Below are 112892 nucleotides of genomic sequence, written 5' to 3' on the forward strand. Positions count from 1 at the left end.
CCTCAGGAGGGCGTACCGACGACCGCGCCGAAGCTCACGCTCGATGACGGGGCGTTGGACTGGCACCTGCCGCTCGAGGCGGTGTATTCCCGCTTCCGCGGCGTCACCCCCGAACCCGGCGCGCACACGACCATCGGCGGTCTTCGCGTGAAGGTGCTCGAGGCCGCCCCGGCGGCAGAAGCCGACGAACTGGACCCCGGCCGGATCACCGCAACGAAGCATGCCGTCCTCATCGGCACTGCGACCAGGCCGCTCGCCGTGACGCGTGTGCAGCCGGCCGGGAAGGCCGCCATGAGCGCAACGGACTGGTGGCGCGGGCTGCGCGCCGACGACGCCGTGCGAGCGGGCGCATGAGCGCGCCGCAGGATCGGCGCCCGCGTCGTCGACAGGACGGCGAGCAGGGCTCGCGCACCCGGCAGGGGCAGCCGCCCCGCCTGGTGCAGCCGGCCAGGCGCGTGCAGCCGGCCAGGCGCGTCGCGTACGACGTCCTGCGGGCCGTGAGCGACTCCGATGCCTACGCCAACCTGCTGCTGCCGTCCGCGATCGCCGAGGCCGGCCTCAGCCCGCAGGACGCGGCGCTGGCGACGGAGCTCACGTACGGCGCGCTGCGCCGTCGTGGAACCTACGACGCCGTGATCTCGGAGGCTGCGGGACGACCGGTCTCCGACATCGACCCGGCGGTGCTCGATGCCCTACGGCTCGCAGCGCATCAACTGCTCGCGACCCGCGTCGCCTCCCACGCGGCCGTCAACGAATCCGTGAACCTCGTGGCCGGCGCCGTCGGCAGAGGGCCCGCGGGCTTCGCGAACGCGGTGCTCCGGCGTATCTCGCGAGACACGCCGGGTCAGTGGCAGGAGCGGATCGAGGCGGGTGCGCGCTCCGACGACGAGCGCCTCGGCCTGCGCACAGCCCACCCGGTGTGGATCATCCGCGCACTCCGTCGGGCGCTCACGGCCGAGGGGCGCGCGGGCGAGCTCGAAGACCTCCTGGATGCGGACAACGCCTCTCCCGAGGTGACCCTGGTCGCCCTGCCCGGCCTCGCCGAGCCGGGGGAGCCGCGCCGCCCCTACGCGCCGACGGCCTTCGCCTCGCCCGGGGGAGACCCGCACGCCGTCATCAGTGCCTCTGGTGGCACGATCCGTGTGCAGGACGAGGGCTCGCAGCTCGTCGCCCTCGCCCTGGCGGCGGCCCGGCCGATCGAGACGGGGGAGCGGTGGCTCGACCTGTGCGCCGGACCCGGCGGCAAGACGGCGCTGCTGGCCGCGATCGCGCAGCAGAACGGCGTGGCCCTCGAGGCCAACGAGGTCGTCCCAGCGCGCGCCGGGCTCGTCCGGGGCGCCCTGAAGGCCGTCCCCGGCGACGTCGTCGTCCACGAGCAGGACGGCCGCGAGCTCACCGCCGCGAACCCGAGCCGGTTCGACCGCATCCTCGTCGATGCGCCGTGCACCGGCCTCGGAGCCCTGCGCCGGCGCCCCGAGGCCCGGTGGCGGAAGTCGCCCGCCGATGTGGCCGAGCTGACCGGCCTGCAGACCGAGCTCCTTGCCGGGGCCCTCGACGCCGTGACGCCCGGAGGCATCGTCGCCTATGTCACGTGCTCGCCGCACCTCGCTGAGACGACCGGCGTCGTCGCCGAGGTGCTGCGCACCCGTGACGACGTGACCGAACTGGATGCCGCCGCCGTGCTCGCTTCCGTCGCCCGCAGCCCGATCGACCTCGGCTCGGACGGCACCGGACGCGTGCAGCTGTGGCCGCACCGTCACGGCACCGACGCCATGTTCCTCGCGCTCCTGCAGCGCACCCCGAAGGGAGAAGATCAGTGAGCCTTCCGTCAGCACCACGCATCAACCCCAGCGTCCTGTCCGCCGACTTCGTGAACATGCAGCGCGATCTCGCCCGGATCGCGACCGCCGATTTCGCTCATGTCGACGTCATGGACAACCACTTCGTCCCGAACCTCACGTTCGGCCCGCAGATGGTCGAGCGCATGCAGGCCACCAGCGCCATCCCGCTGGACGTGCACCTGATGATCACCGACCCCGACCACTGGGCGCCCGGCTATGCCGAGCTGGGCGCCGCCAGCGTCACGTTCCACCTCGAGGCCGCCGCCGAACCGGTGGCGCTCGCGCGCCGACTGCGGTCGATCGGCGCCCGCGCCGGCGTCGCCATCAAGCCCGGCACGGCGGGGGAGAGCCTCTACGAGATCCTCGACGAGTTCGACCAGGTGCTCGTGATGACGGTGGAGCCCGGGTTCGGCGGTCAGAGCTTCATGCCCGAGACGATGCCGAAGCTGCGCGCGCTCGTCGACGAGGCGCGGCGGCGCGGTTCGTCGACCTGGTTCCAGGTCGACGGCGGCATCTCGGATGCCACGATCTCGCAGGCCGCCGAGGCGGGCGCCGACACGTTCGTGGCGGGCTCCGCCGTGTACGGGGCGGACGACATCGAGGCCGCCGTCACCCGGCTCCGGGAGCGCGCGCGAGCCGCTAGCCTGGAATCGTGAAGACTTTCGACGAGCTGTTCGCCGAGCTCAGCGTCAAGGCCGAGACCCGTCCTGCGGGATCGGGCACCGTCGCCGAGCTCGACGCCGGTGTGCACACGATCGGCAAGAAGATCGTCGAGGAGGCCGCCGAGGTCTGGATGGCGGCCGAGTACGAATCGGATGCCGAGGCAGCCGAGGAGATCTCGCAGCTGCTGTACCACCTGCAGGTCCTCATGCTCGCGAAGGGACTGAGCCTCGAGGACGTGTACCGACATCTCTGATGCGCTCCGTCTCGTTCCTCTGATCTGAAAGCCCCCCATGCTGCGCATCGCTGTTCCCAACAAGGGCTCGCTCGCCGAGACCGCCGCCGAGATGCTCGCCGAGGCCGGATACGCCGGCCGCCGCGACTCCAAGACCCTGCACGTCGTCGACGCCGCCAACGACGTCGAGTTCTTCTTCCTCCGCCCCCGCGACATCGCCACCTACGTGGCATCCGGCGCCCTCGACGTCGGCATCACGGGCCGAGACCTGCTGCGCGACGTGCCGCAGCCGGCCCGCGAGATCGAAGCCCTCGGCTTCGCCCAGTCGACGTTCCGCTTCGCGGCCCCCGCCGGCCGCTTCTCGACGATCCAGGATCTCGCAGGTGTCAGGGTCGCGTCCGCCTATCCCGGCCTGGTCGACGCGTTCCTGCGCGAGAACGGCGTCGAGGCGACCCTGGTGCCGCTCGACGGCGCGGTCGAGTCCGCCGTGCGGCTCGGCGTCGCCGACGCGATCGCCGACGTCGTCGAGACCGGCACCACGCTCCGGCAGGCGGGCCTGGAGATCTTCGGCCCCGTCATCATCGAGTCCGAGGCCGTGCTCATCAGCAGGCCCGGCGACGCCGAGGGCACCGAGCGACTGCTGCGGCGGCTGCGCGGCGTGATCGTCGCTCGCCGGTTCGTGCTGCTCGACTTCGACCTGCCCGCGAAGCTCGTCGACCAGGCGGCGGCTATCGCACCGGGTCGCGAGTCCCCGACGATCTCGCCGCTGCAGGACCCGGAGTGGGTCGCCGTGCGCGTCATGCTGCCCCGCAAGGGGATCAACCAGGTGATGGACGATCTGTACGCCATCGGCGCCAGGGCGCTGCTGGTCACGGCCATCCACGCCGCGAGACTGTGACGGCGGCGGCTCCCGTGACTCTCACCAGCCGCGTCATCCCGTGCCTCGACGTCGCCGCGGGGCGGGTCGTCAAGGGCGTGAACTTCGAGAACCTCCGCGACATGGGCGATCCCGTCGAACTCGCCGCGCTCTACGCACAGCAGGGCGCAGACGAGATCACATTCCTCGATGTCACCGCGACGGTCGACGACCGCTCGACCACGTACGAGGTCGTCCAGCGCACGGCCGAGAACGTGTTCGTCCCGCTGACCGTCGGCGGCGGCATCCGCAGCGTCGAAGACGTCGCGCGCCTGCAGGGCGTCGGCGCCGACAAGATCGGCGTGAACTCCGCCGCCATCGCACGTCCCGACCTCATCGGCGAGATCGCCGACCGCTTCGGGGCGCAGGTGCTCGTGCTCTCTCTCGATGTCAAGCGGGCGCCCACCACGGCATCCGGCTTCGTCGTCACGACCCACGGTGGGCGCACGGAGACGACACTGGACGCCCTGGATTGGGCGCGCGAGGCGATCGAGCGCGGTGCGGGGGAGCTGCTGGTGAACTCGATCGACGCCGACGGCACCCGCGACGGCTTCGATCTCGAGCTCGTCCGGCTCATGCGCGAGGTGTCCTCCGTCCCGGTGATCGCCTCCGGCGGAGCAGGGGCGGTCTCCGACTTCGCACCGGCCATCAAGGCGGGAGCGGATGCTGTGCTCGCCGCGAGCGTCTTCCACTCCGGAGCTCTCACCGTCGGCGACGTGAAACAGGCGATGCGTGCGGAGGGGGTGCTGGTCCGATGAGCGATGTCGAGACGCGGATCGCGCAGGTCGTGTGGAACGCGGACGGCCTCGCCCCGGCGATCGTGCAGCAGTGGGACACGCGCGAGGTCCTCATGCTCGCGTGGGTCGATGCCGAGGCGCTGCGCCGCACGCTGACGACCGGGCGCGTGACGTACTGGTCGCGCTCCCGCCAGGAGTACTGGCGCAAGGGAGACACATCCGGCAACATCCAGCGCATCCGCGAGGCGCGTCTCGACTGCGACGGCGACGCCATCCTGCTGCTCGTCGACCAGACCGGCCCCGCGTGCCACACCGGCACGCGCACGTGCTTCGATGCGTCCGACCTCGAAGCCGTGGACGGCGTGACCGGATGACCGGGCAGGAGAAGAGCATCGCCCGCCGCGGGCGCAGCATCGGCGTCCTGGGACTGCTGCTCGCGGGAGGCGTCGGGATCATCGCGTCGACGCAGACGTGGCTGACCGTGGTCCGTGCGGACGCGGGTGACCCGATCGTCGTGGCCGGCGCCGATGCCATGCCTCTGCTCGCGCCGCTGAGCCTCGCGGTCCTCGCCCTGGGCGCGGCGCTCGCGCTCGTCGGCCGCGTGCTGCGCCATGTGCTCGCGGTGCTGGCGCTGGCCGCCGGGGTGCTGCTCGCCTGGTGGACCGCGGAGATCCTCGTGGCCGCCCCGCTCTCCGCGGTGGCACCGACGGTCACGCAGGCGACCGGTCTTGCTGGCGGCACCGCCGTGGCCGACACGATCGCGTCGATCGAACCGTCCGCGTGGCCGGTCATCGCCCTGGTCGGCTGGGTCATCCTGATCTTCGCCGCCGGATTCGCCGTCGCCACCGCGCACCGGTGGCGCACCGGCGGACGCAAGTACCGCACGGATGGCGCCCCGCACGCGGAGCACGAAGGACCGGTCGATGCGATCGATTCCTGGGACGACCTGTCGCGTGGCACGGACCCCACGCGGTGACCCCGATAGACTGAGCGCAACACCCACGACCGCCACGGAGGAGAACATGACCAACCCGATCGCCGACCCCGGCCACGGACACTCGCCTGCGGCCTGGACTGCTGTGATCGTCATGCTGTTCGGCTTCTTCGCCGGCACCGTCGCGTTCTGCCTCGAACAGCCCGTGTTCGTGTGGGTCTCGGTCGGCATCATCGTCGTCGGCCTCCTGCTCGGCTGGATTCTCGCCAAGGCCGGATACGGCGTCAACGGACCCAAGTACTCGCCGAAGGGTCACTGATGGTCCTCGCCGACCTCACGGCCGGCGCGGTGGACGACGCCGAACGGCGCGCCGTTCTGCGTCCGCTCGCCGAGGTCGAGAAGGCCGCTCTTGCGCGCCCGGCGGCACAGGACGCTCTGGCAGCACTGGCTCCGGCATCCCGCGTCAAGATCATCGCCGAGGTCAAGCGCGCGAGCCCGTCGCGCGGAGCCCTCGCCGAGATCCCCGACCCCGCGCACCAGGCCTCGCTCTACGAGACCGGCGGCGCGTCCGCCATCAGCGTCCTCACCGAGGAGCGCCGGTTCGGCGGCAGCCTCGCCGACCTCGAAGCGGTGACGGAGCGCGTGTCGCTGCCCGTGCTGCGCAAGGACTTCATCGCGACGCCGTACCAGGTGCTCGAGGCGCGCGCCGCGGGCGCCGACCTCGCGCTCCTCATCGTCGCGGGACTCGAGCGCAGGACGCTCGAAGAGCTGCACGCCCTCGTTCTCGAACTCGGCATGACACCGCTGGTCGAGACGCACACCGCCGATGAGCTCGAGACGGCGATCGACCTGGGCGCCTCGCTGATCGGCGTGAACGCCCGCAACCTGTCGACGTTCGAGCTCGACCGCGACCTGTTCGGACGCCTCGTGGACCGCATCCCCGCCGGAACCGTGAAGGTCGCCGAGTCGGCCGTTCTCGCTCCCGCCGACGTCGCGCACTACCGGGCCGCCGGCGCCGACGTCGTGCTCATCGGCGAGGCGCTCGTGACGGGCGACCCCGTCGCGACGCTGCAGAGCTTCCTAGCAGCAGGTGACGAGAGGAGCACATCGTGACGAGCCTCCGCGACCAGCCCGGTCCCTTCTTCGGCGAGTTCGGCGGGCGGTACATGCCCGAATCCCTCATCGCCGCGATCGACGAACTGACCCTCGCCTATGAGCAGGCGGTCGCCGATCCGGCATTCCGCGCCGAGCTCGCGGGCCTGCTCGGCTCGTACGCCGGGCGTCCGTCCGCGCTGACCGAGGTGCCGCGGTTCGCCGAGCACGCCGGGGGAGCGCGTGTGTTCCTCAAGCGCGAGGACCTCAACCACACCGGCAGCCACAAGATCAACAACGTGCTCGGGCAGGCGCTGCTGACCAGGCGACTGGGGAAGACCCGGGTGATCGCCGAGACGGGCGCCGGCCAGCACGGTGTGGCCACGGCAACAGCAGCCGCGCTGTTCGGCATGGACTGCACGATCTACATGGGCGAGGTCGACACCGAGCGCCAGGCGCTCAACGTCGCCCGCATGCGGCTGCTCGGCGCCGAGGTCGTCCCCGTGACGACGGGCGCCCGCACGCTCAAGGACGCGATCAACGACGCGTACCGCGACTGGGTCGCGAGTGTCGAGACCACCAACTACATCTTCGGCACCGCGGCAGGGCCCCACCCGTTCCCTGCGATGGTCCGCGACTTCCAGAAGATCATCGGCGAAGAAGCCCGCGCGCAGTTGCTCGACGAGATCGGCAGACTGCCCGATGCGGTCGTGGCGTGCGTCGGCGGCGGCTCCAACGCGATCGGCATGTTCGACGCGTTCCTCGACGACACCGATGTCAAGCTCTTCGGCGTCGAGGCAGCCGGTGACGGCGTCGACACCGACAAGCACGCGGCATCCATCGAACGCGGCAGGCCCGGCGTGCTGCACGGCGCGAAGACGTACGTGCTGCAGGACGAGGACGGCCAGACGATCGAGTCGCACTCGATCTCGGCGGGACTCGACTACCCGGGCGTCGGCCCCGAACACTCCTGGCTCGCCGACATCGGCCGCGCCGAGTACATCCCGGCCACCGACGACGAGGCGATGCAGGCGCTGAGGCTCCTCAGCCGCACCGAGGGCATCATCCCCGCGATCGAGTCCGCGCACGCCCTCGCCGGCGCGCTGGGCCTGGGCCGCGAGATGGGCCCGGATGCTGTGATCGCGGTGTGCCTCTCCGGCCGGGGCGACAAGGACATGGACACGGCCGCGAAGTACTTCCAGCTGTACGACGAAGGCGTGGAGGAGGCCCGATGAGCCGCGTCGCCGACGCCATCGCACGCGCGAAGGCCGATGGGCGCGGCGCGTTCGTCGGGTATCTCCCGGTCGGATTCCCCGACCTGCAGACCAGCATCCGTGCCGCGATCACCCTGGCCGAGAACGGCGTCGACATCATCGAGCTCGGCCCGCCCTACAGCGACCCCGTGATGGACGGCCCCGTCATCCAGCAGGCGACGCAGGCGGCGCTGGCCGGAGGGTTCCGGATGCGCGATCTGTTCACGGCGGTGCAGGCGATCAGCGCCGAGACCGACGTCCCCGTCGTCGTCATGACGTACTGGAACCCCGTGATGCAGTACGGCGTCGACCGCTACGCCGACGACCTGCTCGCCGCCGGCGGGGCAGGACTCATCACCCCCGACATCACACCGGACGCCGCCGCCGAGTGGGTCGCCGCGAGCGAGCGCACGGGCCTGGACCGGATCTTCCTCGCCGCGCCTTCGTCGACAGACGAACGGCTGGATCTCGTCGTGAAGTCCTCGACCGGATTCGTCTACACCGTCTCGACCATGGGGATCACCGGTGAGCGGCAGGAGCTCGACAAGGCCGCGCGCACTCTCGTGGCGCGCCTGCGTGAGCACGGGGCCGAGAACGCCTGCGTCGGGATCGGCATCTCCACGGCCGACCAGATCGCCGCCGTCACCGACTACGCCGACGGCGCGATCGTCGGCACCGCCCTGGTCAGGGCCCTCGGAGACGGGGGCCTCGACGCCCTCGCCGAGGTGACCAGGAACCTCGCTGCGGGCACGCCGTCCGCAGTCCGCTCACACGAGAACTAGAATCGCAACCATGTCCCTCGCGCTTCACAGCATCAGCGGCGTGCTCACCAGCATCCCGAGCCCCGACGTCAGCTACTTCGATCTCGGGCCGGTGCGCATCCATTTCTACGCGCTCTGCATCATCGCCGGCATCATCGTCGCCACGCTGATGACGAACCACCGCCTCACCAAGCGCGGTGCCGAGCCGTGGGTGGTCATCGACATCGCGATCCTGGCCGTGCCGCTCGCGATCATCGGAGCGCGCATATTCCACGTGCTGACGCACCCGAACTTCTACTTCGGCGAGGGCAAGAACACCTGGAACCCCTTCGAGCCCGGCTCGGTGTGGGCCATCTGGGAGGGCGGCATCGCCATCTTCGGCGCGCTCATCGGCGGCGCGGTCGGCGCCTACCTCGGCTGCCGGTGGACCGGCATCCGGTTCTGGACCTTCGCCGACGCCCTCGCCCCCGGCCTCCTGCTCGCCCAGGCCATGGGCCGGTTCGGCAACTGGTTCAACCACGAGCTGTTCGGTCTGCCCACCGACCTGCCGTGGGGCCTGGAGATCGAATCCGACAACGCCGCGTTCCCCCCTGGGCTGGCCGAGGGGACCCTGTTCCACCCCACCTTCCTGTACGAGGTGATCTGGAACACGCTCGGCGTGCTGTTCATCCTGTGGATCGGGCACCGCCTGAAGCTCCAGTGGGGCAAGCAGTTCGCCGTGTACCTCATCTGGTACAGCGCCGGACGCATCCTCTGGGAGTCGATCCGCATCGACCCCAGCGAGATCATCCTGGGGCTGCGCAGCAACGTGTGGGCTGCGATCGTCGGTGTGGTCGTCGGCATCGTCATCATCATCGTCCAGACCCGTCGCCACCCCGGTGTCGAGCCGAGCCCTTACGTCCCCGGCCGGGCGCGGAAGGACGCGGACGCTGTTGTACAATCGCAGAACGATCTCGATGACTTCGTCGACGTGAGCGAGCCTCCCGCCGAAGTCACCGTCGGAGCCACCGCCACAAGCACTGCTCCCCAGAGCGAGGCCAGCTCCCGATAAGCGCCTCACTCTTCGAGTGAGGAATCCACTGAACGAGCGGGCCGACGGCGTCCCCGGTGTCAACTGATTACCAGAGGGCGGTAACAGATGTACTTCCAGCCTCCTTACGGTGCCTCCGGCGCCTACCCTCCGAAGCAGGGCATGTACAACCCGGCGTTCGAGAAAGATGCCTGCGGACTGGCCATGGTCGCCACCCTGCGGGGTACCGCAGGACACGACATCATCGAGCTCGCGCTTCAGGCGTTGCGCAACCTCGAGCACCGCGGTGCGATCGGCTCCGACGCCGGCACCGGTGACGGCGCGGGCATCCTCACCCAGATGCCGGACGCATTCCTGCGCGAGGTCACCGCCTTCGACCTGCCCGACGCCGGCGAATACGCCGCCGGGCTCGCGTTCCTCCCGCTGCAGGCCTCTGAGCGCCGCAGTCAGAAGGCCGGCGTCGAGCGGATCGCCCGCGAAGAGGGCCTCGAGGTCCTCGGGTGGCGCGTCGTGCCGACGGCCAACGAGAATCTCGGCAAGCTCGCCGACGAGGCCCGCCCCGCGTTCGAGCAGCTCTTCGTCGCATCCGGTGCGGGTGAGCGGCTCTCCGGCATCGCGCTCGACCGCGTCGCCTACCGGCTGCGCAAGCGCGCCGGTCACGAACTCGGCGCCTACTTCGTCACGCTGTCCAGCCGGACGCTCGGGTACAAGGGCATGGTCACCACGCTCCAGCTCGAGCCGTTCTACCCCGACCTGCAGGACGAGCGCTTCGCGTCCGAGCTCGCCGTCGTGCACTCCCGCTACTCGACGAACACGTTCCCGTCCTGGCCGCTCGCGCAGCCGCTGCGCATGCTCGCCCACAACGGCGAGATCAACACCGTCGGCGGCAACCGCAACTGGATGCGGGCCCGTCAGTCGCAGCTCGAGTCCGAGCTGCTCGGCGACATCCGCCCGCTCCTGCCCATCTGCACTCCCGGCGCCAGCGACTCGGCCTCGTTCGACGAGGTGCTCGAGCTCCTGACGCTCACCGGGCGCAGCCTGCCCCACGCCATCATGATGATGGTTCCCGAGGCGTACGAGAAGCAGACCGACCTGTCGCCCGAACTGCGCGCCTTCTACGAGTACCACTCGAACCAGATGGAGCCGTGGGACGGCCCTGCCGCCCTGATCTTCACGGACGGCACCCTGGTCGGTGCGACCCTCGACCGCAACGGCCTGCGTCCGGGGCGCTGGACCGAGACGACGGACGGGCTCGTCGTCATCGGCTCCGAGACCGGTGTGCTCGAGTTCGAGCCGGAGCGCATCAAGCGCCGCGGGCGCCTGCAGCCGGGCAAGATGTTCCTCGTCGACACCGCCGAGCGCCGCATCGTCGAGGACGACGAGATCAAGAGCGAGCTGGCGCACCTGCACCCGTGGCAGGAGTGGCTCGACGACGGTGCGGTCCGCCTCGCCGACCTCCCGGAGCGCGAGCACATCGTGCACCCGCCGGCATCCATCACCCGCCGTCAGCGCACCTTCGGCTACACCGAGGAGGAGGTGCGGCTGCTGCTGACCCCGATGGGTCAGACCGGCACCGAGCCGCTGGGCGCCATGGGCTCCGACACCCCGATCGCGGTACTCAGCGAGCGGCCGAGGCTGCTCTTCGACTACTTCACGCAGCAGTTCGCGCAGGTCACCAACCCGCCGCTGGACTCGATCCGCGAAGAGGTCGTCACGAGCCTGCGGTCCTCGCTCGGCCCGGAGCGCAATCTCCTCGCCTGGGGGCCGGAGCACACCCGCACGGTGGCTGTCGACTTCCCGGTGATCGACAACGACGAGCTCGCGAAGATCCGCCACATCGACAAGGCGCTGCCCGGTCGTTCGGCCGTGACGGTGAACGGCCTCTACCACTTCGACGCCGGCGCGCACTCGATGCAGGAGCGTCTCGAGGAGATGTGCGAAGAGGTGGATGCCGCGATCGAGGACGGAGCGGAGTTCATCATCCTCTCCGACCGCGACTCGAACAAGGACCTCGTCCCGATCCCGTCGCTGCTCATGGTCTCGGCCATCCACCACCACCTGATCCGTCGCGAGAACCGCATGAAGGTGGGTCTGCTCGTCGAGGCCGGCGATGTGCGAGAGGTCCACCACGTGGCGACGCTCATCGGCTACGGTGCCTCGGCCGTCAATCCGTACCTGGCGATGGAGACCGTCGAGCACCTCGTGCGCACCGGGTTCATCACCGGTGTCACTCCCGAGAAGGCCGTCCGCAACCTCATCTATGCGCTCGGCAAGGGCGTGCTGAAGATCATGTCGAAGATGGGCATCTCCACGGTGTCGTCCTACGCCGGCGCCCAGGTGTTCGAGGCGATCGGCCTCAGCCAGGAGTTCGTCGACGCCTACTTCACCGGCACCGAGACCAAGCTCGGTGGCATCGGCATCGAGCACGTCTACGCCGAGAACCAGGCGCGTCACGACTACGCCTACCCCGAGGATGCCGCTGCCCGTGCCCACGAACGCCTGTGGACCGGCGGGGAGTACCAGTGGCGCCGGGACGGCTCGCCGCACCTGTTCAACCCGGAGACGGTGTTCCGTCTGCAGCACTCCACGCGGACCCGCCGCTACGACATCTTCCGCGAGTACACCCGCCTCGTCGACGATCAGGCAGCCGAGCTGAAGACCCTGCGCGGTCTGTTCTCGTTGCGCACCGGCACCCGCCCCGCCGTCCCGCTCGACGAGGTCGAGCCGGTCAGCGAGATCGTCAAGCGGTTCTCGACGGGCGCGATGAGCTACGGATCGATCTCGCGCGAAGCGCATGAGACGCTGGCCATCGCGATGAACCGCATCGGCGGCAAGTCGAACACGGGCGAGGGCGGCGAGGACGTCGACCGCCTCATGGACCCCGAGCGCCGCAGCTCGATCAAGCAGGTGGCCTCGGGCCGCTTCGGCGTCACGAGCCTGTACCTCACCGAGGCGGACGACATCCAGATCAAACTCGCCCAGGGCGCCAAGCCCGGTGAGGGCGGCCAGCTGCCCCCGACCAAGGTGTACCCGTGGGTGGCGCGCACGCGCCACGCGACGGCCGGCGTCGGGCTCATCTCGCCGCCCCCGCACCACGACATCTACTCGATCGAAGACCTCAAGCAGCTCATCTTCGACCTCAAACGCGCGAACCCCAACGCGCGCATCCACACCAAGCTCGTCAGCCAGTCGGGCATCGGTGCGGTCTCCGCGGGCGTCGCGAAGGCGCTCAGCGACGTCATCCTCGTCTCCGGCCACGACGGCGGCACCGGCGCGAGCCCGATGAACTCGCTCAAGCACGCAGGGACGCCGTGGGAGCTGGGGCTCGCCGAGACGCAGCAGACGCTCATGCTCAACGGCATGCGGGACCGCGTCGTCGTGCAGGTGGACGGACAGCTCAAAACCGGCCGCGACGTCATCATCGGCGCCCTGCTCGGGGCCGAGGAGTTCGGTTTCGCCACGGCACCGCTCGTCGTCAGCGGCTGCATCATGATGCGGGTCTGCCACCTCGACACCTGCCCGGTCGGCGTCGCGACGCAGAACCCCGCCCTGCGCGAGCGCTTCACCGGCAAGCCCGAGTTCGTCGTGAACTTCATGGAGTTCATCGCTGAAGAGGTCAGGGAGCTGCTCTCCGAGCTCGGCTTCCGCTCCCTCGACGAGATCATCGGCCGCGCCGACCTCATCGAGGCGGATGCCGCGATCGAGCACTGGAAGGCCGACGGCCTCGACCTCGCCCCGATCCTTGAGGGCCCCGACTTCCCGGCATCCGAGCCGCGTCGCCACGGCCGCGATCAGGATCACGAGCTCGACGAGCACTTCGACGTGCAGCTCATCGCGATGGCGAAGGATGCGCTGGAAGACAGGGCTCCCGTCGTCATCGAGCTGCCGATCCGCAACACCGAACGCGCGGTCGGAACCATGCTCGGACACGAGGTCACGTCGCGCTTCGGCGCAGGCGGACTCGCCCGCGAGACCATCGACGTCATCCTGCACGGCACCGCGGGGCAGTCGCTCGGCGCCTTCCTCCCCGCCGGCATCATGCTGCGCCTGGAGGGCGACGCCAACGACTACGTCGGCAAGGGCCTCTCCGGCGGCGACATCGTCGTGCGGCCGGCCCGCGGCGCGAGCATCGCACCGCACGAGAACGTCATCGCAGGCAACGTGATCGGCTACGGCGCCACCTCCGGATCGATGTTCATCTCGGGCGTCGTCGGCGAGCGGTTCCTCGTCCGCAACTCCGGCGCGACAGCGGTCGTCGAGGGCGTGGGCGACCACGCGCTCGAGTACATGACCGGCGGGCTGGCGGTGATCCTGGGTTCGACAGGTCGCAACTTCGGCGCCGGGATGTCGGGCGGGATCGCCTATGTGCACGGACTGTCGGAGGACAAGGTCAACCAGCAGTCCCGCGACAGCGGAGAGCTGCGCCTCGAGAGTCTCGACCGTGCCGACCTCGAAGTGCTGCGAAGCCTGCTCGCCGAGCACGTCGAGCGCACGGATTCGCCGCTCGCAGCCCGGATGCTGGCCGATTTCGAGACCGTCGCATCCGAGTTCGTCAAGGTGCTGCCGCGCGACTTCGCGGCCGTGCAGACCATGCGCCAGGAGGCAGAGGCCTCCGGCATCGACCCGGACGGCGAGACCGTCTGGAACCGCATCCTGGAGGTGACCGGTGGCTGATCCCAAGGGCTTTCTCAAGGTGACCGAGCGCGAGCTGCCCGCTCGCCGCCCCGTGCCCGTCCGCATCATGGACTGGAAAGAGGTCTACGAGCCGGGTGACAAGAACGTACTGCGCCGTCAGGCGGGCCGGTGCATGGACTGCGGCGTGCCGTTCTGCCATCAGGGCTGCCCCCTGGGCAACCTCATCCCGGAGTGGAACGACTTGACCTGGCGCGGCGCGGACCGCTCGGCGATCGAGCGCCTGCACGCCACGAACAACTTCCCGGAGTTCACCGGGCGTCTGTGCCCCGCACCCTGCGAGAGCGCGTGCGTGCTGGGGATCAATCAGCCGGCTGTGACGATCAAGCAGGTCGAGGTCTCGATCATCGACGAGGCGTTCGCGCAGGGCTGGGTCGAGGCGCACCCCCCGGAGCGCCTGACGGGCAAGACCGTCGCCGTCGTCGGATCGGGACCTGCCGGGCTTGCCGCCGCACAGCAGCTCACCCGCGCCGGTCACACGGTCGCCGTGTTCGAGCGCGATGACCGCATCGGCGGTCTGCTGCGCTACGGCATCCCGGACTTCAAGATGGAGAAGCGCCACGTCGAGGCGCGCCTGCGGCAGATGCAGGAGGAGGGCACGCGCTTCCGCGCCGGCGTCGAGATCGGCAAGGACATCAGCTGGACAGACCTCCGTGCCCGCTACGACGCCGTCGTGCTCGCCACCGGTGCGACCGTGCCGCGCGATCTGTCGGTCCCGGGCCGCGAGCTCGACGGGGTGCATTTCGCGATGGAGTATCTCGTGGAGTCGAACAAGGTCGCGGCCGGAGACGCCGTGGCCAACCAGATCACGGCCGAGGGCAAGCACGTCATCGTCATCGGCGGCGGCGACACCGGTGCCGACTGCATCGGCACCGCCCACCGCCAGGGCGCGCTGAGCGTGACCAACCTCGCGATCGGCAAGCAGCCCGGCTCCGAGCGCCCCGAGCACCAGCCGTGGCCGATGATGCCGACCGTGTTCGAGGTGCAGTCCGCGCACGAGGAGGGCGGAGAGCGCCAGTACCTGGCATCCACCGTCGAGTTCCTCTCGAACGACGCCGGCGAGGTCCGCGCCCTGCGCGTGGCGGAGACCGAGTACGTCGACGGGCGCCGTGTTCCCAAGAGCGGAACCGAGCGCGAGATCCCCGCTGACCTCGTGCTCATCGCGATGGGCTTCACCGGGCCTGAGACCGCATCGTTCACGGACGACACCCGGCCCGAGACCACCGATCGCGGTGCGTTCGAACGCGACGGAGCCTACGCGTCGTCCGTTCCCGGCGTATTCGTCGCGGGCGATGCGGGGCGCGGTCAGTCGCTGATCGTGTGGGCCATCGCAGAAGGCCGTGCCGCCGCAGCCGGCGTCGACGAGTACCTCATGGGCAGCACCGTGCTGCCTTCGCCTGTCACGCCCTCGGATGTCGCAATCGGTCTGCAGCCCGCGTAGGCTGGCGAAGGCACCGTCGCCGCATGATTCCCCCCACCTCTTCACCCTGGAGAAGCTTTTGAGACGCGCGAAAATCGTCGCCACACTGGGCCCCGCAACATCGAGCTATGAGAAAGTCCGAGCGATCATCGAGGCGGGGGTAGACGTCGCACGTCTGAACCTCAGCCACGGCGACTACTCCGTCCACGACGCCAACTACGCCAACGTCCGCCGCGCCGCCGACGACGCCGGGCGCGCGGTCGCAGTCCTCGTCGATCTGCAGGGACCAAAGATCCGCCTCGGCAAGTTCGAGGCGGGCCCGTACGAACTCGCCGAGGGCGACATCTTCAAGATCACCACCGAGGACATCATCGGCAACCGCGAGATCTGCGGGACGACCTTCAAGGGGTTGCCGCAGGATGTCGAGCCCGGCGACTTCCTCCTCATCGACGACGGCAAGGTCCGCGTCGAGGTCGTCGAGACCGACGGCACGGTCGTCACCACGCGCGTCGTCGTCGCCGGCGCCGTCTCGAACAACAAGGGCATCAACCTGCCCGGAGTCGCCGTGAACGTTCCGGCGCTCAGCGAGAAGGATGAAGCCGACCTCCGCTGGGGTCTGCGCACCGGCGCCGACATCATCGCGCTGTCGTTCGTGCGCAACGCCTCGGACGTGACTCGCGTGCACGAGATCATGGCCGAAGAGGGCGTCAAGGTGCCTGTCATCGCCAAGATCGAGAAGCCGCAGGCCGTCGACGCGCTCGAGGAGATCGTCGACGCGTTCGACGGCATCATGGTCGCGCGCGGCGACCTGGGCGTCGAGCTTCCGCTGGAGGCCGTGCCGATCGTGCAGAAGCGCGCGATCGAGGAGGCGCGTCGCATGGCCAAGCCCGTGATCGTCGCCACGCAGATGCTCGAGTCGATGATCTCCAGCCCCGTGCCGACGCGCGCGGAGACCTCAGACGTCGCCAACGCCGTGCTCGACGGCGCCGACGCCGTCATGCTCTCCGGAGAGACGAGCGTGGGGGCGTACCCGATCGTGGTCGTCGAGACCATGGCGCGGATCATCGACTCCACCGAGGAACACGGTCTGGAGCGGATCCCGCCGATGACCACCAAGCCGCGCACGCAGGGCGGAGCGATCACACTCGCCGCCCTGGAGGTCGCCGAATTCGTTGAAGCGAAGTTCCTCTGCGTGTTCACGCAGTCGGGCGACTCCGCTCGCCGCCTGTCGCGCCTGCGCTCGCGCATCCCGATGATCGCGTTCACACCGGAGCCCACGATCCAGCGCCGCATGGCCCTGACCTGGGGCATCCGCTCGACGCTCGTCGAGATGGTTCAGCACACCGACCTCATGTACCACCAGGTCGACGAGTACCTGCTCGGCAACGGCATGGCCGTCGAGGGCGACCGCGTCGTGGTGATCTCCGGATCGCCTCCCGGGATCATCGGCTCCACCAACGACATCCGCGTCCACAAGGTCGGGGATGCCGTCAACGGAGCAGCGCCGATCTACAAAGCCGGAGCGTAAGCGCCGCACGAGGAAGGACCGTCCCGCCGGGGCGGTCCTTCCTCGTCACATCCACTTCTGACGTTTGAAGATCACGTACAGGACCAGAGCGAAGGCGAGCATCGCCCCGACGGCGAGCGGATAGCCGAACGCCCAGTGCAGTTCGGGCATGTTGTCGAAGTTCATGCCGTAGATCGCGCCGATCAGCGTCGGGGCGAACAGGATCGCCGCCCAGCCGGAGATCTTCTTCATGTCCTCGTTCTGCCGCTGCGCCACGAGGGTGGAGTTGACGGTCAGGATCTGCGCGAGCGAGTCGCGGAGCTCGCCGACGCGGGTGTGCACTCTGCTGAGATGGTCGGCCACGTCCTGCAGATAGGTGCGCAGCGGGTCGGGGATGTCATACCGGTGGAAGCCGCCACGGAGCGCTGCGAGCACATCTGCAAGACCCGACGTCGCCTGCTGGAGGTCGATGATCTCCTGGCTGAGCCGGTAGATCCGCTCGGTGACCGAGGCCTCGCCGCCGAACACCTGGCGCTCGATCTGCTCGCGATCGATCGCGAGTCCGCGGATGACGGGGGCGTAGCCGTCGACGATCGCGTCGAGGAGCCGATAGACGATCGACTCCGGGGCGTGCTGGAGAAGCCGCGCGTCTTCGAGCAGCGTTCTGTCGCCGCGATCTGCGGCGCCAGAGGCGTCGTCGGCGTCGAGGCCGTCGATCCACCGGCCGTCCTGACAGAACACGGCGATCGCCCTGGGCCGGACGAGGATGTGGAACTCCGCGAAGTCGACGTCCTCCGCGTCGTCGACGTACCAGGCGGAGCGGACGACGAGGAACAGCGCGTCTTCGTACCGCTCGAGCTTCGGGCGCTGGCCAGCGTGCAGCAGATCCTCGACGAGCAGCGGATGCAGCTCCCAGGCGCTGGCCAGTTCGGCGACGTCCTCCGGGGTCGGCTTCGGATACAGCAGGAGCGCCGTGCGGTTCTCGTCCGCTTCGGTGAAGGCCAGGGCGTCCTCGACGCTCGTCTCGGGCGGGGCCACGACGAGATGCCCGTCGTCGATGTACCGGATGCGCCGGGTGGACACCGCGTCCGGCTCCGTCCCCGTCCCGGCTCGGCGCCGGAACACGCCGGAGCGACGGGAGTGCGATTCCTCGCGGGACGGCTGCGCCATGACAGCTCCTCTCGGTGCAGACGGATCTGCGCAGAAGGGCCGCCCGGTGATGGACGGCCCTTCTGCGTGTGCCGGCGGTGGGACTCGAACCCACACGTCCTTTCGGACAAAGCATTTTGAGTGCTCCGCGTCTACCATTCCGCCACGCCGGCGCGGATGTCGCGTCTTCGACTTTAGCGCAGCGCTGCGCGCTCGCCCGCACGCTCCCGGGTGGATGCTACGAGTACGGAGCATGCCGTCCCCTAGAATGGGAATCGTGACCGAAGAACAGCCTGAGCAGCCCACGGCAACCGCCCCGCGACGCGTGGTCGTCGCCGAAGACGAGTCGCTGATCCGCCTCGACATCGTCGAGATCCTCCGCGACAACGGGTTCGACGTGGTCGGTGAAGCCGGTGACGGCGAGACCGCTGTGGCGCTGGCCACCGAGTTGCGCCCCGACCTCGTCATCATGGACGTGAAGATGCCGCAGCTCGACGGCATCAGCGCGGCCGAGCGTCTGCACAAGGCCAACATCGCCCCGGTCGTGCTGCTCACCGCCTTCAGCCAGAAGGAGCTCGTCGAGCGGGCCAGCGAAGCCGGCGCCCTGGCCTACGTCGTCAAGCCCTTCACCCCGAACGATCTCCTTCCCGCGATCGAGATCGCCCTGGCCCGTCACGAGCAGATCATCACGCTCGAGGCCGAGGTCGCCGACATGGTCGAGCGCTTCGAGACCCGCAAGCTCGTCGATCGCGCCAAGGGCCTGCTCAACGAGAAGATGGGGCTCAGCGAGCCCGAGGCATTCCGCTGGATCCAGAAGGCATCCATGGACCGTCGCCTGACCATGCAGGATGTCGCCAAGGCGATCATCGAGCAGCTCGCACCGAAGAAGTCCTGACGGAGCGCGTCCGTCGCATCGAGGACCTGTCTCAGCCCTGAGGCAGGTCCTTGATCATGTTCGTGATGCGCACGGTCGAGCAGCGGCGACCCTGATCGTCGGTCACGACGATCTCGTGCACCATCATGCTGCGCCCCAGGTGGATGGGCGTGCACACGCCCGTGACGATCCCGGACGTCGCCGAACGGGTGTGCGTCGCGTTGATGTCCACGCCGACGGCGAGCTTGCCGGGGCCGGCGGCGAGGTTCGCCGACATCGATCCCAGCGACTCGCCGAGCACGACGTAGGCGCCGCCGTGGAGCAGACCGACCGGCTGCGTGTTGCCCTCGACCGGCATGGTCGCGACACTGCGCTCGATCGTGAACTCCGTGAACTCGATGCCCATCTTCTCCGCGAGGGCGCCCATACCGCGCTGCGTGGCCCACTCCAGCCCGGTCATCTGGGTATCGGTCACGGGTCCTCCTCGGCGGGTGTCTGCCGTCCTCGTTAGGCTGTCAGAGTGACGGACTCCGCAAAGCCTACCCTCATGGTCGTCGACGGCCACTCGCTCGCGTACCGCGCCTTCTTCGCGCTCCCGGTCGAGAACTTCACGACCAAGGACAACCAGCACACGAACGCGATCTACGGGTTCCTGTCGATGCTCGTGAACCTCATCAAGGCCGAGCAGCCGACGCACATGGCGATCGCCTTCGACACGTCGCGGCATTCGTTCCGCACCGACGAGTACCCCGAGTACAAGGCGACCCGATCCGAGACGCCGCCGGAGTTCAAGGGCCAGATCCCGCTGCTGCAGGACTGCCTCGCCGCGATGTCGATCCCGGTGCTGACCAAGGAGGGTGTCGAGGCCGACGACATCCTCGCCACGCTCGCCAAGCAGGGCTCCGAGCAGGGCTTCGACGTGCTCGTCGTCTCGGGCGACCGCGACACGATCCAGCTAGTGAACGACGAGGTCACGCTGCTGTACCCGTCGGTGCAGGGCGTTTCGCAGCTCAAGCGCTACGACCCGGTCACCGTGCAGGAGCGCTACGGCGTACGGCCGGAGCAGTATCCCGACATCGCCGCCCTGGTGGGCGAGACGAGCGACAATCTCCCCGGTGTTCCGAAGGTGGGGGAGAAGACCGCGGTCAAGTGGCTCACCCAGTTCGGGTCCCTCGATGAGCTCCTCGAGCGGTCTGGCGAGATCAAGGGGGTCGTCGGCGGCAATCTGCGCGACCACATCGACGACGTCCGCCGCAACCGCAAGCTGAACCGGCTCCTCGACGACGTCGAGCTGCCGGTGGGGCCCGCCGAGCTCGCCGTGGTCCCGGCCGACGTCCAGGCCATCCGCGACATCTTCGCCCGGCTCGAGTTCCGCACGCTGCTGCCGCGGGTGTTCGACGCCGTCGGCACAGGGGAGGACCCGGCCGATTCCGAACCGGCCGTCGAACTGCCCGCCCCGGTGGAGAGCACGGTCGCCGATGTCGTCTCCTGGTTGGATGCCCAGGAGGGCGAGGTGGCCGTCTCCATCGTCGTGAGCGGTGGTTCCCCGACCCGCGTCGGCTTCGCCGGGCTCACCGAGCTCCGCGAGACCGGCTGGTCGGAGGAGGCAGCTGCCGCTCTGCGCCCGTGGTTCGAGTCCGACGCGCCCAAGGTGTTCAACGATGCCAAGCCGCAGGTCAAGGCTCTCCTGCGCGCCGGCATCCGCATCGGCGGTCTCGCCTACGACACCTTGCTCGCCGGCTGGCTGCTGCGCCCGAGCCTGCCCGACAAGACGCTCTCGCACCTCGTCGACCGCTACCTGGGCGAGAAGATGCCGGTCGCCGATCCGACCCAGCTCGTGCCCGAGACGGACGGCGCGACCCCCGCGCAGGAGGCGTGGTTCACGCTCCGCGCCGCCGCGGCGCTGCGCGAGGATCTGCCCGATTCCGTGGCATCCGTCCTCGTCGACATCGAGCTGCCGACGCTGCTGACCCTCGCCGACATGGAACTCGCCGGCGTTGCGGTGTCGCACGACGTTCTCTCGACCTTCTCCGCCGAACTCGGAGCACGCACGGACGGACTCGCGGCCGAGGCGTTCGCGCTCGTCGGGCGCGAGTTCAACCTCGGGTCGCCGAAGCAGCTGCAGGAGGTGCTCTTCGAAGATCTGCAGCTCCCCAAGACCCGCAAGACCAAGACCGGCTACTCCACGGATGCCGCGGTGCTCGCCGATCTGCAGGAGAGCCACCCGCATCCCTTCCTCGATCTGCTCCTCCAGCACCGCGAGGCGACGAAGCTCCGTCAGATCATCGAGTCGCTCGACAGTGCGATCGGCAAGAACGGCATGGCTCCGGACGACGCCCGCATCCATACCACCTACGTGCAGACGGGCAGCCAGACCGGGCGCCTGTCCAGTACCGACCCGAACCTGCAGAACATCCCGGTGCGCACGGAGGAGTCCCGCCGCATCCGCAGCGCATTCGAGGTCGGCGAGGGCTACGAGACCCTGCTGACGGCCGACTACTCACAGATCGAGATGCGGATCATGGCGCACCTCTCCGGTGATGAGGGCCTGATCGAGGCGTTCAACAGCGGTGAGGATCTGCACCGGTTCGTGGGAGCGCGCGTGTTCGGCGTGGAACCGTCCGATGTCACTTCGGCCATGCGCACCAAGGTCAAGGCGATGTCCTACGGCCTGGTCTACGGGCTCTCCGCATTCGGTCTCTCCAAGCAGCTGCGCATCGAGCAGTCCGAGGCCAAGCAGCTCATGGTCGAGTACTTCGCCCGGTTCGGTGCGGTGCGCGACTACCTGCGCGCCTCGGTGATGAAGGCGAAGGAAGACGGGTACACCGAGACGATCTTCGGTCGCCGTCGTCCGTTCCCCGACCTGACGAGCCCCAACCGGGTGCTGCGCGAGAACGCCGAGCGCGCCGCGCTCAACGCCCCGATCCAGGGGAGTGCGGCCGACGTGATGAAGATCGCGCTGTTCCGGATCCACTCGGACCTCCGCGCTGCGGACCTGCGCTCGAGGGTGCTTCTGCAGATCCACGACGAACTCGTCGTCGAGGTCGCCCCCGGCGAATGGGATGCCGCCGAACAGATCGTCCGCACGCAGATGGCGGGCGCCGCCGAGCTGTCGGTGCCGCTGGATGTCCAGGTGGGCCGCGGGCGCGACTGGAACGAGGCCGCTCACTAGCGCCTGCGGCGCACGCCGCTACGCTGAACTCCATGACGCAATCCCCGCGCACCCCCACCGCCATCGACAAGATCGCCGACGAGTGGGTCGACACCCTTGCGGACCTCGACCCGACGCTCGGTACGTACATCGGCCGCGACGCCGGCAACGACCGCTACGGCGACCTGAGCCCGGAAGGGCATGAGCGCCACGTCGAAGCGGTGCGGAAGACCCGCGCTGCCCTGGCTGCGGCTTCGCCCGTCGACTCCATCGACGAGGTCACGAAGACGGATCTGCTGAGCGAGCTCGACCTCGAGCTCGAGTTCGACGATGCCCGATGGCACCTGCGGGACCTCAACGTGATCGCTTCCGCGGCGCAGGACGTCCGCCAGGTCTACGACCTCATGCCCAAGGCCTCCGCCGGTGACTGGGAGGTCATCGCAAAGCGCCTCGCCGCTGTGCCCGCTGCGCTGCGCGGCTATGAAGCAACGCTGCGCGAGGGCATCGACCGGGGCGTCGTTCCGGCCAGGCGCCAGGTGACCGAGGTCGCAGCCCAGATCGTGCGCTACACCGCCGACGACGGATTCTTCGCCTCGTTCGTCGCCGAGGCCGCACCCGACGAGGGCGGTCTGCCGGCATCCCTCGCCCGCGACCTCGCGGACAGCGCCGCGGCCGCCCGCGTCGCCTACGACGAGCTGCGCACGTTCCTGACGACCACGCTCGCTCCCGCGGCATCCGAGGTCGATGCGGTGGGGCGCGACATGTACGCGCTGCACTCGCGTCGCTTCCTCGGCGCGAAGATCGATCTCGACGAGACCTACGAGTGGGGCCGTGAAGAACTCGCCCGCATGGTCGCCGAGCAGACCGCGATCGCGAACGAGATCCTCCCCGGCTCGACCGTCGAAGAGGCCGTCGCCCATCTCGAAGCCGACCCGTCGCGCAAGCTGCACGGCACCCACGCCCTGCAGAAATGGATGCAGGAGACCAGCGATCGCGCGGTCGCCGAGCTGGCCGCCACGCACTTCGACATTCCGGAGAAGATCCGCACGATCGAGTGCATGATCGCGCCCACCCAGGAGGGCGGGATCTACTACACCGGTCCCACGGACGACTTCTCGCGGCCTGGCCGCATGTGGTGGTCCGTGCCGGAGGGCGTCACCGAGTTCGACACCTGGCGCGAGCTGACGACGGTGTACCACGAGGGCGTCCCCGGGCATCACCTGCAGATCGCGCAGGCCGTGTACAACCGCGCCGAGCTGAACTCGTGGCGCCGCCTCCTCGCCGGAACGTCCGGTCACGCCGAGGGGTGGGCGCTGTACGCCGAGCGCCTCATGCAGCAGCTCGGCTACCTCGACGACCCCGCCGACCGCCTGGGCATGCTCGACGGGCAGCGCATGCGGGCGGCCCGTGTCGTCCTCGACATCGGTGTTCACCTCGGCAAGGAGCGGCTCGACGGGGCCGGTGTCTGGGACGCCGACTACGCCCTCGAGTTCATGCGGCAGAACGTGAACATGTCGGACGAGTTCGTACAGTTCGAGGTCAACCGCTATCTCGGATGGCCGGGGCAGGCCCCGTCGTACAAGGTCGGCCAGCGCATCTGGGAGCAGGTGCGCGACGCCTACCGGGCCGAGCAGGGCGACGCCTTCGACATCAAGACGTTCCACAAGCGGGCGCTCGACCTCGGTGGTGTCGGGCTCGACACGCTGCGCACCGCGCTCGTGAAGAACTAGCCGATGACCGAGGCCGTGCCTTCACGCGCGACGCTCGCGCACCGGCTCGACGACCTGCCCTTCACCCGTCGGCACCTCCGGCTGCTGACCGGCTCGGGGCTCGGGTGGGCGCTGGATGCGATGGACGTCGGACTGATCTCGTTCATCCTCGCGGCACTCGCCCAGCAGTGGGACATCACGAAGGCCGAGAGCGGATGGATCGCCTCGGTCGGATTCATCGGCATGGCGCTCGGTGCGAGCCTCGGCGGGCTGCTCGCCGACAGGTTCGGCCGGCGACAGGTCTTCGCGATCACTCTGCTCGTGTACGGGCTGGCGACCGGCGCCAGTGCGCTCGCGGGCGGAGTGGCGATCCTGCTCGTTCTCCGGTTCTTCGTCGGCCTCGGTCTCGGCGCGGAGCTGCCCGTCGCCTCGACTTACGTCAGCGAGTTCGCGCCGGCCCGCATCAGGGGCCGGCTCATCGTCATCCTCGAGGCGTTCTGGGCGGTCGGCTGGACCGCGGCCGCGCTGATCGGATACTTCGTCATCCCGGCATCCGACGACGGCTGGCGGTGGGCGTTCTTGCTCGGAGCCGTGCCCGCGGCATACGCGCTGTTCGTGCGTTGGGGCCTTCCCGAATCGCCTCGGTGGCTCGCCTCCCGCGGTCGGTTCGCCGAGGCCGACCGGATCGTCGGGACATTCGAGGCGGATGCCGGGGTCGTCACCGCCCCGGCACCGGCCTCCGGGCCGACCCGGGTCATCGCCGCGACGGCCGCTGCACGCCTGGGCACCCTGTGGTCGGCCGAGTTCCGCGTTCGGACGCTGTGCATCTGGCTGGTCTGGTTCTGCGTGAACTTCGCCTACTACGGCGCGTTCATCTGGATCCCCAGCATCCTCGTCGATGCCGGCTACGACCTCGTGCGCTCGTTCGGCTTCACGCTGATCATCACGCTGGCACAGTTGCCGGGGTACGCGGTCGCCGCCTGGCTGATCGAGCTATGGGGCCGTCGGATCACCCTGTCGGTCTTCCTGGCAGGCTCCGCCGTCTCGGCGGTGCTCTTCGGCACGGCGGGGGAACCTGCGGCGATCATCGCCTCCGGCATGGCCCTGTCGTTCTTCAACCTGGGCGCATGGGGCGCGCTGTACGCCGTGACCCCGGAGATCTATCCCACATCGCTGCGCGGCACGGGATCCGGCTGGGCAGCCGGAGTGGGCCGGATCGCCTCGATCGTCGCTCCGCTGCTCGTCCCCGTGCTGCTCGGCCTCGGGGGAGCGCCGCTGCTGTTCGTGGTGTTCGCGGCCTTCTTCGTCGTGGCCGCCGGTGCAGCCTGGGGCCTCGTCGATCGTCGCGGGCAGGCGCTCGACGACAGGTGACGCCCGCTCGCCCCGGCGGCAATAGGCTGGGGAGGTGAGTGGTGTGAGGTTCGTGGCGATCGGCGATTCGTTCACGGAGGGCGTCGGGGACGAGCTTCCCGACGGTCGCGTGCGCGGCTGGGCCGACATCGCCGCGCAGGGTTGGGCGGATGCCGCAGAGCACCCGATCCAGTACGCGAACTTCGCCATCCGCGGGAAGCTCGCCTGGCCGATCGTCGAGGAGCAGCTGGAGCCCGCTCTGGCTCTGGGACCGACTCATCTGTCGTTCAACGGCGGCGGCAACGACATGCTCCGGCCCCGCACCGACGTCGAGCACATCGCCGACACGTTCTCGCGGGTGCTGCGCCGCTGCGACGAGCAGAGCGTCACGCTGATCGTCCTGTCAGGTGCGAACCCCGCGGGTCAGCTGCCGATGGGTTCTCTCATCCAGCGGCGTGGCGACGAGCTCTCTGCCGCCGTGCTCCGCCGGATCGCGGACCGTCCCGACGTCATCCGTGCGCTGAACTGGCCGGATCGCGAGCTGTCGAGCGGTGCGTACTGGTCGGAGGACCGTCTGCACATGAACGCCAACGGCCATCACCGCGTGGCGGGCCGCGTGCTGAGCGCTCTGGGATACGAGCCGCCCTCCGCATGGTGGGCTCCGGCCGAGGAGCGCGCCGGTGCGCAGGGGATGGCGTACTACCGCCAGCACGTCGGGCCCTGGGTGCGGCGCCGGCTGACCCGCACCTCCTCGGGTGACGGCCGCACGCCGAAGTTCCCGACCTGGGTCGAACGGGCGCCGCAGTGATGCGCGTGCGCGGCCGCCGGCTCCCGCGTCGGATCGCGCAGCTTCTCATCGGTCTCTTCCTCTACGGCATCGGCATCGCGTTCATGGTGCGCGGAGAGATCGGCGCGGCACCGTGGGACGTGCTGACGCAGGGCATCGCCACGCACGTGCCGTTGACGTTCGGCGTGATCACGATCCTCACGAGTATCGTGGTGCTGCTGCTCTGGCTCCCGCTGCGCCAGCGTTACGGCATCGGAACCCTGCTCAACGCCCTGCTCGTGGGGCCATCGGCCGATATCGGACTGCTCCTGATCCCGACAGGGCAGCCGCTCTGGCTGCGCATCGGGTTCTTCGTCATCGGGCTCGTCGTCCTCGCCGCCGCCACCGGAATGTACATCGGGGCGCACTTCGGCCCCGGTCCCCGCGACGGCCTGATGACCGGGCTGCACAAGCGCACCGGGTGGCCGATCTGGATCGTGCGCACGGGCATCGAGATCGTCGTGGTCGCTGTCGGGTGGGCACTGGGAGGCAACGTCGGTGTGGGCACGCTCGCCTTCGCGCTGCTCGTCGGACCGCTGTGCCAGTACTTCCTGCGGATCTTCGCGATCCGCCTTCCTGCTGATCGGACGAGCGTCACCGCATGACCGACTTCGAGATGGCGCGGATCCCGGCCGGCTCCGTGAGACTGCACGATGCGCGGCGCAAGGAGCATCGCACGATCGAGCTGCAGGCGTTCGAGATCGGTGTCTACGCCGTCACGCAGGAGCAGTTCGCGGAGGTGCTCGGGGTGGCTTCGCGGTATCCCCGACGTCCGGCATCCGATCTGAGCTGGCTGCGCGCCGTGCGCTTCTGCAACGCGGCATCCGAGTGGGAAGGCCTCGATCCCGCCTACACCTTCGACGGCGAGGACGTCACGTGGCACGTCGACAGCGACGGCTATCGGCTGCCGACCGAGGCCGAGTGGGAGTACGCCTGCCGCGCGGGGTCGACCGCGCCGCATTACGGTCCGCTGCCCGAGATCGCGTGGACCGCCGCCGACGGCGTGAGGACCCCGCAGGACGTCGGGGGACGGATGCCGAACCTCAACGGTCTGTTCGACACGCTCGGCAACGTCTGGGAGTGGTGCTGGGACCTGATCGACCCTGCCCGCTACGACGAGTACCGCGTGTTCCGCGGCGGCGGCTATGCGGATGATGCCTGGAGCGTGCGCGCATCCGTCCGTCGCGGCGGCGCGCCGCGCATGCACCACGAGGACGTCGGCATGCGTCTCGCCCGAGGCGGCTTCGATTCCGAGGGAGAGGCGCAGGGATGGTCTGCGGCGGTGGATGCTGCGCGCGCCGTCTCCGGCGGCGAGCTGCCGTTCGGATGGACTCCGGGACGATGACAGGACTCGGATAGGAGTGGAAACATGAACGCAGGCTTCGGGCTGATCGTCTCGCAGGGGCGGGTCGCCGATCGTACGGATGGCGCGCTTCGCGGAGCGCGCGCGACGGCCGACGCGCTCGGCGACTATCTGGGCATCGAACCGCGCGTCGTCGGAACGCCGTCGCCGAGCCTCACCGATGACTGGAGCGCGGCGCTCCCCGCCGCCCACGACACGCTGAGAGGCCTGCGCGACGCACTGGGCACGGCGATGGATGCCGGCCAGACCCCGCTCCTCGTCACCAACACCTGTGCCGCGAGCCTGGGCACGCTGCCGACCGTGGCAGCGCGGCACCCGGACGCCGTGGTGCTCTGGGTCGACGCGCACGGCGACTTCAACACCCCGGAGACGACCGAGTCCGGCTACCTGGGAGGGATGGTGCTCGCGGCGGCATGCGGTCTCTGGGACAGCGGCCATGGTGCGGGGCTCGACCCCGAACAGGTCATCGTCGTCGGAGGCCGCGACATCGACGAGGCGGAGGCCGAGCTGCTCTCAGCGGCCGGCGTGCGCGTCCTCCCACCGGCGCTCGACGTCGCACAGAGCGTCGCTGAGCTCGTCGGGGGTCGTGATGTGTGGATCCACGTCGACTGGGACGTCCTCGAACCCGGATACATCCCCGCCGCGTACCGGGTTCCGGACGGCTTGCTGCCGCATCAGATCGCCGCCCTGTTCTCAGCGCTGCGCGAACAGGTCAGGGGAGTGGAGCTCGCGGAGTTCGAGTACGGCGATCCCAAGGTCCCCGAGCGCGTCAGCGTCGAGCTGATCCTCGAGACGTTCCAGGCCCTGCTGCACTGACGCGGTACGCGACGCGCCGTGGTGAACCGTTGCACCGCGCCCGTGTTCCTGCCATCATCCTCGCAGGGCGAACGCCCGTGAGAGATGTGCCGTTCGACGGCACCGGGAAGGAATGGCCATGAGCATCGGCTCCGGAATCGTTCTGTTCGTGATCGGCGCGATCCTCGCGTTCGCGATCAACGTCGAGGTCGAATGGGCGAACCTCGACATGATCGGCTACATCCTCATGGGGGCGGGCGCGCTCGTGTTCATCATCGGGCTCATCCTCGTCGCGCGTCGTCGGCAGACGAACTCGGTGACGCAGACCTCCGTCGACCCGGCATCGGGTTCTCAGACGACGCGGCGCACCACGAGCGGACCGGACGACGCTGCGGGCCTCTGACCCGCGTCACCGCGAACGCGGGCGACGTTCCTGATCGAGTCCCATACGGATGCGAGTCCGTTTGCGCTCGACAATGATGAAGGTCATTCCGAGGAGCCACAGCGGCACCTGGGTGAGGAATGCGAGCCGGAACGCATCCAGGGAGTAAGTCGCCGGCGTGCCCGCGCCCTGCAGATCGAGGGCGACGCCGATGAGGAAGACCGCGCACAGGGCGGCGATGAAGCCGCCAGCATTCGTCAGACCTGTCGCGGTGCTGAGGCGGTGGGCCGGGTTATGCGTGCGGGCGTGGTCGAAGGCGATCATGGATGCCGGTCCGCCCGATGCGAGGGCGATGGCGAGGACGTATAGCAACCAGAGCGGCGCAGGTCCGGGGTACGCGATAACGGCCACCCAGGCGATCAGCTGGACGGCGACCGTCGGGAGCACAAGCGCGATCGATCGCTGATTCGGAATACGCCGTGAGAGTTCGCCGAGCACCGGTCCCAGGAACATTCCGACAGCGACATATACAGAGATCAGCGTTGCGGCCTGAGCGGGGGAGAGGCCCTCGCCTGCCGTGAGGAAGGGCATTCCCCACAGGAGCACGAACGCGGTGCCGGCGAAGGGAGTCGCGAAGTGCGACCAGAACGCCAGTCGCGTTCCCGGGTGGGCCCACGCCGCCCGGATGCCGACACCGGTGTCGATGGCCGAGGTGACGACTCGCACGACGCCTGTCTCGGTGTTCACGCTGACGTCGGCAGCGGCTTCCGGAGGGCGATTGCGGATCACGACGAACACGAGGATGGCGAACAGGACGCCCAGCCCGGCGATGCTTCCAAAGGTGATGGTCCAGGTCGTGGCGTGCAGGAGCGCCGCGACAGGGATGAGTGCGACGAGCTGCCCGGCCTGTCCGATGACGCCGGTGAGCTGCACCATCAGCGGGCCGCGCTGGGCGGGGAACCAGGTCGCGACCAGTCGCAGCACAGCGGGGAAGACCATGGCGTCACCGGCGCCGAGCAGCACACGGGCGATGATCGCGATGCCGATGCTGGGAGAGAGGGCCATGGTGAGCTGACCGGCTGCCATGAGCACCATGCCGAGGGTGATGATCGGTCGCGCACCGTAGCGATCGAGGAAGACGCCGATGGGGATCTGCATCCCGCCGTAGACGGCGAGCTGCACGACGGCGAAGAGCGATAGCGTCGCGGCATCCGCGTCGAAGCGCTCCGCGGCGTCCACGCCGACGGCGCCCAAGGAGGTGCGGTTCGCGATCGCGAGCACGTACGCCGCGACGCCGACGGACCAGATCAGCCAGCTGCGCCACCCGGGAGTCGAAGCGGGGGAGCGGATGACGTCGGGCACGCTTCTACGTTACTCCCGCGCCGGACCGACCAAGCGCCGTCCGTAAAGGTACAGTTCAGCGGAGTCGCCGATCCGCACGCCGGTCGCGAGCCGCACGCCGGTCGCGAACCGCGTCCAGCCCTGCTGCCTGTAGAAGAGCTGCGCGCTCTCGGCATCCGCGTAGGCGCTCAGCACGGCCGTCGCGTACGTCACGTCATCGAGGAGTGCGCCTTCTGCTCCTGAGCTGCCGCGAACCGTGAACGAGGAGCGGTTTCGTGCACTGTACTGACATAATGTGCATTATCGGCGTTACCGCTCCGACGTGCCCCTGCGCTGCGCAGGCTACCGAACGCGACCGATCGCCATCAGGTGCCCGCTCATCTCTCGGTCGCCGGCGAACTCGGACGCAGCATCCGTCAGGCGTGCTGCGGTTGCCTGCAGTTCAGGGTCGAGCCCGACCGGCTTAGTACGCCTGGATGCGCGCGTCGAGGTCCCTCTGATCCGCCACAGCGCTCTCTGTCTCCGTCTGCTCAGGCCCCGACGTACGCCGCGAGGTGCTTCCCCGTCAGCGTCTTCTTCTGGTCGATGAGGTCCGCGGGCGTTCCCTCGAACACCACTCGACCGCCGTCGTGGCCCGCGCCGGGACCGACATCGATGATCCAGTCGCCATGCGCCATGACGGCCTGATGATGCTCGATGACGATGACCGTCTTCCCGGCATCCACGAGCCTGTCGAGCAGCCCGAGAATCTTGTCGACGTCCGCCAGATGCAGCCCCGAGGTCGGCTCGTCGAGCACGTACACGTCGCCCTGGCCGCCCATCTGGATCGCGAGCTTCACACGCTGACGCTCGCCGCCCGACAGCGTCGAGAGCGGCTGGCCCAGGGAGAGATAGCCGAGGCCGACGTCGTCCAGGCGCTCCAGGATCGCCACCGCGGCCGGGATCTTCGATTCCGGCCGCGTGAAGAACTCGCGCGCCTCGGCGACCGGCAGATCGAGCACCTCGGTGATGTCCTTGCCGCCGAGCTTGTACTCCAGCACCGACGCCTGGAACCGCTTGCCGCCGCAGTCCTCGCACGGTGTCTCGATCGTATCCATGAAGCCGAGTTCGGTGATGATCACGCCGGAGCCCTTGCAGGACGGGCAGGCGCCCTCGGAGTTCGCGCTGAACAGTGCGGGCTTGACGCCGTTCGCCTTGGCGAATGCCTTGCGGATCGGCTCGAGCATTCCGGTGTACGTCGCCGGGTTGCTGCGGCGCGAGCCCTTGATCGCGCTCTGGTCGATGGCCACGACGCCCTCGCGTCCCGCTACCGAACCGTGGATCAGCGAGCTCTTGCCGGAGCCGGCGACACCCGTCACGACCGTGAGCACGCCCGTCGGGATGTCGACGTCGACCTCCTGCAGGTTGTTCGTGGATGCGCCGCGCACTTCGATCGCGCCGGCACCCGAGCGAACGGACGGCTTCAGTGTCGCCCGGTCGTCCAGATGGCGCCCCGTGATGGTGCCGCTGCCGCGCAGGCCCTCGACAGTGCCCTCGAAGCAGATCTCCCCTCCCCCGCTGCCGGCGACGGGGCCCAGGTCTACGACATGATCGGCGATCGCGATCGTCTCGGGCTTGTGCTCGACGACGAGCACCGTGTTGCCCTTGTCTCGCAGCTTGAGGAGCAACGAGTTCATCCGCTGGATGTCGTGCGGATGCAACCCGATCGTCGGCTCGTCGAAGACGTAGGTGACATCGGTCAGCGATGACCCGAGATGGCGCAGCATCTTGATCCGCTGCGCCTCTCCCCCGCTGAGCGTGCCGGACGGACGCTCCAGGCTGAGATATCCCAGGCCCAGCGTCACGAACGCATCGAGGTTCGCCTTCAGCGCGTCCAGCAGCGGACCGGCACCGGGGAGGTCGAGCCCATTCACCCACGCCGCGAGATCGGTCACCTGCATCCGGCAGGCGTCCGCGATGCTTATGCCTGCGATCTTCGACGAACGCGCCCCCTCCGTCAGGCGGGTCCCATCGCACTCGGGACAGGTCGCGAAGGATGCCACGCGCTCGACGAAAGCACGGATGTGCGGCTGCAGCGCCTCGAGATCCTTCGACAGCATCGCCTTCGTGATCTTGGGGATCAGGCCCTCGTAGGTCATGTTGATGCCGCTGATCTTCACCTTCGTGACCTCGCCATAGAGGAAGAGGTGCCGTTGCTCGTCCGTGAAGTCCTTGATCGGCTTGTCGGCCGGGTAGAAACCCGACTGCGAGAAGCCCTTCACCATCCACCCGTCCGCCGTGTACCCGGGCACCATGATCGCCCCTTCGTCCAGCGACTTCGACTCGTCGACGATCTGCGCGAGATCCAGATCCGACACCGCACCCCTGCCCTCGCACCGCGGGCACATGCCGCCGAGGTAGATGGCGTCCTTCACGATCTTCTTCTCGCCGCTGGGCCCCGTCATCACGCCGCTCGCCTTCTGCGTCGGGATGTTGAACGAGAACGCCGTCGGCCCGCCGATGTACGGCTGTCCGAGCTTGGAGAAGAGGATGCGCAGCATCGCGTTCGCGTCGGTCACCGTGCCGACGGTCGAGCGCGGGTTCGCCCCCAGACGCTCCTGGTCGACGATGATCGCCGTGGTGAGCCCTTCGAGGACATCGACGTCCGGACGCGGGACCGATGGCATGAAGCCCTGCACGAACGCGCTGTAGGTCTCATCGATCATGCGCCGCGACTCTGCGGCGACGGTGTCGAACACGAGCGAGCTCTTCCCCGAGCCGGAGACCCCGGTGAAAACCGTCAGTCTGCGCTTGGGGATGTCGACGCTGACGTCCTTCAGATTGTTCTCGCGAGCCCCCTGGACGCGGATCAGATCGTGAGAGTCAGCGGGCAGCAGAGCATCGGTCATGCGAAAGATCCTCCCACGCACCTCTCCCATCGGGGACGTCCTCCGCGCTACGCTGTTCACATCGTTCACACGATCTTCTCAGAGAGGCGCACATCATGTCTGAATCGCTCACCGAGCCGAAGTCGCTGTTCGCATCGATCCGTGTCACGCTCGCCGTGTCCGGCGCGATCGCCCTCATCGCCGGCATCGTCGTGCTGATCTGGCCGCTCAAGACAGCCGTCATCGTCACCGGCATCATTGCCGCCTATCTGATCATCGCCGGAATCGTCTACATCGGTCTGGGCATCTTCTCCGGCAAGAAAGGCGGCTGGGCACGCCTGGGACACATCCTGCTCGGCCTCCTCTACATCGTCGCCGGCATCATCGCCTTCACGAACCTCGCGGCCGCGACCCTCACGCTCGCGGCCGTCACCGCGATCTTCCTCGGCGTCAGCTGGATCTTCGACGGGGTCGTCTCTCTCACGCTTCTGAACAAGGACGGCTCGCGGGCCTGGACGATCATCTACGCGATCCTGAGCGTCGCGGCCGGTGTCATCGTGCTGTTCGCGCCGCTGCTCGCCGCCGCCGCGCTCTGGTTGGTGCTCGGCATCACGCTGGTGGTGCTCGGCGTCGTCCAGATCGTCCGCGCCATCACGCTCGGCCGCAACGAGAAGGTCGTGCTGCCGGAGAGTCCCGCGCCCAGCGACGCCGGTTCTTCCGCTCTCTGACAGCGCGGTCCGATATGAGAAAGGTCCTGCCGGACGGCAGGACCTTTCTCATATCACCGCATCATTCCGCGGCGAAGCCGCCCGTGTCGCCCACGAGGCGCGTGTTGTCGGCCGGTACAGGATCGACGGCTGCCTGCGCGACCTCGGCGGCGAACTCGGAGACGTTGTAGAGACGCCCGGCGTCCTCGCGACGTGCGGAGATCGCGCCGGGGTTGGCCCGCTCGAGCAGCGTCGCCGTGATCGTGCCCTCGATCATGTCGCCCGAGACGACGGTGAAACCAATCCCCTGCTCAGCGAGCGACGGGATGTGCTCGCGAAGCGCGTCCTCGCCTGCGCGCTTGGACAATGCGACCGGCTCGTACTCGGGCATCGTGGGCGTCGTGCGGATGAAGTGCGCCTGATGACTCGTCACGAAGACGACGCGAGAGCCCTCGCCGAGCACCGGGCGCGCGGCGCTCAGCACATTCAGTTGCGCGTCGCGGTTGAGGGTCAGGGCGTAGTCCTCCGCCATGCCCGACTCCATGCCGCCGGAGGCGTTGAGCACGAGAATGTCGAGACGTCCGAACTCCTGCTCGACCTGCTCGAACATCGAGGCGACGGATGCCGGATCGGTCAGATCGGCACCGACGACCAGCGCCCGGACGCCGAGCTCGCGCAGCTGCGAAGCCAGCTTCTCGGCGCGCGGTGCCTTGTTGCGGAAGTTGATCACGACGTCGGCGCCTGCCTCGGCGAAGTAGCGGACGGTGTCCGCTCCGATCCCTCGGGACGAACCGGTGACCAGTGCGACCTTTCCGGCCAGGGAACCCGCGGGCAGAACGTCGGTCACGGTGACTCCTCATACGTGGTGAAGGCCGCGGAGAGCACGGCCAATTCACTTTAGCAACGGGGCGCTGCACGCCGCCGATCGGGCATCGGTGCGTGATAGGTTGACCGGAAAGGAGGGCGCCATGAACGACGCATCCGTCTTCGTCGAGCTGGTCACCGAATGGGCGTGGATCGGCTGGCTGGTGCTCATCGCCGTGTTCCTCGTGATCGAGATGCTGACGCTCGACTTCACCTTCCTCATGCTCGCTCTCGGCAGCGTCGTGGGACTCATCACGGGCCTTGTCGGCCTGCCGCTGTGGGCGCAGCTGATCATCGCCGCCGCCGCGGCGGCGCTGTTCATCCTCTTCATCCGCCCTCCCCTGCTCCGGCGCCTGCATCGCAGCGAGGATCCGACGAAGTCCAACGTCGACGCGCTGATCGGCCTGCGCGGCACCGCCCTCGCCGACATCACCCAGATCACCGGTCAGGTGAAAGTGAGCAACGGCGACACCTGGACGGCGCGCGCCGAGAGCGGCGTGGCGATCCCGCTCGGATCGCCCGTGCTCATCACCGCGATCAACGGCGCGACAGCAGTCGTGCGACCTGCCAACGACTAGACCGCTCTACGACGAGGAGAAACCCGTGAACGACGCTTCGTTCATCCCGACAGCGATCGGCTGGATCCTTGCGATCGCCGTCATCATCTTCGTGGTGGTGACTGTCGCACGATCGATCCGCATCATCCCGCAGGCCACCGCCGGCGTCGTGGAGCGCCTCGGCCGCTACCACAAGACGCTCACGCCCGGTCTGAACATCCTCGTGCCGTTCATCGACCGGCTCCGCCCGCTCATCGACATGCGCGAGCAGGTCGTCTCGTTCCCGCCGCAGCCGGTGATCACCGAGGACAACCTCGTCGTCTCGATCGACACCGTCGTCTACTTCCAGGTCACCGACGCCCGCGCCGCGACCTACGAGATCGCCAACTACCTGGGCGCCGTCGAACAACTGACCACGACCACCCTGCGAAACGTCGTCGGTGGTCTGAACCTCGAAGAGGCCCTGACCAGCCGCGACGAGATCAACGGTCAGCTGCGCGTCGTGCTCGACGAGGCGACCGGCAAGTGGGGAATCCGCGTCGGCCGCGTCGAGCTCAAGGCGATCGACCCGCCCCTGTCGATCCAGGACTCGATGGAGAAGCAGATGCGCGCCGAGCGCGACCGTCGCGCAGCGATCCTCACCGCCGAGGGAACGAAGCAGTCCGCGATCCTCGAGGCCGAGGGTGCGCGGCAGGCCGAGATCCTGCGCGCCGAGGGCGACAAGCAAGCCGCGGTGCTGCGCGCACAGGGTGAGGCAGAGGCGATCCAGAACGTGTTCGCCTCCATCCACCAGGGTGCTCCGGATGACAAGCTGCTCGCGTACCAGTACCTGCAGATGCTGCCCAAGATCGCCGACAGCGAGTCGAGCAAGCTCTGGATCGTGCCGAGCGAGCTCACCGAGGCCCTCAAGGGCATCGGCAGCGCCTTCACGCCGCGTCCCGGCGGCCAGACGCCCCCGACCGGCGCGTGACGCACCCCTACTTCACGAAGGCACGACACCCGCGCATCCTCGCCCACCGCGGTCTTGCCGTGGGCGAGGGCACCGGGCCGATGGTCTGGGAGAACACGGCAGGCGCGTTCGCCGCGGCGCACGCGGCCGGCGCCGAGTACGTCGAGACCGACTGCCAGGTGACGGCCGACGGCGATGTCGTGCTGTTCCACGACGATGACCTTCAGCGTGTCGCCGGCGACCCTCGCCGCGTCGACGAGGTGCGGACGGCGGAGCTCGTCGAGATCTTCGCTCCGCACGGCGGCCTCCTCACGGTCGCGGAGATGCTCGAGGCGTTCCCGGAGACGCGCTTCAACATCGACGTGAAGACGGATGCCGTCGCCGCTCCCCTGGGCCGGATCGTCGCCCCGCATGCGGAGCGGGTGCTGCTGACGAGCTTCTCGGATGACCGGCGGAGGCGTGCGATCGCGTCCGTCCTGGATGCCGGGGCGACGTTGCGGCCCGCGACCTCCGCCGGGCGTTCGAGCATGATGCTCATGCGGCTGCTCACGGCACTGCGGCTCTCACCGGCGCGCGTTCTGCGCGACATCGACGCCCTGCAGATCCCTGAGACCTACGGCCCCGTCCGTGTGCTCACACCGAGCCTACTGCGGGCCGCCCACCGGCACGATGTCGAGGTCCACGTCTGGACGGTGAACGACCCCGACGACATGCAGCGCCTCGTCGCATTCGGCGTCGATGGCATCGTCACCGACCGGGCGGATGTCGCGCTGCGGACCCTGAACTGACCTCCGCTCGGCGAGGGCTGGGATTCGACTGTGAATCCCGCCGTGATCGCTGGAGCGTTGAGCGCGCGCACAGGCGACAGCGGTATACCTGAGGTCGACGAGAGGACCACACAATGGCAGATCGCAGCCTGCGCGGCATCCGACTCGGCGCCCAGAGCCTACAGAGCGAAGAAGGCGTCGTGTTCATGGAACGCCGCGAGACCACCTACAAGTGCGACACCTGCGGCAGCACGACATCGCTGATGTTCGCGGCCGACGCAGAGCCGCCGCAGACCTGGGAGTGCCGCTCCTGCGGCGCCGAGGCCGTGCTCAGCATCGACGGCAAGACCATCACCCCGGACGCCGCCGATGAGAAGACCGCCCGCACGCACTGGGACATGCTGATGGAGCGCCGCACGCGCGCCGAGCTCGAGGAGCTCCTCGAGGAGCGCCTCGCGTTCATCCGCGCACGCCGCGGAGCAGGGGAAGACCCCACCCGAGAAAAGATCGGCGCCTAGCGCCGCCGGGCGCGCCACCACCCGACCAGGAGCGCGCCCAGACCGCCCCAGAGCAGCACCTGCTGCACCCAGGGGCCGAGGATCACACCAGCGGTGAGGCCGGAGCGGAGCTCGACGTTTTCGAGCAGGGCTCCGGCCTCATCTGCGTCCAGGGACGCGATCGTCCGACCGCTCGGGGTGATCATCTGACTCGTCCCGACCGTGGAGATGTTCACGACGCTGCGGCCGGTCTCGATCGCCCTCATCCGGGCGAAGGCGAGCTGCTGCAGATTCTCGTCCGTGCCGCGGAAGTCGGCGTTGTTCGTCTGGAAGACGAGCACCTGCGCGCCGCCGGAGACGCCCTCGGCGATCACCTGGTCGTAGATCACGTCGAAGCAGATCGCGAGCCCGACCGGCACGCCGTCCACGTCCACCAGCGGCGCGTTCGTGCCATGGGAGTACTCGCGGCCGATCAGGCCGATGAGGTCGGGAACGATGGCCATGTAGAAGTCGCGGTCGGGCACGTACTCGCCGAACGGCACGGGGAACCGCTTGTCGTGCGTCTGCTCGGCCGTGCCGTCCTGCTGCCACAGCATGGAGGTGTTGAAGAACTCGTCACCGCGAGCGGTCGCCGCGTTGGCGAGCAGCGGTGCATCGACACGATTGGCGATGAGGGTCATGCGGCGAGCAAGGGACTCGTCCTGGAACGGGTCCCCGCCGAGGCCGCCCTCCGGCCAGACGAGCAGGTCCATGTCCTGGCCGTACAGCGGCTGGGTGGCATCGGTCTGCGCCTGGACCACGGCGTACGGCTCTCGATCGTCGAAGTAGCCCGTCGGGCCGTTCCCCTGCACGGCGCCGATCCGCATGGTTCCCGCATCCGTCGTCGGGAACATCGGTGTCGCGAACAGCACGAGGATGGCGACCGCCGGAACGGCGAGGCGCACAGGGCGCCGCCAGAGCTGTAGTCGCACCGTCTCGATGATCATGGCGACGGCGAACACCATGAGGAAGCTCAGCCCGCTCACGCCGACCCACGACGAAAGCGCGGCGAGCGGGCTCTCGGACTGCGTCATCCCCAGACGCGCCCACGGGAAGCCCGTGTACGGCCACGAGCCGAGCAACAGCTCTCGGAGCACCCACAACGCGCCGACCGCGGCCGGAAGCAGCACCAGGCGACCTGCGGTTCCGGGGAACGCCCGGGGCAACCACCGGTATGCGAGGGCGATGAGTGTGACGGCCACGGCTGTCAGCGCTGCTTCGAGCGACGCCAGCGCAGCCCACGGGATCGGCCCGAGGTAGCGCGAGGTCCACGACACGAGGAGGAAGAAGAACACGGCGCCGTAGACGAGTCCCACCAGCGCGGAAGCCCAGAAACGCCGTCCGATCAGTGCCAGCAGCAGCAGGCCTACGGCGGGGAACGCGAGTATCCAGGCCCCGACCGAGGGATACGCGAGGTCCATGAGCCAGCCGGCGAGGGCCGCGACCGGGACGGCCGCCCACAGCGGCAGCAGGGCGCGCCGTCGTACGGGCTCAGCGGAAGAGGTCGATGGCATCCGCACCGGCCTCACATCGAGGAGTACGCGACGATGCCGCGGCGCACGCCGTCGAGGGCCTGCCGCGCCGTGCGCGCGATGCCGAGATCCTCGGCGACGATGGAGAGCTGATCGAGCAGGTCGATGGTCTGCTTCGCCCAGCGGACGAAGTCTCCAGCGGCCATGTCGGCGTCGACGAGGACGCGATCGAGCTGAGCACCGCGTGCCCAGGAGTGCATCGCACCGGCGAGGCCCGTCGCGAGCGGCTCGCTGCCCGGCAGGCTGTGCGCCTGCTCGAGGTCGTCGAGCTCCGACCACAGCTCAGCGGTCTTCTCATAGGCGCTGCGGAACGCTCCGCGCGGCAGCCCGCGCTCCCCCGCCCCGGCCTCGTCGCGTCGGGGTTCGTACACCAGGCAGCACGCCATGGCGGCGAGCGAGGGCGCGTCCAGCCCCTTCCACAGCCCCTGACGCAGCGACTCGGCCACCAGCAGGTCTCGTTCGCCGTAGATGCGGCGCATGGTGCGACCGGCATCCGTCAGGGCCGTGTCGTCGCCGTCACCCGTGACGTAGTCGAGAGCGGCGAGCACCTCGACCACCCGGTCGAAGACGCGCGCGACGGTTCCGGTGCGGTTCTCGATCTGACGCCGCGTCCGATCGGTCTGCCGCTTGAGCTTCCAATAACGCTCCGCCCAGCGGGCGTGCGCCTCGCGGTCTGGGCAGCGGTGGCATCCGTGCCGCTGCATCCTCGTGCGCAGCGACTGGATCTTCTTCAGGCGCTTGTCGCGCGCGGCGCGCGGTCCGTGCGCGTCCTGCTTGTTCTTCTTCTCGAGGTCGCTCAGCTCGCGACGGATCCCGGCGTAATCGAGGAAGTCTCCGTGCTCGCACGTCATCGCCTTCAGGTAGCCCTCGAGCGAGGCCTCGGCCGCTCGCACCTCACGGGCGAGGCCGACGACCGCGCGATCGGCCTGGAACTGAGCGAACGACGACTCGAGGATCTGCCTGGCGCGGGGGCGGCCGAACATGTCGATGAGGTTCACGGCCATGTTGTACGTCGGCCGGAAGCTGGAGTTCAGCGGGTAGGTGCGGCGCGAGGCGAGGGCTGCGACAGCCTGCGGGTCCATGCCCTCGGTCCACTGCACGACCGCGTGGCCTTCCACGTCGATCCCGCGGCGCCCTGCGCGGCCGGTCAGCTGGGTGTACTCCCCCGACGTGATGGCGACCCGCGACTCGCCGTTGAACTTCTCCAGCTTCTCGAGGACGACCGTTCGCGCGGGCATGTTGATGCCCAGCGCCAGGGTCTCCGTCGCGAAGACGACCTTGACGAGTTTGCGCCGGAACAGCTCTTCGACGACCTCCTTGAACGCCGGCAGGAGACCTGCGTGGTGTGATGCCACACCGCGCTCGAGATTGTCGAGCCATTCGAAGTAGCCGAGGACGCCCAGATCCTCATCCTGCAGCGTGCGTGTGCTCTCCTGGACGAACTCGCGGATCTCGCGGCGCTCCTCGGGCGTGGTCAGCCGGATGCCGGACCTCCGCACCTGCTGCACGGCGGCGTCGCAGCCCACGCGGCTGAAGATGAAGAAGATCGCCGGAAGCAGATTCGTGCGCTCGAGGAGCTGGATGACGTCGGGACGGTCGATCCGTTCGACCCGCTGCGCGTTCGTCGATCGCACGGGTCCGCGGCCCCCGCGCGGCCGCCGCTGCGCCTGACGCCCGGCGTGCCGCGCGCTGCTGTACGACTGGGCCCGCCGGTTGCCCTCGTACCGCGAACCGGTGAACGAGCGGATGCGCATGAGCTCCTGGTTCACCGTGGCCGTCGCGACGCCGGCGCGGTCGTCGAACAGCGGCAGCAGGTCGCCGCGGACCAGCACGTGCTGCTCGAGCGGCACGGGGCGGGTCTCTGAGACGATCACCTCCGTGTCGCCGCGGACGGTGTCGAGCCAGTCGCCGAACTCCTCGGCGTTCGACACCGTCGCGCTCAGTGACACGAGCCGGACCGACGAGGGCAGGTGGATGATCACCTCTTCCCACACGGCGCCCCGGAAGCGGTCGGCGAGGTAGTGCACCTCGTCCATCACGACGAAGCGCAGGCTGCCCAGCGCCGCCGAGTCCGCGTAGATCATGTTGCGCAGCACCTCGGTCGTCATCACGACGATCCGCGCGTTGCCGTTGATGTTCGTGTCGCCGGTGAGTAGCCCGACGTTCTCGGCGCCGTAGACGTCGACGAGCTCGCGGAACTTCTGGTTCGAGAGCGCCTTCATCGGCGTCGTGTAGAAGGCCTTGTCGTTCGGCGTCTGCATCGCGAGGTGGATCGCGAACTCGCCGACGATCGTCTTGCCCGCCCCTGTCGGGGCCGCGACGAGGACGCTGTTGCCCCGCTCGAGCGCATGGCAGCCTTCGACCTGGAACGGATCGAGATCGAACTTCTGGCGCGCCGCGAACGCGGCTGTCTGCGGGTGGGCTGCGGCGTCGCGTGCGGCCGCGTAGCGTTCGGCGGAGAGCTCATGCGTCCGTTTCTGGGAGGAGGCCGTCGGCCTTCATCTGTTTCTTCCTCCGTCTGTCGAAGATCATCGACAGCGCAGCAGCGGCGAAGAAGAGCACCACGAGGATCCCGGCGAGCAGCAGCATGCTCACGACATCGGCAGCCGGCGTCGCCAGTGCGGCGAAAACGGTTGCGATGAGAACCGCCACCCGCCAGCCCTTGATGATGTCTCGGCCGCTGATGATGCCGGCGACGTTCAACGCGACGAGGAAGACCGGGAGGACGAACGAGACGCCGAGCACGAGCATGAGCTTGAGGATGAAGTCGAAGTAGAGCTTGCCCTCGTACAGGTTGTTCGCGCCCTCCGGCGTGAAGTTCGCCATGAGTTCGATGACGTGCGGGACGACGAGAGAGCCCACGTAGCACCCTGCGAAGAACAGTGGGATCGCAGCCGCGACGAAACCGATCGTGTACTTGATCTCCTTGCGGGTCATACCAGGCATGATGTACGCCCAGATCTGCCACAACCAGATCGGTGCGGCGAGGAAGATTCCGATGGAGAACGCCATGCGCATGCGCAGATCGAACGGTGCCGTCACAGAGGAGAACGTGAGTCCCACGACGACTTCTGGGTGCTCCTGGGCGATCCGATCGACCGGTGCTGTGATGAACTGGATGATCGGATCCGTCACGAAGAACGCGATAATCATCGCGACGATGAGCGCCGCTGCGCAGATCATCAGCCGTCGACGCAACTCCACGAGGTGCGCGCCGAGCGACATCCGGCGTTCATTGCGTGGTCTGTCACTCGCGGCCGACTTCTTGTCGATCGCGGTCACCGTCGTCAGCTGGTCGGGTTGTTGGGAGCGCTGCCGTCGTTCCGGTGCGCGGTGCTGCTGTCAGTGTGCGTGTCGGCGACGGTGGAATCTGCGGCCGGCTGAGCCACGGAGTCCTCTTCCTTCATCGCCTTCATCTCGCCGCGGAACACGCGGGCCGACTGACCCATGCTCTTCGCAAGCGCAGGAAGTTTCGCAGCCCCGAACAGCAGCAGGATGACGAGGACGAGGACGAGCAGGTGCCAGCCCGTGAGGTTGCCGAGCATACCGTTCTCCTAAGATCGGGGTTTCGTCCAGTCTACCTGCGTCACTCGGGTCGGCGCCGTCAGTACAGGGCGAGTCCGGCCGCGGCCCATTCCCGCGTCGCGGTGCGCGCGATCTCGGGTTCGACGACATCGAGCTGACCGCCGAAGCGCGCGGCGACCCGCTTGATGGCGCGCGGATCGGACAGACGGATGCGGACGATCACGTCGTCGCCGTCCTCTGTCGCGTTGTCCGCGCGGACGTAGTCGCCCAGCAGCGGCACGAGGCGCCCGGGGATGCGCACCGTGACCTCGGATTCGGCATCGCCGGTCCCGAAGCCGTCCGGCACCGGCGTGTCGGCGTGCGTGATCGGGATGTCGGTCAGCGCGGGCTCGCTGACCCGGTCGAGGTGGAACGTGCGCATGGCCTTGCGCAGGTGGCACCAGCCCTGCAGGTACCACTGGCCGTCGGTGATGAGCACCTGGATCGGGTCGACCGTGCGCGTCGTGGGCGCGGCATCCGGCGCCTGATAGCGGAACGAGACCGCGACGCCCTGCTTCAGCGCCGACGCGACCGCGTCGCGCACCTCGTCAACCGCGCCCGGGGCGATGACGACCTCGGCAGGAGCGTTCGCCGCGGCGCGCGCGAGCTTCGCGAGCAGGCCCGCGACCAGGCCGGAGTCGGAGACGGCGGGAACCGCCGCGACCATCTGGAGCCCTGCGAGCAGCGCCGCCGCCTCGCGTGCGGTGAAGCGGGGCACACGGCGGAGCCCGACGTCGTTCGTGATCTCGATGACGTCCTCGTCGTCGAGAAGATCCCAGTTGATGTCGAACAGCTCGTGCGGCTGCTGCCAATAGCCGCTGTCGCCGGGCAGTCCGATGACGGTGAGCTTCTCGATCATGCCGCGCATGTCCGTCGTGGACACCGCGAACTCGCGGGCCGCCTCCTCGAGCGAGACCTGTCCGCGCTCGAGCAGATACGGCACGAGCGTCAGGTACGCGCGCACGCGATCCGCTGCGAGCAGGGGCTTGGGCTTGTCCGCCATCACTCCCCCTCTCCTGCATGGGCGGCGACGATCGCCGTCAGCCGTTCGACCACCGCGTCGCGCAGCTGCGGCGGATCGACCACCCTGACCTCGGGACCGTACGACGCGAGCTCGTCGGCGAGGATGTGCACGTCGACGTAGGGGATGCTGAACCCCTGTGTCGCCGGGGTCGCCCGTCGCCCCAGCCGCAGCGCCGCCTCGGTGCCCGGTGTGATCTCCAGTAGCGCTGAATGACGCGCGGCGACATCTTCGAGGCCTGCGAGGGCGCGCTCGCCCGCGCCGTCGCGCAACGCAGGGTCGAAGCTCTTGCGCGTCGAGGACACCTCGCCGACGATCCGGCTGAGGAGGAACGTGCGCTCTCCATCGGCATCCTGGTCGATGCCGTACACGTGCCAGCGGGCCTCGAAATCGAGCAGGGCGAGCGGCGCGACGGTCCGCCTGCGCGAAGCGCTCTCCCGGGCTTGAGATACTCGAAAGCGACGATCCGGCATTCCTCGATCGCCGTCTGCAACGGGGCGAAGCTGCTCCCCGGGTGGTGATCCGCGGGGCGAACCCGATGATCGGTTCATCGCCGTCGATCCCCAGTGCGCGGATCTTGCGGACGCCGGCCTGCGCGTCTGCCGAGGCGGATTCCGCGCTCCACACGCTTCCGGCCAGCTGCAGCACGGCGAGCTCGGCAGCGCTGAACGAGATGTCCGCCGGCAGGTCGTATTCGGCCTTCGGGATGCGGTACCGCGCTTCGCGCAGGTCGTTCGGGTCGCTCGAGTCGCCGATCGTCTCGATCGGAACGCCGAGCGTGCGCAACTCGTCCTTGTCGCGCTCGAACATCTTCTCGAGGGCGTCGGTCCTCGTGCCGGTCTCGGCGCGCTGACGATAGCCCGACACGCTGTCGAGAATCTGCTGCTTGGTCAGCCCGATCTCCGTGGCCATGAGCGCCACGACGAGATTCGTCTGACGCTCTTCGGGCGGGATCCGGGCGGCCATCACTGCGCCGAGGCGGGAGGATCGATGCCGAGGATGTCGACGACGAAGACGAGCGTCGCGTTCGCGGGCACCGAACCGCCGCCCTCCTCACCGTAGCCGAGCTCTGCCGGGATCACGAGGAGCACCTGCGAACCGACGGTCTGGCCCGTGAGCCCCTGGGTGAAGCCGGGGATGACACCCGCCAGGTCGAACGTGGCGGCCGTGCCCCGGTCCCAGGACGAGTCGAACACGGTGCGCTCGTCCCACAGGACTCCGGTGTAGTTGACGAGGATGCTGTCGTCCTCGGCGACCTTCTGCCCGTCGCCCTTGATGAGGGTCTGGACAGTGAGATCGGTCGGCGCCGCGCTGTCGGGGACGATGACCCCGGGACGCCCGTCGGCGGCACGGACCACGGTCGGCATGCCGGCTGCATCGTTGTACTGCAGCGAGCCCTCGGCGCGGCTGGGGAACACCTTCACGACATCGAACACCGCGACGACGGGCTCGTCGGCGTCAAGGCCGAAGCCCTGGAGGTTGGCCGCGCCGAAGTCATCCGGGGTGACGACGGAGAGCACGCGGGTGCCCTCGGTCGCGCATTCGAGAGCCGCGCCGAATGCGGGCACGATCTGCTCCCAGTATCCGACGCTGGCCAGGCTCGCCTGCTCGTCGTCGTACGCGGTGCCGGCGATCGGCTCACCGGTCTTGCCGGAGAACAGCGAGAACTCGAACACCGCGCTCTGGCTGGGGCTCGTCAGTGCGCGCCCGTCGCCGACCACCACGTCGCCGAACGTGCTGGACTCGCCGCCCACCGGCGTGAACAGCTCCACATCCGGCTTCGTGCCGATCTCGCCCGAGATGTTCGCGAGATCCTCGACGCCGCTGCTCGCGGTAGCCCGGTCGCAGCTCGCACCCTGATAGGCGGGCCCGGCGGCGCATCCCGTCAGAGCGATGACGGCGAGGGCGAGTGTGGCCAGAGCGGCTGAGGTTTTACGCACGCGCTCCAGTCTATTGCGCAGACCCGTCTCCGTCGCGCGACGCGGCGGCCCGGCGTGCTCCCTCGGCGGCCTTGGCCGCTTCCCGGGCGCGTTTGCGCAGATTCTTGTCGGTGATGTCGCGGTCACCGACCGCCCCCGGCGTCCACAGCTCGACGTCCTCGTCGCCGTAGCTGGACTTCGATGCTCGGCGCTTGACCTCCGGCGCGATCGTCCCCGGTGCGAGGCGTCGCGCCGTGAGGAGGAATCCGGTGTGGGCGACCATCCGGTGGTCGGGGCGCACGGCGAGGCCCTCCACGTGCCAGCCGCGCACCATGGTCTCCGAGGCGTCGGGATCCGTGAAGCATCCGGTGCCGCGGATGTACTCCGCGACCCGCGAGAGCTGCGTCGCCGTGGCGACGTAGCAGAGCACCACTCCCCCTGGCGTCAGAGCATCGGCGACGACATCCATGACCTCCCAAGGCGCGAGCATGTCGAGCACGACGCGATCGACGCTCCCGGCCGGAAGGGCATCGGGCAGGGCGGCCTGCAGGTCGCCGACGACGACGTCCCAGGTGTCCGGGGTGGCACCGAAGAACGTCTCGACGTTCGACCGTGCGACATCGGCGAAGTCGTCTCGTCGCTCGAACGACACCAGACGCCCGGACGGGCCGATCGCCCGGAGCAGCGACAGCGACAGCGCACCGGAACCGACCCCGGCCTCGACGACCGTCGCCCCGGGGAAGATGTCGGCCTGCATGACGATCTGCGCGGCATCCTTCGGGTACACGATCGCAGCTCCCCGCGGCATCGACATCGCGAAGTCGCGCAGCAGCGGCCGCAGAGCCAGGTACTCGTGACCCGAGCTGTTGGTCACCACGGATCCGTCGGGCAGGCCGATCAAGTCGCGGTGGAAGAGCACGCCGTGGTGCGTGTGCATCTCGCCGCCGGCAGTGAGCGTGATCGTGTGCAGCCGGTTCTTGGGCCCGGTCAGCTGGACCCGGTCCCCTTCGCGGAACGGACCGCTGGGGCGCGACGCGGCGGTCATCCGCGCACCCCCGCGCTCGTGACCGTGGAGTGCAGATCGATCAGGTCGGACGCCGTGCGCCCCTCGAGCGTCGGCCACAGCGCGTGGGCGCCGAGCCCGTCGAGCGGGACGATGTGCGGCACGCCGAGGGTGACGGCACCGGAAGCGAGCCCTGCGCGCAGCCCGGTCGGGGAGTCCTCGATCACGAGCGCCTCGGCAATGTCGATGTCGAGGAGCCGCGCCGCCTTCAGATACGGCTCGGGGTGCGGTTTGGGGAGGTCGACCTCGTCGCCGGGAACGACGACGTCGAAGGCGGGGAAGCCGATGAGGTCGACGACGCTGCGAGCCATCCGGCCGAGGGACATCGTGACGAGCGCAGAAGGGATGCCGGCGTCCTGGAGATCGCGGAGCAGTTCCCGCGCTCCCGGCCGGAACGGCACGCCGCGCGTCTCGAGAAGCCGGCGTACAGCATCCGTGAGGTGGTCGACGATGGCGTCGCCTGCCATGTCGACGCCCGCGGCTCGAAGGATCTCCGCACTCTCGTTCAGCCCGCTGCCGACGAGCTGCAGCGCCTGCTCGTGCGACCACGTTCCGCCGAACGACTCGACCAGTGCGGTCTCCGACGCCATCCAGTACGGCTCGGTGTCGACCAGCGTTCCATCCATGTCCCAGAGGACTGCCTGCGGCTTCTGACTCACCCGACCATGCTATCCGGGGGATCCTTCGCGGCTGTCCGGCAGGGTGCACCGCCGGGAGCGCCGGGGGCGGGCTAGCCTGGAGGGATAACCGCATTCCGTCGTCGAAGGGAGAGACCGGATGGATGCACTCGGAGACCGCATCGTCGTGGTGGCCTTCGACGGCTGGAACGACGCCGGCGAGGCCGCCAGCGGCGCCGTCGAGGCCCTACGCGAGAGCGGCGACTACGAGCTCGTCCACTCCGTCGACCCCGAGCTCTACTTCGACTACCAGTACACCCGGCCGTCATCGAAGATGGATGCCACGGGCAGGCGCGAACTGCGCTGGCCGGAGGCGGCGCTCTGGCGCCCGCGCGGGGAACCTGTCGCCGGCGCACCGGAGTTCTGGCTGCTGACCGGCGTCGAACCCGCCCGTACCTGGCAGGCGTTCGCGAACGAGTTCATCGACATCGCGCTTCGCGACGACGTCACGGGCTTCATCCTCCTCGGCGCCATGCTCTCGGACGTGCCGCACACCAGGCCGATCTCGATCTTCGCCGCGAGCTCCAACGAGCAGGTGCGCGAGTCGCTGGGCCTCGAGCGATCGCTGTACGAGGGCCCGGTCGGCATCCTCAGCGTGATCGAGCACTTCGCCGAGGGCGCCGGCATCCCGAGCGCCACCCTGTGGGCGAGTGTGCCGCACTACGTCGCGTCGGCCGCGCCGTCGCCCAAGGCGACGCTGGCGCTGCTCGACCGGCTCGAGGAGCTCACCGGCGTCGACATGCCGCGCGAGGGCCTTCGGACGGATGCCGCGACCTGGGAGGCCTCGATCGACGCCGCTGCGGCGGACGACGAGGAGATGACCGAGTACATCCACCAGCTCGAGCGCACGCGCGACACGTGGGATTCGCCCGAGGCGTCGGGCGACGCGATCGCCCAGGCGTTCGAGCGCTACCTCCGCCGCCGCGACGACGGCCCCGGCGACCGCAAGAAGTAGCCTCCCGCATCGACAGGCTCAGCCGGCGATCACGCCGGTGCTGAGCAGCACGAGCAGCGTGACACCGAGCAGGATCCGGTAGATCACGAACGGCAGGAAGCTCCGCTTCGAGATCCAGTTCATGAAGAACGCGATCACGCCCAGCGCCACGACGAACGCGATGCCGGTCGCGGCGATCGTCTCGCCCATCGTGAAGTACTGATCGGGCGCGTCCCAGCTCTTGAACACCTGGTAGAAGCCGCTGCCGAACACCGCGGGGATCGCGAGCAGGAACGCGTAGCGCGCCGCCGCAGCCCGCTCGTACCCGAGGAACAGCCCCATCGTGATGGTTCCACCCGAGCGCGAGACGCCGGGGATCAGCGCGAGGGCCTGGGCGAAGCCGTACAGGATGCCGTGCGGGTAGGTGATCTGGTCGAGGCGGCGTCGCTTGGCGCCGACGTGGTCGGCGATGCCGAGAAGGATGCCGAAGGCGATGAGCATGATCGCCACGATCCACATCGACCGCAGAACCGTCTCGATCTGGTCCTGGAACAGGAGCCCGAGGAGCACGATCGGAATGCTGCCGATGATGATCAGCCAGCCCATGCGGGCGTCAGGATCGTTGCGCGGCAGTTTGCCGACCAGCGACCGGAACCAGTGCCCGATGATGCGGACGATGTCGCGCCAGAAGAAGACGACGACGGCGGCCTCCGTGCCGATCTGGGTGATCGCGGTGAACGCCGCTCCCGGATCCTCGCCGGAGCCGGTGAAGGTCCCGACGATGCGCAGGTGGGCGCTGGATGAGATGGGGAGGAACTCGGTGAGTCCCTGGACGATGCCGAGGAACAGCGCTTCGAGCAGATGCATGCGTTGGCCTTCTGGTGTTGCGGGGTGTGACGTCTGCGGAGCGCGTCAGTACGTGCGCAGGAGGTCGGTCAGCACCTGCTGACCGAAGACAAGCGATTCTACGGGCACGCGCTCGTCCACGCCGTGGAACATCCCCGTGAAGTCCAGATCCGCGGGCAGCCGCAGCGGCGCGAAGCCGTAGCCGGTGATGCCGAGCGTCGTGAGCGCCTTGTTGTCCGTCCCCGCCCCGAGCAGGTACGGGATGACGGGGACGCCGGGGTCGTGACGGCCCAATGCCCCGACCATCGCGTCGACGAGGGGACCGGCGAACGGCGTCTCCATGCCGATGTCGCGGACGACCGTCTCGATGACGATGTCGTCGCCGACGATGCGCTGCAGTTCGGCGAGCACGTCGTCCTCCGTGCCGGGGATCACCCGGACGTCGATGAGCGCCTCGGCGCGCTCCGGGATCACGTTGTGCTTGTACCCGGCGGTGAGCACCGTGGGGTTCGTCGTCGTGCGCAACGTCGAGCGCAGGAACGCCTCGGCGGGACCGGCGGCGCTCGCGAGGGCGTCGGGGTCATCGAGCGAACCGCCGGTGAGGTCGGCGAGACCGCGCAGCAGCGCCTCGGTCGTCGGCGTCAGGCGGATCGGCCAGCGGGCCGCTCCGATCGCCGCCACGGCGCCGGCGAGCTTCACGATGGCGTTGTCCTCGTGCAGACGACTGCCGTGCCCGGCGCGGCCCTGTGCGACGAGCCGGATCCAGATGAGCGCCTTCTCCCCCACCTGCAGCAGATACGCACGGCGGTCGTCGACCGAGATGGAGTACCCGCCGACCTCACTGATCGCCTCGGTGGCGCCTGCGAACCACTCGGGACGGTCCTTCACGACGAGCGCGGAGCCCTCCACGCCGCCGTTCTCCTCGTCGGCGAAGAACGCCAGGACGAGGTCGCGCTCCGGTTGCTCCCCTGCGCGCAGGATGTCGGCGACGGAGGTGAGGATCATGGCGTCCATGTTCTTCATGTCCACGGCGCCGCGGCCCCACAGCATCCCGTCGCGGATCTCGCCCGAGAACGGGTCGACGCTCCAGTCCTCCGCCATCGCGGGGACGACGTCGAGGTGACCGTGGACGACGAGCGCGGGCTTGCTCGGATCACGGCCGGGCACGCGCGCCATGACGTTGGTGCGGCGCGGGACCGGCTCGTAATACTCCGGCGTCAGGCCCACCGACTCGAGGTACGCGCCGACGTACTCGGCCGCCTCGCGCTCGCCCGCAGCCCGTCCGCCGCCGAAGTTCGACGTGTCGATGCGGATCAGGTCGCGCGCGATGAGGGCGACCTCAGGATGCTGCGGGTCGGACATGCCTCCAGGCTATCGAAGGCGCATCGGCGCGCCCGGGGCGCGTCCCGGTTCGTCGGCGCTCGGGAAACCTGGTAATGTTTCTCTTCGGTCGGCAACGGCCTTCACCACCTGCGCGGGTGGCGGAATGGTAGACGCGCTAGCTTGAGGTGCTAGTGCCCGAATAGGGCGTGCGGGTTCAAGTCCCGCTCCGCGCACAGACAGAAAAGCCCCCTTCACCGGGGGCTTTTCTCGTATCTGCCGGCAGCCGGGTCAGACCGCCCCGACGCCGAACACGAGGCCGAGCACGTAGGTGATCGCGGCAGCGCCGAACCCGATCGCCAGCTGACGCAGCGCCCGGCGCAGCGGCGGACCGCCGGACAGGATCCCGACCATGGCGCCGGTCGCCAGCAGCGCGACACCGACGAGAAGCAGAGCCACGAGGATCGCCGTGAGTCCCTGCAGGCCGAAGATCCAGGGCAGCACGGGGATGATCGCACCGGAGGCGAACAGCGCGAAGCTCGACAGGGCAGCAGTCCAGTCGCTGCCCACGATCTCGTGATCGGCACCGAGGTGCGCACGGATCGGTCCGGTCGTCGTGCGGCGCACGCCCTCCTGAGCGGCCGCGATGATCCTGCGGGAGCGGGCAAGCGCTTCGCCCTGATCCATCCCGCGCGCCCGATAGACGAGCGCCAGCTCGTTCTCGTCGATGTCGAGGTCGCCGGCCGACTGCGCGGCGTCTTCGTTGGCCTCGGTCGAGGCGAGGAGCTCGCGCTGCGATCGGACCGACACGAACTCTCCTGCGCCCATCGACAGGGCGCCGGCCAGGAGGCCCGCAATGCCGCTGAACAGCACGAAGCTCGACGAGACGCCCGTGGCTCCGATGCCGAGCACGAGGGCGAGGTTGCTGACGAGGCCGTCGTTCGCACCGAACACCGCGGCCCGGAACGACCCGGACAGACGTCGGCGTCCACGAGCGGCGAGACCGCGCACGACCTCGTAGTGGATCTTCTCGTCCGCACGCATCGCCGGTGTCGCGTAGGTCTCGGTGTCGTAGGGCGAGCGCGCCTCGGCGTTCTGCGCCAAGGCGAGCACGAAGATCGAACCGAACCGCCCGGCCATCCAGGCCAGCAGTCTCGTCCGTATCCCGGCCTTGGGGAGTCTGGATGGTTCGCCGCCGAGCAGTTCGAGCCAGTGCTGCTCGTGGCGCCGCTCGGCGTCGGCGAGGCTCTGCAGGATCTCCTGCTCCTCCCCCGTCTTGCGGTCGGCGAGCTTCTGGTAGACCAGGCCCTCGGCGCGCTCCTCGACGAGGTAGCGCGTCCAACGGCGTCGATCGGCCTCGGTGGGCTGGGCGCTTGCGGGCGCGCTCATATGTCCTCCAGGTCGAGTGGGAAAGGATGCCCTCCGGCACTCTCAACGCTAGCCGCGGGTGGTCGCGCACCACCCCGAAATCCCCGGATTGCCAGCATTTCGGGGTTCCTAACCCTTCGACAGGCTCAGGGACCGATCAGGAGCGAACGCGCTTGCGCAGCAGATCGATGCGCTGCTGCAGTTGGGCGACCGTGGCCTGCGCGACCGCCGGTCCCCCGCACAACCGGCGCAGCTCGGCGTGCACGGCGCCATGCGGTTCTCCCGCCTGTCGTGCGTAGAGACCGACCAGGCTGTTGAGGAGCTGACGCTGCTCCCGGAGGGTCCGGTGCAGCGGCGGCGGCAGTGTCGTCGTCTGCTCCGGGCCCTCCGCGGCCTCGCGCGCGGCACGGAGCTTGGACTGCCGGGACTGGCGGTGCATGAGCAGCTCGTGCACGTGCTCGGGCTCGAGGAGGCCGGGGATGCCGATGAACTCCTCCTCTTCGGGCGTGCCCGGTTCTGCGAGCTGGCCGAACTCCTTGCCCTCGAAGACGACCCGGTCGAAATGCGCAAGCGAAGAGATCGCCTGATAGCTGAACTCCTGAGTGAGGGCGTCCGACGCCTCCTCCTCGCGGTTGGCGCTCTCCAGCAGGGAGTCCTCGAGGCCGTCGTCGTCCTTGCTCTGACGATCCAAAGCGTGGTCGCGCTGCTTCTCGAGCTCGTTCGCGAGGCCCATGAGCACCGGGACGTTCGGGAGGAACACGCTCGCAGCCTCGCCGCGGCGCCGGGCTCGCACGAATCGGCCGATCGCCTGCGCGAAGAACAGCGGCGTCGAGGATGAGGTGGCGTACACGCCCACCGCGAGTCGAGGAACGTCGACGCCTTCGGAAACCATGCGCACGGCGACCATCCACCGCGAGTCGTTCTGACTGAACTTCTCGATGCGCTCAGAGGCCGTCGCGTCGTCGGAGAGCACGATCGTCGGCTGCTGACCGGTGATGCTGTGCAGGATCTTCGCGTAGGCGCGGGCGACGGTCTGATCTGTCGCGAGCACCAGCCCGCCGGCATCCGGAACGTGATGGCGGATCTCCGTCAGTCGGCGATCCGCCGCCGAGAGGACGGCCGGCATCCACTCCCCCTCGGGGTCGAGGGCCGTGCGCCACGCCTGGGATGTGACGTCCTTGGTGTTGTCCTGCCCGAGGTTGGCCTCGAGCTCGTCGCCGGCGCTGGTGCGCCAGCGCATCTTGCCGGAGTACATGTGGAACAGCACGGGCCGCACCACGCCGTCGGCGAGGGCCCTGCCGTAGCCGTAGGCGTAGTCGGTGGTCGAGATGCGCGCACCGGACTCATCGGGCGCGTAGGTGACGAACGGGATGGGCGCCGTGTCGCTGCGGAACGGCGTACCCGACAGCGACAGCCGGCGCTTGGCGGGGCCGTAGGCATCGCGGATGCCGTCGCCCCAGCTCAGGGCATCTCCGCCGTGGTGCACCTCGTCGAGGATCACGAGGGTGTTCGCGTCCTCGGTGAGGTGGCGGTGCACCGACGGCTTGGCCGCGACCTGCGCATACGTGACGACCACGCCGTGGTACTGCCGCGACGGTGCCCAGTGGCTGTTCTTGAACCGGGGGTCGAGGCGGATGTGCACGCGCGCCGCGGCGTCGGCCCACTGCGTCTTCAGGTGCTCGGTCGGCGCCACCACGATCACGCGATTGACTTCGCCCAGGCGCAGGAGCTCCACCGCGAGCGTGAGCGCGAACGTGGTCTTGCCTGCACCGGGGGTGGCAGCGACGAGGAAATCGCGCTGATCCCGCGTGAAATAGAGGTCCAGGGCCTCCCGCTGCCACGCACGGAGCTTGTCCGCCGTCCCCCATGGGGCGCGCTGGGGGAAGGACGGAGAGAGCATCGGATCAAGGGTAATCGCTGTCGCAGACATGGGGCGTACTAGGCTCGATGCCTGTCGAAGGAGCAAGTGATGACAGACCCGGAATCCTCCAGGACACCGTTCGTCGCGAACGACGGGCCGCACCCCTGGCACCGATTCGTGGCCGTGGGCGACTCGTTCACCGAGGGCATCGGCGACCCCGATCCGAATGCGCCGGGCGGGCACCGCGGCTGGGCCGACCGCGTCGCCGAGGTCCTGGCCGCGCAGGTCGACGACTTCGCCTACGCGAACCTCGCCGTGCGAGGGAAGCTGATCGCGCAGATCGTCGCCGATCAGATCGAGCCGGCCGTCGCCCTGCGGCCGGACCTCATCTCGATCTGCGCGGGCGGCAACGACGTCATCCGCCCCGGCACCGACCCCGACGAGATCGCGGCGCAGCTCGACGATGCCGTGTCGCGGCTGGCATCCACAGGAGCTGCGGTCATCCTGTTCACCGGCATCGACACCGGCTTCACACCGGTGTTCCGCCCGTTCCGCGGCAAGGTCGCGATCTACAACGAGAACGTCCGTGCGATCGCCGAACGGCGCGACTGCATCGTCGCCGACCAGTGGGCGCTCAAGACGGTGCAGGACGCGCGCTTCTTCGACGACGACCGTCTGCACTACAACGCGCTCGGCCACCACGAGGTCGCCCGCATGGTGCTGCGCGCCCTCAATGTGCCCAACGACCTGCAGGCGATGCAGCCCGACCCGCTCCCCGTGCGGACGTGGCGCGAGGCGAGAGCCGAGGACCTCGGCTGGGCGCGCGAGCATCTGGTGCCGTGGGTGCTCAGGCGCCTGCGTCATCAGTCGTCCGGCGACGCCGTCTCGGCCAAGCGGCCCGAGCCGTCTCCGGTGATCCTCGTCGCCGACAACGACTAGCCGGATCCGCGCTCCGGGCGCGTGAGCTCCCAGATCGCGACGGCAGCCGCAGAAGCGACGTTCAGCGAGTCCACACCGCCATGCATCGGGATCGTGACCACGGCATCCGCCGCCGCCAGCGCCGCCGCGGAGAGCCCGTCGCCCTCGGTGCCGAGCATGAGCGCGACCTTCGCGGGGCGCTGCGCGGCATAGGCGTCCAGCGGCACGGCGTCGTCGCGCAGCGCCAGCGCCGCGACGTCGAAGCCCTGGTTCCGCAGCTCCTCAGCCGGCGACGCGCCGGCTGACAGCCGGGTCCACGGCACCTGGAAAACGGTGCCCATGCTCACCTTGACGCTGCGGCGATACAGCGGGTCGGCGCAGCGTGCGCTGACGATCACGGCGTCCGCGCCGAGGCCTGCTGCCGCGCGGAACGCCGCTCCGACGTTGGTGTGCTCGATCAGATCGTCGAGCACGAGCACGAGGCGGGCGTCGCGCCCGACCTCGTCGAGCGGGCGGAGAGCCGGCCGATGCATCGAGGCCAGGGCCCCGCGGTGCACAGCGAAGCCGGTGACCTGTTCCGCGACGGCATCCGGTACGACGTACACGGGAACATCGAGCTCGGCCAGCATCTCCTCGAGCCCGGGCACCCAGCGCTGCTGCGTCATGACGGAGCGCGGAGCGTGGCCTGCGGCGACGGCGCGCTCGATGACCTTCGCGGATTCGGCGATGTACAGGCCGCCGCCTGGCTCCTGGACGCTGCGCAGCGCCGTGTCGGTGAGACCGCGGTAATCGGCCAGACGCGGGTCTGCGGCGTCCTGGACGTGCTCGATGTGCATCTCCTCACCGTAGACTCGACGTGGAGGTTCCGTGAGCGTGACGATGAGTGCCGAGCTGGCAGACGGCGTCGAACGCTCCGCCGAACTCCTCCGCGGTCGCCGCATCGCCGTCCTCACGGGAGCGGGCATCTCCACTGATTCCGGCATCCCCGCCTACCGCGGCGAGGGCGCGCGCACGCGGGCCGATCCCATGACGGGTCAGCGCTACCTCGCCGACGAGGCCGCACGGCGCAGGTACTGGGTCGGAGGGCACCTCGGCTGGCGGGCGTTCGCGTCCGCACAGCCGAACGGGGCGCATCTCGCCCTCGCCCAGATGGAGCGCGACGATCTCGTGTCGGGGATCATCACCCAGAACGTCGACGGCCTGCACCTGCGCGCCGGCAGCTCCCATGTCGTCGAGGTGCACGGCACGATGCGCCGCGTCCTGTGCCTGCGCTGCGGCCAGGTGTTCGATCGCCGCGACATCGCCACGCAGATCGAGGAGCTCAATCCCTGGATCACCGTGCCGGAGAACATCGTCCTCAACCCCGACGGCGACGTCGCACCCGAGAGCAGCGACGGCTTCGTCGTGCCGGCGTGCACGGTCTGCGGAGGGATGCTCAAGCCCGATGTCGTCTTCTTCGGCGAGTTCGTCCCCCCCGACCGGTTCCGCGCTGCTGAGTCTATGCTGCGCGGCAGCGAGGCGCTGATCGTCGCCGGTTCGTCGCTCGTCGTGAACTCGGGCGTGCGGCTCGTCGAGCGCGCCCGTCGCCGTGGCATCCCGCTCATCATCGTCAACCGCGAGCCCACGCGCGCCGACCCGTGGGCTCACGTCGTCCTCACCGGCGGCACGGGTGACGTGATCCCCAAGCTGCAGGAGCTGCTCCGGTGACCCTCATCACACTCGTCCGCCACGGACAGACCGACTGGAATCTCGCCCGTCGCATCCAGGGCTCCACCGACATCGCTCTGAACGAGACAGGGCGGGCGGATGCCGCCGCGGCCGCCGAAGCACTCGGCGCGACCGAGCACCACGCGATCTATGCGAGCCCGCTCGTGCGTGCGCAGGAGACCGCGCGCATCATCGCCGTCCGCCTCGGGCTCGGAGAACCCGAGCTGTCGCACGACATGCGGGAGCGCGAGTTCGGCGAGGGCGAGGGCTTGCTGGTCGACGAGTACCTCGAGCGCTTCGAGAACTGGCAGGTCGCGCCGTCCGGCGCCGAGACGCTCGGCGTCGTCCGCGACCGAGCGCTCGGAGCACTCGACATCATCGCCAGGGCATCACGGGGCCGTTCGGCACCGCGCGCGGAGTCCGTGATCGTCGTAACGCACGGCGGCGTGATCCGGTCGCTGCTGCATCATGCCTCGGGCGGCACGCTCCCGCGCGAGGGCGACATCCTCCGCAACGGCTCCCTGCACCGCTTCGAGGCGGCGCCGGGCCTGCTCCGGCTCCTGGAGCCGCTGACCGTCTAGGTGTACTGACCCGGATCGTTGTTGACGTAGGAGAGACCTCCGTAGTCGAGTTGGAGCTGTCTAGGTTCCCTCGAGTCCACGGAGGTCTCTCGTGTCCCACGCTAATGCCCGGCTGACTCCGGCCGGCAGGTTGATCATGGTCCAGCGCATCGAGTCGGGGCGTGCGGTCGCGCATGTTGCCGCGGAAATGGGGATCTCCCGCACGACTGCGTGGCGGTGGTGGCGCAGGTTCCGGGAGTGCGGCCCGGCGGGCCTGATCGATCGTTCCAGCGTCGCCCGCTCCCACCCTCGCCAGACCAAAGCGTGCGTGGAGGCGAGGGTGCGGATCATGCGGCACCTCACTCGGCGTGGGCCGGTGTTCATCGCTGACAAGCTCGGCTTGCAGGCCTCAACGGTCGGTAGGGTGTTGCGCCGCCACCACGTGCCGTTGCTGCGGGAGCTGGACCCGGTCACGGGGTCCGTGATCCGCGCGACCCGCCGATCCGCGCAGCGTTACGAGCATGATCATCCCGGGTCCCTGATCCACGTCGATGTGAAGAAACTCGGCCGTATCCCCGACGGCGGCGGATGGCGTCTGCATGGCCGCGGGCAACGTCCTGCGCGCAAGCGGGGCCTGGGTTACGACTACGTGCACACCGTCATCGACGACCATTCCCGAGTTGCTTACGCGGAGATCCACGACGACGAGAAAGGCACCACCGCGGCGGGCGTCCTCGACCGCGCGATCGCGTTCTACGCGCGCCTCGGCGTCACAGTCGAACGCGTCATCAGCGACAACGCGTTCGCTTACCGCCACTCGGCCGCGTTCAAGGCCGTGGTCGACGCGCACGGCATCCGACAGCGGTTCATCAAACCGCACTGCCCCTGGACCAACGGGAAAGTCGAACGCCTCAACCGCACCCTCGCCACCGAGTGGGCCTACGCCCGCCCCTGGAGCTCGAACGACGACCGAAAAGCAGGGTTGACGACCTGGCTCGACTACTACAACCTAGACAGGCACCACCTCGGCATCGGAGGCCGCACCCCCATCGACCGAATCAACAACGGTCGAGGTCAGTACATCTAGGCCCCGCGCGCGGCGACCGATCGGGCGTGCCGCAGCAGCGGCTCGTCGATCATGCGTCCGCGGAAGCGGAAGACGCCCCGCTCCCCCTCGGCGGCCGCCAGGACCGCGCGGGCCCATGCCAGCGCGTCCGCATCCGGCGCGTAAGCCGCCCTGATCGTCGCGACCTGGCCGGGGTGGATGCATGCCGTCGCCCGGAACCCGGATGCCGCAGCATCCGCCGCCTCGGCGGCCAGGCCGTCGACGTCCTCGATGTCGATGTGCACGGCGTCGATCGCCGACTTTCCGTGCGCGCCGGCCGCCACGAGCACGCGGGACCGGGCGTAGCGCGCGGCATCACGGTACCGGCCGTCGGCATGACGGCTCGATGTGCCGCCGAGGGAGGCGATGAGGTCTTCTGCGCCCCACATGAGGGCGGCCACGCGGTCGTGCGCGGCGATCGCCGCTGCCGCGCTGACGCCCCTGGCCGTCTCGCAGAGCGCGATGAGCGAGAACGAGGCGTCGAACGCGTCCAGGGCGGAGGGGTCCTCCGTCTTGGCGACCATCACCGTGCGAAACGGCGATCCTGCGAGCATGGCGAGGTCGTCCTCGAACTCCGCGGTGTCGGGAGCGTTGACGCGCACGACCACGCGGGCGGGATCGAGGTCGGATGCCGCGATATGGTCCCGCGCGGCCCCCTTCGCATCCGGCGCGACGGCGTCTTCGAGATCGAGGATGACGGCATCCGCTCGCTCTGCGGCCTTCCGGAAGCGTTCGGGACGGTCACCGGGGCAGAACAGCAGCGCGGGGCCGAGCTCGAACACCTCAATCCCCCTCGGGTGCGCAATGGACGAGGACGGTGCGGACAGCCGTGGCGACGACCACGCCGTCCTGATTGCGACCGGTGTGCGCGATCGTGCAGACGCCCTGCCCCTGGCGCGAGTTCGAGCGGCGCTTGTCCGTGATGACGCTCTCGGTGTACAGCGTGTCACCCGCGAACAGCGCATGCGGGAAGGCGATCTCGCCGAGCGCGAGCTGCGCGACCAGGGTGCCCTGCGTGAGCTGGGCGACGGATGCGCCGACCATGGTCGACAGCGTCCACATCGAGTTCATGAGCCGCTGACCGAACTCCTGCTCTCCAGCGAAGGCGGCGTCCAGATGCAGCGCCTGGGTGTTCATGGTCAGCGTCGTGAACAGCACGTTGTCGGCCTCGGTGGCCGTCCGACCCGGCCGGTGGAGATAGCGCGCCCCGACCTCGAACTCCTCGTAGTACAGGCCGCGCTGGAGGATGTCTCTTTCACCCGTGTCGGTCACATGAGCCCCAATCCGCGCGCGATCACCAGCAGCTGCACCTCGGTCGTCCCCTCCCCGATCTCGAGGATCTTCGAGTCACGATAGTGCCGGCCGACCGCGAACTCGTTCATGAACCCGTTGCCGCCGAAGATCTGGGTCGCATCCCGGGCGTTGTCCATCGCCGCGTCCCCCGCCGTGAGCTTCGCGATCGCCGCAGCCTCCGCGAACGGCTTGCCCGCATCGCGGAGCCGGGCCGCGTGGTGCCAGGCGAGCCGGGCTGTGTGCACGCGGGCGCGCATGCGGGCGAGCGTGAACTGCGCGTTCTGGCGCGTGCTGAGCGCGGCCCCGAACACCGTGCGGCTCTTGGCATAGTCGACGGCCGCCTCCAGGCATCCTTCCGCGGCACCGGCGGACAGTGCGGCGATCGCGATGCGGCCCTCGTCGAGGATGCTGAGGAAGTTCTTGAATCCCGATCCGCGCTCGCCGACGAGATTCTCCGCCGGAACGCGGACGCCGTCGAACGTCAACGGATGCGTGTCGGAAGCGTGCCAGCCGACCTTGTCGTAGGCGGGTTCGACCGCGAATCCCGGCGTCCCGTTGGGGACCATGATCGTCGAGATCTCCTTGCGCCCGTCGGCGCTGCCGGTCACCGCCGTGACCGTGACGAAACGCGTGATGGGCGTGCCCGAGTTGGTGATGAACTGCTTCGAGCCGTCGATCACCCACTCGTCGCCGTCCAGGCGGGCGGTCGTGCGGGTCGCGCCGGCATCGCTGCCCGCCTCCGGTTCGGTGAGACCGAAGCCGGCGAGAGCCCGGCCGGCGAGCAGATCGGGCAGATGCTCGCTGCGCTGCTCATCGCTCCCGAATCGGAAGATCGGCATGGCGCCGAGGCTGACCCCGGCCTCCAGGGTGATGGCGATCGACTGGTCGACGCGGCCGAGTGCCTCGATCGCGAGGCACAGCGCCATGTAGTCGCCGCCCTGTCCGCCGACGTCTTCGGGGAACGGCAGCCCGAACAGCCCCAGATCGCCCATCTGGGCGACCACCTCCATGGACAGGGTGTGCGTGCGATCGGCCTCATATGCCTGCGGCGCGACGACGGTGTCGGCGAACTCGCGCACCATGGCGCTGAGTTCGAGCTCCTCCTCGGCGAGGTCGATGGTCATGCTGCTCCTTCGGTTGTTCCTGGTACAGGTGCTCCGGGTTCACGGGCGCTGACGGTGGCGACGACCTGGTCCCGGCGCGCCTGGTCGCCGACGGCGACGGACAGGTGCACCGTGCCGTCGTGCGGCGCGAGCACGGGATGCTCCATCTTCATCGCCTCGATCGAGACCAGCGGCTGGCCCGCCGCGACCGTCTGGCCGTCCTCGACGTGCACGGCCGCGACATTGCCGGGCATCGGAGCGCGGGCCTCAGGATGGGTCGCTGCGGCGGCGGACTCTCGAGCGGCGAGGCGCTGCAGCATCCGTGCGCGACGGTCGAGCGGTCGCAGCCGCACCGAGCGCCCCGCCTCGCTCACCCAGACGGCGCCGTCGGCATCGATCGCGGTGGGAAGGGATGCCGTTGCCTCCGCGTCGCCCGCATCCACGACGTCACCCGCATCCGTGAGGAATGCCACGTCCCGTGCCCCCGCGTCCGTCAGCGCCGCCCACACTCGGCCAGCTCTGCGAGACGGGTCCTGCCCGTCGAAACGGGCCGTGGCACGGCCTGCCTCGTCGCGCAAGGCCTGTTTCGCGGCCGCCAGCATGCCCGCCGACGGCGCGGCGGGCGAAACAGGCAGCAGCGTCTCGATGAGCGCGGTGTCGAGGTCTCCCGAGACCACGCGCTCGTTCGTCACGAGTGCTCGCAGGAAGGCGATGTTCGTCTCCACGCCGAGGATCACGGTCTCCGCCATTGCAGCATCGAGCTGCGCCAGCGCGGAGGCACGATCGGCTCCGTGCGCGATGACCTTGGCGATCATCGGGTCGTAGAAGCCGGTGACCTCGCTGCCCGTCTCGATGGCGGCATCCACACGCACGTCGGAGGGCGCGTCGAAGCGCAGGATGCTCCCCGCCTGCGGCAGGAACCCCCGCTCGGGGGACTCTGCGTAGATGCGCGCCTCGACGGCGTGCCCGGTCACGGGCGGTGCGGACGGCACCCGCTCCCCCGCTGCGACCGCGAGCTGCAGCGCGACGAGATCGAGCCCGGTGACTTCCTCGGTGACCGGATGCTCCACCTGCAGTCGCGTGTTCATCTCGATCAAGAAGAACTCGTCCGGAGCATCCGCGTCGACGAGGAACTCGACGGTTCCGGCGCCGACGTACGACACGCTCTCAGCGGCACGGACCGCCGCGTCGAAGAGCCGCTCGCGCACCTCACCTGAGAGTCCGGCCGAGGGCGCCTCCTCGATGACCTTCTGATGCCTTCTCTGCAGCGTGCACTCGCGCTCGCCGAGGGCGATGACCGTGCCGTGCACGTCGCCGAACACCTGCACCTCGATGTGACGGGGGCGGGCGATCAGCCGCTCGAGCAGCAGCGAGTCGTCCGCGAACGCCGCCTTCGCGACGCGCCGTGCCGAGGCGAGAGCGGCATCCAGGTGGGTCTCGTCGACGACGACCTCCATGCCCTTACCGCCGCCGCCGGCGCTGGGCTTGACGAGCAGCGGGTAACCGACGTCAGCGGCGCGTACGGCGATCTGGTCGTCGGAGAGCCCCGTCGCGTCGAAGCCCGGCACGACCGGCACGCCGCGGGCGGCGACCTGCTCGCGGGCGGTGACCTTGTCGCCCATGATCTTGAGCGCCGTGGTCGACGGACCGATGAACACGATCCCGGCCTCTGCGCAGGCCTGAGCCAGCGCGACGCTCTCGGAGAGGAACCCGTACCCGGGATGGAGTGCCTGTGCTCCGCTCTCTCGCGCGGCTCGCATGACCGCGTCCACGTCGAGGTACGACTCGGCCGCCGGTGCCGGTCCAAGCCGCATCGCGGTGTCCGCCTCCCGCACGTGCGGGGCGTCCGCATCGGCGTCGCTGTACACGGCGACGCTGCGCAGCCCGCTCGAGCGGAGCGTGCGGATGATGCGTCGGGCGATCTCGCCGCGGTTGGCGACGAGCACGGTCTCAAATGTCATGGGGGATCACATCCGGAAGACGCCGAAGCGCGGTTCGGGCAGCGGGGTGCGTGCGATGACGTCGAGCGCGAGGCCGAGGCGATCGCGCGTCTGATCGGGATCGATGATGCCGTCGTCCCAGAGGCGCGCCGTCGCGTAGTACGGCTCGCCCTGCGCCTCGTACTGGGCGCGGATCGGCTCCTCGAAGGCGGAGCGCTCGTCCTGCGACCACGACTCGCCGCGTGCGGCGAGCTGGTCCTCCTTGACCGTCGCGAGCACGGATGCCGCCTGGTTCCCGCCCATGACCGAGATGCGGCTGGCGGGCCAGGTCCACAGGAACCGCGGCGAGTACGCGCGCCCGCACATCGAGTAGTTGCCGGCACCGAACGATCCGCCGATGATCACGGTCAGCTTCGGCACGCGCGTGGTCGCGACGGCCGTCACCATCTTGGCGCCGTCCTTCGCGATGCCCCCGGCCTCGGCATCGGATCCGACCATGAAGCCGGTGATGTTCTGGAGGAACAGCAGCGGGATGCCGCGCTGATCGCACAGTTCGATGAAGTGCGCGCCCTTGAGCGCGGACTCGCTGAACAGGACGCCGTTGTTCGCGACGATGCCGATCGGATGCCCGTGCAGCCGGGCGAATCCGGTCACGACACTCGTGCCGTATTCGGACTTGAACTCGCGGAAGGAGTCGCCGTCCACGAGACGTGCGATCACCTCGTGCACGTCGTAGGCCGCGTTCACGTCGACTGGGACGACGTCGTAGAGGCTCGATGTCTCATCGGGGGCCCTGGATGCCGTGACCTCCCACGCCGGCTCGGCCGGAGCCGGGAGCGTGCGGACGATGTCGCGCAGGATCTCGAGGGCATGCTCGTCGTCCTCGGCGAGGTGGTCGACGACACCCGATCGGCGTGCGTGCAGCTCGCCCCCGCCCAGTTCCTCGGCGGTGACGATCTCGCCGATCGCCGCCTTCACGAGCGGCGGACCGCCGAGGAAGATCGTCCCCTGGTTCCGGACGATCACCGTCTCATCGCTCATGGCCGGCACGTAGGCGCCGCCGGCGGTGCACGATCCGAGGACGGCGGCCAGCTGCGGGATCCCCGCAGCGCTCATCCGCGCCTGGTTGAAGAAGATCCGGCCGAAGTGGTCGCGATCGGGGAAGACCTCGTCCTGCTTGGGCAGGAAGGCCCCGCCCGAGTCCACCAGGTACAGGCAGGGAAGCCGGTTCTCCAGCGCGATCTCCTGGGCCCGCAGGTGCTTCTTGACGGTCATGGGCAGGTAGGTGCCGCCCTTGACCGTGGCGTCGTTGCAGATCACCATGACATGGCGGCCATGGACGAGGCCGATTCCGGCGATCACGCCGGCGCCGGGCACCTCCCCGCCGTACAGGCCGTCCGCTGCGAGCGGGGCGACCTCGAGGAACGGGCTGCCCTTGTCGAGCAGTCGCGACACCCGGTCCCGGGGCAGCAGCTTGCCGCGTGCCACGTGCCGCGCCCGCGACGCCTCCGGTCCTCCGACCGCGGCGGCGCTCAGCCTGTCGCGCAGCTCGGCGGCGAGTGACTCCTGTGTCACGGGCATCCTGGCGTCCTCCTCGACTCACACGGCAGCTCGTCACACAGTGGCGTACGGCGCACGTTTTCGGTTAGTGTTCACTAACCCGATGATTTAGGTTAGCGAGCGTTAACTGAAATGACAACCCCTCTCACGGCACGGGACCGCGCCAAGGCCGAGCGCGCGGACGCGCTCCTGACCGAGGCCGCGCGGCTGTTCGCGGAGCGCGGGTACTCCGGGGTGAGCCTCGAAGACATCGGTACGGCCGTCGGCGTGTCGGGTCCCGCCGTGTACCGCCATTTCGCGGGCAAGCAGGCGCTGCTCGGCGCCGTGCTCGTCAAGGTCAGCGAGGACCTCGTCAGCGGTGGAACCCGCGTCTGTTCGGAGGCGGTGACCGCGGATGACCGCATCCGCGCGCTGATCCGCTTCCACGTCGACTTCGCACTGGGCAAAGCCGACGTCATCCGCGTGCACGATCGTGATCTCGCCCATCTCTCGAGCGAGGACCATGCCGAGGTGCGGCGACTGCAGCGCGAGTACATCGATCTCTGGATCGCGGCGCTCGCACCGGTGCACGAGGCGCCCGCCGATGAGCTGCGGATGCGCGTGCAGGCGTGCTTCGGACTCATCAACTCGACACCGCACAGCACGCGTGCGGCATCCCGGTCGAAGAAGTCGACCGCTGCGCTGCTGTCATCGATGGCGCTGGCTGCGCTCGTCGCCTGACGCGGCTGAGCCGGACATCAGGCGGCGAGCACAGCGTCACCCCATCAGCATCGCGCGTCCCGGCTCCTCGAGGATGTCTGCGACGTCCTTGACGAACCGAGCACCCTCCGCGCCGTCGACGATGCGGTGATCGAACGACAGGCTCAGCGTCATCACCTGACGCAGTGCGATCTCGCCTCGGTGCTCCCACGGCATCCGGCGCACCGCACCGACGGCGAGGATCCCGGACTGGCCCGGTGGGAGGATCGGGGTGCCCGCGTCGATGCCGAACACGCCGATGTTCGTGATGGAGAAGGTGCCTCCGGCGAGATCCGCGGGCGAAGTCTTGCCCGAGCGCGCCGTCTGCGTCAGCGCCGCGATCGAATCCGCCAGCTGCGACAGCGTCATCCGCTCCGCATCGCGGATGTTCGGGACGATGAGCCCGCGCTCCGTCGCCGCCGCGATACCGAGGTCGACGTAGTGCGGCTGGACGATCTCGCCCGCAGCCTCGTCCCACCGCGAGTTCAGGCCGGGTGTGCGGCTGAGCGCCAGACACACGGCCTTGGCGACGACCACGAGCGGCCCGATCCGGTGCTCGGACAGCGAGCGGTCGGTCCTGAGCCTCGCGAGGAGATCCATCGTGGCGGTCACATCAACGGTGTGGAAGGTGGTGACGTGCGGTGCGGTGAAAGCGCTCTGCACCATCGCCGCAGCCGTGTGCTTGCGCACACCGCGGATCGGGATGCGCGTCTCGCGCTCCTGAACGTCAACGAACACGGAGGCGACCACAGGAGCGGCAGCAGGGGCCTCCGTGACCCCGCCGACGCGCTCGGCGTACGCGTCGATGTCATCACGGGTGATCACCCGGTCGCCGACCTCCGCGGCGACGAGGACGATGTCCACACCGAGGCGCTTGGCGTATGCACGGACGGGAGGGGTGGAGCGCGGGCGCTCCCCCACCCGGACGGATGCCGGAGCCTCGGGCAGCACGTCGTGCGGCGCCGCCTCGAGCACGGCGGTATCGGCCGCCGGCGCCGCGGCCCCGGCACGCCGTGCGCGCCGGGCAGGGCGCGCCTTGCTCGACGGAGCGGCGCCGTAGCCGACGAGGTTGGGCGGGGTCTTCTCCTCCACGACCTCCGTCTCCGTCGCATCCGCTGCGGCCTCGCCCGTCGGGGCGGGTCCTGCAGGATCCTCCCCCGCGACGTCGAACGCGATGAGCGGAGCGCCGACATCGACCGTCTCACCCGCCTCCGCGTGCAGAGTCGTGACGGTTCCGTCGTACGGTGACGGCAGCTCGACGACGGCCTTCGCCGTCTCGACCTCGGCCAGGGTCTGGTTGAGGGTGACGGTGTCGCCGGGGGCGACGAGCCACTGGACGATCTCGGCGTCGGCGAGTCCCTCGCCGAGGTCGGGAAGGCGGAACTCCTGGATCATGACTCGGCTCCCGTCAGGCTGTTCGGCCGGTCGAGGACCCGATCGACGGCGTCCAGGATCCGGTCGAGGTCGGGCAGGTGGAACTTCTCGAGCTTCGCGGGCGGATAGGGCACGTCGTGCCCGGTGACGCGCACAGGGGCCGCCTCGAGATACTCGAAGCACCGCTCGGTGATGCTCGCGATGACCTCGGCGGCGACGCCGGCTTCGCGGGAGGCCTCATGCGCGACGACGACTCGTCCGGTGCGGCGGACGGACGCCGCGACCGTGTCGTAGTCGACCGGCGAGATCGAGCGCAGGTCGATCACCTCGAGCGAGAGCCCCTCGTCCTCGGCGGCGGATGCGGCATCCAGAGCGGTGGTGAGCATCGCACCGTAGGTGATGATCGTCGCATCCGTCCCCTCGCGCACTACCCGCGCCAATCCCATCGGGGGTGCGTCTGCGAGCGAGGCGTCCAGATCGACCTCGCCCTTGTGGTGGTAGAGCCGCTTCGGCTCGAAGAAGATCACGGGATCGTCCGAGGCGATTGCCTGACGCAGGCACCGGTAGGCGTCCTCGGGGTTCGGGACGGCGATGACGCGCAGACCCGCTGTGTGCACGAAGTACGCCTCGGGTGACTCCGAGTGGTGCTCGGCCGCGCCGATGCCGCCCGCCCACGGGATGCGGATCGTGATCGGCATCTTGACACGTCCCTGTGTGCGGTAGTGGAGCTTGGCGACCTGCGAGACGATCTGGTCGAACGCCGGGTACACGAAGCCGTCGAACTGGATCTCGACGACCGGGCGGTAGCCGCGGTAGGCGAGGCCGACGGCGGTGCCCACAATGCCGGACTCCGCCAAGGGCGTATCGATGACGCGGGCCGCGCCGAACTCGTCGAGCAGACCGTCGGTGATGCGGAAGACGCCGCCGAGCTTGCCGATGTCCTCGCCCAGGAGGACGACCTTGTCGTCCTCCTGCATGGCCTTGCGCAAGCCCGCGTTGAGCGCCTTTCCGAGAGTGAGCTGGGTCATCTCAGGCCTCCTCGAAGGTCGAGAGGTACGCGGCGTACTCGTCGCGCTGACGGTCGATGCCGCAGTGCGGCTCGGCGTACACGTTGTCGAAGACGGCCAGCGGCTCGCGCGTGACCATGCCGAGGCACTCGGCGCGCATCTCGCGAGCGAGCTTGTCGGCATCGGCGAGCGCTGCGGCGATCTGCTCGTCATCGATCTCTCCGAGTCCGCGCAGGAACGCCTCGACGCGGGCGATCGGATCACGGCCCTTCCAGGACTCGAGCTCGGCCGGGTCTCGGTATCGGGTGGGGTCGTCCGAGGTGGTGTGCGGTCCCATCCGGTAGGTGACGGCCTCGATGAAGGCCGGTCCCTTGCCGGAACGCGCGTGGGCGAGCGCCCAGCGCATCGCCGCCATGCACGCGAGGACGTCGTTGCCGTCGACGCGCATGCTCGGGATGCCGAAGCCGGGCGCACGGCCAGAGATCGGATACTGGGACTGCAGCGCGACCGGCTCGGAGATCGCCCAGTGGTTGTTCTGGCAGACGAAGACGACCGGAGCCCGGTACGACGCGGCGAAGACCATCGCCTCGTTCACGTCGCCCTGGCTGGTGGCGCCATCGCCGAAGTACGTCACGGCGACCTCGGGGGCCTTCTCGTGCTTGATGCCCATGGCGTAGCCGACCGCGTGCAGCGACTGGGCGCCGATGATGATCTGCAGCGGCGCGACGCGCATCTGCATGGGATCGTACGGCGCACCCTCCTCGCCGCGCCAGACGCGCACGAAGTCGCCGGGCTGCGCCCCGCGCGCATAGATGACGCCGGTCTCGCGGTAACTGGGGAACACGAAGTCGATCGGGTCGATGGCACGCGCCGTGCCGATCTGCGAGGCCTCCTGGCCGTTGCAGGGCGCCCAGAGGCCCAGTTGGCCCTGACGCTGGAGGGCGACGCCCTCGGCGTCGATGCGCCGGAGGATGACCATGTCGCGGTGCAGCGAACGCAGCTGCGCCGCGTCGACGTCGGCGACGAACGGGTCGAGTCCGGGATTGCTCAGACGGGTCCCGTCGGGCGCGAGCAACCGCTCGGCGAGTTCGAGATCCTGCGCTGTGTCTGCGATCGGAGTGGTCTGCGGTGACATCGTCGTCCTCCTGTCGTGTGTGCCCCTTGTGGGGGCGTGCACGCTGTGCACCGACGTCTTCATCGGTCGGTTCGAGGGTACGTCCGCTGGTCAGCACGCTCAAGCATCTGGGGTGCGCTTGAGCATGTTGCGTAGTTCGGTGCTCGTCGACCTGCTACTGTTGGGCACTATGTCCGCTCTCGACCGCGTAGATCTCGAACTGCTGAGTGCCCTCTCCGAAGACCCGCGCACGACCGTCGTCGCCCTCGCCGAACGGCTCGGCCTGTCGCGCAACACGATCCAGGCGCGGATGGCGCGGCTGGATCAGACCGGGGTGTTCCTGTCCTACGAGCGGGCCTTCTCCCCCGAGGTCCTCGGCTTCCCGTTGCAGGCCTTCATCAGCATCGGCCTTCGGCAGACCGAGCTGCCGCGTATCACCGCGGAGCTGGCCCGCATCCCCGAGGTCCTGCAGGTGCACGGCCTCAGCGGATCGATCGACCTGCTCGCGCGTGTCGCCTGCCGCGATGCCAGGCACCTGTTCGACACGGATGCGCGCATCCTGTCGATCGAGGGAGTGGAGCGGACGGAGACCTCGCTCGCGATGGGCGAGGTGATCCCCTACCGGGTCGCCGGACTCATCGGCCTCGCTCGACGGGAACCCTGAGGAATCGCCGGATCGCTCCGGCCGCCTCGGCCGGGGTCTCGTAATGGATGAGGTGGCCGACATCGGCGATCTCGACGAGTTCGGCATCAGGGAACAGCGTCGCCAGGTGACGCTCGGCCTCGATGGGCGTTATGTCGTCCTGCTGAGCGGCGATCAGGAGCGTCGGCGCTTCGATGCGCGGCGCGAAGGCGCGCACATCGTGCGAGACGCTCGCGACGAACGCGTCGCGCAGCACGTCGCGGTCCGCGAAATCGGAGAAGTAGGTGTCGTGCTGATCGTGGATGAACCGGCGCAGCGCCGGGTCCCGGGTCTTCGCCATCGCGATGCTCATCCCCCGGACGATGAGCCCGTTGCGCAGCAAAGCGGTCCCGATCGCGGGCGGAAGCTTCGCGCCGAGGCCGTAATACAGCACGGCAAGCTTGGTCAGGACGCCCTTCGGCCCCTCGAGCGCCGGAGCGCCGATGGGGTTGATGAGGATGAGTCGCGGCGTCTCCAGTCCGCCGGCGACGGCGGCCGAGGCGACGATGGAACCGAACGAGTGCCCGAGGATCACCGCCCCGGGGGCGGCGGCCGCTGCGAACTCGCGCAGCCACTGCGCATACTCGTCGAGATCGTGCGTGCGGCCGGGCAGAGGCGCGCTCTCACCGAAGCCGGGAAGGTCCGGCGCGATCACCCGGAGCTCGGGCAGGAAGGCGAGCACGGGCTCGAGACCGTGGTGCTCGCCGCGGAACCCGTGCACGGCGATGACCGTCGTCGGCTGCCCTTCGTTCGACGATTCCTCGGGCGGCCCATACACCCAGTACGCGGTGCGCCCGCCGCGCACATCGACCTCGCGCCGCTCGATCGGGATGCGACCGAGGCGATCGGCATAGGGCGAATGCACGGGCATGGATTCAGTCTACGGGCGCGCCTGACCGGCGATGTCGGAGGCCGTCCCTAGCGTTGTCCGGGACGGAGGAGGATCCATGGCACCCGATCTCGAACTACCGGCATGGCTCGGACGCGTCGGCGTCTTCGACCTCGAGACCACAGGCGTCGATGTCGGTGCCGATCGGATCGTGACCGCCCACGTGGGCGTGCTCGACGCGAAGGGCCGCGAGATCGCAGCCCGATCGTGGCTGGCCGACCCCGGCATCCCGATCCCCGACGGTGCGGCGGCCGTGCACGGCATCACGACTACGCACGCACGGGCCGAGGGGCGCCCGGCGCGTGATGTCGTCACCGAGATCGCCGGGTCGTTGCGCTCGCTGTTCGCGCAAGGTGTGCCGGTGGTGGCGTACAACGCGTCCTACGACTTCTCTCTGCTGGCGCACGAATGCGGGCGTCACGGCGTGCCCGTCCTCGAGAACCCGGGACCGATCATCGATCCGCTCGTGATAGACAAGGCCGTCGATCGCTACCGCAAGGGCAAGCGCACGCTCGAGGTCGTCGCCGAGCACTACGGCGTGGTCCTCGATGGGGCGCACGAGGCTTCGGCCGACGCCATCGCGGCCGGCCGGGTCGCGCAGGCGATCGCACGCAGCTTCCCGCTCGCAGCGTCGGCGGGCGAGCTGCACACCCAGCAGATCGGCTGGGCGCGCTCTCAGGCCGAGAGCCTGACCGAGTACTTCATCCGCATCGGCCGGCTCGACCCGGAGGACGCGCTCGACGGAGCGTGGCCGGTGCGCGAGGCGTAGTCGCGGCTTCCCGAACGCGAAGAAGGCCCCGCCGGAGCGGGGCCTTCTTCGAAGAATCGGAAGCTTACTTGCTGCTGCCGCCGAAGCCCTTGAAGCGCTGGTTGAACTTCTCGACACGACCGGCCGAGTCCATGATGCGCTGCTTGCCCGTGTAGAACGGGTGCGAGGCCGAGGAGATCTCGACGTCGATCACCGGGTACTCGACGCCGTCGAGCTCGATGGTCTTGTCGCTGGTGACCGTGGAGCGGGTCAGGAAGGTCTCGCCCGAGCCGAGGTCGCGGAACACGACGTTCTTGTAGTCGGGGTGAATGTCAGTCTTCATGGGATTCCTTATATGGTGCCCTGGATTGTGCCAGGATCGAGGGAAGTCTGCGGCGCGAATGCACCAAGGATCGAGTTTAGCAGATCGTCGACTCAGGCCGTCGCACGGGCGGCGTAGCGGCCGCCTTCCGCCGACAGCGTGATCGGCATTCCGAATGCCTCGCTGAGCGCATCCGCCGTCAGCGTCTGCTCGATCGGGCCCGCCGCGACGACACCGCCCTCGCGCAGGAGCATGACGTGCGTGAACCCGACGGGGATCTCCTCGACGTGGTGGGTCACCATCACCATGGCCGGGGTGGTCGGCGACGACGCGTACCCGCTGAGGAGCCCGAGCAGCTCCTCGCGCGCGCCGAGATCGAGGGACGCCGTCGGCTCGTCGAGCAGGAGCAGTTCGGGATCGGTCATGACCGCCCTGGCGATCTGCACCCGCTTCTGCTCCCCGTCGCTCAGTGTCCCGAAGGTGCGGTCGGCGAGGTGATCGAGCTTCCACTCCCCCAGCACCCGCAGCGCGCGACGCTCGTCGATGTTCTCGTACACCTCGTTCCAGCGACCCGTGACCGAGTACGCGGCGGTGAGGACGACATTGAGCACGGTCTCCTCGCGCGGGATGCGCCGGGCCATGGCCGTCGAGGCGAAGCCGATGCGGGGCCGGATCTCGAACACGTCCGTCCGCCCGAGCGTCTCGCCGAGGATCGTCACCGTTCCGGAGGTCGGGTGCATGAGCGTGTCCGCGAGCTGCAGCAGCGTGGTCTTGCCCGCGCCGTTGGGCCCCAGCACCACCCATCGCTGATCGTCGGCGACCTGCCAGGTCACGCGATCGACGATGTTGCGCCCGTCACGGCGCACGACGACATCGGTGAAATCAAGAGCGCTCGGCATGCATCCAGCCTATCGGCATCAGCCGGTGAGCTCCGCGTAGAGGGCGCGCGTGGTATCGGCGATCGCGGACCAGCTGAACTCCCGTGCGGCGCGTTCGCGGCCGGCGCGTCCGTAGGCCGCTGCCGCCTCGGTGTCGGATACGACTTCCGTGAGCACGCGGGCGAGGTCCGCGACGAACCGCTCGGGATCGAGCGGGGTTCCCGTGCCGTCGTCCGCCTGCTCGATCGGCACCAGCCGGCCCGTGACGCCGTCGTCGACGACCTCCGGGATGCCTCCCGTCGCCGTGCCGACCACGGCTGCACCGCAGGCCATGGCCTCGAGGTTGACGATGCCGAGCGGCTCGTACACGGACGGGCACACGAACGTCGTCGCGGCCGCGAGGATCGCGCTCAGCTCGTCGCGGGGCAGCATCCGCTCGATCCAGATGACGCCCTCCCGGGTGGCCTGGAGCCGGCGCACGCCCTCCTGCACCTCCGCCATGATCTCGGGAGTGTCCGGCGCACCGGCGCACAGGATCACCTGCACGTCCGGCGGCAGCAGCCGGGCGGCCCGGAGCAGATACGGGAGCCCCTTCTGGCGCGTGATGCGGCCGACGAAGACGACAGACGGACGCGATGGATCCATGCCGATCCCGGCGAGGAACGCATCGTCCTGCACCGGCCGCCAGCGCTCGACGTCGATCCCGTTGTGGATCACCCGCACCCGCTCCGGATCGACCTGCGGATAACTGCGGAGGATGTCGGCGCGCATGCCGGCGGAGACTGCGATGATGGCGGCCGCGTTCTCGTAGGAGAGCCGCTCGATCCCTCCGGACACGGCGTAACCGCCGCCGAGCTGCTCCGCCTTCCATGGGCGCAGAGGCTCGAGGCTGTGCGCTGTCAGGACATGCGGGATGCCGTGCAGCTGCGAGGCGAGGTGCCCGGCGAAGTTGGCGTACCAGGTGTGGCTGTGCACGACGTCGGCGCCCGCCACATCGCCGACCATGACGAGGTCGGTGCCGAGGGTCTGCAGCGCCGCGTTGGCACCGGCCAGTTCAGCCGGAGTCCGGTACGAGTGCGTGCCCGCCTCGGACCGCTCGGCGCCGAACGCACGCACCTGCACATCGACCGATCCGCGCAGCGCGGCGACGAGTTCTGCGACGTGGACACCCGCCCCGCCATAGATCTCCGGCGGGTACTCCTTGGTGATCATGTCGATGCGCATGCTTGAACGCTAGTACAGCGGTGCGTTCGGGTTCTATGGTGGAGCCATGGCAGCCCCAAAGAAGGTTTTCGGCATCATCCTCGCCGGCGGCGAGGGCAAGCGTCTCATGCCTCTGACAACAGACCGGGCGAAGCCCGCGGTGCCCTTCGCCGGGCAGTACCGCCTCATCGACTTCGCCATCTCGAACCTCATCAACTCGGGCCTTCGGCAGATCGTCGTCCTCACCCAGTACAAATCCCACAGCCTCGATCGGCACATCACGCAGACGTGGCGGATGTCGGCGCTGCTCGACTCGTACATCACCTCGGTGCCGGCGCAGCAGCGCCTGGGAAAGCGCTGGTTCTCCGGATCGGCCGACGCCATCCTGCAGAGCCTGAACCTCATCAACGACGAGAAGCCCGACATCGTCGTGGTCATCGGCGCCGACCACGTGTATCGGATGGACTTCCAGCAGATGGTCGACGCGCACATCGCATCGGGCGCGCGGGCGACGGTGGCAGGCATCCGCCAGCCGCTCGCCCTGGCGAACCAGTTCGGCGTGATCGATGCGGACCCGGACGGATCGGGGCGGATCCGCGCGTTCCTCGAGAAGCCGGCGGACGCCACGGGTCTGGCTGACTCGCCTCACGAGGTGCTCGCATCCATGGGCAACTACATCTTCGACGCAGACGCGCTCATCGAGGCCGTCGAGGCCGACGGCGAGGTGGCCGCGTCGAGTCATGACATGGGCGGCGACATCGTCCCGTATTTCGTCGAACGCGGTGAAGCGGCGTACTACGACATGAAGCAGAACGACGTGCCGGGTTCGTCGCCGCGCGACCGCGCCTACTGGCGCGATGTCGGGACCATCGACTCGTTCTTCGATGCTCACATGGATCTCATCGCGACGCTGCCGGTGTTCAACCTGTACAACACGCTGTGGCCGATCCGCACGCAGAGCGTCAACGCGCCGCCCGCGAAGTTCGTCCGCGACGCGGTCGGACGCATCGGCAACGCCATCGACTCGATCGTCTCACCGGGTTCCGTGCTGTCAGGAACGCACCTCGAGCACAGCGTCATCGGTCCCGGCACGCTTGCAGCAGGGGGGTCGACCATCACCGACTCCGTGCTCTTCGACGGGGTCGTGATCGGTCAGGGCGCCCGCGTGCACCGCGCCGTCCTCGACAAGAACGTCGTGATGCTCGACGGGGCGACGGTCGGCGTGGATAGGGAACGCGATCTCGAGCGCGGCTTCACGGTGACCGAGTCCGGCATCACCGTGGTCGGCAAGGGCGAGTTGATCGAACGCTGACCGGCTCGCGCTCGCGCTACGCTCGATCGTGTGACCGCAGCCCGATTCCTCGTCGTCCTCGACGCCGACTCCACACTCATCCAGGACGAGGTCATCGAGCTCCTCGCCGATGAAGCCGGCCGCCGCGCAGAGGTGCAGGCCGCCACCGAGGCCACCATGCGCGGCGATGTCGACTTCGCGACCAGCCTCCGCTCCCGAGTGGAGGCGCTGGCCGGCGTCGGGACGGACGCCTTCGAGCGGGTCAGGGTACGGATCCGGCCGACGCCGGGGGTGCGCGAACTGACCGCCGCTGTCCACCAGCGCGGCGGTGTCGTCGGCGTCGTCTCCGGCGGCTTCCATGAGATCCTCGACAGCATCGCGCCCGATCTGGGGGTCGACCGCTGGCGGGCGAACCGCCTGGCGGTGGTCGACGGCGCGTTGTCCGGTCGCGTCGATGGCGCCATCGTGGACGCCGCCGCCAAGGCCTCATCCCTTCGTGACTGGGCAGGCGAGCTCGACGTACCGCCCGCGGCCACCATCGCGATCGGCGACGGTGCGAACGACCTCGAGATGATGTCGGCCGCCGGACTCGGTGTCGCGTTCAACGCCAAGCCGGCTGTCCGAGCGTCGGCGAACCTCGTGGTGGGTCCGCAGGATCTGCGCGAGATCATCCCGCTCCTGCCCTGATCAGGCCGACCCGCCGGGGCCGCTAGCCGATGTCGGGGGCTCCGCGTTCGAGATCGTCGACGGCGTGCGATCGCCGACGCGAGCGTCGTGAAGATCGGGAGCGGGCACTGGCCGCATTTCTCGCAGCCGCGGCGGCTTGCCGAACTCATCATCGACGCCGTCGCGACGACGCGATGACGTGACGCGGCGGCGTGGTGAAGCAGCGAGCGGTCAGTGGCCCATGCCGAGGCCGCCGTCGACCGGGATGACCGCACCCGAGATGTAGCCGGCGTCGTCGCCGGCGAGCCAGGTGACCACTCCTGCGACCTCGTCCGCTGTGGCGAAGCGGGCTGCGGGGATATTCGCCTTGTACTGCTTCTGCGTCTCTTCGGGAAGCTCGGCGGTCATGTCCGTCTCGATGAATCCCGGGGCGACCACGTTCGCCGTGATGCCGCGCGCTCCGAGTTCGCGCGTGAGCGAGCGTGCGAAGCCGACCAGGGCGCTCTTGGACGCCGAATAGTTGACCTGGCCTGCGGACCCGTACAGGCCCACGACGCTCGAGATGAGGATGACCCGGCCGAAGCGGGCGCGCAGCATCCCCTTCGATGCACGCTTGACGACTCTGAAGGCGCCACCGAGGTTGGTGGCTACGACGCTGTCGAAGTCTTCCTCACTCATCCGCATGAGGAGCGTGTCCTTCGTGATCCCGGCGTTGGCGACGACCACCTCGACCGGGCCGAGCGCGGCCTCGACCTCACTGTATGCGGCGTCGATGGATGCGGCATCGGTGACGTCCGCGCGGACGGTGAGCGTGCCCTCGGGGCCCTCGCCGCTGCGAGCCGTGACGGCCACACGGTACCCGTCGCGCACGAAGCGCTCCGCGATCGCGCGGCCGATGCCGCGGTTGCCGCCGGTGACGAGGACGACGCGTTCTGTAGTCATGTGTGCACTCCCAGGGGGCTTGAAGGACCCGAATCATCCTAGCCGGGGAGCTCTCCCCCGCCACGGGCCGCGAGAATCACGCCAAGATGGAGATGACCGCAGCAGGACCATGAAGGGATCGCGATGAGCGACGACACGAACCCGGGCGGGCACCCGGTGCCCTCTCCGCAGAACCAGCCCTACTCCCCGCCGCCCACCGCCGCTCCGGCCCCGCAGAGTCCTGCCGTGCCGCAGTACCCGGCCACGCAGCAGTACCCGGCCACGCAGCAGTACCCGGCCGTGCAGCAGTACCCGGCCGTGCAGCCGCACCCGGCACCGCAGCAGAACGCGGCCCCGGCGCCGTACTCTGCGCCGCAGCCGTATGCGGCCGCTCCGCAGTACCCGGGAGCGCAGCCCTACCCGCAGGCACAGTCCTACCCCTATGCGCCCGCACGACCGACCAGCGGTCTCGCCGTCACGTCGCTCATCACCGGTATCGCCGGCATCGTCTTCAGTTGGACCTTCGTCCTGCTGCTCGCCTCGATCGCGGCGGTGATCACCGGGCACATGGCGCTCAAGAATACCCGCGAGAACACCGCTCTCGGCGGACGCGGCATGGCCATCGCGGGCATCATTCTGGGGTACGCGGGCGTGGCCTTCCTCGCGTTGTCGCTCGTGTTCGGCATCCTGTCCGCGATCTTCTTCGGATCGCTGCCGTTCCTGCTCTACGGCATCAGCAGCTGACCTGCAACCGGGGCCTGCGCCGCACGCCGGCAGCCGCCGTGCGGCGTAGGCTGGAGGCATCGTGAAACAGTCCCACGCCGCCCCGGTGACCTCGCTCCCGCAATCCCCGCAGGACGAGGCGACCGGTCGCGTGCGCCGGTACTGGATCACCATGGGCATCCGCATGGTGTGCTTCGCGCTGACGGTGCTCGTGACGCCATACGGCTGGTACACGTGGGTGTTCGCGGCAGCCGCAGCCGTGCTGCCCTACATCGCCGTCGTCTTCGCGAACGCGGTCAGCCCGACGGCGACGCCCCCGGCGGAGTCGCCCGTGGAGGAGCTCAGCGCCGCTGCGCCCGCTCCCGAGACCGCGCCCGGCGAACCGACCGTCATCACCGTGCAGGAGCGCCGATCGGTGAGCGACGCGCCGGGAGACGACCGGACGTGACCCACGAATGCTCCCGGGCCGGATGCCGGCGTGAAGCGACGCAGCACATCGTCTGGCGCAACCCTCGGATCCACGCGGCCGATCGGGAGAAGATCTGGCTCGCCTGCGACGAGCACGCCGGCTTCCTGCACGACTATCTCGCAGCCAGGGACTTCCCCGTGACGACGCGCGAGGGACTTCCCGCATGAGCAACCGCTACGCCCGCTGGGGCGTCTATCTCCTCATCGCGGCCGCGTTCGCCGTCGGATGCGTCTTCCTGTCGAACTGGCAGTTCGATCGCAACGAGAGCCGAGCCGCCGAGATCGAACTCGTCGATCAGAACTACGACGCCGATCCCGTGCCGCTGGCCGATCTCATCGGCGCAGACGGAGCGCTCGACGCCGACGACGAATGGCATCCCGTGGTCCTCCGCGGCAAGTACCTCGCCGATGAGCAGCTCCTGGTCCGCAACCGTCCGCACGGCGGGACGAGCGCGTTCGAGGTGCTCGTCCCGTTCCTCGACGAGGACGGGCGCGTCCTCGTCGTCGACCGCGGCTGGGTCGCGCCCGGCGAGGGATCGGTGCCGGATGCTGTGCCGGCGGTTCCCTCGGGCGAGGTCGAGGTGGTGGTGCGGCTGCGCGCCGGGGAGCCGCTGCCATCGTCGGGGCGCAGTGCTCCGGAGGGCCAGGTTCCGACCATCCATCTCCCGACGATCGCGGCGGGCGTGGACGGCGACGTCATCATCAGCGCCTACGGCCAGCTCGTCAGCGAGGACCCGGCGCCCGAGACGCTGCCGGGCGGCTTCGATGCGCCCACCGATGACCCGGGCCCGCACCTCTCGTACGCGATCCAGTGGATCCTGTTCGGGATCATGGGGTTCGTCTTCATCTTCTACATGATCCGCACGGAGGTGCAGAAGCACCATGAGGAGGCCGAAGGCCGCCCCGCTCCGGTGAAGGCGTCGCGGCGACGCGATCGCGACGCGGATGCGGAGGACGAGCTCCTCGACGAGGTCGACAGCAGAGTCTGACCCGGCCCCGGGTCACTCCGGCAGAAGATCCGGTCGACGCGTCCGCGTGCGCTCGATCTGCTGCTCCCGACGCCACGACGCGATCGCACCGTGATTGCCGCTGAGAAGCACGTCCGGGACGGCGCGTTCGCGCCAGGTCGAGGGCTTCGTGTAGGACGGATACTCGAGCAGTCCGTCCTCATGCGACTCCTCGACGAGGCTCTCGGGGTTTCCGACCACGCCGGGGATGAGCCGGCCGACGGCTTCGATCATGGCCATCGCGGCGACCTCGCCGCCGTTGAGCACGTAGTCGCCCAGGCTCATCAGGCGCACCTCGCCGAGAGTCGCGGCGTACTCGAAAACGCGCTCGTCGATGCCCTCGTAGCGGCCGCATCCGAAGATGAGGTGCTCGCGAACGGCGAGCTGGCGGGCCGTGGCCTGCCGGAACACCTCGCCGGCAGGCGACGGGAAGATGATCGTCGGTGCGTCGCCGCCCGCATCGCTGGTCAGCTCATCGAGCGCGAGCCCCCACGGTTCAGGCTTCATGACCATGCCCGCTCCCCCGCCGTACGGGGTGTCGTCGACGGTGCGGTGCCGGTCGCTGGTCCAGTCCCGGAGATCGTGCACGCGGAGTTCAAGGATGCCCGATGCGCGAGCCTTGCCGAGCAGCGACAGCTCGAGGCCGTCGAAGTACGACGGGAAGATCGAGACGACGTCTACGCGCATGGGTCGATCGTATCGATCGGTCACTGCGCGCTGTCGGCAGCGGCGTCGGACTCCTCGGCGTCGGCGATGTCCTCGAACAGGCCGGCGGGCGGTGTGACGGTCACGCGACCGGCTGCGAGGTCGACGGAGGGAACGATGGCCTCGACGAACGGGACCATGATCTCCTGCTCGTTCGCCTTCACGATGAGGAGATCCTGTGCGGGAAGATGCTCGACGCGGACGACGGTTCCGATGGCGGCGCCGTCTCGGACGACGTCGAGCCCGACGAGCTGGTGGTCGTACCAGGCGTTGTCCTCCGGCTCGTCGGAGTCCTGGTCGATCCAGAGGATGGCGCGCACGAGGCCTTCAGCGCCCTCGCGATCATCGACGCCCTCGAAGAAGACGACGGAGTTGCCGTTCATCACCCGGTACTCGCGGACGGTGATGGACTTGCCGTGCCACGGAGATGCTTCGGGCACCTGCAACGTGAACTCGGCTCCCGGCACGAAGCGACGCTCCGGGTTGTCGGTGTACAGCTCGAGCTTGAGGGCCCCCTTGAGTCCGTGCGCCTTGACGAGGCGTCCGACCCTCAGCTGGTTCTTGCCCTGGCCGCGGTCGCTTCCGGCCACGTCAGTCGTCCGCGACGTCGACGCGGACGCGCTGCCCATCCGCCAGGGCGGAGATGAGCGTGCGGAGTGCCTTCGCTGTGCGGCCGCCGCGCCCGATCACCCGTCCACGGTCGTCGGGGTGCACGCGCACCTCGAGCAGGTCGCCTCGCGGCGAGGTGGAAGCGGCGATGCGGACATCGTCAGGGTGATCGACGATCCCCTTCACGATGTGTTCGAGCGCGGCGGCGAGCACGGCGATTACTCGGCGTCGGCGGCGGGAGCCTCAGCGCCGTCCGCGTCAGCGGCAGGAGCCTCCGCAGCGGGGGCCTCCTGCTTCTTCTCGACCTTGGGCTTGACCACGGACTTCTTCGAGGAGTCGACCTCGTAGGCAGCCTTGGGCTCTGCGACCTGGACGGTGGACTTCGCGTCCTTGTCGCCCTTGAACTTGCCCCAGTCGCCCGTGAGCTTGAGCAGCGCTGCGACCTGCTCGGTCGGCTGAGCGCCGACGGACAGCCAGTACTGAGCGCGCTCGGAGTCGACCTCGATGAACGAGGGCTGCTCGGTGGGGTGGTACTTGCCGATCTCCTCGATCACACGACCGTCGCGCTTGGTGCGCGAGTCGGCGACGACGATGCGGTAGTAGGGCGCACGGATCTTGCCCAGGCGCTTGAGACGGATCTTGACAGCCACGATTCTCCTGAATGGTGTGGAAGGAACGAACTGGTCGCCTGGAGAGTGGGGTGCACACCCGGCGGAAGCTCAAATGGGAGGACGCGATCTGGATAGAGGGTCGAGAACGCCGTCCGACCCTCTATTCTGCCAGATCCGGGAGCCCGGCGCGAAACGGTGCGACACGCATGTCGGGATGCGTCGGCGCGCGTGTCAGACTGTTCTCGTGAAGCAGGAGTTCGCGCACTCCCGGCGCTCGACCGTTGGCCTCGAGTGGGAGATCATGCTCGCCGATCCCGACACCGGGGACCTGGTCGGTCGTGCCCCGGATCTCGTCCAGGCGCTCGAGGACGAGAGCGAATCGGAGCGCCACACGGTCACCGGTGAGCTGCTGACGAACACGATCGAGGTGACCAGCGGCATCGGCGACACCGTGGCGCATGCGATCGGCGACATCGCCGCAGCGATCGCGGCGGTCAGATCGCGTACGGATCCGGCGGGAATCGAGCTGCTCTCCGCCGGAAGCCATCCGTTCGCGCAGTGGTACGACCAGAGCGTCACCGACAAGAGCCGGTATCACCAGCTCATCGAGCGGACCCAGTGGTGGGGCCGCAACATGATGATCTGGGGCATCCACGTGCACATCGGCGTCGAGGACCGCGACAAGGTGATGCCGATCATCGGCGCCCTCTCGGCATACCTGCCTCATCTGCAGGCGCTCGCCTCGTCGAGCCCGTTCTGGGCCGGAGAGCGCACGGGCTACGCCTCCAATCGTGCACTCGTCTTCCAGCAGCTCCCCACCGCGGGCCTGCCCTGGCCGCTGCGCACCTGGTCCGAGTTCGAGCGGTATCTCGACGACATGGTGCGCACCGGGGTCATGGCCGATGCCACCGAGGTCCGCTGGGACATCCGCCCCGCTCCCCGCTGGGGCACGATCGAGGTCCGCGCGTGCGACGGCGTGTCGACGCTGACCGAGATGGCGTCCTCGCCGCCCTCGTCCAGGTTCTCGTGGAGCACCTCTCGCGCCGGCTCGACGACGGCGAGACGCTGCCGACGCTGCCGCCGTGGTTCCATCGCGAGAACAAGTGGCGCGCCGCCCGGTATGGCCTGGACGCGCGCGTGATCACCGACGAGGGCGGGACGCAGCGCCTCATCCGCGAGCACGTCTCCGAGCTGGTCGACGAGCTGGCGCCGGTGGCCGTGGATTTGGACTGCGCCGCGGAGTTCGCGGCCGTCCATGAGATCCTCGACGCCGGCGCCGGGTACGAGCGACAGCTGAAGATCGCCGACGCCGCCGCGGGCGATCTCCGCGAGGTCGTGCACCACGTCATCCGCGAGTTCCGTTCCGGGCCGGGGGCGCCGGTGGTGTGATCGGGGCTCAGTCCTCGTCCACCCAGTCGAGGGTGCGCGAGACGGCTTTGCCCCATCGCGCCATGAGCTTCTCGCGATCGGCATCCGAGGTGCCCGGCGTCCACCGGGTGTCCTCGCACCACATGGCGCGCAGTTCGTCGCGGTCCGCCCACAACCCGACCGCGAGGCCCGCGGCGTACGCAGCACCGAGCGCCGTGGTCTCGATGACTGCGGGACGCACCACGGGGATGCCGAGGATGTCCGCCTGGAACTGCATGAGGGTGTCATTGGCGACCATACCGCCGTCGACGCGCAGCTCGTCGAGGTCCACGCGAGTGTCTGCGCCGACGGCATCCAGGACCTCCCTGGTCTGGAAGGCGACCGCCTCGAGCGCCGCGCGGGCGATGTGGCCCTTGTTCGCGAACCGCGTGAGTCCGAGGATCGCGCCGCGCGCATCCGGGCGCCAGTGCGGTGCGAACAGCCCCGAGAACGCCGGGACGATGAAGACACCGCCGTTGTCGTCGACGCTCAGCGCGAGCCTCTCGACGTCGGCGGCCTCGTCGAAAAGGCCGAGGTTGTCGCGCAGCCACTGGATGAGCGAGCCCGTCACGGCGATCGATCCCTCCAGCGCGTACCGCGGCTCCTCGCCCGCGAGCTGATAGGCGACGGTTGTGACGAGGCCGTTCTCGCTGTCGACGATCTCCTCACCCGTGTTCACGATGAGGAAGTTTCCGGTCCCGTACGTGTTCTTGGACTCTCCGCGTTCGAAAGCGGCCTGGCCGAAGGTGGCCGCCTGCTGATCGCCCAGGATCGCCGCGATCGGCGTGCCGTCGAGCGCGGTCCCCTTCGCCTCGCCGTAGACCTCGGACGAGGGCCGGATCTCCGGCAGCATGGAGCGCGGCACGTCGAAGGCCGCGAGCAGTTCGTCGTCCCAGTCGAGCGAGCGGAGGTCCATGAGGAGCGTCCGGCTGGCGTTGGTGACGTCGGTCGCGTGCACTCCGCCGTCCGGTCCGCCGGTGAGGTTCCACAGCACCCAGGTGTCCGGCGTCCCGAAGAGCAGCTCCCCGTTCGCGGCGCGCTCGCGCGCACCGTCGACGTTGTCGAGAATCCACGCGATCTTGGATGCCGAGAAGTAGGTCGCGAGCGGAAGACCCGTGGTCGCGGCGAACCGCCGGATGCCGCCGTCCGCTGCCAGCTCGTCGATCTTCGTCTGCGTGCGCGTGTCCTGCCAGACGATCGCGTTGTGGATCGGCTCGCCGGTCGCCCGATCCCACACGATCGCGGTCTCGCGCTGGTTCGTGATGCCGATGCCGGCGACGTCGGATGCCGTGATCCCGGCCGCATCGAGCGCCTCGTCGATGACGGCGGCGGTGTTGCTCCAGATCTCGGCCGCATCGTGCTCGACCCACCCGGCGCGCGGGAAGATCTGCTCGTGCTCGCGCTGTCCGGTCGCGATGATCGCTCCGTCTGCATCGAAGACGATGGCGCGGGTGCTCGAGGTGCCCTGGTCGATGGCGACGATGTGCATGTGTCTCTCCAGCCGGTGACGGCGTTGTCTGAACTGTCCTTCAGCCTAGGGCGACAGGGCACGGACGGCCGGTGCGCGTGCACGAACGTGCACCGGTGTTCGGCGCTCAGCCGCCCACGAGCTGCTCGGCGAGGTGCTCGTCGAGGATGAGGTCGGTGATGAGCCGGGCTGCGATGGCGCCTCGCAGGCTCGTGAGCCGCTGCGCACCGGAGACCACGCAGATCCGGCGCGCGACACGGGAGAGGACGGTGAACCCCGGCCCGGTCGCCCGACGGTTCAGTTCGACGTCCTTCCAGCTGCCGTCCTCGCGGTAGAAGGTCGTCGCGACATCTCCGACGATCCGTTCGTCGCGCAGACTCCGGTAGTCGGAGCGGTCGAGATAGCCGCCGATGTGCACGCGACTCGGCACTTCCGCGAACGGCGACCCCAGTCCGAACAGCACGACGTCGGCTCGGGCCTGGAGATCGAGCACCCGACGCGTGCTGCGCTCGCGCCACATGGCCTCCTTGGTCTTCGGGTCGTCGAAGAACGCTGGGACGGGGAACTGCTGCACCGCCGCGCCGAACGCCTGGCCGAACCGGTGGAGGATCTCACTGGCGTAGTCCACACCGCTCGTGAAGGTGTTGCCGGCGCCGTTGAGCTGGACGATCGTCGCGTTGTGCGTCTCCTTCTTCGGCAGATGACGACTGATGGCGTCGAGCGTCGAGCCCCAGGCGATCCCGAGCGTCATGTTCGAGTCGACGTAGTGCGGCAGCTGGCGCGCGGCGCTCATCGCGACGCGCTCGAAGCGCTCGACGTCCGAGAGCGTCTGAGGAGACGGCACGACGTGCGCGGCGATACCGAAGCGCGCCCGGATCGCTTCTTCCAGGCGCAGCTCCTGCCCCTGCGGCGGATGGATGCGAACCTCGACGAGACCGGTGTCGCGCGCATGGCTCAGCAGTCGGGAAACGGACGACCGGGACACCCCGAGTTCGCCGGCGATGGCATCCATGGTCATGTCCTGCAGGTAGTACAGCTGCGCTGCGCGCAGCGCGGATGCCGCCTTCGGATCGTCGGGCGTACGGGTGGGCATTCTACCTCCTTGCACGTTCGTGCAACCGGCTTGCGCGGGTGTGCTGACCGGCTCAGGATATAGGAGAAGCCACCGAGGAGGCACGACACGATGAGCCCCGTCAGCAACCCTGCCGAGCGAGAAGACGTCACCGCAGCGCGCACGAGCGGACGGACCACCGTCGCCGTGATCGGTGCGGGCATCAACGGCATCTCCACGTTCCGCGACCTCGCGATGCAGGGCGTCGACGTCCTCCTCGTGGAGCGGAACGACTTCGCCTCCGGCGCGACGGCGGCCTCCAGCCACATGATCCACGGCGGCATCCGCTACCTCGAGAACGGCGAGTTCCGTCTCGTGAAGGAGTCCGTGCAGGAGCGCAACGGGCTGCTCAAGATCGCACCCCACTACGTCAAGCCGCTGCAGACGACGATCCCGATCTACTCCACCTTCTCCGGCATCCTCACCGCTCCCCTGCGGTTCCTCACGCACAGGAGTGGCAAGCCGCGCGAGCGCGGGGCGTTCCTCATCAAGGTCGGTCTCACGCTCTACGACACGTTCTCCCGAGACGGGGGCAACGTGCCCCGCCACCGGTTCCTCGGCCGCAAGAAGTCGCTGGAGCAGCTGCCACAGCTCGATCCGAACATCAAGTACACGGCGACCTATTACGACGCATCCGTCCACGACCCGGAGCGGCTCGCGCTGGACGTGCTGCGCGACGGCGAGTCGGCGCATGACGGCGCTCGCGCTCTGAACTACGTCGAAGCGGTCGGGCTCGACGCCGACGGTCTTCTTCTGCGCGACCGGGAGACCGGTGACGAGTTCCGCGTGCGGGCGGATGTCGTCGTGAACGCCTCGGGGCCGTGGACCGACCTCACCAACGAAGCCCTCGGCACCGAGACCGCGTTCATGGGAGGCACGAAGGGCTCGCACATCGTGCTCGACCACCCGGAGCTGCTGGATGCCACCGGCGGCCGGGAGATCTTCTTCGAGCACTCCGACGGCCGTATCGTGCTCATCTACCCCCTCAAGGGCCGCGTGCTCGTCGGCACGACCGACCTCGAAGCCGACCCGCGCGAGCCCGCACGCTGCACCGAGGAGGAGGTCGACTACTTCTTCGATCTGATCGGGCACGTGTTCCCGAGCATCGCCGTCGACCGCTCGCAGATCGTCTACCGCTACTCGGGCATCCGGCCGCTGCCGCGTCACGACGACACCGCACCGGGCTTCGTGTCCCGCGACTACCGCATCGAGCGCCGCAAGGACGACGGACAGCCCACGGTGTTCAGCCTCGTCGGCGGCAAGTGGACGACGTTCCGCGCGCTCGGTGAGAACCTCGCCGACCACGTTCTCGCCGAACTCGGCCGCCCTCGCATCACGGGGACCGCGGGTGTTCGCATCGGCGGAGGCAACGGCTACCCGAAGACGCCGCGGCGCAAGCTCGAATGGCTGCGCGAGAACGTCGGCGACGACGAGCGCGGACGGGTGCTGTTCACTCGATACGGCACCAGGGCGGCGGACGTCGCGGCATTCATCGCCCAGGGCGAGGATGCGCCTGTCATCGGCACCGCGCTGTCGACGCGCGAACTCGCGTGGATGGTCGAGAACGAGCAGGTCCGGCACGTCGCCGACGTCGTCTTCCGACGCACCAGCCTCGCATTCACCGGTGACGTCGACGCGCAGGTGATCCGGTCGATCGCCGAGGCGCTCGCCCCGCTTCTCGACTGGGACGCCGCACGCGTGAATGTCGAGATCACAGACACTGCCACCCAGCTGCGCGACGACCACGGTGTGGACGTGTCCGATTCCGCGCTTCGCCCCACCCGCTGACCCGGCACACCCTGCGCCAGACACCTGCACTCCCGCACGTTTGTGCAGAATAGCGCCCACCGAGAGCTCGGGGATCTTGCTCACCAATACGCTCATTCCCAGGCTCGCAATGCACCCGACCGCGAGCCGCACATAAATCGTTTCATGAAGGAGTGAACGAATGAAGAATAGTCGTCTGCGGCGAAACGGGTTCTGGCTCGCTTTGTCGCTCGTCCTGTGCCTCGTCTCGGCGATCGGCGCCTCCGCGGTGCAGACCGCCGTCGGGTCGATCGCTGTGAAGGATCTCCAGTGGGAGACATCCTCCGGCCGCATGCTCAACGCACTGCTGTTCGTTCCGGACAGCGCGACCGCTGGCGATCCCGCGCCCGCCGTGGTCGTCAGCCACGGCTGGTGGAACAACCGCGAGATGCAGGACGCCAACTACGTCGAACTCGCGCGCCGCGGGTTCGTGGTGCTGTCCATCGACATGTATGGCCACGGCAACTCGGAGCCCCTCCCCGCGGATGAGTTGGAAGTTGGCGGAACCGGACTGTACGACGGCGTGAAGCTCATCGCCGACCTCCCCTACGTCGACAACGATCGGATCGGTGTCACCGGGCATTCGAACGGCGCACGAGCGGCGAACTTCTCCGTGCTCATCGACAACGAGGCGGATCAGCAGCTGATCGCCTCGGTCTTCCTGGTCGACAACGAGGCGCTCTACACCGGAGAAGACGGTGACTACACGAACCTTTACGGCAGCCGGGACGTCGGACTGGTCGCCGACCAGTACGACGAGTTCTTCTTCCGCAGCTACGACGCTGAGGGCAACGTACTCACCCCGCCCCGGGAGTTCGCGACGACGCCCAACGCACAGTCGTTCCTGAACTTCGGCGCCGACCCCGCAGACGGTGAGCGCCGCGACGTCGACACGGTCTACACCGAGGAAATCGACGGCACGGAAGCCATTCGCGTCCTGCATACCCCGGCGCAGACGCACCCGTGGGGCACGATCTCCAAGTACACGGTCGCCGACCTCGTCGAGTTTTTCGACACGACCCTGGATGCGCCGAACCCGATCGAGGCGACGTCACAGATCTGGCAGCTCAAGGAGTTCTTCACCGCGCTCGGGCTGATCGGTTTCGGCATCTTCCTCGTCGCATTCACCCGCGCGCTACTGGCGACGCGCGCGTTCGCCGGTCTGCGCGTCGCCGAGGTCGCGCCGGCACGGCCCGCAGGGCGCATCGGTCAAGCATGGTTCTGGGGCGGCCTGGCCGTCTCCGCGGTGCTTTCCGCCTGGACCTACGTATGGCTGAGCCAGCAGGCGTGGCTGGGCGGTATCGTGTTCAACGCCGTGCCTAACGCGGTTCCCACCGGCTCGGTGTTCTTCATCGCCGTGTGGGCAGCAATCAACGGCGTGGCCGCGATCCTCATCATGACGGCGTCGTATCTCCTGTTCGGGAAGAAGAACGGCGTTCACCTGCGCGAACTCGGCATCTTCCCCGGGTGGCGGAAGCTGCTCCACAGTGCTGCGCTCGCCGTCGTGGTCACAGCTGCCGCATACGGCCTCGTGTTCCTCGCCGACTATTTCTTCAAGACCGATTTCCGCTTCTGGGTCGTCGCGTTGAAGTGGTTCCCCCAGGACAAGATCTGGTACGCGTTTGTCGTGCTTCCGCTCTTCCTGGTGTACTTCGTCGCCAACTCGGTCGCGCTGAACGTCTTCAACCGCTTCACGCTGGGTGGACGCGAGTGGCTCAACACGGCCGTGCTCGCGCTGTTCAACGCGCTGGGCCCGATCGTGCTGGTGCTGGCGCAGTACCTCACATTCGCTTCGTCCGGTCACCTGATCCCGGACTTCGGCGGGATCTTCAGTATCTGGCTGTTCCCGGTGATCCTGATCCTCGCGGTGACCGCGGTCATCTCGCGCAAGATCTACCGCGAGACGAACAACCCGTACATCGCCGGCTTCCTCAACGCGGCCGTCGTCGCACTCATGTCGGTGTCGAACTCACTCGTCGTGACGTACTGAGCTGAGAACGCAGGAGGCCTCGGACCGAACGGTCCGGGGCCTCCTGCGTTCTCAACCCTTGCCGAAGAGCTTCTGGATCTCGGCGAGGTCGGCCTCGCTCGGCGCCTTCTGACCGCCGCCCAGACCGAATCCGCTGCCGGTGGGCTGCTGCGCGGAGGCGAGTCCGGCGTTCTCCGCAGCCCGCTTGGCCGGGTTCCCCGAGCGCGATCCACCCGAGGACTTGCCCTTCTTGCCGCGCTTCGACGAAGCACCAGGACGCCCCATGCCGGGCATCGGGCCCATGCCGGGGATGTTCGGGGTGCCGCCGCGGGCGACGGTCTTCATCATCTTCGCGGCCTGCTCGAAGCGCTGCACGAGCTGGTTGACGTCGGTGACGGTCATGCCGGAGCCCTTGGCGATGCGCAGTCGCCGCGAGCCGTTGAGCACCTTCGGGTTGCGGCGCTCCCCCGGCGTCATCGAGCGGATGATCGCCTCGGTGCGGTCGATCTCGCGCTCGTCGAAGTCGTCGAGCTGCTGCTTCATCTGGCCCATGCCCGGCAGCATCCCGAGCATCTTCTTCATCGAGCCCATCTTCTTCATCTGCTGAAGCTGGTCGAGGAAGTCCTCGAGGGTGAAGGCCTCGTTCGCGAGCTTCTCGGCGACCTTCTGCGCCTCTTCCTCGTCGAAGGCCTGCTGGGCCTGCTCGATGAGGGTGAGGATGTCGCCGAGGTCGAGGATGCGGCTCGCCATACGGTCGGGGTGGAAGGGCTCGAGGTCGTCGAGGCCCTCGCCCGTAGAGGCGAAGATGATCGGGCGGCCGGTGACGGATGCCACGGAGAGCGCGGCACCGCCACGGGCGTCGCCGTCGAGCTTCGAGAGCACGACGCCGGTGAAGTCGACGCCGTCCTGGAAGGCCTTGGCCGTGTTCACGGCATCCTGACCGATCATCGCGTCGATGACGAACAGGACCTCGTCGGGGTCGACGGCCTTTCGGATGTCGGCGGCCTGCTTCATGAGCTCGGCGTCGACGCCGAGGCGGCCCGCGGTGTCGATGATGACGACGTCGTGCTGCTGGCGACGCGCGTGCTCGACGCCGTCGCGCGAGACCTTGACCGGGTCGCCGACGCCGTTGCCTGGCTCCGGGGCATAGATCGTGGCGCCCGCCTGCTGGGCGACGACCTGCAGCTGGTTCACGGCGTTCGGACGCTGGAGGTCGGCGGCGACGAGAAGCGGGGTGTGGCCGTCCTTCTCGAGCTGTTTGGCGAGCTTTCCGGCGAACGTCGTCTTACCCGATCCCTGGAGGCCGGCGAGCATGATGACGGTGGGCGGGGTCTTCGCGAACTCGAGGCGGCGCTGTTCGCCGCCGAGGATGCCGATGAGCTCCTCGTTGACGATCTGCACGACCTGCTGCGCCGGGTTGAGCGCCTTGTTGACCTCGTCGCCGAGCGCGCGCTCGCGCACCTTGGCGGTGAAGTCCTTGACGACCTGCAGCGCGACGTCGGCGTCGAGGAGCGCGCGACGGATCTCGCGGACGGTGCCGTCGACGTCGGCGGCGGTGAGCTTTCCCTTCGTGCGCAGATTGCGGAAGGTTTCGGTCAGCCGATCGGAGAGCGTGCCAAATGTAGCCATGGTGCTCCCGATTCTACGCGAGCGGAGCCTCCACGCTCAGCGCGGCGCGGAGCTCCTCGCGCGCCTTCTGATATCGCCCGCGCGCCGTGGACGCCGGGATGTCGATCAGCTCAGCCGCATCGACGAGACTCAGCCGATCCCAGTGCACCAGGCGGACGAGCTCGGCGAGCTCGGGATCGAGCCGGTCGATGGCGTCGCGGACGTCGGATCCGGCATCCGCGGCGGGCGCCGTGGCATCCTCACGAATGCGTCCGCGGATACGATCGGCCAGCGCCCAGCGGCGCCGCTCCCCTCTGGCGTGATTCTGCAGCGTGCCGCGCGCTATGCCGAACAGCCACATACGTGCGCGCTCCGGATCCTCAGGCAGGTCCTGCACCCGACGCCACGCGACGACCATCGTCTCACCGAGGAGGTCGGGGCCATCGTCGACGTTTGTGCGACGAGAGAGATAGGCCAAAAGGTCGGAGGCGGATGCTTCGAACGCGCGGGTGAGCCGCTGGTCATCACGTCTCACGGCGTCGGCTCCGAGCAGCTGCCCTGCGAGCCGTACCCGGCGACCTCGTCGTCGTAGCCAAGGCGCTCCAGTTCGGCCATCGCCTGGTCGCTCACGGACATGTCGACCGCGGTGCTGTACGCGGTGTCCGTTCGGTTCTCGTCGCCGGGAACCGTCATCCGCTGCGCACGAGGCAGGTACTCTTCCACCTCGGAGACAGCAACCCCGACGACGTCCGTCGTCTCGAACCAGCTCCGCAGGTCGCGCTCGATCTGATCCCGTCGCTCCCCGTCTTTGCGCTCGACGATCTGCACGTCGCCGAAGACGACGTCGCACGTCGCACCGCTCGGGAGCTGATATGTGTACGACCCGATCGGATTGTTCAGGTTCGTCCAGTCGAAAAAGTCAGCGGCTACGGCCACTCCTGCTCCCCCGGCCATGAGGAGTGCGAGTGCTCCGCTGATGAGCGCCGCCCGCTTCGCGCGCGGTGCAGTCCGCACTTCTCCCCGGGCCTCCGCCACCATCGCGCGGATAACGCGTTTTTCGAGCGTCCGGGCAGCAGGGGTGGAAGCGTCCAACAGATCGTCCAGATCATCCCTGGTCATGAGATCCTCCTCGTCGGGGGTGGGTTCACTCATGACGTGTCCGGCAGCGGCGTTTTCGTCCGCGGCGCGTCAGATCTTCCACGGCAGATCGTGGATCAGCCCCAGCGCGTCGCGCACGAGCGCATCGGGAGACCCCTGACCTGCTCCCTGCTCGGCCCACACCCGCAACGACGACAGCACCGCGGTGGCGTGCGCCGCGCCCAGGATGGCAGCCGGGATGTCGGCGATCCCCGCTCGGCGTGCGGCTTGGGCGACGGCATCCGCCAGGCGGGCGCTGCGCAGACCGGTGTCGGCGATCAGCTCGTCCTCCAGCCCCATCGCCGTCGCGTTGCGCAGCGCCAGGGCCAGCGGGTCCGGATCGAAGCCCCGGACCACATCCAGCAGGATGCCGCGCACCGCCTCGGCGTCGGCATCCGGCCCCAGCGCGGCCAGCGCGACGAGCGCCTCGTCGATCCGTGCGTCCAGGCCCGACCACAGCACGTCGCTCTTCGAGGAGAAGTAGTTGAAGAAGCTGGAGCGGCTCACCCCGGCGCGCTGCGTGATGTCGGCGACCGACGTCGCGTCGTACCCCTGCTCGAGGAACAGCTCGCAGGCCGCCTCGGCGAGTGTCTCGCGCGAGGAAGCGCGCGGACGACCGGGGCGCGGCTCGTTCTTCACCTCATCACCGTATCGCGCGTCCGACGATCACCGACGGGATGTATTGTTAGACCGCATCCAAGAATACGGAAGGTGCTCATGCTCGACATCCTCACCCCGGGTCTCGCGCCGAACCTGGTGCCCTACCTCGACGGCTGGGAACTGCAGCGGCAGGTCCACCACGACGTCGTGACGGGCACAAGGCCCGACACGCTCATCCTCCTCGAACACGAGGCCGTGTACACCGCGGGCAAGCGCACCGAAGATCACGAGCGGCCGCAGGACGGCACCCCGGTCATCGACGTCGACCGCGGTGGCAAGATCACCTGGCACGGTCCAGGGCAGCTCGTCGGCTACCCGATCGTCCGCCTTCCCGAGCCCATGGACGTCGTCGCGCACGTGCGCCGCATCGAACGCGTGCTCATCGACCTGCTCCGGCCTCTCGGCGTCGACGGCTATCAGGTCGAGGGCCGCAGCGGCGTGTGGGTGCGCCGTCCGCTCAGCGAGGACAAGGTCGCAGCCATCGGCGTGCGCGTGCAGAACGGCGTGACCATGCACGGCTTCGCGATCAACTGCGACAACTCGCTCTCCGGCTTCGGCGGCATCATCCCTTGCGGGATCACGGACGCCGGCGTGACCACCGTCAGCGAGGCGACCGGCCGCATCGTCTCCCCCGCCGACATCGTGGATGCCGTCGCCACGACGTTCGCCCGCGAGTACGAGACGGTCCCCGCATGAGCGCCGCACCCGACGGGCGGAGGCTCCTGCGCCTCGAGGTCCGCAACGCCGAGACCCCGATCGAGCGCAAGCCGGAGTGGATCAGGACCAAGGCGAAGATGGGGCCGGAGTACCAAGCCCTGCACTCGCTCGTGAAGACCGAGGACCTGCACACGGTGTGCCAGGAGGCCGGATGCCCCAACATCTACGAGTGCTGGGAGGACCGCGAGGCCACGTTCCTCATCGGCGGTTCGCAGTGCACCCGTCGGTGCGACTTCTGCCAGATCGACACCGGCAAGCCGGACGCCTACGACACCGATGAGCCCCGGCGCGTCGCCGAGAGCGTGAAGCAGATGGGGCTGCGCTACGCGACCGTCACGAGCGTCGCCCGGGACGACCTGCCCGACACCGGTGCCTGGCTGAACGCCGAGACCGTCCGGCGCATCCACGCCGAGAATCCCAACACCGGGGTCGAGCTGCTCGCCAACGAGCACAACGGCGACCCGGAGTTCCTGGGTCAGATCTTCGATGCTCGGCCCGAGGTGTTCGCGCACAACGTCGAGACGGTGCCGCGCATCTTCAAGCGCATCCGCCCGGCGTTCCAGTACGAGCGGTCGCTGAACGTCATCACGCAGGGGCACGACGCCGGACTCATCACGAAGTCGAACCTCATCCTGGGCATGGGCGAAGAGCCCGAAGAGGTCGTCCAGGCACTGAACGACCTGCATGAAGCCGGATGCGACATCATCACGATCACGCAGTACCTGCGCCCGACACCGCGCCATCTGCCCGTGGCCCGCTGGGTGAAGCCGGCCGAGTTCGTCGAGTTCAAGGAGGAGGCCGAGCGGATCGGGTTTCTCGGCGTGCTCGCCGGTCCCCTGGTGCGTTCGTCGTACCGGGCCGGACGCCTGTGGGCTCAGTCGATGATCTCGAAGGGACGGGAGATTCCCCCGCACCTGGCGCACATCGCCGAGGGTGCGGAACGGGGATTCGCCCAGGCCGTCTGACTTCTCCTGCAGGCATGGTGCTTCCGCCCGGTGTTCGGGCACAATCGGACGAAGCGCGGGTCGCCGCGCTGTCTGGGGGCAGGCATGGCTGGGGACGACGAGATCGACGCGAGCATCTTCGCGCTCGCGAACGAGGATGCCGATGACGCGCGGAAGTGGCTGTCGGACGCCTTCACGGCCCAGCGCCACGACGGATCCGAGCACGCGCTGACCGAACAGCAGCACGCAGAGATCCGCGAGGTGCTGAGCCTCGACTGGTGGCAAAGCGTCGTGGCCGACGGCGTCGACGACGGGCACACCGTGCACGGTATCCGGCTCGGCAATCTGCTTCCGCCCGCGGTGCGCGCGGCCTCCGCCGTGCCGCTCGGCGGTATCGTCCTGGCGATGTACCTGCGCAATCTCGTGAACGAGGCGTGGGAGCTCAACTGGGATCACTCGCTCATCCGCGCGGCGGTGAACGCGGCATCCGACGCGGCGGCCGCGCTGTCGCCGTCCGGCGCGGATGCGGTGGCCTGGGATCTTCTGCGATTCATGAACCACGAGTTCGACGTCGAGGCCGCCCTGCTCACCGGAAACCTCGAGGCGGTCATCGCCGTGACGGCGAACGCCATCACGAGGATCGCGCCGATACGACAGGCGGCTCGCGAGCTCCCCGGTCACCCGGGGCGCGCGGCCCTCATCGCCGAGTCGCGCTCCGAGCACCGCTACTACCGGGCGGTCAACGAGATCGCCACCGCCACGGCCGCGCTTCTCGCCCGGCGCACGCACGACGTCAGCGCCGACATCGTGCGGATCGGCGAACTCATCGATGACGGAGACTTCCGCCCTGTGGACGCGAGCGAGCTCCGCGGCCACCTCGCCTCCCTTCAGACCGTCGCCGCGGCAGCGAAGCGGCCGTGGCTGCACATCGACGAGGGTCGCGTGCGCATCGTCTACGGGTTCGGGATCGTGCAGCACGGGTCCGAGGACATGTCACAAGACCTCGACGCGGTCCGCGAGCTCGTCGCCGCGCAGGGAGAAGGCGCCCGCCTGGGGCCGCTGGAGGTGACGAAAGTGCTGCGACGCCTGACGCTCAGCGATGTCTGGCAGGGCTCGGACAGCCTCGGCCGGCGCTACCGGGGCTCGACGTTCCAGTTGGAGGATCTGGTGCTGGACGGACACGCGGCGGGGTCCGACGGGCTGCGCATCCTCACCCAGGTGCAGCTGTCGGAGCTCGGCAACCACACCGTCCTGTTCGACATCGAGCTGGAGGATGCCGCGGCGTTCGAGGTCGCGCAGATCGTGAATCTCGCGACACCCGTGTACGGCGACCTGACCGAGATCCCGCGGGCGCTGCATCTGCATCCGCGCTCGGATCCGCGCGCCCGGCTGTCGCGGTTGGCCGACGTCGTCGCCGCGATCCTCGACGACCTGCGATCGCTGCTGCGGCGCGCCCGTGACGATCGCGCGACAGTGCGCGGATCGTCAGCCGTCTCCGCCGCCGACCCGATCTCCGCCCGCTCCGGTTCGTTCGGCGTCCTCGTGACCGTCGAACGCGCCTCGCGCGACGAACGGGGCCTGCGCACGCCGCTCGACACCGCGCGCGAGATCAGCGGCCTGTGGGGCGCGCAGCCGCTGCTGCATCCGCTGCCTGCCGGGGCGTCCGGCGTCGCCGACTGGACGATGTACGACGTGGGCGGGGTAGAACCGTTCGAGCTGCTGCACCTCAATGACGAACTGCTCGCGGCGAACTCCAACGTCACCCTGCTCGCGAGCTTCCGCTCCCCCGACTACGCCGTCAGCGAGATCGAGAGCTTCATCACCTTCGCGCACAGCCTGCACGGCATGTACCAGGCCTGGCAGAGCAAGGTCCGCGAGCATGCGGAGAGCATCTCGGGACTGCTCACCGACGTCGAGCGCCTCCTCGGCGCAGCCGACGTCGCAAGCGCCGACGACGACCAGGGCCAGCAGAAGCAGGCCATCGATGATCTCGGCGACCTCGTCCGCGTCATCGAGCGCGCCGAGCTCGAACTGCAGTCCTTCGTGCAGTCCAAGCAGGCCATCATGCTGTTCGTCGAGTCACCGGCGATCGTGTCGTCGCCGGCGCTGCGCGTCGACCTCGACACGGTGCTCCGATCGAACCGCTACGACCTGCTCCGCGAGGGCTTCGAGCGGGCCGTGCGCGACGTGCTCGGCTCACGCCTGCAACCGCTGCTGGACGTCTGCCACCGCAGAATCGAGCGGATCCTCGACGATCGCCAGGCCGAACGCGAACGCACGGCGGAGCGCGTCGAGCGGGTGCTCGGCGTGATCCTCGCGGTGATCGGAGTCTCGGGGCTGGTGTCCGTTCTGCAGGCTGGGTTCGGGCTGCAGGGCGACATCACGTGGTGGTTCCTCATCGGCATCCTGGTGGTGGCAGTGGCCAGTGGGGCTCTCATGGTCGTGCTGTCTCTGCGACGACGAGAGAGTCCTGCGTCGCGTCGGGCCCCGCGGAGAGCGACGCGATGATCTCCTACGACGGCGCACCCTCCGTCGATGGCCTGCGCAGCGCGCACCGCGAACTGTTGACGCCGTCTTTCCGGCCGGGTGAGCTCCTGCCGCAAGACGCCTTCCTGGCCCAGTTCCCCGGGCAGGCGGACGCGCTGCTCGCGCAAGACGACGAAGGTCGGATCCAGGGAATCGCCGTCATGGAGCAGTTCCACGACGTCGTCCTGCTGCAGTACCTCGCAGCATCCCCGGCTGCGAGGGGCAGGGGCGTCGGGTCGGGCCTGCTCGACGCCGTGCTGTCCGATCGGGCACCGGGATCCGTGCTCATGCTGGCGGAGTTCGACCGTCCGGACGCGCACGCGTCTCATCCGCTGCACGGCGACCCTACTGCGCGGCTCCGGTTCTACGCCCGGTTCGGCGCGTTGGCTCTGGACCTGCCGTACTTCCAGCCGGCGTTGTCGGCCGCGACGCCGCGGCAGCACGGGATGCTGCTCGCCGCCTTCGACCGCGACGGCACGATCGCCGCTCGCGGGCGGTTGGATGCTACGCAGGCGCGCGCGGTCCACAGCTACCTCGAGGAGATCCTCGACGGTGCGGACGACCCGGACGCTCAGCGCCTCCGCGACGCGGCCGCCGTCGACGGCGGCATCCGTGCGCTGACGCTCGACCGTTACGCCGAGATCGCGCGCTCGCCGCTCTGAATGTCCGTCCGGACGATCAGTCGGCGCTCATGACGGACTGGACAGCGCCGTCGGAGGCGAGGTTCACGAGCAGCACCTCGTCGGTGTCGTCGGCGTCGAGGGCATATTCGAGCACGGCGAACGGCTCGGTGCCGCCGTGCTCGTCGGCGAGGATCGTCATGCTCATGAGGCGCAACGACCGGATGATGTCGACCGCGTCGTCACCGCTGACGTCGATCAGCATGTCGGGCAGGTCCTCACCGAACGCCTCCTGCTGCTGCAGGATGAACTCGGTCACCTCGCTCGTGCGATCGTCGACCTCGGCGAGCATGCCGCGTCGCGCTGCGGCATCGACGTTATCCAGGCCCGAGATGAGCGCCGCGGCGATGTCGAGGGCGTCGGGCGAGATGTCGTCCTGATCGGGCGCAGTCAGGTCGACCGTGACCGTCTGGTCGCCGAGATCGACCGTCTCGCTCCAGAAGATCGAGCCGTCCGGCCCCGACGACAGGAGCCCGAAGTAGTCGTGTTCGATCGCCATAACGCTATGAAACCAGTCCGATCACTGCCCGACAAGGGATGCCACGAACACGTGCGGAGTGAATCCGGTGAGGTCGTCGATCCCCTCGCCCTGACCGAGGAGTTTCACCGGGATCCCGGTGCGCTCCTGCACCGCGAGGACGAAGCCGCCCTTGGCCGAACCGTCCAGCTTCGTGATCACGAGGCCCGTGACGCCAGCATGCTGCAGGAACGCCTCGGCCTGCATCACGCCGTTCTGCCCGGTGGTCGCATCCAGCACCAGCAGGACCTCGCTGATCGGCGCCTGCTTCTCGATGACACGGCGGATCTTGGACAGCTCGTCCATCAGGCCGCCCTTGGTGTGCAGGCGCCCCGCGGTGTCGATGATCGCGATCTCGATGCCCTCGCGCTGTGCGAACTCGATGGTCTGATAGGCGACGGATGCCGGATCCTGACCTTCCTGCTGGGGCCGGATGATCGCCGCTCCCCCGCGCTGGGCCCAGGTGGCGAGCTGGTCGACGGCGGCGGCACGGAACGTGTCCGCCGCACCGACGACGACGCTGCGCTGATAGCCGCGCAGGAACTTCGTGAACTTGCCGATCGTCGTGGTCTTGCCCACGCCGTTGACGCCGACGACGAGCACGACAGCCGGGCGCTCGGTGAGCTTGAGCGTCGTGTCGAACTTCGCGAAGTGCTCTTCGAGCGTCTCGCGCAGCATCCGCTGCAGGTCCTTCGGGTCCGTCGTACGGTAACGCTCGACCTTGTCGCGCAGCTCGTCGACGATCCGCTCGGTGATGTCGGGACCGAAGTCGGCCGTGATGAGTGCGGTCTCGAGATCCTCCCACGTCGTCTCATCGATCGTGGGCTTGACGAACATGCCGCGCAGTGCGCGGCCGAGGGACCAGGACTTCTCCGCCATGACACCAGCCTATGCGGTGCGCGCCCATGGAATCCCGTACATCCCCCTGCTTCTGCGTGCACAACTTCGGAAGTTGTGCACAGGTGGAAGGGGTGCAGGACGGCAGGGCGGATGCCGGATGCTCAGCTCGCGGCGGCGGCCCGGTCGCCGACGCGCTGGCCGACCACGGCCGAGACGCCGTCCTGACGCATCGAAACGCCGTACAGGGCGTCGGCGATCTCCATCGTGCGCTTCTGGTGCGTGATGACCAGCAGCTGCGAGCTCTCCCGGAGCTGTTCGAAGACGCTCAGCAGCCGTCCGAGGTTCGCATCGTCGAGTGCGGCCTCGACCTCGTCGAGGATGTAGAACGGGCTCGGCCGTGCCTTGAAGATCGCCACCAGGAGAGCCACGGCGGCGAGTGATCGTTCGCCGCCCGAGAGCAGCGACAGGCGCTCGATCTTCTTGCCGACCGGCCTGACCGAAACCTCGATGCCCGTCGTGAGCATGTTGTCGGGATCGGTGAGCGAGATGCTGCCCGATCCGCCGGGGAACAGCAGCGGGAACACCTCGCCGAACGCCTGCTTGGTGTCTTCGAACGCGCTCGCGAAGATCGTCTGCATGCGCTCGTCGAGGTCGGCGATGATCGTGAGCAGGTCCTGGCGGGTCTGCGTCAGATCGGCGAGTTGCTCGGTCAGGAAGGCGTGACGCTGCTCGAGCGCGGCGAACTCCTCCAGCGCCAGCGGGTTGACCCGTCCGAGCTGCGTGAGCTTGCGCTCCGCCTCGGCGAGCCTGCGCTCCTGCATGCGCCGGTCGTACGGGATCGCGGTGGCATCGACACCGTCGATCGCCTCGGCATCCGGCTCGGCCAGCGGATCCCGGGGAACGAGCTCGTCCGGCCCATATTCCGCAATGAGAATATCTTCGTCGAGCGCCAGCTCGGATGCCACGCGTTCGAGCAGACTCGTCAGGTGCAGCTTCTTCTCGTGGATCTGCAGCTCGAGTCCGTGAACGCTCTCGGTCAGTCCTGCGAGGCGTTCGCGCAGGGAGGTCTCCTGGGCTCGCAGGGCGGTGAGCTCCTCGTTCTGCGCCGACCGCGCGCTCTCCGCCTCGGTGAGCGCGACACGCGCCTCAGTCACCGACCGGTCCAGCGAATCGAGGATGCGCGGAAGCTCGGCCGCGACGCCGGATGCCGCTTCGCGCTGCGCCCGCCGGACCACCGCACGGCGTGCTGCCTCGGCCGCCGCATCGCGTTCCTGCTCCCGCTGACGTTCCAGGCTGGTGACGCGCGCCTGCGCCGCACGGATCCGCTCGCGAAGCGTCTCGATCTCGAGCCGGGCGCGCACCTCGCCCTCACGCGCGGTCTCGAGCGCCTCGAGGAGTCCGTCGCGTGCCGATGCGTCCAGCACCGGACGCGGAGTGGCTTCGGCCTGCTCGAGCTCGGCCTTCGCAGCCGTCGCCGCGGTCTCGGCATCCGCCACGGCGGCCTGCGCCTGGGCGAGGCCGGACTCGAGGCGTTCGCACTCGGCCACCGCGGACTCATGCCGGACGGTCACCCGGTTCACCTGCTCCGCGTGGGTCGCCAGCGCCGCATCGTGCTCGCGGAGCGCACGCAGTGCCTCCCTCGCGTGGCGGCGCGTCGTCTCGACGCGTTCGGCCGACTCCTCGCGGGCCTCGCGCAACGAGTCCACGATCACGCGGACCTCGGCCAGCCGTTCCTGTGCGGCATCGCGCTCGGCCGTGAGTTCCAGGCGGGAGCGCTCGCCACCGGCCCCGGTGCGCAGCGTCTGAGCCGTGATCACGTCGCCACCCGTCGTCACGATGGTTGCCGCGGTGTCGCCGAGGGCGTCGAGTGCGGCACGCGCACGCCGTGCGGCGTCGAGGTCCTCGGCGACGAGCACGTGGGCGAGGATGCCGAGCACGCCGTCGGGCGCGGTCACGACGGCGTCCGCCGGCGTCACCCCGGCGACCTCGGGCAGCACGGCGGCACCGCGCAGGGCGTCGGCGATCACGAAGTCGACGACTCCGCGGTTCTGCTCGGAGGACGACACGGCCAGCCGGTAGGCGGCGTCGGCGTCGTCGACGAGCACCCCCTCGGCGAGGGGTCCGAGGACCGCGGCGATCGCCGCTTCGTAGCCTGCGGTGACCTGCACGGCGTCGCCGACGAGACCGCGGACGCCGGCCGCTCCGGACTTCACCACCTCTGCCGCCCCACCCGACAGCGAGAGCGCACTCGACAGCGCCCAGGCCTTCGCCGTCAAGGACTCTGCCTCGCGCTCGGCGGAGTGCAGGCGCTCGCGCAGCGCCTCGAGGTCGGTCTCAGCCGTCGTCGCGTCGCGCTGGGCCGTCTCGTATGCGGCGGCGTGCTCGGCCGCACTGCCCTCGGGAGCTGCGGCATCCTGGAACTGCTCGAGCGCTTCCGCGGCTTCGCGGCGACGCTCGTGCGCGGCCTCGAGCGCGTTCTCCTGCCGGAGCACCGCGCCGCGGACGGCGGCGAGGGCGGATGCCGCGGCATCCGCGGTTCCGCGCAACGCCGTCAGGCGCATGTCGTGCTCCGAGACGAGAGCGCTCTGCTCGGCGATGTCGACATCGAGGGTGTCGAGCTCGGCACGGGCGTTCACGACCTCGCGACTGGCGGCCGACGCCGCATCCTGGGCATCGCCGAGCCCTGCCGAGATCTGCGCGATCTCGTCCTTCGCGTCGTCGATCGTGGCCTGGGTCACCGTGACCGAGGCGACGGCCGCGTCGTCCTCCTCGGAGCCGAGCAGTGCGAGCCGCTGATTGGCCAGGGTGTACAGCGAGCGCATCCGCTCCTGCACCTGCTCGAGACCGAAAGCGACCCGCCGTGCCTCGTCGACGGCCGCCGAGTTCTGGTCGGCTTCAAGCTTCGCGATGCCGGCGCGCACCGTGTCGGCCTGCTCCGTGAGGACGAGTCGCTCGGTGTGACGCTCCTGTTCGGTGCGGGCGTGGTCGGCCAGCGAGGTCCGCAGCGCGACGACGTCGTCGGCGAAGATCCGAGCCTTGGCGTCGCGCACCACCGCGGCGATGGTCTGCGCCTCGCGCGCGATCTCGGCCTGTCGACCCAGCGGCTTCAGCTGACGCCGGATCTCCCCGGCCAGATCGCTCAATCTCGTGAGGTTCGCCTCCATCGCGTCGAGCTTGCGCAGGGTCTTCTCCTTGCGCCTGCGGTGCTTGAGGATGCCGGCGGCCTCTTCGATGAATCCGCGCCGGTCCTCCGGCGAAGCCTGCAGCACCGTGTCCAGCCGCCCCTGGCCGACGATGACGTGCATCTCGCGGCCCAGGCCCGAGTCGCTGAGCAACTCCTGAACATCGAGCAGTCGGCAGCTGGATCCGTTGATCGCGTATTCGCTGGATCCGTTGCGGAACAGCGTCCGGCTGATCGTCACCTCGGCGAACTCGATCGGCAGCGCGCCGTCGCTGTTGTCGATCGTGAGCTGCACCTCGGCACGACCGAGCGGGCCGCGGGTCGAGGTGCCCGCGAAGATGACGTCCTCCATCTTCCCGCCACGCAGCGTCTTGGCTCCCTGCTCGCCCATGACCCAGGCGAGCGCATCGACGACGTTCGACTTGCCGGAGCCGTTGGGGCCGACGATGCACGTGACACCGGGCTCGAAGACGAACGATGTCGGTTGGGCGAACGACTTGAAGCCCTTGAGAGTCAGGCTCTTCAGATGCACGGGCGCACCGCCCCACGGGTGAGAAGACGGCCTGCGAGAATCACGCCGTAACGCTATCGGAATCCCGCGGATTCTCCGGCATCCCGCGCGGCGGTCGTGCGTATCGCCACGCGGGCCGACACGCCGGTGGCTGAGAAAATGCTTGACGTCCCGCGGCGGCAGGTACTAGCTTTGCAACCCGAATCGCTCACGAAAGGAGGACGCTCATGATTACCGCAATCACCACACCGGCCATCGCAGGCTTCGATACTGCGCGCGCTGCCGGCAATGCGTCCTCGGCTTTCGGCGTCCGTCGTAGCGCGCTCGCATAGAACCGCAGCCTGAGATCCCCGCCTTTTCGGCCTGATCTCCGCCGGTTCCCGCCGCTTCCACGCATCGGTCGACCTGTTCGACCTCTGCATCCAGGGCCGTCTCGCCTTCGCGACCGCCGCCCGCGCCCCGGCTTCACCGGTCTCAGCGCACCCATCCCCCCGCGAAATCGACAAGAAACGAGCACTCTCGTGAGTACTGAAACGCTGCTGCGCAGCACCACCCATCCACCCTGTCCCGAGGACCAGGAGGTCCTCGAACTGACCGTTCCGAGCGACCGGAACGACCTGACTCTCACCGACCGGCTGTCGCTGCGTCTCGGTCTCTGGCTCCTGCTGCGCACGCAGCGTTCGGGCCGGAGCCGGCACACGATGAGCCGGGAGGAAACCGTACGCCTGCTCGATGCACGGCGCAGCGCGGGTGACGAGCGCTTCACCGAGCGCGAGATGCTGGCGATGCTCACCCACGACATGCAGCGGCACATGCTGTGATCCGCGAGGAGTCCACGATGAGCATTCGACTGAACGACACCGCCACGCTGCATCCGCTCGTGCTTCCGGCACGGGCGGATGCGGCGCCCACCGAGACGATCCGCGCGTACGCCGATGTGCGGAACCGGTCCATCCGCGACGTGACCGGTCGCACCGACGACGCGGTCTCACCGGAGTCGCTGCTACCCCTGCTGCGATCGAACCCCGAGTTCACGCGCACCCAGTGGTACGTGACCGAGGGCGATGAGATGGTCGGGGTCGCGACGCTGAACATCATGGCCGACTCGGGCGGCACCACCGCCATCACGATCATCAGCCTGCTGCGGCGGGCGTGGGGGCGAGGCATCGGGTCCGCCGTGCTTGCGCACCTCGAGAGCGCGGCGAGGGATGCCGGCGTCAGCCGTCTGCTCACCTGGGTCGAGCATCCCGCTTCCGACGCCGAAACGCTGCCATCGCCGACCGGCTTCGGCGAGATCCCGCGCGATCATCACGCGCGCTTCCTGCTCCGGCATGGATTCTCGCTCGAGCAGGTCGAGCGCGTGAGCATGCTCCGCTGGTCGGACTCCGTGCTGGGGCGCATCCGCGACGCGCACACCGCGGCCGAGCGGGCGGCTGAGGGATACCGCGTCGTGCAGTGGAGGCTGCCGACACCGCCCGAGCACGTCGCCGGATACGCGTGGATGAAGGAGCACATGTCGACGGATGTGCCCGACGCCGCTCTGGGGATGCCGGCGGAGAAGTGGGACGCGGACCGCGTCGCCCGCCACGACGATCGGTACGCCCGACGCGGGATCAGCGTGCTCGTGACGGCCGCCGAGCACATCGCGAGCGGTGAGCTGTGCGCCTACAACGAGCTTGCGATCGACGCCGACACCTCGGTCGTCTCGCACCAGGTGGACACCCTGGTGCTCGCATCCCATCGCGGCCACCGACTGGGCATGCTCGTGAAGACCGCGGGTCTCATGACCTGGCGAACGGCATACCCGGACTCCCCCGGAGTCGTCACGTACAACGCCGAAGAGAACCGTCCGATGCTCGACATCAACGAGGCCATCGGATTCGCGCCCATCTCGTACGAAGGCGCCTGGAAGAAGGAACTGACATGAGCGATGCGACCATCACCGACCTGGTGATTCCGTCCCGCGCCGACGCGGAGGACGGTGCGGACTTCCGCGCCATGGTCGAGTTGAGCAACCGCGCCGCTGAGATCGACGCGGGCATCGACGACCTCAGCGACACCGCGGAACAGGTGCTGCCGAACTGGCTCGACCAGACCGACCGGCTCCGCCGCGGTTTCGTCGCCCGCAAGGATGGCGAGGTGCTCGGGGTCGCCATGATCACGACCGCGACGGCGGAGGGCACGTCCTCCGCCGAGCTCGAGTTCATGATGCTCCCGCCGCAGGCGCAGAGCGGCGTCGGTCAGGCGCTGCTCGAGCGCCTCGAGCAGGCGGCTCGCGAGATCGGGCGCACGGCGCTGATGACATGGACGCTGCATCCTGCGACACCCGCGGGCGAGCGGGCGCTGACGCCGGCGACCGGTTGGGGTGACGTGTCGCCGACCGCGCTGAGCGACCTGCTTGCGGCCAACGGCTACCTGCTGGAGCAGGTGGAACGCAACAGCATCCTCCCCCTGGAGACGCCGCTCGATGCCGTCGAGGTCCGCCTCGCCGAGGCGACCGCATTCGCAGGTCCCGACTATCGAGTGGTCACGTGGACCCTGCCGACACCGGCTCATCTGCGTGCCGGCTACGGCAGCGTGATCGCGCGGATGGCCACGGACGTGCCCAGCGGCGATCTCCAGATCGACGAGGAGATCTGGGACGAGGGCCGCGTCGCCAGGCGAGATGCGAAGTTCCTCGCCGGCGGCCACACGGTCTCGGTCGCCGCAGTGATCCACGAGCCGAGCGGCGACATGGTCGCCTTCAACGAACTCGTCATCGGCGCGGATCCGGCCGGCGTCACGCACCAGGGGGGAACGCTCGTCACGAAGGAGCACCGGGGCAGGCGCCTGGGCACGATCGTGAAGTGCGCGAACCTGCTGCGCTGGCAGGACGTCGCGCCGGACTCGCCGAAGATCTCGACGTTCAACGCCGAGGAGAACCGGCCGATGCTCGACATCAACGAGGCGATCGGCTTCGTCCCGGCGTCCTACGCCGGCGCGTGGCAGAAGCGTCTGAGCTGAGCCGCCGGGCGGCCGGCCGAACATCATCATCGAGGTGTATGTCCGGCCGGCCATCTGCGTCGGCAGGCTGACGACGCGGATGCCGCCGGCGCGACATCGTGGAGAGCATGAGCACTCCCGTCATCGAAGCCCAATCCCTGACCAAGACCTTCGGCGCCACCACGGCTCTCGCAGGCGTCGATCTGACCGTCCAGCGCGGCGAGTCGGTCGCGATCATGGGCGCCTCCGGCTCGGGCAAGACAACGCTCCTGCACGTGCTCGCCGCGATCACGGCACCCGAATCCGGCAGCGTTCGATTCACCCCCGCCGCCGGTGCACCGATGGTGGTCTCAGTGCTGGGCGAACGCGACCGATCGCGTCTGCGCAGGGAGTCCTTCGGATTCGTGTTCCAGCAGGGCCTCCTCATCCCCCGAGCTCACCGCGATCGAGAACGTCGCTCTCGCCATGATGATCACCGGCGCACCGCGTCGCGCCGCGATCGAGCATTCGGCGGGATGGATGGCCTCGCCCTGATCGTCCAGCCCGTCTCGATTCTCACGATCGTCGCCGTGCTCGCGTCAGGGGTCGGGATCGTGTGGGCGAGTATGCGGATCACCCGCCCGCTGCTGGGCCGCGCGTTCGCGGGCTGAGCAGAGTCAGCGGCGCCTTTGGCACCGCGGGCAGTAGTGCGAACTGCGATTCATGAACGCCGCGCGGCGGATCTCGCCTCCGCACCGCGGGCACGGCTGGCCGCCCCGGCCGTAGGCGTTGAGCGAGTGCGCGAAGTACCCCGCCTGCCCGTTGACGTTCACGTACTGGGCGTCGAAGCTCGTTCCGCCTTCGGCGAGGGCCTTCTCGAGCACGAGACGGACCTCGCCGAGGAGTCGTCGCACGGCCTGCGCCGACAGGGCCGTGCCCGGCGTCTCCGGGTGGATGCGTGCCGCCCACAGCGATTCGTCGGCGTAGATGTTGCCGATGCCGCTGACGATCGTCTGGTCGAGGAGAATGCGCTTGACCGCACTCGATCGGCGGCGGACGGCGGCCACGAACGCGGCATCGTCGAAGGCGGCATCCAACGGGTCGCGGGCGATATGCAGCACCTGCGTCGGAGTGAGGCCTGCTCCGTCGTGAACCAGGGCGTCGACGGCGAGCGAGCCGAAGGTGCGCTGGTCCGCGAAGACCACGGCGAGATCGCCGTGCTGCGGATGCCGCACACCGAGCCGGATGCGCTCGTGCCTCTCGTGCGGCGCATCCGGGGTGCGCAGCAGCAGCTGCCCACTCATCCCGAGGTGGGCGGTGAGGGCCTCGGTCCCGCCCGACAGCGGCAGCCAGAGGAACTTGCCCCGACGCGATGCGGCCGCGATCCGTGAGCCCTCGAGTCGCCCGGCGAAGTCTGCTGCGCCGGCCGGGTGCCGCGTGAGCGCACGCTCGTCGAGCACGCCGACGCTCGTGATCTCTGCGCCGATGACCGCAGGTGCGAGTCCGAGGCGGACGACCTCGACCTCCGGAAGTTCAGGCACGAGGCAGCTCAGGCACGTTCGCTGAGCACGCGCCACACGGCGAGGGCGCCAGCCATCTCGGCGGTCTTCTTGCTCGTGCCGTCGCCGCTCATGGTGACATCGCCGACCGTGACCGTGGCCGTGAAGCGCCGATCGTGATCGGGCCCGGACGCCGAGATCTCGTACACGGGCGCTGCCGCGCCCAGCCGCGCGGCAAGCTCCTGCAGACTCGTCTTCGGATCCATCGCCGCGCCGTATCTCTCGGGGTCGGCGAGCAGCGGCTCGGTCAGACGCAGCACGAGGGCCGTCGCCTCGTCGGGACCGGCGGACAGATAGGTCGCGCCGAAGACGGCCTCCATGGTGTCCGCGAGGATCGAGTCCTTGTCGCGGCCACCGGTCTGCTCCTCACCGCGACCGAGCAGCAGGTGCTCTCCGAGGCCGATCCCGCGTGCGACCTCGGCCAGCGCAACGGTAGAGACGACGCTGGCGCGCCGCTTGGCGAGCTGCCCCTCGTCGAGATCGGGGTTGGTGGTGAAGAGCATCACCGTCACGGCCTGCCCGAGCACGGAGTCGCCGAGGAACTCGAGGCGCTCGTTGTGCGGGATTCCGCCGTGCTCGTACGCGTAGGAGCGGTGGGTCAGCGCCAACGCAAGCAGCTCAGGGTCGATATCGACCCTGAGCTTGGCTGCGAGCGACGCCGTCCCTCCGGGGACGTCTGTCACGATCGTGAGACCGTGATCAGATGTCGGCGACCTTGCGGCCCTTGTACTCGAGGAACAGCTCGGTGCCCTGCGAGTCGGTGACGACCTTCGCCTGGTGCGGACGGCTGTAGACGACCTTGCCGTTCTCGACGGTCTTGACGAGCGCGGTGGGCTCGGCCTTCCAGTTCGCGCGACGCGAACGGGTGTTGGAACGGGAAACCTTGCGCTTCGGGGGGTTACCAGCCATGGCTAACTCTCTTCTGTGTTCTCGGGATCGCGGCTCTGTGCCGCAGTCCCCTGGTCTGTGATCTGTCGGAGCGCACTCCATCGAGGATCGATGGGCGCCTCTTCCTCTGCCCTGGTGCCTTCTGTCCGCCGCTCACCCGTGATCGGGTCGAGCCCGGGGCAATCCGGCTGACACACCGGCTGAAACGGAAGCGCCAAAACTGTCGCCTCCCTGACCAGAGTTTCAAGATCCACGTGGTCGTCTTGAACCTCGAAGTCAGTTTCTTCCTCTCCAGGATACGCGAAAAGCTCCTGGAACTCGACTTCGACAGGCTCGGAGATGTCGGTGAGGCATCTTCCGCAGACGCCGATGTACTCGGCATCCACCGATCCCGACACGAGAATGCCCTCGTGCACCGACTCGACGCGCACGTCGAGATCGAGCTCGGAGCCCGTCGGATACGAGACGATCCCCTCCCCCCACTGGTCGGCGAGCGTCACGGTGAAACGATGCTCGCGCATCTCGCCCGGATGCCGTGCGATGTCGCGGACGGGCACCACGAAGGGGCCGTTGAGTCGAGTCTTCACAGGTCAATCGTACCGGCGGACGCGCCGGGAGGCGCAGTGTCAGAGGTCGCGGGCGCCCGTGTCGAGGAAGGCGGCGACCGCCGGCGGGACGAACGGCGACACGTCGCCCCCGAGACCGGCGACCTGACGGACGAGCGAGCTGGACACCATCGCATGCGAAGGGTCGGGCAGGAGGAAGACGGTCTCGATGTCGGCGAGGTGCCTGTTGACGATCGCCATGGGCGACTCGTACGCGACGTCGATCTGCGAGCGGATGCCCTTGACGAGCACGCCGGCGTGGACATCGCGTGCATAGTCGACGAGCAGGCCCATGCTCCAGGACCCGACGACGACGTTGCCGTCGATGCCGTCCTCGTGGATCGACTGCTCGAGCAGCGACAGCCGCTGCGCGATCGGCAGCATCGCCTCCTTGCCCGGGTTGTGAACGACGAGCACGTGCAACTCGTCGTACAGCCGAGCGGCACGACGGATCACATCCAGGTGTCCGAGAGTCGGCGGGTCGAACGATCCGGGGACGACGGCGATCCTGCTGCTCACTTCGACTCACTCCGTTCGCTCGGTACGGGAACGCTTTTCACCCTATTGCACGCGATCCGCTAGTTCTTCGCGAGCGCTGCACGATCCTCTTCGCTGACGCGCCTGGCGATGACGTCCCGGAGCCCTGGATGCCCCGCGAGGGTCGGGTCCTCGTCGAGGATGATCTCGGCGAGCTCGCGCGCACGCGCGATCAGCTTCGAGTCCTTGACGACTCTCAGCAGGCGCAGCGATGAGCGCACACCGGACTGCGTTGCTCCCAGCACGTCGCCCTCGCCGCGCAGCTCGAGATCGATCTCGGCGAGGGCGAAACCGTCGAGCGTCGCCGCGACCGCATCCACGCGCTCCCGGGCGAGCGACCCCTCCTCCGCTTCCGTGACGAGCAGGCAGAGCCCGGGAACCGAGCCTCGACCGACCCGGCCGCGGAGCTGATGCAGCTGCGAGACGCCGAAGCGATCGGCGTCCAGCACGATCATCGTCGACGCGTTGGGCACGTCGACACCGACCTCGATGACGGTCGTCGCAATGAGCACGTCGATCTCACCGCGGGCGAACGCCTGCATCACGGCGTCCTTCTCATCGGACGGCATCCTGCCGTGCAGCACGGCTCGGCGCAGCGGGCCGACCGTGGGGTGGGTCGCGAGCGCCTGGTCGAGCTGCACGACGCCCCATCGAGGGCCGGCTGCTCCCTCTTCGCTCGGCAGCAGCGCCGCCTCGTCCTCTTCGGCCGGGCCCGACTTCTTCGTCGTGTCGATCGCGGCGCACACGGCGAACACCTGGCGGCCCTTCGCGACCTCTTCCGCGGCGCGGTCCCAGACCCGCCGGAACCAGTCCGGGTGCTCGGCGAGCGGTGCGACGAAGCTCTCGATGCCGGCGCGTCCGGCCGGCATCGTACGGATCACGGAGGTGTCGAGGTCGCCGAAGACGGTCATCGCAACCGTGCGCGGAATCGGGGTCGCGGTGAGCACAAGTGCGTGCGGGCTCGACCCCTTGGCCCGCAGGGCTTCACGCTGCTCCACGCCGAACCGGTGCTGCTCGTCGACGACGACGAGTCCCAGTTCGGCGAACGTCGTCTTCTCCCCCAGCAGCGCATGGGTGCCGACGACGATCAGCGCCTGTCCTGCCGCGACGCGCAGCGCGGCCTTGCGCCGCTCAGAAGCCGACATCTGACCGGTGAGCAGCGTGGGCATGAGCTCGGGCGCGAGCTGCGGACCCAGCATCTTCGTGATGGAGCGCAGGTGCTGCGCGGCGAGCACCTCGGTGGGCGCGATGAGCGCCGACTGTCCGCCGGACTCGGCGACCTGCAGCATGGCCCGGAGCGCCACGAGGGTCTTGCCGGAGCCGACCTCGCCCTGGACGAGCCGGTTCATCGGCCACTCGCCGGTGAGGTCGGTCGCGACCTGCGCGCCGACGGACTGCTGATCGGGAGTGAGCGTGTAGGGCAGCGTCGCGTCGAACCGTTCCAGGAGCCCCCCTGCCTTCGCCGCGCGTGGTGTCGCCGTCAGTGCCCTGACGGCCGCACGCTGCTGCAGCAGCGCTGTCTGAAGGACCAGGGCCTCGTGCATGCGAAGCGTCCGCACGGCGGGGGCGACGTCACTCTTGGTCTCTGGCCTGTGCACCTGGATCAGCGCGGTGCGTGCGTCGAGCAGCCCCTCTGCAGAGCGCACCGATTCCGTCAGCGGATCGGGGACATCGCCGAGCGCGGGAAGCACCTTCTCGACGAGCTCACGGAACTGCCCGCTCTCCACGGCCGACGTCGCCGGGTAGATCGGGATCGGCCGGTGCGCGCGCTCCTCGACCTGGGACTTCCGGTCCTCGTCGTCGTCGAAAAGCTCGTACTGAGGATGAGAGAACTGCGTGACCTCGTTGAACGAGCCCACCTTTCCGGAGAACACGCCCCGGCGTCCGGGGCGCAGCTGATCGCGGCGCCACTCGGCCTGCTTGATCCCCTTGGCGAAGAAGGGCAGCGAGACGCGTCCGTGCCCGTCGCCGATGATCACGTCCGTCATCGCGCCGTTGCGGTTGCGCATCGGACGCGCGGATGACGAGAGCACCTCGGCGACGATCGTCACCGTCTCGCCGACCGGCAGATCGAGGATGGGCGTGAGCTCGGCGGGGTCGGCGTAGCGACGAGGATAGTGCGCGAGCATGTCGCCAACGGTGCGCATCTCGAACGCCCTCTCGAGCTTCTTCGCAGCGGTGCCGCCGATGGCTTCCGCCAGCGGCGTATCGAACGAGAAGACCATGGGTGAAGTCTAGAGAACGCCACGGACTCTCCTAGGCTGGAGAGGTGACGAGGATCATCGCCGGCGACGCGAGAGGGCTCCGCCTCGACGTTCCGGGCTCCGGAACCCGCCCGACGAGCGACCGCGTCCGCGAGTCGCTGTTCGGAGCCCTGGAATCCGCGGATGCCATCGACGGCGCCCGCGTGCTGGATCTGTACGCCGGATCCGGGGCCCTCGGCCTCGAATCTCTCAGCCGGGGCGCTGCGAGCGTGGATCTCGTCGAGCGCGCCCGTCCTGCTGCCGCGATCGTGCGACGCAACGCCGCAGTCGTCGCGAAGGCTCTCTCCGGTGCGGCCGCCCGCGTGCACGAGAGCGCCGTGCTGCCGTTCCTCCGGCGCGCGACGGGCACATGGGACCTCGTCTTCACCGACCCGCCGTACGACCTCGACGACGCTGCGATGACGGCGGATCTCACCGCGCTCGCGCCGCTGCTGTCCGAAGACGCGGTCGTCGTGATCGAACGCGGTCGCAGGTCGACCCCGCCGGACGTGTCCGCCGCCGGGCTCGAGGTCTTCCGCGAGAAGGCTTACGGCGACACGTCCGTGTGGTGGGCTCAGCCCGTCGCGGCATCCCAGTCGCGATAGGGATCCCAGCCGGCGACGTCCACCGGCTCGCCGTCGCAGAGGACGCCGGTCTGTCCCGCCCGCCGCACGGTTCCGATGATCCGGAACCCCGGAGGCAGGACGTCCGGCGGGAATGTCGCCAGCAGCGCGTGGTCCTCACCGCCGGCCAGCGCGCGCTCCGGTTCCGCCCCGAGCGCCGAGCGCGCGAGATCGATCGTGACACCGGATGCCGCCGCCATGCGTCCGGCATCCAGGGCGAGGCCGTCCGAGACGTCCATCATGGCCGTCGCGCCGGCGAGGGCTGCGACCGGGCCGAGGCCGATCGGCGGTGCGGGGCGCAGCTGGGCGGCCACAGCCGACGCCTCGCCCTCGGCGAGCCGTGCGGCATCCACCGGCGTCGGCGTCTCGCCGTCGCGGAATCGGCCGAACAGCACGGCGAGGCCGTGCGCTGCGAGGCCGAGCTCCCCCGCGATCGCGACCGCATCACCGGGCCGGGCACCCGAGCGGGTCACGGCGCGGCGGCCCTCCAGATCGCCGAGCGCCGTGACGGCGATCGTGAGCACGTCGGACACCGTCAGATCGCCACCGACGACCGAGCAGCCGGGCGCAAGCGCCTCACAGGCCGCGCGGAAACCGTCGGCGAGCTGCTCGACGAACGACAGGCGCATGTCACGCGGCACGGCCAGCGCCACGAGAAGCCCGGTCGGCCGCGCGCCCATCGCCGCGATGTCGGAGAGGTTGACCGCCGCCGACTTCCACCCCAGGTCGTAGCCGCTCGACCATGCCAGCCGGAAGTCGGGTCCGTGCACGAGGGTATCGGTGGTCGCGACGACCGAGCCGGAAGGAGCGGCGAGCACGGCGGCATCGTCGCCGGGGCCGAGGATCGTGTGCGAGGCAGGCGCCGTTCGCGCCAGGATGGCGCGCAGAACGGTGCCTTCCGAGACGTCGCCGAGGCGCGGGTCGTCGTCGGAGGAACGAGAGGGCATGCTGTCAAAGGTAGCCTGGAATCATGTCCCGCCGCCTTGCCGCAGCCGCCGTCCTGCTTCTCGGAGCGGGGCTTCTGGCCGGATGCTCCACGACCGTTCATCTCGAGCCGGCCGAGGATGCGAACAACCCGCTCTGCGCCGATGTCACGGTCGGGCTGAACAACGCCGGAAGCATCGCGAATCTGGATCGGCGGTGGACCGACGCGCAGGCGACAGCGGCGTGGGGTGCCGAGGGCGGCGACTCCGCGATCATCCTGCGCTGCGGCGTGACCGTCCCCGGCCCCACGGCCGATCTGCAGTGCGTGACCCTCGAGGGCGTCGACTGGCTGGTCGATGCGTCCGAGACCCCGTTCGTGCGCCTGACGACCTACGGACGCGACCCCGCCGTGCAGCTGTTCATCGACACGGGGGCCGTGAGCTCGAACGATGTCATCAGCAGTCGCGGTCTCGTCGGAGCGATCACGAGCATTCCGGCCGACGGCCGGTGCACGACCCCCGACGAGCTCGACGGCGACGTCCAGGACCTGCTGGATCAGAAGCCGTCGAGCTAGCGCGGTCTCAGCGGCGCAGGCCCGCCTCGATGAGCTCGCTGATGAGGTCGCCATAGCTGAGCCCTGAGGCCACCCAGCACTTGGGGAACATCGAGATCGGCGTGAACCCCGGCATCGTGTTCAGCTCGTTGACGACGAGGCCGCCGGTATCGGCAAGGAACATGTCGACTCGGGCGAGCCCGCGTCCGTCGACAGCCTCGAACGCCCGGATCCCGACATCCTGGATGGCCGCGATCTGCGAGTCCGACAGCTCGGCAGGGCAGACCACGTCGACGCCGTCGCCGCCGAGGTACTTGCCCTCGAAGTCGTAGAAGCCGCGCTCCGTGAGCACGATCTCGCCGGGCAGCGACGCTCGCACGCCGTCCGCGGACTCCAGGATCGCGACCTCGATCTCACGGCCGCTGATCCCCCTCTCCACGAGCACCTTCTCGTCCTCGGCGAACGCGATCTCCAGTGCCGCGTCCAGCTCGTCGAGCGCGTCGACCTTGGAGACCCCGACGCTGGACCCTGCGCGGGCGGGCTTGACGAACACCGGGAGCCCGAGCGCCTCGATCTGCGCGCGCAGCGGGGCGGCATCCCGTGTCCAGGCGGCCCTGCGGATCGTCACCCACGGCGAGACGGCGATGCCGGCCGACTCGAGGACGACCTTCATGAAGTGCTTGTCCATGCACACGGCCGAATCCAGGACACCGCCGCCGGCGTACGGAACCTCCAGCGTGTCGAAGTACCCCTGGATCGTGCCGTCCTCGCCGTGGGTGCCGTGCAGGATCGGCAGGACGACGTCGATCGGGCCGAGGTCGGCGAGTGCGCCGTCGGCCTGCACGACGCGCAGCGTCCTGGTGCCGCCGGGCTCGGGCCAGAGCACGCGCGAGCCGTTGTCGACGACCTCGGGCAGGTGCGCCGCGTCCAGGGCGAACTTCGCCGGGTCGTCGGCCTCGAGCACGAACGCACCCTCCCGCGTGATCCCGACCGGGATCACGTCGTAGCGATCGCGATCAATCGCCTGAAGGACTCCGCCCGCCGTTGCGGAACTGATGGAATGCTCGCTGGAACGCCCGCCGAAGAGCACCACCACCGTCTGCTTGTCCATGATTTCGTCTCTCCTCCTGGGGAGTGTCGTCGTCGGTCGTGAGGTGAGGCGCGATGTCGTGGGGATTCATCCTGCCGTCGAGCACCATCTTCACCTGCTCCACGATGGGCATGTGAACATCGGATTCGCCGGCCAGCTGCAGGATCGGCGCCACGGAGGCCAGACCCTCAGCGGTCTGGTTCATCTGCTTCACGACGTCCTGATAGCTGTACCCCTGCCCGAGCAGGCGGCCGGCGGTGTTATTGCGGCTCAGCGGCGACTGGCAGGTGGCGATCAGGTCACCGAGACCCGCGA

At 69.0% G+C, this 112892-nt stretch carries 109 protein-coding genes, 2 tRNA genes and 3 pseudogenes (2 of these 114 only partly in view); 58 read left to right on the forward strand and 56 right to left on the reverse strand.

Annotation, left to right across the window (positions count from 1 at the left end):
• The 16 genes from fmt to pyk form a co-directional block, all read left to right on the forward strand.
• Nucleotides 1-354, forward strand: partial view of a methionyl-tRNA formyltransferase gene (gene fmt / locus HWX58_RS06980; RefSeq protein ID WP_175986288.1) — the 3' portion only. It extends 567 nt beyond the left edge of the window; the window shows 354 of its 921 coding nt (coding positions 568-921); its start codon lies beyond the left edge, outside the window; its stop codon occupies nt 352-354.
• The gene (locus HWX58_RS06985) at nt 351-1820 is read left to right on the forward strand and encodes an RsmB/NOP family class I SAM-dependent RNA methyltransferase (protein ID WP_175986289.1); all 1470 of its coding nucleotides are present in this window, start codon (nt 351-353) and stop codon (nt 1818-1820) included. Before fmt ends, HWX58_RS06985 begins: the two co-directional genes overlap by 4 nt.
• The gene (gene rpe, locus HWX58_RS06990; protein ID WP_175986290.1) at nt 1817-2497 is read left to right on the forward strand and encodes a ribulose-phosphate 3-epimerase; all 681 of its coding nucleotides are present in this window, start codon (nt 1817-1819) and stop codon (nt 2495-2497) included. Before HWX58_RS06985 ends, rpe begins: the two co-directional genes overlap by 4 nt.
• The gene (locus HWX58_RS06995) at nt 2494-2757 is read left to right on the forward strand and encodes a phosphoribosyl-ATP diphosphatase (protein WP_175986291.1); all 264 of its coding nucleotides are present in this window, start codon (nt 2494-2496) and stop codon (nt 2755-2757) included. The genes rpe and HWX58_RS06995 overlap by 4 nt, the downstream gene beginning before the upstream one ends.
• A gap of 37 nt (nt 2758-2794) precedes the next feature.
• Nucleotides 2795-3634: an ATP phosphoribosyltransferase gene (gene hisG / locus HWX58_RS07000; protein ID WP_175986292.1), complete on the forward strand. Its 840-nt coding sequence runs from the start codon at nt 2795-2797 to the stop codon at nt 3632-3634.
• 14 nt (nt 3635-3648) lie between these two features.
• A complete protein-coding gene (gene hisF / locus HWX58_RS07005; RefSeq protein WP_175986293.1) occupies nt 3649-4410 on the forward strand; it encodes an imidazole glycerol phosphate synthase subunit HisF in 762 nt (253 codons plus the stop codon).
• Nucleotides 4407-4763, forward strand: coding sequence for a phosphoribosyl-AMP cyclohydrolase (hisI, locus tag HWX58_RS07010; RefSeq protein ID WP_175986294.1), 357 nt, complete (start codon nt 4407-4409; stop codon nt 4761-4763). The genes hisF and hisI overlap by 4 nt, the downstream gene beginning before the upstream one ends.
• On the forward strand, nt 4760-5365 hold the full coding sequence (locus tag HWX58_RS07015; RefSeq protein WP_175986295.1) for a Trp biosynthesis-associated membrane protein: 606 nt from the start codon (nt 4760-4762) through the stop codon (nt 5363-5365). Before hisI ends, HWX58_RS07015 begins: the two co-directional genes overlap by 4 nt.
• Nucleotides 5366-5411: 46 nt before the next feature.
• On the forward strand, nt 5412-5642 hold the full coding sequence (locus HWX58_RS07020) for an HGxxPAAW family protein (protein WP_175986296.1): 231 nt from the start codon (nt 5412-5414) through the stop codon (nt 5640-5642).
• The gene (gene trpC / locus HWX58_RS07025) at nt 5642-6436 is read left to right on the forward strand and encodes an indole-3-glycerol phosphate synthase TrpC (protein ID WP_175986297.1); all 795 of its coding nucleotides are present in this window, start codon (nt 5642-5644) and stop codon (nt 6434-6436) included. The genes HWX58_RS07020 and trpC overlap by 1 nt, the downstream gene beginning before the upstream one ends.
• A complete protein-coding gene (trpB, locus tag HWX58_RS07030; protein WP_175986616.1) occupies nt 6430-7650 on the forward strand; it encodes a tryptophan synthase subunit beta in 1221 nt (406 codons plus the stop codon). Before trpC ends, trpB begins: the two co-directional genes overlap by 7 nt.
• Nucleotides 7647-8450: a tryptophan synthase subunit alpha gene (trpA, locus tag HWX58_RS07035; protein ID WP_175986299.1), complete on the forward strand. Its 804-nt coding sequence runs from the start codon at nt 7647-7649 to the stop codon at nt 8448-8450. Before trpB ends, trpA begins: the two co-directional genes overlap by 4 nt.
• A gap of 10 nt (nt 8451-8460) precedes the next feature.
• Nucleotides 8461-9480 (forward strand): prolipoprotein diacylglyceryl transferase, encoded by a 1020-nt coding sequence (gene lgt / locus HWX58_RS07040; protein ID WP_175986301.1) that lies wholly within the window; start codon nt 8461-8463, stop codon nt 9478-9480.
• Between the two features lie 87 nt (nt 9481-9567).
• Nucleotides 9568-14133, forward strand: coding sequence for a glutamate synthase large subunit (gene gltB, locus HWX58_RS07045; RefSeq protein WP_250646141.1), 4566 nt, complete (start codon nt 9568-9570; stop codon nt 14131-14133).
• Nucleotides 14126-15592, forward strand: a complete 1467-nt coding sequence (locus HWX58_RS07050; RefSeq protein ID WP_175986303.1) for a glutamate synthase subunit beta — start codon at nt 14126-14128, stop codon at nt 15590-15592. The genes gltB and HWX58_RS07050 overlap by 8 nt, the downstream gene beginning before the upstream one ends.
• Before the next feature lie 58 nt (nt 15593-15650).
• Nucleotides 15651-17099, forward strand: a complete 1449-nt coding sequence (gene pyk / locus HWX58_RS07055) for a pyruvate kinase (protein ID WP_175986306.1) — start codon at nt 15651-15653, stop codon at nt 17097-17099.
• A gap of 45 nt (nt 17100-17144) precedes the next feature.
• On the opposite strand, the gene HWX58_RS07060 is transcribed toward pyk, so the two are convergent.
• Nucleotides 17145-18248 (reverse strand): magnesium and cobalt transport protein CorA, encoded by a 1104-nt coding sequence (locus HWX58_RS07060; RefSeq protein WP_175986308.1) that lies wholly within the window; start codon nt 18246-18248, stop codon nt 17145-17147.
• Nucleotides 18249-18317: 69 nt separating this feature from the next.
• A tRNA-Leu gene (locus tag HWX58_RS07065) sits at nt 18318-18400 on the reverse strand.
• A gap of 95 nt (nt 18401-18495) precedes the next feature.
• On the opposite strand from HWX58_RS07065, the gene HWX58_RS07070 reads away from it, so the two are divergent.
• Entirely contained in the window at nt 18496-19122 is a 627-nt protein-coding gene (locus HWX58_RS07070) for an ANTAR domain-containing response regulator (RefSeq protein WP_175986310.1), read from the forward strand.
• Nucleotides 19123-19153: 31 nt separating this feature from the next.
• On the opposite strand, the gene HWX58_RS07075 is transcribed toward HWX58_RS07070, so the two are convergent.
• The gene (locus tag HWX58_RS07075) at nt 19154-19561 is read right to left on the reverse strand and encodes a hotdog fold thioesterase (protein ID WP_175986620.1); all 408 of its coding nucleotides are present in this window, start codon (nt 19559-19561) and stop codon (nt 19154-19156) included.
• A 60-nt stretch (nt 19562-19621) separates the two neighbouring features.
• Between HWX58_RS07075 and polA the strand changes: the two genes are divergently transcribed.
• The 8 genes from polA to HWX58_RS07115 all read left to right on the forward strand — a co-directional run bounded on the left by polA (nt 19622) and on the right by HWX58_RS07115 (nt 28698).
• Nucleotides 19622-22273, forward strand: coding sequence for a DNA polymerase I (gene polA / locus HWX58_RS07080; RefSeq protein ID WP_175986312.1), 2652 nt, complete (start codon nt 19622-19624; stop codon nt 22271-22273).
• 32 nt (nt 22274-22305) lie between these two features.
• Nucleotides 22306-23982: a DUF885 domain-containing protein gene (locus HWX58_RS07085; protein ID WP_175986315.1), complete on the forward strand. Its 1677-nt coding sequence runs from the start codon at nt 22306-22308 to the stop codon at nt 23980-23982.
• 3 nt (nt 23983-23985) lie between these two features.
• Nucleotides 23986-25332, forward strand: a complete 1347-nt coding sequence (locus HWX58_RS07090; protein WP_175986318.1) for an MFS transporter — start codon at nt 23986-23988, stop codon at nt 25330-25332.
• A 34-nt stretch (nt 25333-25366) separates the two neighbouring features.
• Nucleotides 25367-26119, forward strand: coding sequence for an SGNH/GDSL hydrolase family protein (locus tag HWX58_RS07095; protein ID WP_175986321.1), 753 nt, complete (start codon nt 25367-25369; stop codon nt 26117-26119).
• A complete protein-coding gene (gene yczE / locus HWX58_RS07100) occupies nt 26119-26742 on the forward strand; it encodes a membrane protein YczE (protein ID WP_175986623.1) in 624 nt (207 codons plus the stop codon). Before HWX58_RS07095 ends, yczE begins: the two co-directional genes overlap by 1 nt.
• Nucleotides 26739-27482, forward strand: coding sequence for a formylglycine-generating enzyme family protein (locus tag HWX58_RS07105; protein WP_175986323.1), 744 nt, complete (start codon nt 26739-26741; stop codon nt 27480-27482). The genes yczE and HWX58_RS07105 overlap by 4 nt, the downstream gene beginning before the upstream one ends.
• Before the next feature lie 24 nt (nt 27483-27506).
• On the forward strand, nt 27507-28316 hold the full coding sequence (locus HWX58_RS07110; protein ID WP_175986325.1) for an arginase family protein: 810 nt from the start codon (nt 27507-27509) through the stop codon (nt 28314-28316).
• A gap of 118 nt (nt 28317-28434) precedes the next feature.
• Nucleotides 28435-28698, forward strand: coding sequence for a DUF6458 family protein (locus HWX58_RS07115; protein ID WP_175986327.1), 264 nt, complete (start codon nt 28435-28437; stop codon nt 28696-28698).
• 6 nt (nt 28699-28704) lie between these two features.
• On the opposite strand, the gene HWX58_RS07120 is transcribed toward HWX58_RS07115, so the two are convergent.
• The 3 genes from HWX58_RS07120 to HWX58_RS07130 form a co-directional block, all read right to left on the reverse strand.
• A complete protein-coding gene (locus tag HWX58_RS07120; protein ID WP_250646142.1) occupies nt 28705-30039 on the reverse strand; it encodes an MFS transporter in 1335 nt (444 codons plus the stop codon).
• A 9-nt stretch (nt 30040-30048) separates the two neighbouring features.
• Nucleotides 30049-30231 (reverse strand): hypothetical protein, encoded by a 183-nt coding sequence (locus HWX58_RS07125; RefSeq protein WP_175986329.1) that lies wholly within the window; start codon nt 30229-30231, stop codon nt 30049-30051.
• A 317-nt stretch (nt 30232-30548) separates the two neighbouring features.
• Nucleotides 30549-32906 (reverse strand): ATP-binding cassette domain-containing protein, encoded by a 2358-nt coding sequence (locus HWX58_RS07130; protein ID WP_175986331.1) that lies wholly within the window; start codon nt 32904-32906, stop codon nt 30549-30551.
• A gap of 95 nt (nt 32907-33001) precedes the next feature.
• On the opposite strand from HWX58_RS07130, the gene HWX58_RS07135 reads away from it, so the two are divergent.
• The gene (locus HWX58_RS07135) at nt 33002-33613 is read left to right on the forward strand and encodes an HdeD family acid-resistance protein (RefSeq protein ID WP_175986334.1); all 612 of its coding nucleotides are present in this window, start codon (nt 33002-33004) and stop codon (nt 33611-33613) included.
• A gap of 61 nt (nt 33614-33674) precedes the next feature.
• Here HWX58_RS07135 and HWX58_RS07140 read toward each other — a convergent pair whose 3' ends face one another.
• Nucleotides 33675-34439, reverse strand: coding sequence for an SDR family oxidoreductase (locus HWX58_RS07140; protein WP_175986337.1), 765 nt, complete (start codon nt 34437-34439; stop codon nt 33675-33677).
• 121 nt (nt 34440-34560) lie between these two features.
• Here HWX58_RS07140 and HWX58_RS07145 point away from each other — a divergent pair, with 121 nt between their 5' ends.
• The 4 genes from HWX58_RS07145 to HWX58_RS07160 all read left to right on the forward strand — a co-directional run bounded on the left by HWX58_RS07145 (nt 34561) and on the right by HWX58_RS07160 (nt 37247).
• A complete protein-coding gene (locus HWX58_RS07145) occupies nt 34561-35034 on the forward strand; it encodes an NfeD family protein (protein ID WP_175986340.1) in 474 nt (157 codons plus the stop codon).
• A 25-nt stretch (nt 35035-35059) separates the two neighbouring features.
• On the forward strand, nt 35060-35983 hold the full coding sequence (locus HWX58_RS07150; RefSeq protein ID WP_175986343.1) for an SPFH domain-containing protein: 924 nt from the start codon (nt 35060-35062) through the stop codon (nt 35981-35983).
• Nucleotides 35980-36750, forward strand: a complete 771-nt coding sequence (locus HWX58_RS07155; RefSeq protein ID WP_175986345.1) for a glycerophosphodiester phosphodiesterase family protein — start codon at nt 35980-35982, stop codon at nt 36748-36750. The genes HWX58_RS07150 and HWX58_RS07155 overlap by 4 nt, the downstream gene beginning before the upstream one ends.
• A gap of 113 nt (nt 36751-36863) precedes the next feature.
• Nucleotides 36864-37247 (forward strand): RNA polymerase-binding protein RbpA, encoded by a 384-nt coding sequence (locus tag HWX58_RS07160; RefSeq protein ID WP_175986347.1) that lies wholly within the window; start codon nt 36864-36866, stop codon nt 37245-37247.
• Here HWX58_RS07160 and lnt read toward each other — a convergent pair.
• The 9 genes and pseudogenes from lnt to HWX58_RS07205 all read right to left on the reverse strand — a co-directional run bounded on the left by lnt (nt 37244) and on the right by HWX58_RS07205 (nt 47023).
• Complete coding sequence (gene lnt, locus HWX58_RS07165) at nt 37244-38779, reverse strand: apolipoprotein N-acyltransferase (RefSeq protein WP_175986350.1); 1536 nt, start codon at nt 38777-38779, stop codon at nt 37244-37246. The genes HWX58_RS07160 and lnt overlap by 4 nt on opposite strands.
• A gap of 11 nt (nt 38780-38790) precedes the next feature.
• A pseudogene (locus HWX58_RS07170) lies at nt 38791-41253 on the reverse strand (DEAD/DEAH box helicase); the annotation flags it as partial.
• A 7-nt stretch (nt 41254-41260) separates the two neighbouring features.
• Nucleotides 41261-42022, reverse strand: coding sequence for a twin-arginine translocase subunit TatC (gene tatC, locus HWX58_RS07175; protein ID WP_175986627.1), 762 nt, complete (start codon nt 42020-42022; stop codon nt 41261-41263).
• A 62-nt stretch (nt 42023-42084) separates the two neighbouring features.
• On the reverse strand, nt 42085-42342 hold the full coding sequence (gene tatA / locus HWX58_RS07180) for a Sec-independent protein translocase subunit TatA (protein ID WP_175986353.1): 258 nt from the start codon (nt 42340-42342) through the stop codon (nt 42085-42087).
• Between the two features lie 59 nt (nt 42343-42401).
• The gene (locus HWX58_RS07185; protein WP_175986356.1) at nt 42402-43364 is read right to left on the reverse strand and encodes a helix-turn-helix transcriptional regulator; all 963 of its coding nucleotides are present in this window, start codon (nt 43362-43364) and stop codon (nt 42402-42404) included.
• Nucleotides 43364-44348, reverse strand: a pseudogene (locus tag HWX58_RS07190) (helix-turn-helix transcriptional regulator). The gene HWX58_RS07185 and the pseudogene HWX58_RS07190 overlap by 1 nt, the downstream one beginning before the upstream one ends.
• Nucleotides 44348-45322: an FKBP-type peptidyl-prolyl cis-trans isomerase gene (locus tag HWX58_RS07195; RefSeq protein ID WP_175986358.1), complete on the reverse strand. Its 975-nt coding sequence runs from the start codon at nt 45320-45322 to the stop codon at nt 44348-44350. Before HWX58_RS07195 ends, HWX58_RS07190 begins: the two are co-directional and overlap by 1 nt.
• A gap of 10 nt (nt 45323-45332) precedes the next feature.
• Nucleotides 45333-46346 carry a tRNA (adenine-N1)-methyltransferase gene (locus HWX58_RS07200; RefSeq protein WP_175986361.1) on the reverse strand — a complete coding sequence of 338 codons (1014 nt, stop codon included), beginning with the start codon at nt 46344-46346 and terminating at the stop codon, nt 45333-45335.
• Nucleotides 46343-47023: an HAD family hydrolase gene (locus tag HWX58_RS07205; RefSeq protein ID WP_284690601.1), complete on the reverse strand. Its 681-nt coding sequence runs from the start codon at nt 47021-47023 to the stop codon at nt 46343-46345. The genes HWX58_RS07200 and HWX58_RS07205 overlap by 4 nt, the downstream gene beginning before the upstream one ends.
• A gap of 118 nt (nt 47024-47141) precedes the next feature.
• Here HWX58_RS07205 and HWX58_RS07210 point away from each other — a divergent pair, with 118 nt between their 5' ends.
• Nucleotides 47142-47996: a PAC2 family protein gene (locus tag HWX58_RS07210; protein WP_175986363.1), complete on the forward strand. Its 855-nt coding sequence runs from the start codon at nt 47142-47144 to the stop codon at nt 47994-47996.
• 18 nt (nt 47997-48014) lie between these two features.
• Here the strand turns inward: HWX58_RS07210 and HWX58_RS07215 are convergent, their stop codons facing one another.
• Both HWX58_RS07215 and HWX58_RS07220 read right to left on the reverse strand, forming a co-directional pair.
• A complete protein-coding gene (locus HWX58_RS07215; protein WP_175986366.1) occupies nt 48015-48842 on the reverse strand; it encodes an undecaprenyl-diphosphate phosphatase in 828 nt (275 codons plus the stop codon).
• A gap of 45 nt (nt 48843-48887) precedes the next feature.
• Nucleotides 48888-50183, reverse strand: a complete 1296-nt coding sequence (locus HWX58_RS07220) for a M20/M25/M40 family metallo-hydrolase (RefSeq protein ID WP_175986368.1) — start codon at nt 50181-50183, stop codon at nt 48888-48890.
• 110 nt (nt 50184-50293) lie between these two features.
• Between HWX58_RS07220 and HWX58_RS07225 the strand changes: the two genes are divergently transcribed.
• Nucleotides 50294-50377 (forward strand) — tRNA-Leu (locus HWX58_RS07225).
• Between the two features lie 55 nt (nt 50378-50432).
• Here the strand turns inward: HWX58_RS07225 and HWX58_RS07230 are convergent.
• On the reverse strand, nt 50433-51530 hold the full coding sequence (locus tag HWX58_RS07230; protein WP_175986371.1) for a VIT1/CCC1 transporter family protein: 1098 nt from the start codon (nt 51528-51530) through the stop codon (nt 50433-50435).
• Between the two features lie 136 nt (nt 51531-51666).
• Nucleotides 51667-53409: a DEAD/DEAH box helicase gene (locus HWX58_RS07235; protein ID WP_175986373.1), complete on the reverse strand. Its 1743-nt coding sequence runs from the start codon at nt 53407-53409 to the stop codon at nt 51667-51669.
• A gap of 69 nt (nt 53410-53478) precedes the next feature.
• On the opposite strand from HWX58_RS07235, the gene HWX58_RS07240 reads away from it, so the two are divergent.
• Nucleotides 53479-54309 (forward strand): SGNH/GDSL hydrolase family protein, encoded by an 831-nt coding sequence (locus HWX58_RS07240; protein ID WP_175986375.1) that lies wholly within the window; start codon nt 53479-53481, stop codon nt 54307-54309.
• Here the strand turns inward: HWX58_RS07240 and HWX58_RS07245 are convergent.
• On the reverse strand, nt 54306-55124 hold the full coding sequence (locus HWX58_RS07245; protein WP_175986378.1) for a TrmH family RNA methyltransferase: 819 nt from the start codon (nt 55122-55124) through the stop codon (nt 54306-54308). The genes HWX58_RS07240 and HWX58_RS07245 overlap by 4 nt on opposite strands.
• A gap of 43 nt (nt 55125-55167) precedes the next feature.
• Between HWX58_RS07245 and HWX58_RS07250 the strand changes: the two genes are divergently transcribed.
• From HWX58_RS07250 to HWX58_RS07260, 3 genes are all read left to right on the forward strand, one after another.
• A complete protein-coding gene (locus HWX58_RS07250; protein WP_175986632.1) occupies nt 55168-55995 on the forward strand; it encodes a Sir2 family NAD-dependent protein deacetylase in 828 nt (275 codons plus the stop codon).
• Nucleotides 55992-56576: a histidine phosphatase family protein gene (locus HWX58_RS07255; protein WP_175986380.1), complete on the forward strand. Its 585-nt coding sequence runs from the start codon at nt 55992-55994 to the stop codon at nt 56574-56576. Before HWX58_RS07250 ends, HWX58_RS07255 begins: the two co-directional genes overlap by 4 nt.
• Before the next feature lie 91 nt (nt 56577-56667).
• Nucleotides 56668-57642 carry an IS481 family transposase gene (locus HWX58_RS07260; RefSeq protein WP_175986383.1) on the forward strand — a complete coding sequence of 325 codons (975 nt, stop codon included), beginning with the start codon at nt 56668-56670 and terminating at the stop codon, nt 57640-57642.
• Here HWX58_RS07260 and HWX58_RS07265 read toward each other — a convergent pair.
• The 5 genes from HWX58_RS07265 to HWX58_RS07285 are packed head-to-tail and all read right to left on the reverse strand — an operon-like array spanning nt 57639 to nt 63577.
• Nucleotides 57639-58448 carry an HpcH/HpaI aldolase/citrate lyase family protein gene (locus HWX58_RS07265; protein ID WP_175986634.1) on the reverse strand — a complete coding sequence of 270 codons (810 nt, stop codon included), beginning with the start codon at nt 58446-58448 and terminating at the stop codon, nt 57639-57641. The two genes, HWX58_RS07260 and HWX58_RS07265, sit on opposite strands and share 4 nt — an antisense overlap.
• Entirely contained in the window at nt 58444-58932 is a 489-nt protein-coding gene (locus HWX58_RS07270) for a MaoC family dehydratase (protein ID WP_175986385.1), read from the reverse strand. The genes HWX58_RS07265 and HWX58_RS07270 overlap by 5 nt, the downstream gene beginning before the upstream one ends.
• On the reverse strand, nt 58929-60077 hold the full coding sequence (locus HWX58_RS07275) for an acyl-CoA dehydrogenase family protein (RefSeq protein ID WP_175986388.1): 1149 nt from the start codon (nt 60075-60077) through the stop codon (nt 58929-58931). Before HWX58_RS07275 ends, HWX58_RS07270 begins: the two co-directional genes overlap by 4 nt.
• The gene (locus tag HWX58_RS07280; RefSeq protein WP_175986390.1) at nt 60074-62017 is read right to left on the reverse strand and encodes an acetyl/propionyl/methylcrotonyl-CoA carboxylase subunit alpha; all 1944 of its coding nucleotides are present in this window, start codon (nt 62015-62017) and stop codon (nt 60074-60076) included. The genes HWX58_RS07275 and HWX58_RS07280 overlap by 4 nt, the downstream gene beginning before the upstream one ends.
• A 6-nt stretch (nt 62018-62023) precedes the next feature.
• Complete coding sequence (locus tag HWX58_RS07285) at nt 62024-63577, reverse strand: carboxyl transferase domain-containing protein (protein ID WP_175986393.1); 1554 nt, start codon at nt 63575-63577, stop codon at nt 62024-62026.
• Nucleotides 63578-63688: 111 nt separating this feature from the next.
• Here HWX58_RS07285 and HWX58_RS07290 point away from each other — a divergent pair, with 111 nt between their 5' ends.
• The gene (locus HWX58_RS07290; protein ID WP_175986395.1) at nt 63689-64276 is read left to right on the forward strand and encodes a TetR/AcrR family transcriptional regulator; all 588 of its coding nucleotides are present in this window, start codon (nt 63689-63691) and stop codon (nt 64274-64276) included.
• Nucleotides 64277-64312: 36 nt separating this feature from the next.
• Here the strand turns inward: HWX58_RS07290 and HWX58_RS07295 are convergent, their stop codons facing one another.
• Genes HWX58_RS07295 through pdhA form a run of 3 tightly spaced genes read right to left on the reverse strand, consistent with a single transcriptional unit; the run spans nt 64313 to nt 67810 of the window.
• Nucleotides 64313-65689, reverse strand: a complete 1377-nt coding sequence (locus HWX58_RS07295) for a dihydrolipoamide acetyltransferase family protein (protein ID WP_175986397.1) — start codon at nt 65687-65689, stop codon at nt 64313-64315.
• Nucleotides 65686-66696 carry an alpha-ketoacid dehydrogenase subunit beta gene (locus HWX58_RS07300; RefSeq protein WP_175986399.1) on the reverse strand — a complete coding sequence of 337 codons (1011 nt, stop codon included), beginning with the start codon at nt 66694-66696 and terminating at the stop codon, nt 65686-65688. The genes HWX58_RS07295 and HWX58_RS07300 overlap by 4 nt, the downstream gene beginning before the upstream one ends.
• Nucleotide 66697: 1 nt before the next feature.
• Complete coding sequence (gene pdhA / locus HWX58_RS07305; protein WP_175986402.1) at nt 66698-67810, reverse strand: pyruvate dehydrogenase (acetyl-transferring) E1 component subunit alpha; 1113 nt, start codon at nt 67808-67810, stop codon at nt 66698-66700.
• 169 nt (nt 67811-67979) lie between these two features.
• Between pdhA and HWX58_RS07310 the strand changes: the two genes are divergently transcribed.
• A complete protein-coding gene (locus tag HWX58_RS07310) occupies nt 67980-68453 on the forward strand; it encodes an Lrp/AsnC family transcriptional regulator (RefSeq protein ID WP_175986404.1) in 474 nt (157 codons plus the stop codon).
• Here the strand turns inward: HWX58_RS07310 and HWX58_RS07315 are convergent.
• Nucleotides 68425-69342: an alpha/beta fold hydrolase gene (locus tag HWX58_RS07315; protein ID WP_175986407.1), complete on the reverse strand. Its 918-nt coding sequence runs from the start codon at nt 69340-69342 to the stop codon at nt 68425-68427. The two genes, HWX58_RS07310 and HWX58_RS07315, sit on opposite strands and share 29 nt — an antisense overlap.
• Nucleotides 69343-69418: 76 nt before the next feature.
• Between HWX58_RS07315 and HWX58_RS07320 the strand changes: the two genes are divergently transcribed.
• Nucleotides 69419-70129, forward strand: a complete 711-nt coding sequence (locus HWX58_RS07320) for a 3'-5' exonuclease (RefSeq protein ID WP_175986409.1) — start codon at nt 69419-69421, stop codon at nt 70127-70129.
• Between the two features lie 64 nt (nt 70130-70193).
• Here HWX58_RS07320 and HWX58_RS07325 read toward each other — a convergent pair whose 3' ends face one another.
• The 3 genes from HWX58_RS07325 to glgA all read right to left on the reverse strand — a co-directional run bounded on the left by HWX58_RS07325 (nt 70194) and on the right by glgA (nt 72532).
• Nucleotides 70194-70451, reverse strand: coding sequence for a type B 50S ribosomal protein L31 (locus HWX58_RS07325; protein WP_175986412.1), 258 nt, complete (start codon nt 70449-70451; stop codon nt 70194-70196).
• Between the two features lie 92 nt (nt 70452-70543).
• Nucleotides 70544-71329: an ABC transporter ATP-binding protein gene (locus tag HWX58_RS07330; RefSeq protein ID WP_175986415.1), complete on the reverse strand. Its 786-nt coding sequence runs from the start codon at nt 71327-71329 to the stop codon at nt 70544-70546.
• A gap of 18 nt (nt 71330-71347) precedes the next feature.
• Nucleotides 71348-72532, reverse strand: coding sequence for a glycogen synthase (gene glgA / locus HWX58_RS07335; RefSeq protein ID WP_175986418.1), 1185 nt, complete (start codon nt 72530-72532; stop codon nt 71348-71350).
• A gap of 46 nt (nt 72533-72578) precedes the next feature.
• Between glgA and HWX58_RS07340 the strand changes: the two genes are divergently transcribed.
• Nucleotides 72579-73823 (forward strand): glucose-1-phosphate adenylyltransferase, encoded by a 1245-nt coding sequence (locus HWX58_RS07340; protein WP_175986421.1) that lies wholly within the window; start codon nt 72579-72581, stop codon nt 73821-73823.
• A 30-nt stretch (nt 73824-73853) separates the two neighbouring features.
• Nucleotides 73854-74489 carry a phosphoserine phosphatase SerB gene (serB, locus tag HWX58_RS07345; protein ID WP_175986423.1) on the forward strand — a complete coding sequence of 212 codons (636 nt, stop codon included), beginning with the start codon at nt 73854-73856 and terminating at the stop codon, nt 74487-74489.
• A 210-nt stretch (nt 74490-74699) separates the two neighbouring features.
• Here serB and fabG read toward each other — a convergent pair whose 3' ends face one another.
• Complete coding sequence (gene fabG, locus HWX58_RS07350; protein WP_175986425.1) at nt 74700-75410, reverse strand: 3-oxoacyl-ACP reductase FabG; 711 nt, start codon at nt 75408-75410, stop codon at nt 74700-74702.
• A gap of 123 nt (nt 75411-75533) precedes the next feature.
• Here fabG and HWX58_RS07355 point away from each other — a divergent pair, with 123 nt between their 5' ends.
• The 4 genes from HWX58_RS07355 to HWX58_RS07370 all read left to right on the forward strand — a co-directional run bounded on the left by HWX58_RS07355 (nt 75534) and on the right by HWX58_RS07370 (nt 77569).
• Nucleotides 75534-76133 (forward strand): DUF4190 domain-containing protein, encoded by a 600-nt coding sequence (locus HWX58_RS07355; RefSeq protein ID WP_175986428.1) that lies wholly within the window; start codon nt 75534-75536, stop codon nt 76131-76133.
• Nucleotides 76134-76194: 61 nt separating this feature from the next.
• Nucleotides 76195-76560: a DUF3099 domain-containing protein gene (locus tag HWX58_RS07360; RefSeq protein WP_175986430.1), complete on the forward strand. Its 366-nt coding sequence runs from the start codon at nt 76195-76197 to the stop codon at nt 76558-76560.
• Complete coding sequence (locus HWX58_RS07365) at nt 76557-76748, forward strand: hypothetical protein (protein ID WP_175986433.1); 192 nt, start codon at nt 76557-76559, stop codon at nt 76746-76748. The genes HWX58_RS07360 and HWX58_RS07365 overlap by 4 nt, the downstream gene beginning before the upstream one ends.
• Nucleotides 76745-77569 carry an SURF1 family cytochrome oxidase biogenesis protein gene (locus HWX58_RS07370; protein ID WP_175986435.1) on the forward strand — a complete coding sequence of 275 codons (825 nt, stop codon included), beginning with the start codon at nt 76745-76747 and terminating at the stop codon, nt 77567-77569. Before HWX58_RS07365 ends, HWX58_RS07370 begins: the two co-directional genes overlap by 4 nt.
• A 12-nt stretch (nt 77570-77581) precedes the next feature.
• On the opposite strand, the gene trmD is transcribed toward HWX58_RS07370, so the two are convergent.
• Genes trmD through rpsP form a run of 4 tightly spaced genes read right to left on the reverse strand, consistent with a single transcriptional unit; the run spans nt 77582 to nt 79551 of the window.
• The gene (gene trmD / locus HWX58_RS07375) at nt 77582-78274 is read right to left on the reverse strand and encodes a tRNA (guanosine(37)-N1)-methyltransferase TrmD (RefSeq protein ID WP_175986437.1); all 693 of its coding nucleotides are present in this window, start codon (nt 78272-78274) and stop codon (nt 77582-77584) included.
• Between the two features lie 20 nt (nt 78275-78294).
• Nucleotides 78295-78921 carry a ribosome maturation factor RimM gene (gene rimM / locus HWX58_RS07380; RefSeq protein ID WP_175986439.1) on the reverse strand — a complete coding sequence of 209 codons (627 nt, stop codon included), beginning with the start codon at nt 78919-78921 and terminating at the stop codon, nt 78295-78297.
• Entirely contained in the window at nt 78884-79114 is a 231-nt protein-coding gene (locus HWX58_RS07385; protein ID WP_175986442.1) for an RNA-binding protein, read from the reverse strand. The genes rimM and HWX58_RS07385 overlap by 38 nt, the downstream gene beginning before the upstream one ends.
• A 5-nt stretch (nt 79115-79119) precedes the next feature.
• Nucleotides 79120-79551 (reverse strand): 30S ribosomal protein S16, encoded by a 432-nt coding sequence (rpsP, locus tag HWX58_RS07390; RefSeq protein WP_175986444.1) that lies wholly within the window; start codon nt 79549-79551, stop codon nt 79120-79122.
• Between the two features lie 175 nt (nt 79552-79726).
• On the opposite strand from rpsP, the pseudogene HWX58_RS07395 reads away from it, so the two are divergent.
• Nucleotides 79727-80901 (forward strand): annotated as a pseudogene (locus HWX58_RS07395) (glutamate--cysteine ligase).
• Nucleotides 80902-80908: 7 nt separating this feature from the next.
• Here HWX58_RS07395 and glpK read toward each other — a convergent pair.
• Complete coding sequence (glpK, locus tag HWX58_RS07400) at nt 80909-82408, reverse strand: glycerol kinase GlpK (RefSeq protein ID WP_175986446.1); 1500 nt, start codon at nt 82406-82408, stop codon at nt 80909-80911.
• 106 nt (nt 82409-82514) lie between these two features.
• Complete coding sequence (locus HWX58_RS07405) at nt 82515-83480, reverse strand: sugar-binding transcriptional regulator (RefSeq protein WP_175986448.1); 966 nt, start codon at nt 83478-83480, stop codon at nt 82515-82517.
• Nucleotides 83481-83570: 90 nt separating this feature from the next.
• Here HWX58_RS07405 and HWX58_RS07410 point away from each other — a divergent pair, with 90 nt between their 5' ends.
• Together HWX58_RS07410 and HWX58_RS07415 are read left to right on the forward strand one after the other, a co-directional pair.
• The gene (locus tag HWX58_RS07410; protein WP_175986450.1) at nt 83571-85286 is read left to right on the forward strand and encodes a glycerol-3-phosphate dehydrogenase/oxidase; all 1716 of its coding nucleotides are present in this window, start codon (nt 83571-83573) and stop codon (nt 85284-85286) included.
• 160 nt (nt 85287-85446) lie between these two features.
• The gene (locus tag HWX58_RS07415) at nt 85447-87294 is read left to right on the forward strand and encodes an alpha/beta hydrolase family protein (protein WP_175986452.1); all 1848 of its coding nucleotides are present in this window, start codon (nt 85447-85449) and stop codon (nt 87292-87294) included.
• A 51-nt stretch (nt 87295-87345) separates the two neighbouring features.
• Here HWX58_RS07415 and ffh read toward each other — a convergent pair whose 3' ends face one another.
• From ffh to HWX58_RS07435, 4 genes are all read right to left on the reverse strand, one after another.
• Complete coding sequence (gene ffh / locus HWX58_RS07420) at nt 87346-88902, reverse strand: signal recognition particle protein (RefSeq protein WP_175986455.1); 1557 nt, start codon at nt 88900-88902, stop codon at nt 87346-87348.
• A 13-nt stretch (nt 88903-88915) separates the two neighbouring features.
• Nucleotides 88916-89416, reverse strand: a complete 501-nt coding sequence (locus tag HWX58_RS07425) for an RNA polymerase sigma factor (RefSeq protein ID WP_175986457.1) — start codon at nt 89414-89416, stop codon at nt 88916-88918.
• Nucleotides 89413-90000 (reverse strand): hypothetical protein, encoded by a 588-nt coding sequence (locus tag HWX58_RS07430; protein WP_175986460.1) that lies wholly within the window; start codon nt 89998-90000, stop codon nt 89413-89415. Before HWX58_RS07430 ends, HWX58_RS07425 begins: the two co-directional genes overlap by 4 nt.
• 69 nt (nt 90001-90069) lie before the next feature.
• Nucleotides 90070-90657, reverse strand: coding sequence for a TetR/AcrR family transcriptional regulator (locus HWX58_RS07435; protein WP_175986462.1), 588 nt, complete (start codon nt 90655-90657; stop codon nt 90070-90072).
• A 78-nt stretch (nt 90658-90735) separates the two neighbouring features.
• On the opposite strand from HWX58_RS07435, the gene lipB reads away from it, so the two are divergent.
• The 4 genes from lipB (at nt 90736) to HWX58_RS07455 (ending at nt 95527) form a co-directional block, all read left to right on the forward strand.
• Nucleotides 90736-91374, forward strand: a complete 639-nt coding sequence (gene lipB, locus HWX58_RS07440) for a lipoyl(octanoyl) transferase LipB (protein ID WP_175986637.1) — start codon at nt 90736-90738, stop codon at nt 91372-91374.
• Nucleotides 91371-92360 (forward strand): lipoyl synthase, encoded by a 990-nt coding sequence (lipA, locus tag HWX58_RS07445; protein ID WP_175986465.1) that lies wholly within the window; start codon nt 91371-91373, stop codon nt 92358-92360. The genes lipB and lipA overlap by 4 nt, the downstream gene beginning before the upstream one ends.
• Before the next feature lie 84 nt (nt 92361-92444).
• Nucleotides 92445-94847 carry a hypothetical protein gene (locus tag HWX58_RS07450; RefSeq protein WP_175986467.1) on the forward strand — a complete coding sequence of 801 codons (2403 nt, stop codon included), beginning with the start codon at nt 92445-92447 and terminating at the stop codon, nt 94845-94847.
• Entirely contained in the window at nt 94844-95527 is a 684-nt protein-coding gene (locus HWX58_RS07455) for a GNAT family N-acetyltransferase (protein ID WP_175986469.1), read from the forward strand. The genes HWX58_RS07450 and HWX58_RS07455 overlap by 4 nt, the downstream gene beginning before the upstream one ends.
• Nucleotides 95528-95543: 16 nt before the next feature.
• Here HWX58_RS07455 and HWX58_RS07460 read toward each other — a convergent pair whose 3' ends face one another.
• From HWX58_RS07460 to smc, 3 genes are all read right to left on the reverse strand, one after another.
• On the reverse strand, nt 95544-96044 hold the full coding sequence (locus HWX58_RS07460) for a DUF2004 domain-containing protein (protein ID WP_175986471.1): 501 nt from the start codon (nt 96042-96044) through the stop codon (nt 95544-95546).
• Nucleotides 96045-96065: 21 nt separating this feature from the next.
• The gene (gene ftsY / locus HWX58_RS07465) at nt 96066-96941 is read right to left on the reverse strand and encodes a signal recognition particle-docking protein FtsY (protein WP_175986474.1); all 876 of its coding nucleotides are present in this window, start codon (nt 96939-96941) and stop codon (nt 96066-96068) included.
• 122 nt (nt 96942-97063) lie between these two features.
• Nucleotides 97064-100615, reverse strand: a complete 3552-nt coding sequence (gene smc, locus HWX58_RS07470; protein WP_175986476.1) for a chromosome segregation protein SMC — start codon at nt 100613-100615, stop codon at nt 97064-97066.
• Nucleotides 100616-101115: 500 nt separating this feature from the next.
• Between smc and HWX58_RS07475 the strand changes: the two genes are divergently transcribed.
• The 4 genes from HWX58_RS07475 to HWX58_RS07490 all read left to right on the forward strand — a co-directional run bounded on the left by HWX58_RS07475 (nt 101116) and on the right by HWX58_RS07490 (nt 104226).
• Nucleotides 101116-101415: a hypothetical protein gene (locus HWX58_RS07475; protein WP_175986479.1), complete on the forward strand. Its 300-nt coding sequence runs from the start codon at nt 101116-101118 to the stop codon at nt 101413-101415.
• A 17-nt stretch (nt 101416-101432) separates the two neighbouring features.
• A complete protein-coding gene (locus HWX58_RS07480) occupies nt 101433-102521 on the forward strand; it encodes a GNAT family N-acetyltransferase (protein WP_175986481.1) in 1089 nt (362 codons plus the stop codon).
• Nucleotides 102518-103597 (forward strand): GNAT family N-acetyltransferase, encoded by a 1080-nt coding sequence (locus tag HWX58_RS07485; RefSeq protein ID WP_175986484.1) that lies wholly within the window; start codon nt 102518-102520, stop codon nt 103595-103597. The genes HWX58_RS07480 and HWX58_RS07485 overlap by 4 nt, the downstream gene beginning before the upstream one ends.
• A gap of 107 nt (nt 103598-103704) precedes the next feature.
• Complete coding sequence (locus HWX58_RS07490) at nt 103705-104226, forward strand: ATP-binding cassette domain-containing protein (RefSeq protein ID WP_368356414.1); 522 nt, start codon at nt 103705-103707, stop codon at nt 104224-104226.
• A gap of 6 nt (nt 104227-104232) precedes the next feature.
• On the opposite strand, the gene mutM is transcribed toward HWX58_RS07490, so the two are convergent.
• The 6 genes from mutM to HWX58_RS07520 form a co-directional block, all read right to left on the reverse strand.
• A complete protein-coding gene (gene mutM / locus HWX58_RS07495; RefSeq protein ID WP_175986486.1) occupies nt 104233-105096 on the reverse strand; it encodes a bifunctional DNA-formamidopyrimidine glycosylase/DNA-(apurinic or apyrimidinic site) lyase in 864 nt (287 codons plus the stop codon).
• Between the two features lie 8 nt (nt 105097-105104).
• Nucleotides 105105-105797 carry a ribonuclease III gene (gene rnc / locus HWX58_RS07500; protein WP_175986489.1) on the reverse strand — a complete coding sequence of 231 codons (693 nt, stop codon included), beginning with the start codon at nt 105795-105797 and terminating at the stop codon, nt 105105-105107.
• Between the two features lie 16 nt (nt 105798-105813).
• The gene (gene rpmF, locus HWX58_RS07505; protein ID WP_175986491.1) at nt 105814-106023 is read right to left on the reverse strand and encodes a 50S ribosomal protein L32; all 210 of its coding nucleotides are present in this window, start codon (nt 106021-106023) and stop codon (nt 105814-105816) included.
• Nucleotides 106024-106025: 2 nt separating this feature from the next.
• Entirely contained in the window at nt 106026-106523 is a 498-nt protein-coding gene (locus tag HWX58_RS07510) for a YceD family protein (RefSeq protein WP_175986639.1), read from the reverse strand.
• Nucleotides 106524-106628: 105 nt separating this feature from the next.
• Nucleotides 106629-107126: a pantetheine-phosphate adenylyltransferase gene (coaD, locus tag HWX58_RS07515; RefSeq protein ID WP_175986494.1), complete on the reverse strand. Its 498-nt coding sequence runs from the start codon at nt 107124-107126 to the stop codon at nt 106629-106631.
• Nucleotides 107127-107185: 59 nt separating this feature from the next.
• The gene (locus HWX58_RS07520; protein WP_175986496.1) at nt 107186-109369 is read right to left on the reverse strand and encodes an ATP-dependent DNA helicase RecG; all 2184 of its coding nucleotides are present in this window, start codon (nt 109367-109369) and stop codon (nt 107186-107188) included.
• Between the two features lie 44 nt (nt 109370-109413).
• Between HWX58_RS07520 and rsmD the strand changes: the two genes are divergently transcribed.
• On the forward strand, nt 109414-109992 hold the full coding sequence (gene rsmD, locus HWX58_RS07525; protein ID WP_175986502.1) for a 16S rRNA (guanine(966)-N(2))-methyltransferase RsmD: 579 nt from the start codon (nt 109414-109416) through the stop codon (nt 109990-109992).
• On the opposite strand, the gene thiL is transcribed toward rsmD, so the two are convergent.
• Complete coding sequence (thiL, locus tag HWX58_RS07530; RefSeq protein WP_175986505.1) at nt 109962-110957, reverse strand: thiamine-phosphate kinase; 996 nt, start codon at nt 110955-110957, stop codon at nt 109962-109964. The genes rsmD and thiL overlap by 31 nt on opposite strands.
• A 23-nt stretch (nt 110958-110980) precedes the next feature.
• On the opposite strand from thiL, the gene HWX58_RS07535 reads away from it, so the two are divergent.
• The gene (locus HWX58_RS07535; protein WP_175986507.1) at nt 110981-111508 is read left to right on the forward strand and encodes a DUF3515 family protein; all 528 of its coding nucleotides are present in this window, start codon (nt 110981-110983) and stop codon (nt 111506-111508) included.
• A gap of 7 nt (nt 111509-111515) precedes the next feature.
• Here HWX58_RS07535 and HWX58_RS07540 read toward each other — a convergent pair whose 3' ends face one another.
• Nucleotides 111516-112598 carry a D-alanine--D-alanine ligase family protein gene (locus tag HWX58_RS07540; RefSeq protein WP_175986510.1) on the reverse strand — a complete coding sequence of 361 codons (1083 nt, stop codon included), beginning with the start codon at nt 112596-112598 and terminating at the stop codon, nt 111516-111518.
• Nucleotides 112504-112892: the end of an NAD(P)H-dependent glycerol-3-phosphate dehydrogenase gene (locus tag HWX58_RS07545; protein WP_175986512.1), read on the reverse strand. 745 nt of this gene lie beyond the right edge of the window; the window shows 389 of its 1134 coding nt (coding positions 746-1134); its start codon lies off the right edge, out of view; its stop codon occupies nt 112504-112506. The genes HWX58_RS07540 and HWX58_RS07545 overlap by 95 nt, the downstream gene beginning before the upstream one ends.

The sequence above is a fragment of the Microbacterium tenebrionis genome, assembly GCF_903645325.1.
Classification (GTDB): Bacteria; Actinomycetota; Actinomycetes; order Actinomycetales; family Microbacteriaceae; genus Microbacterium; species Microbacterium tenebrionis.

Excerpts from the sequence above, each read along its gene's own strand:
- HWX58_RS06985 (WP_175986289.1), top strand. The coding sequence starts at position 351 with ATGAGCGCGCCGCAGGATCGGCGCCCGCGTCGTCGACAGGACGGCGAG.
- hisG (WP_175986292.1), top strand. The coding sequence starts at position 2,795 with ATGCTGCGCATCGCTGTTCCCAACAAGGGCTCGCTCGCCGAGACCGCC.
- hisI (WP_175986294.1), top strand. The coding sequence starts at position 4,407 with ATGAGCGATGTCGAGACGCGGATCGCGCAGGTCGTGTGGAACGCGGAC.
- HWX58_RS07015 (WP_175986295.1), top strand. The coding sequence starts at position 4,760 with ATGACCGGGCAGGAGAAGAGCATCGCCCGCCGCGGGCGCAGCATCGGC.
- HWX58_RS07020 (WP_175986296.1), top strand. The coding sequence starts at position 5,412 with ATGACCAACCCGATCGCCGACCCCGGCCACGGACACTCGCCTGCGGCC.
- trpC (WP_175986297.1), top strand. The coding sequence starts at position 5,642 with ATGGTCCTCGCCGACCTCACGGCCGGCGCGGTGGACGACGCCGAACGG.
- trpA (WP_175986299.1), top strand. The coding sequence starts at position 7,647 with ATGAGCCGCGTCGCCGACGCCATCGCACGCGCGAAGGCCGATGGGCGC.
- lgt (WP_175986301.1), top strand. The coding sequence starts at position 8,461 with ATGTCCCTCGCGCTTCACAGCATCAGCGGCGTGCTCACCAGCATCCCG.
- gltB (WP_250646141.1), top strand. The coding sequence starts at position 9,568 with ATGTACTTCCAGCCTCCTTACGGTGCCTCCGGCGCCTACCCTCCGAAG.
- HWX58_RS07060 (WP_175986308.1), bottom strand. The coding sequence starts at position 18,248 with ATGGCGCAGCCGTCCCGCGAGGAATCGCACTCCCGTCGCTCCGGCGTG.
- HWX58_RS07070 (WP_175986310.1), top strand. The coding sequence starts at position 18,496 with ATGGGAATCGTGACCGAAGAACAGCCTGAGCAGCCCACGGCAACCGCC.
- HWX58_RS07075 (WP_175986620.1), bottom strand. The coding sequence starts at position 19,561 with ATGACCGGGCTGGAGTGGGCCACGCAGCGCGGTATGGGCGCCCTCGCG.
- HWX58_RS07085 (WP_175986315.1), top strand. The coding sequence starts at position 22,306 with ATGACGCAATCCCCGCGCACCCCCACCGCCATCGACAAGATCGCCGAC.
- HWX58_RS07090 (WP_175986318.1), top strand. The coding sequence starts at position 23,986 with ATGACCGAGGCCGTGCCTTCACGCGCGACGCTCGCGCACCGGCTCGAC.
- yczE (WP_175986623.1), top strand. The coding sequence starts at position 26,119 with ATGCGCGTGCGCGGCCGCCGGCTCCCGCGTCGGATCGCGCAGCTTCTC.
- HWX58_RS07105 (WP_175986323.1), top strand. The coding sequence starts at position 26,739 with ATGACCGACTTCGAGATGGCGCGGATCCCGGCCGGCTCCGTGAGACTG.
- HWX58_RS07110 (WP_175986325.1), top strand. The coding sequence starts at position 27,507 with ATGAACGCAGGCTTCGGGCTGATCGTCTCGCAGGGGCGGGTCGCCGAT.
- HWX58_RS07115 (WP_175986327.1), top strand. The coding sequence starts at position 28,435 with ATGAGCATCGGCTCCGGAATCGTTCTGTTCGTGATCGGCGCGATCCTC.
- HWX58_RS07130 (WP_175986331.1), bottom strand. The coding sequence starts at position 32,906 with ATGACCGATGCTCTGCTGCCCGCTGACTCTCACGATCTGATCCGCGTC.
- HWX58_RS07135 (WP_175986334.1), top strand. The coding sequence starts at position 33,002 with ATGTCTGAATCGCTCACCGAGCCGAAGTCGCTGTTCGCATCGATCCGT.
- HWX58_RS07145 (WP_175986340.1), top strand. The coding sequence starts at position 34,561 with ATGAACGACGCATCCGTCTTCGTCGAGCTGGTCACCGAATGGGCGTGG.
- HWX58_RS07160 (WP_175986347.1), top strand. The coding sequence starts at position 36,864 with ATGGCAGATCGCAGCCTGCGCGGCATCCGACTCGGCGCCCAGAGCCTA.
- lnt (WP_175986350.1), bottom strand. The coding sequence starts at position 38,779 with ATGCCATCGACCTCTTCCGCTGAGCCCGTACGACGGCGCGCCCTGCTG.
- tatC (WP_175986627.1), bottom strand. The coding sequence starts at position 42,022 with ATGTCGCTCGGCGCGCACCTCGTGGAGTTGCGTCGACGGCTGATGATC.
- tatA (WP_175986353.1), bottom strand. The coding sequence starts at position 42,342 with ATGCTCGGCAACCTCACGGGCTGGCACCTGCTCGTCCTCGTCCTCGTC.
- HWX58_RS07185 (WP_175986356.1), bottom strand. The coding sequence starts at position 43,364 with ATGGCGGACAAGCCCAAGCCCCTGCTCGCAGCGGATCGCGTGCGCGCG.
- HWX58_RS07200 (WP_175986361.1), bottom strand. The coding sequence starts at position 46,346 with ATGACCGCCGCGTCGCGCCCCAGCGGTCCGTTCCGCGAAGGGGACCGG.
- HWX58_RS07210 (WP_175986363.1), top strand. The coding sequence starts at position 47,142 with ATGGATGCACTCGGAGACCGCATCGTCGTGGTGGCCTTCGACGGCTGG.
- HWX58_RS07215 (WP_175986366.1), bottom strand. The coding sequence starts at position 48,842 with ATGCATCTGCTCGAAGCGCTGTTCCTCGGCATCGTCCAGGGACTCACC.
- HWX58_RS07220 (WP_175986368.1), bottom strand. The coding sequence starts at position 50,183 with ATGTCCGACCCGCAGCATCCTGAGGTCGCCCTCATCGCGCGCGACCTG.
- HWX58_RS07230 (WP_175986371.1), bottom strand. The coding sequence starts at position 51,530 with ATGAGCGCGCCCGCAAGCGCCCAGCCCACCGAGGCCGATCGACGCCGT.
- HWX58_RS07235 (WP_175986373.1), bottom strand. The coding sequence starts at position 53,409 with ATGCTCTCTCCGTCCTTCCCCCAGCGCGCCCCATGGGGGACGGCGGAC.
- HWX58_RS07240 (WP_175986375.1), top strand. The coding sequence starts at position 53,479 with ATGACAGACCCGGAATCCTCCAGGACACCGTTCGTCGCGAACGACGGG.
- HWX58_RS07245 (WP_175986378.1), bottom strand. The coding sequence starts at position 55,124 with ATGCACATCGAGCACGTCCAGGACGCCGCAGACCCGCGTCTGGCCGAT.
- HWX58_RS07250 (WP_175986632.1), top strand. The coding sequence starts at position 55,168 with ATGAGTGCCGAGCTGGCAGACGGCGTCGAACGCTCCGCCGAACTCCTC.
- HWX58_RS07275 (WP_175986388.1), bottom strand. The coding sequence starts at position 60,077 with ATGACCATCGACCTCGCCGAGGAGGAGCTCGAACTCAGCGCCATGGTG.
- HWX58_RS07280 (WP_175986390.1), bottom strand. The coding sequence starts at position 62,017 with ATGACATTTGAGACCGTGCTCGTCGCCAACCGCGGCGAGATCGCCCGA.
- HWX58_RS07285 (WP_175986393.1), bottom strand. The coding sequence starts at position 63,577 with ATGCCCGTGACACAGGAGTCACTCGCCGCCGAGCTGCGCGACAGGCTG.
- HWX58_RS07290 (WP_175986395.1), top strand. The coding sequence starts at position 63,689 with ATGACAACCCCTCTCACGGCACGGGACCGCGCCAAGGCCGAGCGCGCG.
- HWX58_RS07295 (WP_175986397.1), bottom strand. The coding sequence starts at position 65,689 with ATGATCCAGGAGTTCCGCCTTCCCGACCTCGGCGAGGGACTCGCCGAC.
- HWX58_RS07300 (WP_175986399.1), bottom strand. The coding sequence starts at position 66,696 with ATGACCCAGCTCACTCTCGGAAAGGCGCTCAACGCGGGCTTGCGCAAG.
- pdhA (WP_175986402.1), bottom strand. The coding sequence starts at position 67,810 with ATGTCACCGCAGACCACTCCGATCGCAGACACAGCGCAGGATCTCGAA.
- HWX58_RS07310 (WP_175986404.1), top strand. The coding sequence starts at position 67,980 with ATGTCCGCTCTCGACCGCGTAGATCTCGAACTGCTGAGTGCCCTCTCC.
- HWX58_RS07315 (WP_175986407.1), bottom strand. The coding sequence starts at position 69,342 with ATGCCCGTGCATTCGCCCTATGCCGATCGCCTCGGTCGCATCCCGATC.
- HWX58_RS07320 (WP_175986409.1), top strand. The coding sequence starts at position 69,419 with ATGGCACCCGATCTCGAACTACCGGCATGGCTCGGACGCGTCGGCGTC.
- HWX58_RS07325 (WP_175986412.1), bottom strand. The coding sequence starts at position 70,451 with ATGAAGACTGACATTCACCCCGACTACAAGAACGTCGTGTTCCGCGAC.
- HWX58_RS07330 (WP_175986415.1), bottom strand. The coding sequence starts at position 71,329 with ATGCCGAGCGCTCTTGATTTCACCGATGTCGTCGTGCGCCGTGACGGG.
- glgA (WP_175986418.1), bottom strand. The coding sequence starts at position 72,532 with ATGCGCATCGACATGATCACCAAGGAGTACCCGCCGGAGATCTATGGC.
- HWX58_RS07340 (WP_175986421.1), top strand. The coding sequence starts at position 72,579 with ATGGCAGCCCCAAAGAAGGTTTTCGGCATCATCCTCGCCGGCGGCGAG.
- fabG (WP_175986425.1), bottom strand. The coding sequence starts at position 75,410 with ATGACTACAGAACGCGTCGTCCTCGTCACCGGCGGCAACCGCGGCATC.
- HWX58_RS07355 (WP_175986428.1), top strand. The coding sequence starts at position 75,534 with ATGAGCGACGACACGAACCCGGGCGGGCACCCGGTGCCCTCTCCGCAG.
- HWX58_RS07370 (WP_175986435.1), top strand. The coding sequence starts at position 76,745 with ATGAGCAACCGCTACGCCCGCTGGGGCGTCTATCTCCTCATCGCGGCC.
- trmD (WP_175986437.1), bottom strand. The coding sequence starts at position 78,274 with ATGCGCGTAGACGTCGTCTCGATCTTCCCGTCGTACTTCGACGGCCTC.
- rimM (WP_175986439.1), bottom strand. The coding sequence starts at position 78,921 with ATGGGCAGCGCGTCCGCGTCGACGTCGCGGACGACTGACGTGGCCGGA.
- glpK (WP_175986446.1), bottom strand. The coding sequence starts at position 82,408 with ATGCACATCGTCGCCATCGACCAGGGCACCTCGAGCACCCGCGCCATC.
- HWX58_RS07405 (WP_175986448.1), bottom strand. The coding sequence starts at position 83,480 with ATGCCCACCCGTACGCCCGACGATCCGAAGGCGGCATCCGCGCTGCGC.
- HWX58_RS07410 (WP_175986450.1), top strand. The coding sequence starts at position 83,571 with ATGAGCCCCGTCAGCAACCCTGCCGAGCGAGAAGACGTCACCGCAGCG.
- HWX58_RS07415 (WP_175986452.1), top strand. The coding sequence starts at position 85,447 with ATGAAGAATAGTCGTCTGCGGCGAAACGGGTTCTGGCTCGCTTTGTCG.
- ffh (WP_175986455.1), bottom strand. The coding sequence starts at position 88,902 with ATGGCTACATTTGGCACGCTCTCCGATCGGCTGACCGAAACCTTCCGC.
- HWX58_RS07430 (WP_175986460.1), bottom strand. The coding sequence starts at position 90,000 with ATGACCAGGGATGATCTGGACGATCTGTTGGACGCTTCCACCCCTGCT.
- lipB (WP_175986637.1), top strand. The coding sequence starts at position 90,736 with ATGCTCGACATCCTCACCCCGGGTCTCGCGCCGAACCTGGTGCCCTAC.
- lipA (WP_175986465.1), top strand. The coding sequence starts at position 91,371 with ATGAGCGCCGCACCCGACGGGCGGAGGCTCCTGCGCCTCGAGGTCCGC.
- HWX58_RS07450 (WP_175986467.1), top strand. The coding sequence starts at position 92,445 with ATGGCTGGGGACGACGAGATCGACGCGAGCATCTTCGCGCTCGCGAAC.
- HWX58_RS07455 (WP_175986469.1), top strand. The coding sequence starts at position 94,844 with ATGATCTCCTACGACGGCGCACCCTCCGTCGATGGCCTGCGCAGCGCG.
- HWX58_RS07460 (WP_175986471.1), bottom strand. The coding sequence starts at position 96,044 with ATGGCGATCGAACACGACTACTTCGGGCTCCTGTCGTCGGGGCCGGAC.
- ftsY (WP_175986474.1), bottom strand. The coding sequence starts at position 96,941 with ATGGCGGAGAAGTCCTGGTCCCTCGGCCGCGCACTGCGCGGCATGTTC.
- HWX58_RS07480 (WP_175986481.1), top strand. The coding sequence starts at position 101,433 with ATGAGCATTCGACTGAACGACACCGCCACGCTGCATCCGCTCGTGCTT.
- HWX58_RS07485 (WP_175986484.1), top strand. The coding sequence starts at position 102,518 with ATGAGCGATGCGACCATCACCGACCTGGTGATTCCGTCCCGCGCCGAC.
- HWX58_RS07490 (WP_368356414.1), top strand. The coding sequence starts at position 103,705 with ATGAGCACTCCCGTCATCGAAGCCCAATCCCTGACCAAGACCTTCGGC.
- rpmF (WP_175986491.1), bottom strand. The coding sequence starts at position 106,023 with ATGGCTGGTAACCCCCCGAAGCGCAAGGTTTCCCGTTCCAACACCCGT.
- HWX58_RS07510 (WP_175986639.1), bottom strand. The coding sequence starts at position 106,523 with ATGCGCGAGCATCGTTTCACCGTGACGCTCGCCGACCAGTGGGGGGAG.
- HWX58_RS07520 (WP_175986496.1), bottom strand. The coding sequence starts at position 109,369 with ATGGTCTTCTCGTTCGATACGCCGCTGGCGGAAGCCATCGGCGGCACC.
- thiL (WP_175986505.1), bottom strand. The coding sequence starts at position 110,957 with ATGCCCTCTCGTTCCTCCGACGACGACCCGCGCCTCGGCGACGTCTCG.
- HWX58_RS07535 (WP_175986507.1), top strand. The coding sequence starts at position 110,981 with ATGTCCCGCCGCCTTGCCGCAGCCGCCGTCCTGCTTCTCGGAGCGGGG.
- HWX58_RS07540 (WP_175986510.1), bottom strand. The coding sequence starts at position 112,598 with ATGGACAAGCAGACGGTGGTGGTGCTCTTCGGCGGGCGTTCCAGCGAG.